General features: G+C 63.6%; 106 protein-coding genes, 7 tRNA genes, 3 rRNA genes and 1 pseudogene (2 of these 117 running past the window's edge). 38 read left to right on the top strand and 79 right to left on the bottom strand.

From position 1 onward, the window contains the following. The 48 genes from secY to tyrS all read right to left on the bottom strand — a co-directional run. Positions 1-593, bottom strand: partial view of a preprotein translocase subunit SecY gene (gene secY, locus AC1G9C_RS03225; protein WP_031303184.1) — the 5' portion only. It extends 736 nt beyond the left edge of the window; the window shows 593 of its 1,329 coding nt (coding positions 1-593); it begins with the start codon at positions 591-593; its stop codon lies beyond the left edge, outside the window. Continuing rightward, the gene (gene rplO / locus AC1G9C_RS03220) at positions 594-1,025 is read right to left on the bottom strand and encodes a 50S ribosomal protein L15 (RefSeq protein WP_480409426.1); all 432 of its coding nucleotides are present in this window, start codon (positions 1,023-1,025) and stop codon (positions 594-596) included. A gap of 2 nt (positions 1,026-1,027) precedes the next feature. Then, positions 1,028-1,207 carry a 50S ribosomal protein L30 gene (gene rpmD / locus AC1G9C_RS03215; RefSeq protein WP_003243922.1) on the bottom strand — a complete coding sequence of 60 codons (180 nt, stop codon included), beginning with the start codon at positions 1,205-1,207 and terminating at the stop codon, positions 1,028-1,030. A 2-nt stretch (positions 1,208-1,209) separates the two neighbouring features. Further along, positions 1,210-1,710, bottom strand: a complete 501-nt coding sequence (gene rpsE / locus AC1G9C_RS03210) for a 30S ribosomal protein S5 (RefSeq protein ID WP_003243920.1) — start codon at positions 1,708-1,710, stop codon at positions 1,210-1,212. A gap of 3 nt (positions 1,711-1,713) precedes the next feature. Further along, complete coding sequence (rplR, locus tag AC1G9C_RS03205; protein ID WP_003243919.1) at positions 1,714-2,064, bottom strand: 50S ribosomal protein L18; 351 nt, start codon at positions 2,062-2,064, stop codon at positions 1,714-1,716. Between the two features lie 11 nt (positions 2,065-2,075). Further along, positions 2,076-2,609 (bottom strand): 50S ribosomal protein L6, encoded by a 534-nt coding sequence (gene rplF / locus AC1G9C_RS03200; protein ID WP_021444325.1) that lies wholly within the window; start codon positions 2,607-2,609, stop codon positions 2,076-2,078. A 12-nt stretch (positions 2,610-2,621) separates the two neighbouring features. Then, complete coding sequence (rpsH, locus tag AC1G9C_RS03195) at positions 2,622-3,014, bottom strand: 30S ribosomal protein S8 (protein WP_013789766.1); 393 nt, start codon at positions 3,012-3,014, stop codon at positions 2,622-2,624. A gap of 185 nt (positions 3,015-3,199) precedes the next feature. Further along, complete coding sequence (gene rpsN / locus AC1G9C_RS03190; protein WP_003463288.1) at positions 3,200-3,505, bottom strand: 30S ribosomal protein S14; 306 nt, start codon at positions 3,503-3,505, stop codon at positions 3,200-3,202. Positions 3,506-3,519: 14 nt separating this feature from the next. Beyond that, positions 3,520-4,059, bottom strand: coding sequence for a 50S ribosomal protein L5 (rplE, locus tag AC1G9C_RS03185; protein WP_003243911.1), 540 nt, complete (start codon positions 4,057-4,059; stop codon positions 3,520-3,522). Positions 4,060-4,078: 19 nt separating this feature from the next. After that, complete coding sequence (gene rplX / locus AC1G9C_RS03180; RefSeq protein WP_003243909.1) at positions 4,079-4,393, bottom strand: 50S ribosomal protein L24; 315 nt, start codon at positions 4,391-4,393, stop codon at positions 4,079-4,081. 11 nt (positions 4,394-4,404) lie between these two features. Then, positions 4,405-4,773, bottom strand: a complete 369-nt coding sequence (rplN, locus tag AC1G9C_RS03175) for a 50S ribosomal protein L14 (protein ID WP_003243907.1) — start codon at positions 4,771-4,773, stop codon at positions 4,405-4,407. 23 nt (positions 4,774-4,796) lie between these two features. Then, positions 4,797-5,063 (bottom strand): 30S ribosomal protein S17, encoded by a 267-nt coding sequence (gene rpsQ / locus AC1G9C_RS03170; protein WP_031303185.1) that lies wholly within the window; start codon positions 5,061-5,063, stop codon positions 4,797-4,799. A gap of 2 nt (positions 5,064-5,065) precedes the next feature. Beyond that, a complete protein-coding gene (rpmC, locus tag AC1G9C_RS03165; protein WP_003463299.1) occupies positions 5,066-5,257 on the bottom strand; it encodes a 50S ribosomal protein L29 in 192 nt (63 codons plus the stop codon). Then, a complete protein-coding gene (gene rplP / locus AC1G9C_RS03160) occupies positions 5,257-5,670 on the bottom strand; it encodes a 50S ribosomal protein L16 (RefSeq protein WP_003243901.1) in 414 nt (137 codons plus the stop codon). Before rplP ends, rpmC begins: the two co-directional genes overlap by 1 nt. 12 nt (positions 5,671-5,682) lie before the next feature. After that, entirely contained in the window at positions 5,683-6,369 is a 687-nt protein-coding gene (rpsC, locus tag AC1G9C_RS03155; RefSeq protein ID WP_021444327.1) for a 30S ribosomal protein S3, read from the bottom strand. Positions 6,370-6,382: 13 nt separating this feature from the next. Continuing rightward, positions 6,383-6,715 (bottom strand): 50S ribosomal protein L22, encoded by a 333-nt coding sequence (gene rplV, locus AC1G9C_RS03150; protein ID WP_003103908.1) that lies wholly within the window; start codon positions 6,713-6,715, stop codon positions 6,383-6,385. Between the two features lie 11 nt (positions 6,716-6,726). Continuing rightward, positions 6,727-7,002: a 30S ribosomal protein S19 gene (rpsS, locus tag AC1G9C_RS03145; RefSeq protein WP_031303186.1), complete on the bottom strand. Its 276-nt coding sequence runs from the start codon at positions 7,000-7,002 to the stop codon at positions 6,727-6,729. Positions 7,003-7,018: 16 nt separating this feature from the next. Continuing rightward, the gene (gene rplB, locus AC1G9C_RS03140) at positions 7,019-7,843 is read right to left on the bottom strand and encodes a 50S ribosomal protein L2 (RefSeq protein ID WP_021444330.1); all 825 of its coding nucleotides are present in this window, start codon (positions 7,841-7,843) and stop codon (positions 7,019-7,021) included. 14 nt (positions 7,844-7,857) lie between these two features. Next, the gene (gene rplW / locus AC1G9C_RS03135; RefSeq protein WP_021444331.1) at positions 7,858-8,157 is read right to left on the bottom strand and encodes a 50S ribosomal protein L23; all 300 of its coding nucleotides are present in this window, start codon (positions 8,155-8,157) and stop codon (positions 7,858-7,860) included. Then, positions 8,154-8,756, bottom strand: a complete 603-nt coding sequence (gene rplD, locus AC1G9C_RS03130) for a 50S ribosomal protein L4 (protein WP_021444332.1) — start codon at positions 8,754-8,756, stop codon at positions 8,154-8,156. Before rplD ends, rplW begins: the two co-directional genes overlap by 4 nt. A gap of 14 nt (positions 8,757-8,770) precedes the next feature. After that, positions 8,771-9,400, bottom strand: a complete 630-nt coding sequence (gene rplC, locus AC1G9C_RS03125) for a 50S ribosomal protein L3 (RefSeq protein WP_122108897.1) — start codon at positions 9,398-9,400, stop codon at positions 8,771-8,773. Between the two features lie 83 nt (positions 9,401-9,483). Next, positions 9,484-9,795 carry a 30S ribosomal protein S10 gene (gene rpsJ, locus AC1G9C_RS03120; RefSeq protein ID WP_003243886.1) on the bottom strand — a complete coding sequence of 104 codons (312 nt, stop codon included), beginning with the start codon at positions 9,793-9,795 and terminating at the stop codon, positions 9,484-9,486. A 156-nt stretch (positions 9,796-9,951) separates the two neighbouring features. Continuing rightward, a complete protein-coding gene (tuf, locus tag AC1G9C_RS03115) occupies positions 9,952-11,145 on the bottom strand; it encodes an elongation factor Tu (RefSeq protein ID WP_397497818.1) in 1,194 nt (397 codons plus the stop codon). Positions 11,146-11,175: 30 nt separating this feature from the next. After that, a complete protein-coding gene (gene fusA / locus AC1G9C_RS03110) occupies positions 11,176-13,305 on the bottom strand; it encodes an elongation factor G (protein WP_480409425.1) in 2,130 nt (709 codons plus the stop codon). A gap of 30 nt (positions 13,306-13,335) precedes the next feature. Further along, a complete protein-coding gene (gene rpsG, locus AC1G9C_RS03105) occupies positions 13,336-13,806 on the bottom strand; it encodes a 30S ribosomal protein S7 (protein ID WP_021445873.1) in 471 nt (156 codons plus the stop codon). 103 nt (positions 13,807-13,909) lie between these two features. Further along, entirely contained in the window at positions 13,910-14,281 is a 372-nt protein-coding gene (rpsL, locus tag AC1G9C_RS03100) for a 30S ribosomal protein S12 (protein ID WP_003463319.1), read from the bottom strand. A gap of 157 nt (positions 14,282-14,438) precedes the next feature. Continuing rightward, on the bottom strand, positions 14,439-18,638 hold the full coding sequence (gene rpoC / locus AC1G9C_RS03095) for a DNA-directed RNA polymerase subunit beta' (RefSeq protein ID WP_021445872.1): 4,200 nt from the start codon (positions 18,636-18,638) through the stop codon (positions 14,439-14,441). A 61-nt stretch (positions 18,639-18,699) separates the two neighbouring features. Then, positions 18,700-22,773, bottom strand: coding sequence for a DNA-directed RNA polymerase subunit beta (gene rpoB, locus AC1G9C_RS03090; protein ID WP_480409424.1), 4,074 nt, complete (start codon positions 22,771-22,773; stop codon positions 18,700-18,702). A gap of 222 nt (positions 22,774-22,995) precedes the next feature. Continuing rightward, positions 22,996-23,364, bottom strand: coding sequence for a 50S ribosomal protein L7/L12 (gene rplL / locus AC1G9C_RS03085; protein WP_021445870.1), 369 nt, complete (start codon positions 23,362-23,364; stop codon positions 22,996-22,998). Between the two features lie 81 nt (positions 23,365-23,445). Further along, complete coding sequence (rplJ, locus tag AC1G9C_RS03080) at positions 23,446-23,946, bottom strand: 50S ribosomal protein L10 (protein ID WP_021445869.1); 501 nt, start codon at positions 23,944-23,946, stop codon at positions 23,446-23,448. 214 nt (positions 23,947-24,160) lie between these two features. Then, entirely contained in the window at positions 24,161-24,856 is a 696-nt protein-coding gene (rplA, locus tag AC1G9C_RS03075; RefSeq protein WP_021445868.1) for a 50S ribosomal protein L1, read from the bottom strand. Next, positions 24,856-25,287 carry a 50S ribosomal protein L11 gene (gene rplK / locus AC1G9C_RS03070; protein ID WP_021445867.1) on the bottom strand — a complete coding sequence of 144 codons (432 nt, stop codon included), beginning with the start codon at positions 25,285-25,287 and terminating at the stop codon, positions 24,856-24,858. Before rplK ends, rplA begins: the two co-directional genes overlap by 1 nt. Positions 25,288-25,405: 118 nt before the next feature. Further along, a complete protein-coding gene (nusG, locus tag AC1G9C_RS03065) occupies positions 25,406-25,939 on the bottom strand; it encodes a transcription termination/antitermination protein NusG (protein ID WP_004373446.1) in 534 nt (177 codons plus the stop codon). 9 nt (positions 25,940-25,948) lie between these two features. Next, entirely contained in the window at positions 25,949-26,317 is a 369-nt protein-coding gene (gene secE, locus AC1G9C_RS03060; RefSeq protein ID WP_021445866.1) for a preprotein translocase subunit SecE, read from the bottom strand. A 42-nt stretch (positions 26,318-26,359) separates the two neighbouring features. Beyond that, a tRNA-Trp gene (locus AC1G9C_RS03055) sits at positions 26,360-26,435 on the bottom strand. Between the two features lie 53 nt (positions 26,436-26,488). Beyond that, positions 26,489-27,682: an elongation factor Tu gene (gene tuf / locus AC1G9C_RS03050; RefSeq protein ID WP_397497818.1), complete on the bottom strand. Its 1,194-nt coding sequence runs from the start codon at positions 27,680-27,682 to the stop codon at positions 26,489-26,491. Between the two features lie 84 nt (positions 27,683-27,766). After that, positions 27,767-27,842: transfer RNA gene (locus AC1G9C_RS03045), tRNA-Thr, on the bottom strand. A gap of 26 nt (positions 27,843-27,868) precedes the next feature. Further along, positions 27,869-27,942, bottom strand: a tRNA-Gly gene (locus AC1G9C_RS03040). Between the two features lie 24 nt (positions 27,943-27,966). Next, positions 27,967-28,051 (bottom strand) — tRNA-Tyr (locus tag AC1G9C_RS03035). Positions 28,052-28,193: 142 nt separating this feature from the next. Then, a complete protein-coding gene (locus AC1G9C_RS03030; protein WP_480409423.1) occupies positions 28,194-28,877 on the bottom strand; it encodes an SPOR domain-containing protein in 684 nt (227 codons plus the stop codon). 8 nt (positions 28,878-28,885) lie between these two features. Next, on the bottom strand, positions 28,886-29,635 hold the full coding sequence (locus AC1G9C_RS03025; protein ID WP_480409422.1) for a pantothenate kinase: 750 nt from the start codon (positions 29,633-29,635) through the stop codon (positions 28,886-28,888). Next, the gene (gene birA, locus AC1G9C_RS03020; protein ID WP_480409421.1) at positions 29,625-30,590 is read right to left on the bottom strand and encodes a bifunctional biotin--[acetyl-CoA-carboxylase] ligase/biotin operon repressor BirA; all 966 of its coding nucleotides are present in this window, start codon (positions 30,588-30,590) and stop codon (positions 29,625-29,627) included. The genes AC1G9C_RS03025 and birA overlap by 11 nt, the downstream gene beginning before the upstream one ends. A 228-nt stretch (positions 30,591-30,818) precedes the next feature. Beyond that, a 5S ribosomal RNA gene (gene rrf, locus AC1G9C_RS03015) occupies positions 30,819-30,934 on the bottom strand. A gap of 170 nt (positions 30,935-31,104) precedes the next feature. Next, positions 31,105-33,996, bottom strand: a 23S ribosomal RNA gene (locus AC1G9C_RS03010). Positions 33,997-34,254: 258 nt separating this feature from the next. Beyond that, a tRNA-Ala gene (locus tag AC1G9C_RS03005) sits at positions 34,255-34,330 on the bottom strand. Between the two features lie 22 nt (positions 34,331-34,352). Then, positions 34,353-34,429 (bottom strand) — tRNA-Ile (locus AC1G9C_RS03000). A gap of 85 nt (positions 34,430-34,514) precedes the next feature. Further along, positions 34,515-36,051 (bottom strand): 16S ribosomal RNA (locus AC1G9C_RS02995). Together the 16S, 23S and 5S rRNA genes with 2 tRNA genes alongside form the textbook arrangement of a ribosomal RNA operon. Before the next feature lie 558 nt (positions 36,052-36,609). Next, entirely contained in the window at positions 36,610-37,809 is a 1,200-nt protein-coding gene (gene tyrS / locus AC1G9C_RS02990) for a tyrosine--tRNA ligase (protein ID WP_480409420.1), read from the bottom strand. Between the two features lie 182 nt (positions 37,810-37,991). On the opposite strand from tyrS, the gene AC1G9C_RS02985 reads away from it, so the two are divergent. Together AC1G9C_RS02985 and AC1G9C_RS02980 are read left to right on the top strand one after the other, a co-directional pair. After that, positions 37,992-39,419 carry a peptidoglycan DD-metalloendopeptidase family protein gene (locus AC1G9C_RS02985; RefSeq protein ID WP_457788072.1) on the top strand — a complete coding sequence of 476 codons (1,428 nt, stop codon included), beginning with the start codon at positions 37,992-37,994 and terminating at the stop codon, positions 39,417-39,419. 3 nt (positions 39,420-39,422) lie between these two features. Continuing rightward, the gene (locus tag AC1G9C_RS02980; protein ID WP_480409419.1) at positions 39,423-40,514 is read left to right on the top strand and encodes an anhydro-N-acetylmuramic acid kinase; all 1,092 of its coding nucleotides are present in this window, start codon (positions 39,423-39,425) and stop codon (positions 40,512-40,514) included. Between the two features lie 93 nt (positions 40,515-40,607). Here AC1G9C_RS02980 and erpA read toward each other — a convergent pair whose 3' ends face one another. The 4 genes from erpA to argC form a co-directional block, all read right to left on the bottom strand. Then, positions 40,608-40,958, bottom strand: a complete 351-nt coding sequence (gene erpA / locus AC1G9C_RS02975; protein ID WP_021443725.1) for an iron-sulfur cluster insertion protein ErpA — start codon at positions 40,956-40,958, stop codon at positions 40,608-40,610. A gap of 73 nt (positions 40,959-41,031) precedes the next feature. Beyond that, on the bottom strand, positions 41,032-41,442 hold the full coding sequence (locus AC1G9C_RS02970) for a bactofilin family protein (protein WP_021443726.1): 411 nt from the start codon (positions 41,440-41,442) through the stop codon (positions 41,032-41,034). Positions 41,443-41,451: 9 nt separating this feature from the next. Next, a complete protein-coding gene (locus AC1G9C_RS02965; RefSeq protein ID WP_021443727.1) occupies positions 41,452-42,174 on the bottom strand; it encodes a DUF6776 family protein in 723 nt (240 codons plus the stop codon). Further along, entirely contained in the window at positions 42,171-43,205 is a 1,035-nt protein-coding gene (argC, locus tag AC1G9C_RS02960) for an N-acetyl-gamma-glutamyl-phosphate reductase (RefSeq protein WP_480409418.1), read from the bottom strand. The genes AC1G9C_RS02965 and argC overlap by 4 nt, the downstream gene beginning before the upstream one ends. A gap of 133 nt (positions 43,206-43,338) precedes the next feature. Between argC and hemJ the strand changes: the two genes are divergently transcribed. From hemJ to AC1G9C_RS02935, 5 genes are all read left to right on the top strand, one after another. Beyond that, positions 43,339-43,767 (top strand): protoporphyrinogen oxidase HemJ, encoded by a 429-nt coding sequence (gene hemJ / locus AC1G9C_RS02955; RefSeq protein WP_480409417.1) that lies wholly within the window; start codon positions 43,339-43,341, stop codon positions 43,765-43,767. Positions 43,768-43,777: 10 nt separating this feature from the next. Continuing rightward, positions 43,778-44,740: an NAD(P)H-dependent flavin oxidoreductase gene (locus AC1G9C_RS02950; protein ID WP_480409416.1), complete on the top strand. Its 963-nt coding sequence runs from the start codon at positions 43,778-43,780 to the stop codon at positions 44,738-44,740. Next, entirely contained in the window at positions 44,737-46,002 is a 1,266-nt protein-coding gene (locus AC1G9C_RS02945; protein ID WP_480409415.1) for an alanine racemase, read from the top strand. Before AC1G9C_RS02950 ends, AC1G9C_RS02945 begins: the two co-directional genes overlap by 4 nt. A 97-nt stretch (positions 46,003-46,099) precedes the next feature. Further along, positions 46,100-47,065 carry a DUF805 domain-containing protein gene (locus tag AC1G9C_RS02940; RefSeq protein WP_480409414.1) on the top strand — a complete coding sequence of 322 codons (966 nt, stop codon included), beginning with the start codon at positions 46,100-46,102 and terminating at the stop codon, positions 47,063-47,065. 9 nt (positions 47,066-47,074) lie between these two features. Then, a complete protein-coding gene (locus tag AC1G9C_RS02935) occupies positions 47,075-47,863 on the top strand; it encodes an SDR family NAD(P)-dependent oxidoreductase (protein WP_480409413.1) in 789 nt (262 codons plus the stop codon). A gap of 149 nt (positions 47,864-48,012) precedes the next feature. Here AC1G9C_RS02935 and AC1G9C_RS02930 read toward each other — a convergent pair whose 3' ends face one another. Beyond that, positions 48,013-49,494, bottom strand: coding sequence for an AAA family ATPase (locus tag AC1G9C_RS02930; RefSeq protein ID WP_480409412.1), 1,482 nt, complete (start codon positions 49,492-49,494; stop codon positions 48,013-48,015). A gap of 90 nt (positions 49,495-49,584) precedes the next feature. Here AC1G9C_RS02930 and AC1G9C_RS02925 point away from each other — a divergent pair, with 90 nt between their 5' ends. Together AC1G9C_RS02925 and coq7 are read left to right on the top strand one after the other, a co-directional pair. After that, a complete protein-coding gene (locus AC1G9C_RS02925; protein WP_480409411.1) occupies positions 49,585-49,923 on the top strand; it encodes a histidine triad nucleotide-binding protein in 339 nt (112 codons plus the stop codon). Between the two features lie 85 nt (positions 49,924-50,008). Continuing rightward, entirely contained in the window at positions 50,009-50,656 is a 648-nt protein-coding gene (coq7, locus tag AC1G9C_RS02920; protein ID WP_021443135.1) for a 2-polyprenyl-3-methyl-6-methoxy-1,4-benzoquinone monooxygenase, read from the top strand. A gap of 48 nt (positions 50,657-50,704) precedes the next feature. Here the strand turns inward: coq7 and AC1G9C_RS02915 are convergent, their stop codons facing one another. Next, positions 50,705-51,127 (bottom strand): OsmC family protein, encoded by a 423-nt coding sequence (locus AC1G9C_RS02915; protein WP_122110129.1) that lies wholly within the window; start codon positions 51,125-51,127, stop codon positions 50,705-50,707. Positions 51,128-51,362: 235 nt separating this feature from the next. Here AC1G9C_RS02915 and crp point away from each other — a divergent pair, with 235 nt between their 5' ends. Next, the gene (crp, locus tag AC1G9C_RS02910; protein WP_021443133.1) at positions 51,363-52,007 is read left to right on the top strand and encodes a cAMP-activated global transcriptional regulator CRP; all 645 of its coding nucleotides are present in this window, start codon (positions 51,363-51,365) and stop codon (positions 52,005-52,007) included. Positions 52,008-52,064: 57 nt separating this feature from the next. Here the strand turns inward: crp and trpC are convergent, their stop codons facing one another. The 10 genes and pseudogenes from trpC to AC1G9C_RS02860 all read right to left on the bottom strand — a co-directional run bounded on the left by trpC (position 52,065) and on the right by AC1G9C_RS02860 (position 63,351). After that, a complete protein-coding gene (gene trpC, locus AC1G9C_RS02905; RefSeq protein ID WP_397497800.1) occupies positions 52,065-52,904 on the bottom strand; it encodes an indole-3-glycerol phosphate synthase TrpC in 840 nt (279 codons plus the stop codon). Then, positions 52,901-53,947 carry an anthranilate phosphoribosyltransferase gene (gene trpD, locus AC1G9C_RS02900; RefSeq protein ID WP_480409410.1) on the bottom strand — a complete coding sequence of 349 codons (1,047 nt, stop codon included), beginning with the start codon at positions 53,945-53,947 and terminating at the stop codon, positions 52,901-52,903. Before trpD ends, trpC begins: the two co-directional genes overlap by 4 nt. Continuing rightward, positions 53,944-54,540 (bottom strand): aminodeoxychorismate/anthranilate synthase component II, encoded by a 597-nt coding sequence (locus AC1G9C_RS02895; protein WP_021444357.1) that lies wholly within the window; start codon positions 54,538-54,540, stop codon positions 53,944-53,946. The genes trpD and AC1G9C_RS02895 overlap by 4 nt, the downstream gene beginning before the upstream one ends. A gap of 12 nt (positions 54,541-54,552) precedes the next feature. Then, positions 54,553-56,031 carry an anthranilate synthase component I gene (gene trpE, locus AC1G9C_RS02890; protein WP_480409409.1) on the bottom strand — a complete coding sequence of 493 codons (1,479 nt, stop codon included), beginning with the start codon at positions 56,029-56,031 and terminating at the stop codon, positions 54,553-54,555. Positions 56,032-56,097: 66 nt separating this feature from the next. After that, a pseudogene (locus AC1G9C_RS02885) lies at positions 56,098-56,918 on the bottom strand (phosphoglycolate phosphatase). Further along, positions 56,915-57,589, bottom strand: a complete 675-nt coding sequence (gene rpe / locus AC1G9C_RS02880; protein WP_021445645.1) for a ribulose-phosphate 3-epimerase — start codon at positions 57,587-57,589, stop codon at positions 56,915-56,917. The pseudogene AC1G9C_RS02885 and the gene rpe overlap by 4 nt, the downstream one beginning before the upstream one ends. 94 nt (positions 57,590-57,683) lie before the next feature. Next, positions 57,684-59,141: an NADP-dependent succinate-semialdehyde dehydrogenase gene (gene gabD / locus AC1G9C_RS02875; protein ID WP_480409408.1), complete on the bottom strand. Its 1,458-nt coding sequence runs from the start codon at positions 59,139-59,141 to the stop codon at positions 57,684-57,686. 55 nt (positions 59,142-59,196) lie between these two features. After that, positions 59,197-60,576: a hypothetical protein gene (locus AC1G9C_RS02870; RefSeq protein WP_480409407.1), complete on the bottom strand. Its 1,380-nt coding sequence runs from the start codon at positions 60,574-60,576 to the stop codon at positions 59,197-59,199. A gap of 78 nt (positions 60,577-60,654) precedes the next feature. Next, on the bottom strand, positions 60,655-61,803 hold the full coding sequence (locus AC1G9C_RS02865) for an iron-containing alcohol dehydrogenase (protein WP_480409406.1): 1,149 nt from the start codon (positions 61,801-61,803) through the stop codon (positions 60,655-60,657). Positions 61,804-61,980: 177 nt separating this feature from the next. Continuing rightward, complete coding sequence (locus tag AC1G9C_RS02860) at positions 61,981-63,351, bottom strand: sigma-54 interaction domain-containing protein (RefSeq protein WP_480409405.1); 1,371 nt, start codon at positions 63,349-63,351, stop codon at positions 61,981-61,983. 257 nt (positions 63,352-63,608) lie between these two features. Here AC1G9C_RS02860 and AC1G9C_RS02855 point away from each other — a divergent pair, with 257 nt between their 5' ends. Beyond that, entirely contained in the window at positions 63,609-64,598 is a 990-nt protein-coding gene (locus AC1G9C_RS02855) for an alpha/beta hydrolase family protein (RefSeq protein WP_480409404.1), read from the top strand. On the opposite strand, the gene AC1G9C_RS02850 is transcribed toward AC1G9C_RS02855, so the two are convergent. Genes AC1G9C_RS02850 through AC1G9C_RS02840 form a run of 3 tightly spaced genes read right to left on the bottom strand, consistent with a single transcriptional unit; the run spans position 64,595 to position 67,051 of the window. Then, positions 64,595-65,356 (bottom strand): DnaJ domain-containing protein, encoded by a 762-nt coding sequence (locus AC1G9C_RS02850; RefSeq protein WP_480409403.1) that lies wholly within the window; start codon positions 65,354-65,356, stop codon positions 64,595-64,597. The two genes, AC1G9C_RS02855 and AC1G9C_RS02850, sit on opposite strands and share 4 nt — an antisense overlap. Before the next feature lies 1 nt (position 65,357). After that, positions 65,358-66,029: an N-acetylmuramate alpha-1-phosphate uridylyltransferase MurU gene (murU, locus tag AC1G9C_RS02845; protein WP_480409402.1), complete on the bottom strand. Its 672-nt coding sequence runs from the start codon at positions 66,027-66,029 to the stop codon at positions 65,358-65,360. Further along, positions 66,026-67,051: an aminoglycoside phosphotransferase family protein gene (locus AC1G9C_RS02840; protein WP_480409401.1), complete on the bottom strand. Its 1,026-nt coding sequence runs from the start codon at positions 67,049-67,051 to the stop codon at positions 66,026-66,028. The genes murU and AC1G9C_RS02840 overlap by 4 nt, the downstream gene beginning before the upstream one ends. 124 nt (positions 67,052-67,175) lie before the next feature. Between AC1G9C_RS02840 and AC1G9C_RS02835 the strand changes: the two genes are divergently transcribed. The 12 genes from AC1G9C_RS02835 (at position 67,176) to AC1G9C_RS02780 (ending at position 82,013) form a co-directional block, all read left to right on the top strand. Then, complete coding sequence (locus AC1G9C_RS02835) at positions 67,176-69,956, top strand: LPS-assembly protein LptD (RefSeq protein WP_480409400.1); 2,781 nt, start codon at positions 67,176-67,178, stop codon at positions 69,954-69,956. Next, positions 69,937-71,229 (top strand): peptidylprolyl isomerase, encoded by a 1,293-nt coding sequence (locus AC1G9C_RS02830; RefSeq protein WP_480409399.1) that lies wholly within the window; start codon positions 69,937-69,939, stop codon positions 71,227-71,229. The genes AC1G9C_RS02835 and AC1G9C_RS02830 overlap by 20 nt, the downstream gene beginning before the upstream one ends. A 100-nt stretch (positions 71,230-71,329) precedes the next feature. Continuing rightward, positions 71,330-72,328 (top strand): 4-hydroxythreonine-4-phosphate dehydrogenase PdxA, encoded by a 999-nt coding sequence (gene pdxA, locus AC1G9C_RS02825; protein ID WP_480409398.1) that lies wholly within the window; start codon positions 71,330-71,332, stop codon positions 72,326-72,328. A 130-nt stretch (positions 72,329-72,458) separates the two neighbouring features. Beyond that, on the top strand, positions 72,459-73,268 hold the full coding sequence (rsmA, locus tag AC1G9C_RS02820) for a 16S rRNA (adenine(1518)-N(6)/adenine(1519)-N(6))-dimethyltransferase RsmA (RefSeq protein ID WP_480409397.1): 810 nt from the start codon (positions 72,459-72,461) through the stop codon (positions 73,266-73,268). A gap of 28 nt (positions 73,269-73,296) precedes the next feature. Beyond that, the gene (gene apaG, locus AC1G9C_RS02815; RefSeq protein WP_021444782.1) at positions 73,297-73,677 is read left to right on the top strand and encodes a Co2+/Mg2+ efflux protein ApaG; all 381 of its coding nucleotides are present in this window, start codon (positions 73,297-73,299) and stop codon (positions 73,675-73,677) included. A 1-nt stretch (position 73,678) separates the two neighbouring features. Then, complete coding sequence (locus AC1G9C_RS02810; RefSeq protein WP_021444783.1) at positions 73,679-74,503, top strand: symmetrical bis(5'-nucleosyl)-tetraphosphatase; 825 nt, start codon at positions 73,679-73,681, stop codon at positions 74,501-74,503. Then, on the top strand, positions 74,500-74,829 hold the full coding sequence (glpE, locus tag AC1G9C_RS02805; protein ID WP_457788096.1) for a thiosulfate sulfurtransferase GlpE: 330 nt from the start codon (positions 74,500-74,502) through the stop codon (positions 74,827-74,829). Before AC1G9C_RS02810 ends, glpE begins: the two co-directional genes overlap by 4 nt. A 435-nt stretch (positions 74,830-75,264) precedes the next feature. After that, positions 75,265-77,187, top strand: coding sequence for a PrkA family serine protein kinase (locus tag AC1G9C_RS02800; protein ID WP_021444785.1), 1,923 nt, complete (start codon positions 75,265-75,267; stop codon positions 77,185-77,187). A 74-nt stretch (positions 77,188-77,261) separates the two neighbouring features. Further along, positions 77,262-78,533 (top strand): YeaH/YhbH family protein, encoded by a 1,272-nt coding sequence (locus AC1G9C_RS02795; RefSeq protein ID WP_021444786.1) that lies wholly within the window; start codon positions 77,262-77,264, stop codon positions 78,531-78,533. A gap of 12 nt (positions 78,534-78,545) precedes the next feature. After that, positions 78,546-80,111 (top strand): SpoVR family protein, encoded by a 1,566-nt coding sequence (locus AC1G9C_RS02790; protein WP_021444787.1) that lies wholly within the window; start codon positions 78,546-78,548, stop codon positions 80,109-80,111. A 61-nt stretch (positions 80,112-80,172) separates the two neighbouring features. Then, a complete protein-coding gene (locus AC1G9C_RS02785; protein ID WP_122110113.1) occupies positions 80,173-80,685 on the top strand; it encodes a DUF4136 domain-containing protein in 513 nt (170 codons plus the stop codon). A gap of 98 nt (positions 80,686-80,783) precedes the next feature. Next, positions 80,784-82,013 carry a multifunctional CCA addition/repair protein gene (locus tag AC1G9C_RS02780; RefSeq protein WP_480409396.1) on the top strand — a complete coding sequence of 410 codons (1,230 nt, stop codon included), beginning with the start codon at positions 80,784-80,786 and terminating at the stop codon, positions 82,011-82,013. A gap of 52 nt (positions 82,014-82,065) precedes the next feature. On the opposite strand, the gene folK is transcribed toward AC1G9C_RS02780, so the two are convergent. Both folK and folB read right to left on the bottom strand, forming a co-directional pair. Next, complete coding sequence (folK, locus tag AC1G9C_RS02775; RefSeq protein WP_021444790.1) at positions 82,066-82,599, bottom strand: 2-amino-4-hydroxy-6-hydroxymethyldihydropteridine diphosphokinase; 534 nt, start codon at positions 82,597-82,599, stop codon at positions 82,066-82,068. After that, positions 82,590-82,946 carry a dihydroneopterin aldolase gene (gene folB / locus AC1G9C_RS02770; RefSeq protein ID WP_021444791.1) on the bottom strand — a complete coding sequence of 119 codons (357 nt, stop codon included), beginning with the start codon at positions 82,944-82,946 and terminating at the stop codon, positions 82,590-82,592. The genes folK and folB overlap by 10 nt, the downstream gene beginning before the upstream one ends. 75 nt (positions 82,947-83,021) lie before the next feature. Between folB and plsY the strand changes: the two genes are divergently transcribed. Next, positions 83,022-83,591 (top strand): glycerol-3-phosphate 1-O-acyltransferase PlsY, encoded by a 570-nt coding sequence (gene plsY / locus AC1G9C_RS02765; protein WP_021444792.1) that lies wholly within the window; start codon positions 83,022-83,024, stop codon positions 83,589-83,591. Here plsY and tsaD read toward each other — a convergent pair. Next, positions 83,588-84,613 (bottom strand): tRNA (adenosine(37)-N6)-threonylcarbamoyltransferase complex transferase subunit TsaD, encoded by a 1,026-nt coding sequence (tsaD, locus tag AC1G9C_RS02760; protein ID WP_480409395.1) that lies wholly within the window; start codon positions 84,611-84,613, stop codon positions 83,588-83,590. The two genes, plsY and tsaD, sit on opposite strands and share 4 nt — an antisense overlap. A 203-nt stretch (positions 84,614-84,816) precedes the next feature. Here tsaD and rpsU point away from each other — a divergent pair, with 203 nt between their 5' ends. The 9 genes from rpsU to AC1G9C_RS02715 all read left to right on the top strand — a co-directional run bounded on the left by rpsU (position 84,817) and on the right by AC1G9C_RS02715 (position 98,491). Then, positions 84,817-85,032, top strand: a complete 216-nt coding sequence (gene rpsU, locus AC1G9C_RS02755; RefSeq protein WP_003296736.1) for a 30S ribosomal protein S21 — start codon at positions 84,817-84,819, stop codon at positions 85,030-85,032. 147 nt (positions 85,033-85,179) lie between these two features. After that, positions 85,180-87,162 (top strand): DNA primase, encoded by a 1,983-nt coding sequence (gene dnaG, locus AC1G9C_RS02750; protein ID WP_480409394.1) that lies wholly within the window; start codon positions 85,180-85,182, stop codon positions 87,160-87,162. A gap of 67 nt (positions 87,163-87,229) precedes the next feature. Continuing rightward, positions 87,230-89,077, top strand: a complete 1,848-nt coding sequence (rpoD, locus tag AC1G9C_RS02745; protein WP_480409393.1) for an RNA polymerase sigma factor RpoD — start codon at positions 87,230-87,232, stop codon at positions 89,075-89,077. Between the two features lie 113 nt (positions 89,078-89,190). Continuing rightward, positions 89,191-92,925 carry a bifunctional diguanylate cyclase/phosphodiesterase gene (locus AC1G9C_RS02740; protein ID WP_480409392.1) on the top strand — a complete coding sequence of 1,245 codons (3,735 nt, stop codon included), beginning with the start codon at positions 89,191-89,193 and terminating at the stop codon, positions 92,923-92,925. 16 nt (positions 92,926-92,941) lie between these two features. After that, positions 92,942-93,018 (top strand) — tRNA-Ile (locus AC1G9C_RS02735). A gap of 447 nt (positions 93,019-93,465) precedes the next feature. Next, the gene (locus tag AC1G9C_RS02730; protein ID WP_480409391.1) at positions 93,466-94,587 is read left to right on the top strand and encodes a Fic family protein; all 1,122 of its coding nucleotides are present in this window, start codon (positions 93,466-93,468) and stop codon (positions 94,585-94,587) included. A 171-nt stretch (positions 94,588-94,758) separates the two neighbouring features. Continuing rightward, positions 94,759-95,529: a nuclease-related domain-containing protein gene (locus AC1G9C_RS02725; protein WP_480409390.1), complete on the top strand. Its 771-nt coding sequence runs from the start codon at positions 94,759-94,761 to the stop codon at positions 95,527-95,529. Between the two features lie 75 nt (positions 95,530-95,604). Continuing rightward, complete coding sequence (locus tag AC1G9C_RS02720) at positions 95,605-96,747, top strand: SIR2 family protein (RefSeq protein ID WP_480409389.1); 1,143 nt, start codon at positions 95,605-95,607, stop codon at positions 96,745-96,747. A 1-nt stretch (position 96,748) separates the two neighbouring features. Further along, on the top strand, positions 96,749-98,491 hold the full coding sequence (locus AC1G9C_RS02715) for an ATP-binding protein (protein ID WP_480409388.1): 1,743 nt from the start codon (positions 96,749-96,751) through the stop codon (positions 98,489-98,491). Positions 98,492-98,649: 158 nt separating this feature from the next. On the opposite strand, the gene AC1G9C_RS02710 is transcribed toward AC1G9C_RS02715, so the two are convergent. From AC1G9C_RS02710 to AC1G9C_RS02685, 6 genes are all read right to left on the bottom strand, one after another. Then, positions 98,650-99,111, bottom strand: a complete 462-nt coding sequence (locus AC1G9C_RS02710; RefSeq protein WP_480409387.1) for a nucleoside deaminase — start codon at positions 99,109-99,111, stop codon at positions 98,650-98,652. Positions 99,112-99,114: 3 nt separating this feature from the next. Then, the gene (locus AC1G9C_RS02705; RefSeq protein WP_021445607.1) at positions 99,115-99,783 is read right to left on the bottom strand and encodes an ankyrin repeat domain-containing protein; all 669 of its coding nucleotides are present in this window, start codon (positions 99,781-99,783) and stop codon (positions 99,115-99,117) included. Between the two features lie 123 nt (positions 99,784-99,906). Continuing rightward, a complete protein-coding gene (locus AC1G9C_RS02700) occupies positions 99,907-101,007 on the bottom strand; it encodes a GGDEF domain-containing protein (RefSeq protein ID WP_480410383.1) in 1,101 nt (366 codons plus the stop codon). 96 nt (positions 101,008-101,103) lie between these two features. Beyond that, positions 101,104-102,399, bottom strand: coding sequence for a TRAP transporter large permease (locus tag AC1G9C_RS02695; protein WP_480409386.1), 1,296 nt, complete (start codon positions 102,397-102,399; stop codon positions 101,104-101,106). Then, positions 102,389-102,865, bottom strand: coding sequence for a TRAP transporter small permease (locus tag AC1G9C_RS02690; protein ID WP_480409385.1), 477 nt, complete (start codon positions 102,863-102,865; stop codon positions 102,389-102,391). The genes AC1G9C_RS02695 and AC1G9C_RS02690 overlap by 11 nt, the downstream gene beginning before the upstream one ends. 154 nt (positions 102,866-103,019) lie before the next feature. Beyond that, complete coding sequence (locus AC1G9C_RS02685) at positions 103,020-104,021, bottom strand: DctP family TRAP transporter solute-binding subunit (protein ID WP_122110274.1); 1,002 nt, start codon at positions 104,019-104,021, stop codon at positions 103,020-103,022. Between the two features lie 298 nt (positions 104,022-104,319). Here AC1G9C_RS02685 and AC1G9C_RS02680 point away from each other — a divergent pair, with 298 nt between their 5' ends. The 3 genes from AC1G9C_RS02680 (at position 104,320) to AC1G9C_RS02670 (ending at position 109,350) form a co-directional block, all read left to right on the top strand. Beyond that, on the top strand, positions 104,320-105,780 hold the full coding sequence (locus tag AC1G9C_RS02680) for a sigma-54 interaction domain-containing protein (protein WP_480409384.1): 1,461 nt from the start codon (positions 104,320-104,322) through the stop codon (positions 105,778-105,780). Positions 105,781-106,332: 552 nt separating this feature from the next. After that, entirely contained in the window at positions 106,333-107,718 is a 1,386-nt protein-coding gene (locus AC1G9C_RS02675; protein WP_122110217.1) for a GntP family permease, read from the top strand. 63 nt (positions 107,719-107,781) lie between these two features. After that, positions 107,782-109,350 carry an acyl CoA:acetate/3-ketoacid CoA transferase gene (locus AC1G9C_RS02670; RefSeq protein WP_480409383.1) on the top strand — a complete coding sequence of 523 codons (1,569 nt, stop codon included), beginning with the start codon at positions 107,782-107,784 and terminating at the stop codon, positions 109,348-109,350. 72 nt (positions 109,351-109,422) lie between these two features. On the opposite strand, the gene speB is transcribed toward AC1G9C_RS02670, so the two are convergent. Together speB and AC1G9C_RS02660 are read right to left on the bottom strand one after the other, a co-directional pair. Then, a complete protein-coding gene (gene speB, locus AC1G9C_RS02665) occupies positions 109,423-110,394 on the bottom strand; it encodes an agmatinase (protein WP_021442507.1) in 972 nt (323 codons plus the stop codon). A gap of 10 nt (positions 110,395-110,404) precedes the next feature. Continuing rightward, entirely contained in the window at positions 110,405-111,484 is a 1,080-nt protein-coding gene (locus AC1G9C_RS02660; RefSeq protein WP_021442508.1) for a polyamine ABC transporter substrate-binding protein, read from the bottom strand. A gap of 115 nt (positions 111,485-111,599) precedes the next feature. Between AC1G9C_RS02660 and AC1G9C_RS02655 the strand changes: the two genes are divergently transcribed. Continuing rightward, positions 111,600-112,496, top strand: coding sequence for a LysR family transcriptional regulator (locus AC1G9C_RS02655; protein ID WP_021442509.1), 897 nt, complete (start codon positions 111,600-111,602; stop codon positions 112,494-112,496). Here AC1G9C_RS02655 and AC1G9C_RS02650 read toward each other — a convergent pair. Further along, positions 112,493-112,657, bottom strand: a complete 165-nt coding sequence (locus tag AC1G9C_RS02650) for a hypothetical protein (protein WP_021442510.1) — start codon at positions 112,655-112,657, stop codon at positions 112,493-112,495. The genes AC1G9C_RS02655 and AC1G9C_RS02650 overlap by 4 nt on opposite strands. Positions 112,658-112,878: 221 nt before the next feature. Here AC1G9C_RS02650 and AC1G9C_RS02645 point away from each other — a divergent pair, with 221 nt between their 5' ends. Next, on the top strand, positions 112,879-113,226 hold the 5' portion of the coding sequence (locus AC1G9C_RS02645) for an NADPH-dependent FMN reductase (protein ID WP_021442511.1). It continues 207 nt past the right edge of the window; the window shows 348 of its 555 coding nt (coding positions 1-348); its start codon is at positions 112,879-112,881; the stop codon falls past the right edge of the window.

Here is a 113,226-nt window from a genome sequence, read left to right as displayed (position 1 = left end):
ATTGCCGACGGCAGACCGGCTACGATGCCTGCAAAAATCAGCATCGAGATACCGTTGCCGACACCGCGCTCGGTGATCTGCTCGCCCAACCACATCATGAACATCGCGCCCGCCACGAAAGTGGTGACCGCAACGAAGTGGAAGCCGAAATCGACCGAGAACGCCACGCCCTGACTGGCCAGACCAACGGACATGCCGATGGCCTGGACGAACGCCAGGACGAGAGTGCCGTAGCGGGTGTACTGGCTGATCTTGCGACGGCCAGCTTCACCTTCCTTCTTCAACTGCTCCAGCTGCGGGCTGACGGCGGTCATCAGCTGCATGATGATCGAGGCCGAGATGTACGGCATGATCCCCAGTGCAAAGATGCTCATCCGCTCCAGCGCGCCGCCGGAAAACATGTTGAACAAGCTAAGAATGGTCCCCTCATTCTGCCGGAACAGATCCGCCAGTCGGTCTGGGTTGATGCCAGGAACCGGGATGTGCGCACCTATCCGGTAGACGATGATCGCCATGAACAGGAAACGCAGACGAGCCCAGAGTTCGGACAACCCGCCACCTGCCAGCGCTGAGAGAGCACCTTGCTTAGCCATTTAGTCCTCGAACTTACCGCCAGCTGCTTCGATAGCCGCGCGCGCACCCTTGGTGGCGGCGATACCTTTCAGGGTGACCGCACGGGTGACCTCACCGGACAGCATGACTTTTACGCGCTGTACGTGTTGGCCGACCAGGTTGGCATCCTTCAGCGCCTGCAGAGTGACGACGCCTTCCACCTTGTTCAGCTCGGAGGTACGCACTTCGGCGCGATCCATAGCCTTCAGGGAGACGAAGCCGAACTTCGGCAGACGGCGGTGCAGCGGCTGCTGACCACCCTCGAAGCCCGGAGCGATGGTGCCACCGGAGCGGGAGGTCTGACCCTTGTGGCCGCGGCCACCGGTCTTGCCCAGACCGCTGCCGATACCACGGCCCGGACGGTGCTTCTCGCGACGGGCACCCGGCGCGGAACGCAGATCGTTCAGTTGCATGATTAACCCTCCACCTTCAGCAGGTAGTAAGCCTTGTTGATCATGCCGCGGTTTTCCGGAGTATCCAGAACCTCTACGGTGTGACCGATACGACGCAGGCCGAGGCCCTTGACGCAAGCTTTGTGATTGGCCAGGCGGCCATTGGTGCTCTTGATCAGAGTCACTTTGACGGTATTAGCCATGGTTAGAGAATCTCCTCGACGCTCTTGCCACGCTTGGCTGCAACGGATTCCGGAGACTGCATGGTCTTCAGACCCTTGAAGGTGGCGTGAACCACGTTCACCGGGTTGGTCGAGCCGTAGCACTTGGCCAGAACGTTCTGCACACCCGCCACTTCCAGCACGGCACGCATGGCGCCGCCGGCGATGATGCCGGTACCTTCCGAAGCCGGCTGCATGTACACCTTGGAGGCGCCATGAGCGGACTTGATCGGGTACTGCAGAGTGGTGCCGTTCAGATCCACCTGGATCATGTTGCGACGCGCAGCTTCCATCGCCTTCTGGATGGCGGCCGGCACTTCGCGGGACTTGCCACGGCCGAAACCGACGCGACCCTTGCCATCACCCACCACGGTCAGCGCGGTGAAGGTGAAGATACGGCCACCCTTTACGGTCTTGGCAACGCGGTTAACCTGGACCAGCTTCTCGATATAGCCTTCGTCGCGCTTTTGGTCGTTATTTGCCATAACTTAGAACTCCAGCCCGCCTTCACGAGCAGCATCGGCCAGCGCCTTGACGCGACCGTGGTACTTGAAGCCAGAACGGTCGAATGCAACCTGAGTCACACCAGCGGCTTTCGCGCGCTCGGCAACCAGTTGACCTACTTTCTTGGCGGCGTCGACGTTGCCAGTGGCGCCATCACGCAGTGCTTTGTCCAAGGTCGAGGCACTGGCCAGAACCTTGCTGCCGTCGGCCGAAATGACCTGGGCGTAGATGTGTTGCGAAGAGCGGTACACGCACAGACGCACGGCTTCGAGCTCGTGCATTTTCAGGCGTGCTTTGCGAGCGCGACGCAGACGAGTAACTTTTTTGTCGGTCATATCTCAGCCCCTTACTTCTTCTTGGCTTCTTTACGACGGACGACTTCATCCGCGTAACGAACGCCTTTGCCCTTGTAAGGCTCAGGACGACGGAAGTCACGGATCTCCGCAGCCACCTGACCCACCAGTTGCTTGTCGATACCCTTGATCAGGATTTCGGTCTGGTTCGGGGTTTCGGCCACGACGCCTGCCGGCAGTTCGTAGTCGATCGGGTGGGAGAAGCCCAGCGCGAGGTTCAGCACCTGGCCTTTGGCTTGAGCTTTGTAGCCCACGCCGACCAGCTGCAGCTTGCGCTCGAAGCCTTGGCTGACGCCGATGACCATGTTGTTGACCAGAGCACGAGTGGTGCCGGCCATGGCGCGGTTCTGCTGATCGCCATTACGAGCGGCGAAACGCAGCTCGCTGCCTTCCTGGATCACTTCCACGGACGAGTGTACGTTCAGTTCGAGAGCGCCCTTGGCGCCCTTCACCGAGAGCTGCTGACCGGCGAGTTTGACCTCGACACCGGCAGGCAGCACTACGGGGTTCTTAGCAACACGAGACATGCTTATCCCCCCTTAGAACACGGTGCAGAGCACTTCGCCGCCGACACCGGCAGCGCGCGCAGCGCGGTCCGTCATCACACCCTTGTTGGTGGAGACGATGGAGACACCGAGACCGCCGCGAACTTTCGGCAGATCGTCGACGGATTTGTACTGGCGAAGGCCGGGACGGCTCACGCGCTTGACTTCCTCGATGACCGGACGGCCTTCGAAGTACTTCAGCTCGATGGACAGCTGCGGCTTGGCTTCGCCGCTGATCTGATAACCCGCAATATAACCTTCGTCCTTCAGAACTTTGGCTACAGCCACCTTCAGCGTGGAAGACGGCATGCTTACGACGGACTTTTCAGCCATCTGGGCATTACGGATACGAGTTAGCATGTCCGCTAACGGGTCCTGCATACTCATGGGCTAGACGCTCCTGATACAAAAAGAACAGCCCGAAGGCTGTGGGATCATCCAAAAGCTCGGCATGCAAAATGCCAGGCTCAGGAGAGCCGGACATTCTAGAGACCGATCAAAAATGAATCAAGCCCCAAAAGGGGCTTGATTCGGATAAAACAAAGCCGGCGCGAGGCCGGCTCCGTTTCGACTTACCAGCTGGCTTTCACCAGACCCGGTACGTCGCCGCGCATGGCGGCTTCACGCAGCTTGTTACGCGACAGACCGAACTTGCGGTAAACGCCGTGCGGACGGCCGGTGATGCGGCAGCGGTTACGCAGGCGCGAGGCGCTGGCGTCACGCGGCTGCTTCTGCAGAGCGACCTGGGCTTCCCAACGCGCTTCCGGACTGGTGTTCGGATTGGCGATGGTGGCTTTCAGCTCGGCACGCTTCTTGGCGTACTTGGCAACCGTTTGCTGACGCTTCAGCTCGCGGTTCTTCATGCTTGTCTTGGCCATGTTCCAGACTCCGATCAGTTGCGGAACGGGAAGTTGAAAGCACGCAGCAGGGCGCGGCCTTCATCATCGTTACGGGCAGTGGTAGTCAGGGTGATGTCCAGACCACGCAGCGCATCGATTTTGTCGTAATCGATTTCCGGGAAGATGATCTGCTCTTTCACGCCCATGCTGTAGTTGCCGCGGCCGTCGAAGGACTTGGCATTCAGGCCGCGGAAGTCACGCACGCGCGGCAGGGAGATGGACAGCAGACGATCCAGGAACTCGTACATACGCTCGCGACGCAGAGTGACCTTGACGCCAATCGGCCAACCTTCACGAACCTTGAAACCGGCGATCGATTTGCGGGCATGAGTCACGACGACTTTCTGACCGGTGATCTTCTCGAGGTCGGCAACCGCGTTCTCGATGACTTTCTTGTCACCGATCGCTTCGCCCAGGCCCATGTTCAGGGTGATCTTGGTGATGCGCGGAACTTCCATCACGTTCGCCAGCTTCAGTTCTTCCTTCAGCTTGGGCGCGATTTCCTTCCGGTAAATCTCTTTCAGTCGTGCCATGGTGTTTTACCTATGATTCTCAAGCGCCAACCGGCTTCTGGGTGGACTTGAAGACACGAATTTTCTTGCCGTCTTCGATCTTGAAGCCAACGCGGTCAGCCTTGTTGGTCTCAGAGTTGAAGATGGCAACGTTGGAAGCGTGCAGCGGCGCTTCTTTCTCGACGATACCGCCTTGAACGCCCGACATCGGGTTCGGCTTGGTATGGCGCTTCACCAGGTTGATGCCGCCAACGACCAGACGGTCGTCAGCGAGAACCTTGAGCACCTTGCCACGCTTACCTTTGTCTTTGCCGGCGATCACGATGATCTCGTCGTCACGACGAATCTTTTGCATGTCGGATCTCCTTAAAGCACTTCAGGGGCGAGCGAGACGATCTTCATGAACTTCTCGGAACGCAGTTCACGGGTCACTGGCCCGAAGATACGGGTACCGATCGGCTCCTGCTTGTTGTTCAGCAGAACAGCAGCGTTGCCGTCGAAGCGGATGATCGAGCCATCGGCACGGCGAACGCCGTGACGGGTACGAACGACCACTGCGGTCATGACCTGACCTTTCTTCACTTTGCCGCGCGGAATTGCTTCCTTGACGGTGACCTTGATGATGTCGCCGATGCCGGCGTAGCGACGATGAGAGCCGCCCAGCACCTTGATGCACATGACGCGACGTGCACCGCTGTTGTCAGCCACATCGAGCATGGATTGAGTCTGAATCATAAAATTTCTCCGACCCCTAGCCCTTAGACTTCGACTGCGCGTTCGAGGACTTCAACCAGGGCCCAAGACTTGGTCTTGGCCAGCGGACGGGTTTCACGGATGGAAACCTTGTCGCCGATGTGGCACTGGTTGTTCTCGTCGTGCGCGTGCAGCTTGGTCGAACGCTTGACGTATTTACCGTAGATCGGGTGCTTGACGCGACGCTCGATCAGAACGGTGATGGTCTTGTCCATCTTGTCGCTGACAACACGGCCGGTCAGCGTACGGACTGTTTTTTCGGCTTCAGCCATGATCACTTACCTGCCTGCTGGTTGAGCACAGTTTTCACACGAGCGATGTCGCGCTTAACTTGCGAGAGCAGGTGAGACTGCCCCAACTGGCCAGTTGCCTTCTGCATACGCAGATTGAACTGGTCGCGCAGCAGGCCGAGCAGTTGCTCGTTCAGCTGCTGTGCGGTTTTTTCACGAAGTTCGGTCGCTTTCATCACATCACCGTCCGCTTAACAAAGGTGGTGGCGAGCGGCAGCTTTGCAGCAGCCAGGGCGAAAGCCTCACGCGCCAGCTCTTCGGAAACGCCTTCGATCTCGTACAGGACCTTGCCTGGCTGGATCTGGGCTACCCAGTATTCGACGCCACCCTTACCTTTACCCATCCGCACTTCGAGAGGCTTCTTGGTAACCGGCTTGTCCGGGAACACGCGAATCCAGATCTTGCCGCCACGCTTGACGTGACGAGTCAGAGCACGACGAGCGGACTCGATCTGACGGGCGGTGAGACGACCGCGGGCGACAGACTTCAGCGCGAACTCGCCGAAGCTGACCTTGCTACCGCGCTGAGCCAGACCACGGTTGTGGCCGGTCATCTGCTTGCGGAACTTCGTACGCTTTGGTTGCAACATTTTGCGTACCCCTTACTTAGCAGCTTTTTTACGAGGAGCGGGTGCTTGCGGCTTCAGCTCTTCCTGGCGACCACCAATCACTTCGCCTTTGAAGATCCAAACCTTGACACCAATCACACCGTAGGTGGTGTGCGCTTCGTAGGTGGCGTAATCGATATCGGCACGCAGGGTGTGCAGCGGCACACGACCTTCGCGATACCACTCGGTACGGGCGATTTCAGCGCCGCCGAGACGACCACTCACCTGGATTTTGATGCCCTTGGCACCAATGCGCATGGCGTTCTGTACAGCGCGCTTCATGGCGCGACGGAACATAACGCGACGCTCCAGCTGCTGAGCTACGCTCTGCGCAACCAGCATACCGTCGAGCTCCGGCTTGCGGATCTCTTCGATGTTGATGTGCACCGGCACACCCATTTGCTTGGTCAGGTCCTGACGCAGCTTCTCAACATCTTCACCTTTCTTGCCGATCACGATGCCGGGGCGAGCGGTGTGGATGGTGATGCGTGCGGTTTGTGCCGGACGAGCGATGTCGATACGGCTTACGGACGCGCTTTTTAGTTTGTCTTGCAGGTATGCACGAACCTTCAGGTCGGCGTTCAGGTAGTCGGCGTAATTGCGACCATCTGCGTACCAGACCGAGGTGTGATCCTTGACGATTCCCAGGCGGATGCCAACGGGATGTACTTTCTGACCCATCTGATCGACTCCGTTACTTGTCCGCAACCTTGACAGTGATATGGCAAGACCGCTTGACGATGCGATCAGCACGGCCTTTGGCACGCGGCATGATGCGCTTAAGCGAACGCCCTTCGTTGACGAAAACGGTGCTGACCTTCAGGTCATCGACGTCTGCGCCTTCGTTGTGCTCGGCGTTGGCAACGGCCGACTCCAGCACTTTCTTCATGATCTCGGCGGCTTTCTTGCTGCTGAAAGCCAGGAGGTTGAGCGCTTCGCCCACCTTCTTCCCGCGGATCTGGTCGGCGACCAAGCGGGCTTTCTGGGCGGAGATGCGAGCGCCCGACAACTTAGCGGCTACTTCCATTTCCTTACCCCTTAACGCTTGGCTTTCTTGTCGGCCACGTGACCACGATAGGTACGGGTGCCGGCAAATTCGCCCAGTTTGTGGCCGACCATGTCTTCGTTCACGAGGACCGGGACATGTTGACGACCGTTATGCACAGCGATGGTCAGACCGACCATCTGCGGCAGGATCATGGAACGGCGCGACCAGGTTTTAACCGGCTTGCGATCGTTCTTTTCCACCGCCGCTTCGACCTTCTTCAGTAGGTGAAGATCGATAAAAGGACCTTTTTTCAGAGAACGTGGCACTGTCGTATCCCTCTATTTACTTGCGACGACGGACGATCATGTTGTCGGTGCGCTTGTTAGCACGGGTCTTCGCGCCCTTGGTCGGGAAGCCCCATGGCGACACCGGATGACGACCACCGGAGGTACGACCCTCACCACCACCGTGCGGGTGATCAACCGGGTTCATGGCAACACCACGAACGGTCGGACGAACACCGCGCCAGCGCTTGGCACCGGCCTTACCCAGCGAACGCAGGCTGTGCTCGGAGTTCGAGACTTCGCCCAGGGTCGCACGGCACTCGGCCAGGACTTTGCGCATTTCGCCGGAGCGCAGACGCAGAGTCACATAGGCACCTTCACGGGCGATCAGCTGCGCGGAAGCGCCAGCGGAACGCGCGATCTGTGCGCCTTTGCCCGGCTTCAGCTCGATACCGTGAACGGTCGAACCCACCGGAATGTTGCGCAGCTGCAGGCTGTTGCCCGGCTTGATCGGCGCCATGTTGCCGGCTACCAGCTGGTCGCCAGCGCTCACGCCCTTCGGCGCGATGATGTAGCGACGCTCACCGTCGGCATACTTCAGCAGAGCGATGTGAGCAGTACGGTTCGGATCGTATTCCACGCGCTCGACGGTGGCCGGAATGCCATCCTTGTCGTTGCGACGGAAGTCGACCAGACGGTAATGCTGCTTGTGACCACCACCAACGTGACGCGTGGTGATACGGCCGTTGTTGTTACGACCGCCGGACTTCGACTTCTTCTCGAGCAGCGGAGCGTACGGAGCGCCTTTGTGCAGCTCCTGGTTGACCACCTTGACCACAAAACGGCGGCCAGCGGAAGTCGGTTTGCACTTAACGATTGCCATGATGCACCCCTTCCTTACTCAGCACTGCTGGTGAAATCGAGATCTTGGCCCGGCTGAAGGGAGATAACTGCCTTCTTCCAGTCGTTACGCTTGCCCAGACCGCGAGCGGTGCGCTTGCTCTTGCCCAGAACGTTCTGGGTAGTGACGCGCTCAACCTTCACGCTGAACAGGCTTTCGACGGCCTTCTTGATTTCCAGCTTGGTCGCATCGGTAGCGACCTTGAAAACGAACTGACCTTGCTTGTCAGCCAGAACCGTGGCCTTCTCGGAGATGTGCGGGCCAAGCAGCACTTTGAATACGCGTTCCTGGTTCATCCCAGCAGCTCCTCGAATTTCTTCACGGCCGAAACGGTGACCAGCACCTTTTCGTACGCGATCAGGCTGACCGGATCGGAACCCTGAACGTCGCGAACGTCGACGTGCGGCAGGTTGCGGGCAGCCAGGTACAGATTCTGATCAACAGCATCGGACACGATCAGAACATCGTTCAGACCCATGCCGTTCAGCTTGGCCAACAAGGTCTTGGTCTTCGGCGCATCAACGGCGAAGTCTTCGACCACGACCAGACGGTCGGTACGCACCAGCTCAGCAAGGATGGAGCGCAGAGCTGCGCGGTACATCTTCTTGTTCAGCTTTTGCTCATGGTTGCGAGTGGACGCTGCGAAGGTCACACCACCGCCACGCCAGATCGGACCACGGGTGGTACCGGCACGGGCACGACCGGTGCCCTTCTGACGCCACGGGCGCTTGCCGCCACCGGAAACGTCGGAACGGGACTTCTGGCCTTTGGTGCCCTGACGGCCGCCGGCCATGTAGGCCACGACTGCTTGGTGAACCAGGGTCTCGTTGAACTCGCCACCGAAGGTCGCATCGGACACTTCGATCGCCTGAGCGCCATTTACATTCAATTGCATCTCAGATTCTCCCCTTACGCCTTGACAGCCGGACGAACGATAACGTCGCCGCCAGTAGCGCCCGGAACGGCACCCTTGACCAGCAGCAAGTTACGCTCGGCGTCTACGCGAATGACTTCCAGGGACTGCACGGTCACGCGCTCAGCGCCCATATGACCGGACATCTTTTTGCCCTTGAATACACGACCCGGGGTCTGGCACTGGCCGATGGAACCCGGCACACGGTGAGAAACGGAGTTACCGTGAGTGTTGTCCTGGCCGCGGAAGTTCCAACGCTTGATGGTACCGGCGAAGCCTTTACCTTTGGACTGACCGGTGACATCCACCAGTTGACCAGCTTGGAAAATTTCAGCGTTGATCAGATCGCCGGCCTGGTAGTCGCCTTCTTCAAGACGGAACTCCAGAACGGTACGACCTGCCGCGACGTTCGCCTTGGCGAAGTGACCGGCCTGAGCCTTGCTGACGCGCGAGGCGCGACGCTCACCGACAGTGACCTGCACTGCACGGTAGCCATCGGACTCCTCGTTTTTGAACTGGGTGACGCGATTCGGCTCGATCTCGATGACCGTGACCGGAATGGAGACACCTTCTTCGGTGAAAATGCGGGTCATGCCGCACTTACGACCGACTACACCAATAGTCATGTTGTAAACCTCATGAGTGTACGGGGCTTTCACCCGCTATGGCCGCCCATTTCAGAGCGTTACACGACTAAAACCGCCAGGTTTTAGCCGAGGCTGATCTGCACTTCCACGCCTGCCGCAAGGTCGAGCTTCATCAGCGCGTCGACGGTTTTGTCCGTCGGCTGAACGATGTCCAGCACACGCTTATGAGTGCGGATTTCGTACTGATCGCGCGCGTCTTTGTTGACGTGCGGAGAAATCAGAACGGTGTACCGCTCCTTACGAGTAGGCAGAGGAATCGGACCACGCACCTGAGCACCAGTACGTTTCGCGGTTTCCACGATTTCCTGGGTAGATTGATCGATCAGGCGATGGTCAAAAGCCTTCAACCGAATACGGATTTGTTGGTTTTGCATTTTGACCTCAGATTCCAAGCTGCTAATCCCTGCGGACGGACTACGCCCGCCGAAAGGAGGCGCAATTGTACGGATGGCCCTAGGGGGTGTCAACTTTTAACCAGTTCAAAAGAAAAGGGCCCCGAAGGGCCCTTTTCTCTTTAACGGATCAGTCGATTACTCGACGATCTTGGCAACCACGCCGGCGCCGACGGTACGACCGCCTTCGCGGATCGCGAAGCGCAGGCCGTCTTCCATGGCGATCGGCTTGATCAGGGTGACAACCATCTTGATGTTGTCGCCCGGCATTACCATCTCAACGCCTTCCGGCAGTTCGCACGAACCGGTCACGTCGGTGGTACGGAAGTAGAACTGCGGACGGTAGCCCTTGAAGAACGGGGTGTGACGACCACCTTCTTCCTTGGACAGCACGTACACTTCAGCTTCGAACTTGGTGTGCGGCTTGATGGTGCCCGGCTTGGCCAGAACCTGGCCACGCTCGACTTCATCACGCTTGGTGCCGCGCAGCAGCACGCCGCAGTTCTCGCCAGCACGACCTTCGTCCAGCAGCTTGCGGAACATTTCCACGCCGGTGCAGGTGGTCTTGGTGGTCGGACGCAGACCGACGATTTCGATTTCTTCCTGGATCTTGACGATACCGCGCTCGACACGACCGGTTACCACGGTACCGCGGCCGGAGATCGAGAACACGTCTTCGATCGGCATCAGGAACGGACGGTCGATGGCACGCACCGGCTCAGGGATGTAGGTATCCAGAGTCTCAACCAGCTTCTTGACGGCAGTGGTGCCCAGCTCGTTGTCGTCCTGACCGTTCAGCGCCATCAGCGCGGAACCGATGATGATCGGGGTGTCGTCGCCCGGGAAATCGTAAGTGCTGAGCAGGTCGCGCACTTCCATTTCCACCAGCTCCAGCAGCTCGGCGTCGTCGACCATGTCCGCCTTGTTCAGGAACACGACGATGTAGGGTACGCCAACCTGACGGGACAGCAGGATGTGCTCGCGGGTTTGCGGCATGGGGCCGTCGGCAGCCGAGCAGACCAGGATCGCGCCGTCCATCTGGGCAGCACCGGTGATCATGTTCTTCACGTAGTCGGCGTGGCCCGGGCAGTCAACGTGCGCATAGTGACGAATGTTGGAGTCGTACTCGACGTGCGCAGTGTTGATGGTGATACCACGAGCCTTTTCTTCCGGGGCGCTGTCGATCTTGTCGAAATCAACGCGAGCGGAACCGAAAACCTCGGAGCACACACGGGTCAGAGCAGCGGTCAGAGTGGTTTTACCGTGGTCAACGTGACCGATGGTGCCGACGTTGACGTGCGGTTTGTTACGTTCAAATTTTTCTTTAGCCACGACAGTGAACCTCTTGCCTAAAGGGCTGGATTAGCCTTGTTTTTTAACCAGTGCTTCGACGATGTTCGCCGGAGCTTCGGAGTACTTGGAGAATTCCATGGAGTAGCTCGCGCGACCCTGGGACATGGAACGGACGTCGGTCGCATAACCGAACATCTCGCCCAGCGGAACCTCGGCACGGATCACTTTGCCCGATACCGAATCTTCCATACCCTGGATCAGACCACGACGACGGTTCAGGTCACCCATCACGTCACCCATGTAGTCCTCAGGCGTTACAACTTCAACCTTCATGATCGGCTCAAGCACAACACCGCCGCCCTTCTGAGCGAGCTGCTTGGTCGCCATGGAAGCCGCCACCTTGAACGCCATCTCGTTGGAGTCGACGTCGTGGTAGGAACCATCGAATACGGTCGCCTTCAGGCCGATCAGCGGATAGCCGGCGACGACGCCGTTCTTCATCTGCTCTTCGATACCCTTCTGGATCGCCGGGATGTATTCCTTCGGAACCACACCACCCACAACTTCGTTGTGGAACTCCAGACCCTCTTGACCCTCGTCAGCCGGGGCAAAGCGGATCCAGCAGTGGCCGAACTGGCCACGACCACCGGACTGGCGAACGAACTTGCCTTCGATCTCGCAGCTCTTGGTGATTTTTTCGCGGTAGGAAACCTGCGGCTTGCCGATGTTCGCCTCGACGTTGAACTCGCGACGCATACGGTCGACGAGGATGTCCAGGTGCAGCTCGCCCATGCCAGAGATGATGGTCTGGCCGGTTTCTTCGTCGGTCTTGACGCGGAACGACGGGTCTTCCTGGGCCAGCTTGCCCAGTGCGATACCCATCTTCTCCTGGTCAGCCTTGGTCTTCGGCTCTACGGCAACCGAGATTACCGGCTCCGGGAAGTCCATACGCTCGAGGATGATCTGCTTGTCGAGGTCGCACAGGGTGTCACCGGTGGTGACGTCCTTCATGCCGATCAGGGCCGCGATGTCGCCAGCGCGCACTTCCTTGATCTCGTCACGCTGGTTGGCGTGCATCTGCACCATACGACCAACGCGCTCTTTCTTGCCCTTGACCGAGTTGATCACGGAGTCGCCGGAGGTCAGAACGCCCGAGTAGACGCGAACGAAGGTCAGGGTACCGACGAACGGGTCAGTGGCGATCTTGAACGCCAGCGCCGAGAACGGCTCGGCATCGTCGGCATGACGCTCGTCGTAATCGGCGTCGGTCAGCTCGTCCTTCGGCTTGTCGATGACATCCGGGTGGATGCCCTTGATTGCCGGAATTTCGGTCGGAGCAGGCAGGTAGTCGATGACGGCGTCGAGAACCAGGGGCACGCCCTTGTTCTTGAAGGAAGAACCGCAAACGGCCGGAACGATCTCGCCAGCCAGGGTGCGCGCACGCAGACCGGCCTTGATTTCCTCGGCGCTCAACTCGCCGCCTTCCAGGTACTTGTTCATCAGCTCTTCGTTGGCTTCGGCGGCGGCTTCGATCATGTTCGAACGCCACTCTTCAGCCAGATCCTGGAGCTCGGCCGGGATCTCTTCCTCGCGATAGGAAGTACCCTTGTCTTCTTCGTTCCAGTAGATCGCCTTCATCTTGATCAGGTCGACCTGACCTTCGAAGTTGTCTTCCGCACCGATGGCCAGCTGGACCGGAACCGGGGTGTGACCCAGGCGGTTCTTGATCTGACCGATGACGCGCAGGAAGTTGGCGCCGGCACGGTCCATCTTGTTCACGTAAACCACACGCGGAACGCCGTACTTGTTGGCCTGACGCCATACGGTCTCGGACTGCGGCTCAACGCCGGAGGTACCACAGAACACCACGACCGCACCGTCGAGCACGCGCAGCGAACGCTCTACTTCGATGGTGAAGTCGACGTGGCCGGGGGTATCGATCACGTTGACGCGGTACTTGTCGTACTGGCCCTTGGAGCCCTGCCAGAAGGTGGTCACGGCAGCGGAGGTAATGGTGATACCGCGCTCCTGCTCCTGCACCATCCAGTCGGTGGTCGCAGCGCCGTCATGCACTTCGCCCATCTTGTGGCTCAGACCCGTGTAGAACAGGATCCGCTCGGTAGTGGTGGTCTTGCCCGCGTCAACGTGGGCACAGATACCGATGTTACGGTAGCGGTTAATTGCTGTATTACGAGCCATAAAGCCCTCGCAAAGTTAGTGGAGCCGGAATTAGAAGCGGTAGTGCGAGAAAGCCTTGTTGGCCTCGGCCATACGGTGCACGTCTTCACGCTTCTTGACAGCAGCGCCTTTGCCTTCAGCAGCATCCAGCAGCTCGCCAGCCAGACGCAGAGCCATGGACTTCTCACCGCGCTTGCGCGCGTAGTCCACCAGCCAGCGCATAGCCAGGGCGTTACGACGGGACGGGCGAACTTCGACCGGAACCTGGTAGGTAGCACCGCCGACACGGCGGGACTTGACTTCGACCAGCGGAGCGATGGCGTCGAGAGCTTTCTCGAAGATCTCCAGGGGATCGGTGTTCTTGCGCGCTTTGACAGTGTCCAGGGCACCGTAAACGATGCGCTCGGCCACGGCCTTCTTGCCGCTTTCCATCACGTGGTTCATGAATTTAGCGAGGATCTGGCTTCCGTATTTCGGATCGTCCAGGATCTCACGCTTTGCTGCTACACGACGTCTTGGCATTGATAAGCCCTCAAACGGTCTTCAGGTTAGCCCGGGACTGACGGCATTCGCCGCGCCCGACCTTACTCTTATCGACTCAACTAAATAAAAAGATCAGGCGGCCTTATTTCGGACGCTTGGTACCGTACTTGGAACGACCCTGCTTACGGTCTTTGACGCCGGAGGTATCCAGCGAACCGCGCACGGTGTGGTAACGCACACCCGGAAGGTCCTTTACACGACCGCCACGGATCAGCACTACGCTGTGCTCTTGCAGGTTGTGGCCTTCACCGCCGATGTACGAGGAAACCTCGAAACCGTTGGTCAGACGCACGCGGCATACTTTACGCAGTGCCGAGTTAGGTTTTTTCGGCGTGGTGGTGTACACGCGGGTGCACACGCCACGACGTTGCGGGCAGTTCTGCAGCGCAGGCACGTCGGATTTCTCGACGATGCGCTTACGCGGCTGACGTACCAGCTGGTTGATAGTTGCCATCTACTAGCTCCACTGTTGTCTTTCGACGCTATTTAGCTACACACAAATAAAGATGGCAGAGCCAAGCGCCCTGCCAAATTTAGGGGTGCATGAGTCTAAAGAGACTCAACGCCCCAGTCAAGGCAAAGCCCCGCCGGCGAACCGGCGGGGCCTCGACTCAATTTCCGCTGGAGTTCAGCGCTTCGGTCAGTGCGGCTTCCACCTCACTGGCGCTGACCCGTACCGGCTTGTCGGCTTCACGCTTGCGCTTGCGCTCGCTGTGATAGGCCAGACCGGTACCGGCCGGGATCAGACGACCCACGACCACGTTTTCCTTCAGGCCGCGCAGGTAGTCGCGCTTGCCGGTAACCGCCGCTTCGGTGAGGACGCGGGTGGTTTCCTGGAACGATGCCGCCGAGATGAACGACTCGGTGGACAGCGACGCCTTGGTGATACCCAGCAGCACGCGGGTGTACTTGGCGACGAACTTGTCCTCTTCGGCCAGGCGCTCGTTCTCGCCCAGCACCGCGGTCAGTTCCATCTGGTCGCCCTTGATGAAGCTGGAATCGCCCGACTCGCTCACTTCGACCTTGCGCAGCATCTGGCGCAGGATGGTCTCGATGTGCTTGTCGTTGATCTTCACGCCCTGCAGGCGGTACACGTCCTGGATCTCGTTGACGATGTACTTGGCCAGCGCGCTGACGCCCAGCAGACGCAGGATGTCGTGCGGATCGCTCGGACCGTCGGAGATCACTTCGCCCTTGTTCACCTGTTCGCCTTCGAACACGTTCAGGTGACGCCACTTCGGAATCAGCTCCTCGTACGGATCGCTGCCATCGGTCGGGGTGATGACCAGACGGCGCTTGCCCTTGGTCTCCTTGCCGAAGCTGATGGTGCCGCTGATTTCCGCCAGGATCGAAGCTTCCTTCGGACGACGCGCCTCGAACAGGTCGGCAACGCGCGGCAGACCACCGGTGATGTCGCGGGTCTTCGAGGTTTCCTGCGGGATACGGGCGATAACGTCACCGACCGCGATCTGCGCACCGTCGGCCACGCCGACCAGGGCGTTGGCCGGCAGGAAGTACTGGGCGGGAACGTCGGTACCCGGCAGCAGCAGCTCCTTGCCATTGGCGTCGACCAGCTTGATGGCCGGACGAATGTCCTTGCCGGCGGCCGGACGATCCTTCGGATCGAGCACTTCGATGTTGGTCAGACCGGTCAGTTCGTCGGTCTGGCGCTTGATGGTGATGCCCTCCTCCATGCCGACGAAGGTCACGGTACCCTTCATTTCGGTCACGATCGGGTGGGTGTGCGGGTCCCACTTGGCGACGATGGCGCCAGCGTCGACCTTGTCGCCTTCCTTCACCGAAATCACCGCACCGTAGGGCAGCTTGTAGCGCTCGCGCTCGCGACCGAACTCGTCGGCAATCGCCAGCTCGCCGGAACGCGACACCGCGACCAGGTTACCGTCGAGACGCTCGACGTGCTTGAGGTTGTGCAGACGAATCGCACCGCCGTTCTTCACCTGGACGCTGTCGGCCGCCGAAGTCCGGCTGGCCGCACCACCGATGTGGAAGGTACGCATGGTCAGCTGGGTACCCGGCTCACCGATGGACTGGGCGGCGATCACGCCGACCGCTTCACCGATGTTGACCTGGTGACCGCGAGCCAGGTCGCGACCGTAGCACTTGGCGCAGATGCCGTAGCGGGTTTCGCAGGTGATCGGCGAACGCACCACCACTTCGTCGACGCTGTTGAGCTCGATGAACTCGACCCACTGCTCGTCGATCAGGGTGCCGGCCGGCACGATGACGTCCTCGGTGCCCGGCTTGAACACGTCCTTGGCGATCACTCGACCCAGTACGCGCTCGCCCAGCGGCTCGACCACGTCGCCGCCTTCGATGTGCGGGGTCATCAGCAGGCCGTGTTCGGTGCCGCAATCGATCTCGGTCACCACCAGGTCCTGGGCCACGTCGACCAGACGACGGGTCAGGTAACCGGAGTTCGCGGTCTTCAGTGCGGTATCCGCCAGACCCTTACGCGCACCGTGGGTGGAGATGAAGTACTGCAGAACCGACAGACCTTCGCGGAAGTTCGCGGTGATCGGCGTTTCGATGATGGAGCCGTCCGGCTTGGCCATCAGGCCACGCATACCGGCCAGCTGACGGATCTGGGCGGCGCTACCACGCGCACCGGAGTCCGCCATCATGTACATGGAGTTGAACGACTCCTGCTCGACGGTCTTGCCTTCGCGATCGACCACCGGCTCTTTCGAGAGGTTGGCCATCATCGCCTTGGAGACTTCGTCGTTGGCCTTCGACCAGAGGTCGATCACCTTGTTGTACTTCTCGCCCTGGGTGACCAGGCCGGAGGCGTACTGCGACTCGATTTCCTTCACTTCCTCGGTGGCGGCGTCGATGATGCGCGCCTTCTCGTCCGGGATGACGAAGTCGTTCACGCCGATCGACACACCGGAGATGGTCGAGTAGGCGAAACCGGTGTACATCAGCTGGTCGGCGAAGATCACGGTGTCCTTCAGACCCACGGTGCGATAGCACTGGTTGATCAGCTTGGAGATCGCCTTCTTCTTCATCGACTGGTTGACCACGTCATAGGACAGGCCGGCCGGGACGATTTGGAACAGCAGCGCGCGGCCGACGGTGGTGTCGACGATGCGGGTGTTCTTGGTGATCGAGCCGTCCTTTTCCTTGATGGTCTCGTTGATGCGCACTTTCACGCGGGCGTGCAGGGACGCTTCGCCGGCGCGGAACACGCGGTCGACTTCCTGCAGGTCGGCGAACACGCGACCCTCGCCCTTGGCGTTCACCGCCTCACGGGTCATGTAGTACAGACCCAGTACCACGTCCTGCGACGGCACGATGATCGGCTCGCCGTTGGCGGGCGAGAGGATGTTGTTGGTCGACATCATCAGCGCGCGTGCTTCGAGCTGGGCTTCCAGGGTCAGCGGCACGTGAACGGCCATCTGGTCACCGTCGAAGTCGGCGTTGTACGCGGCGCAGACCAGCGGGTGCAGCTGGATGGCTTTACCTTCGATCAGGACCGGCTCGAACGCCTGGATACCCAGACGGTGCAGGGTCGGGGCACGGTTGAGCAGGACGGGGTGTTCGCGGATCACTTCAGCGAGCACGTCCCACACTTCCGGCAGCTCGCGCTCGACCATCTTCTTGGCCGCCTTGATGGTGGTCGCCAGACCACGCATTTCCAGCTTGCCGAAAATGAACGGCTTGAACAGTTCCAGGGCCATCTTCTTCGGCAGACCGCACTGGTGCAGACGCAGGGTCGGGCCGACGGTAATAACCGAACGACCGGAGTAGTCCACGCGCTTACCGAGCAGGTTCTGACGGAAGCGACCTTGCTTACCTTTGATCATGTCGGCCAGCGACTTCAGCGGACGCTTGTTCGAGCCAGTGATGGCGCGACCGCGACGGCCGTTGTCGAGCAGGGCGTCGACCGCTTCCTGCAGCATGCGCTTTTCGTTGCGCACGATGATGTCTGGCGCCGACAGGTCGAGCAGGCGCTTGAGACGGTTGTTACGGTTGATCACGCGGCGGTACAGGTCGTTCAGGTCGGAGGTCGCGAAGCGGCCACCGTCCAGCGGTACCAGCGGGCGCAGATCCGGCGGCAGCACCGGCAGAACGGTCAGCACCATCCACTCCGGCAGGTTGCCGGAGTCCTTGAAGGCTTCCATCAGCTTCAAGCGCTTGGACAGCTTCTTGATCTTGGTCTCGGAGTTGGTCTGCGGAATCTCTTCGCGCAGGCGGCCGATCTCGTGATCCAGGTCGATGGCGTGCAGCAGCTCGCGCACGGCCTCGGCGCCCATACGCGCGTCGAAGTCGTCACCGAACTCTTCGAGGGCTTCGAAGTACTGCTCGTCGTTCAGCAGCTGGCCCTTCTCGAGGGTGGTCATGCCCGGATCGATCACCACGTAGCTCTCGAAATAGAGCACGCGCTCGATGTCACGCAGGGTCATGTCCATCAGCAGGCCGATACGGCTCGGCAGCGACTTGAGGAACCAGATGTGGGCGACCGGCGAGGCCAGTTCGATGTGCGCCATGCGCTCACGACGAACCTTGGCCAGGGCCACTTCCACGCCGCACTTCTCGCAGATCACGCCGCGATGCTTCAAGCGCTTGTACTTGCCGCACAGGCACTCGTAATCCTTGACCGGGCCAAAGATCTTGGCGCAGAACAGGCCGTCACGCTCAGGCTTGAACGTACGGTAGTTGATGGTTTCCGGTTTTTTTACTTCACCGAACGACCACGAACGGATCATCTCGGGCGAGGCCAATCCGATACGGATGGCGTCGAACTCTTCGATCTGACCCTGGTTTTTCAGCAGATTCAGTAGGTCTTTCAAGGCCTTTCCTCCTGGCGGAGCAGGGAGTGGGCTAACCGCCCCACTCCCGTCGCGTCACGTGTTATTCGGTTTCCAGATCGATGTCGATGCCGAGCGAACGGATCTCTTTGATCAGCACGTTGAAGGACTCGGGCATGCCCGGCTCCATACGGTGATCGCCATCCACGATGTTCTTGTACATCTTGGTACGGCCGTTCACGTCGTCCGACTTCACGGTCAGCATTTCCTGCAGGGTGTAGGCGGCGCCGTAGGCTTCCAGCGCCCAGACCTCCATCTCCCCGAAGCGCTGACCACCGAACTGCGCCTTACCACCCAGCGGCTGCTGGGTAACCAGGCTGTAGGAACCAGTGGAACGGGCGTGCATCTTGTCGTCCACCAGGTGGTTCAGTTTGAGCATGTACATGTAGCCGACGGTGGTCGGGCGCTCGAACTGGTTGCCGGTGCGACCGTCGAACAGGCGCATCTGGCCGCTTTCCGGCAGGTCGGCCAGCTTCAGCATGGCCTTGATCTCGCTTTCCTTGGCGCCGTCGAACACCGGGGTGGCCATCGGCACACCGCCTTTGAGGTTCTTCGCCAGCTCGAGGATTTCGCTATCGGACAGCTCGTCGAGGTTTTCCTGACGACCGCCGATCTCGTTGTAGATCTCCTGCAGGAACTTGCGCAGTTCGGCGATCTTGCGCTGCTCTTCGAGCATGCGGTTGATCTTCTCACCCAGGCCCTTGGCCGCGAGGCCCAGGTGGGTTTCGAGGATCTGACCGACGTTCATACGCGAAGGTACGCCCAGCGGGTTGAGGACGATGTCGACCGGGGTGCCATTGGCGTCGTGCGGCATGTCTTCGACCGGCATGATCACCGAGACCACACCCTTGTTACCGTGACGACCGGCCATCTTGTCGCCCGGCTGGATGCGGCGGCGGATGGCCAGGTAGACCTTGACGATCTTCAGCACGCCCGGCGCCAGGTCGTCGCCCTGCTGCAGCTTGCGCTTCTTGTCTTCGAACTTGTCGTCGAGCAGCTGACGGCGGTCGGAGATGTAGGCCTGGGCCTTCTCCAACTGCTCGTTCAGGGCGTCGTCAGCCATGCGCAGCTTGAACCACTGGCCACGCTCGAGGCCGTCGAGGAACTCGTCGGTGATCGCGGTGCCCTTCTTCAGGCCGGCGCCGCCTTCGGCGATGGCGCCGACCAGGGCGGAGCGCAGACGCTCGAAGGTGGCGCCTTCGACGATGCGGAACTCTTCGTTGAGGTCCTTGCGGATCTCGTCGAGCTGCATCTTCTCGATCGACAGGGCGCGCGAGTCGCGCTCCACGCCGTCGCGGGTGAAGACCTGCACGTCGATGACGGTGCCCTTGGTGCCGGTCGGCACACGCAGGGAGGTGTCCTTCACGTCGCTGGCCTTCTCACCGAAGATCGCGCGCAGCAGCTTCTCTTCCGGCGTCAGCTGGGTCTCGCCTTTCGGGGTGACCTTACCGACCAGGATGTCGCCCGGGCCGACTTCGGCACCGACGTAGACGATACCGGCCTCGTCCAGCTTGTTCAGTGCAGCTTCACCGACGTTCGGGATGTCCGAGGAGATTTCCTCTGGGCCGAGCTTGGTGTCGCGCGCCACACAGGTCAGTTCCTGGATGTGGATGGTGGTGAAGCGGTCTTCCTGGACCACACGCTCGGACAGGCAGATGGAGTCTTCGAAGTTGAAGCCGTTCCACGGCATGAACGCCACGCGCATGTTCTGACCCAGCGCCAGTTCACCCATGTCGGTGGACGGGCCGTCGGCCATGATGTCGCTGCGCGCCACCTTGTCACCCTTGCTCACCAGCGGACGCTGGTTGATGCAGGTGTTCTGGTTGGAGCGGGTGTACTTGGTCAGGTTGTAGATGTCGACACCGGCTTCACCGGTTTCGACTTCGTCATCGTTGACCCGCACCACGATACGGCTGGCATCGACCGAGTCGATCACCCCGCCACGACGGGCCACGACGCAGACGCCGGAGTCACGGGCGACGTTGCGCTCCATGCCGGTACCGACCAGCGGCTTGTCGGCACGCAGGGTCGGCACGGCCTGACGCTGCATGTTCGAGCCCATCAGTGCACGGTTGGCGTCGTCGTGCTCGAGGAACGGAATCAGCGAGGCAGCGACGGAAACGACCTGCTTCGGCGACACGTCCATCAGGGTGACGTCTTCCGGCGCCTTGACGGTGAACTCGTTGAGGTGACGCACGGCCACCAGCTCGTCGACCAGCACGCCCTTGTCGTTCATGGTCGCCGAGGCCTGGGCGATCACGTGATCGGCCTCTTCGATGGCGGACAGGAACACGATCTCGTCGGTGACCAGACCGGCCTTGACCACGCGGTACGGACTCTCGAGGAAGCCGTACTGGTTGGTGCGGGCGTAGGCGGCCAGCGAGTTGATCAGACCGATGTTCGGACCTTCAGGGGTTTCGATCGGGCACACGCGACCGTAGTGGGTCGGGTGTACGTCGCGCACTTCGAAGCCGGCGCGCTCGCGGGTCAGACCGCCCGGGCCGAGTGCGGAGACGCGGCGCTTGTGGGTGATCTCGGAGAGCGGGTTGTTCTGGTCCATGAACTGCGAGAGCTGGCTGGAACCGAAGAACTCCTTCACCGCCGCCGCGACCGGCTTGGCGTTGATCAGGTCCTGCGGCATCAGGCCTTCGCTTTCGGCCATCGACAGGCGTTCCTTGACCGCGCGCTCGACGCGCACCAGGCCAACGCGGAACTGGTTCTCGGCCATCTCACCGACGCAACGCACGCGACGGTTACCCAGGTGGTCGATGTCGTCGACGATACCCTTGCCATTACGGATGTCGACCAGGGTCTTCAGTACGGCAACGATGTCTTCCTTGCTCAGCACGCCCGAACCTTCGATCTCGGTACGCCCGATACGACGGTTGAACTTCATGCGGCCGACGGCGGACAGGTCGTAACGCTCGGCGCTAAAGAACAGGTTGTTGAACAGGGTCTCGGCAGCGTCCTTGGTCGGCGGCTCGCCGGGACGCATCATGCGATAGATCTCGACCAGCGCTTCCAACTGATTGGTGGTGCTGTCGATCTTCAGCGTGTCGCTGATGAACGGACCGCAATCGATGTCGTTGGTGTACAGGGTCTCGAAACGCACCACCTGCGCCTTGGCCATCTTAACCAGCAGGTCGGCGGTCAGCTCAGTGTTGCACTCGGCGATGATCTCGCCGGTAGCCGGGTGCACGATGGCCTTGGCGGTGGTGCGGCCAATGACGTAATCGAGCGGAACTTCCAGCTCTTTGATGCCAGCCTTGTCCAGCTGGTTGATGTGGCGGGCAGTGATACGACGGCCCTGCTCCACGATCACCTTGCCGCTGCCGTCCTTGATATCGAGGACCGCGACTTCACCGCGCAGACGCTGCGGCACCAGCTCCAGGCTCAGGTTCTCGCCCTTAACGTGGAACACGTTGGTGTCGTAGAAGGCATCCAGCACCTCTTCGGTGCTGTAGCCGAGCGCGCGCAGCAGGACGGACGCCGGTAGCTTGCGGCGACGGTCGATACGCACGAACACCGCGTCCTTCGGGTCGAACTCGAAGTCCAGCCAGGAACCGCGGTAAGGAATGATGCGAGCGGAGTACAGCAGCTTACCGGAGCTGTGGGTCTTGCCACGGTCGTGGTCGAAGAACACGCCCGGGGAGCGGTGCAGCTGGGAAACGATCACGCGCTCGGTACCGTTGATGACGAAGGTACCGTTCTCGGTCATGAGCGGAATCTCGCCCATGTACACTTCCTGCTCTTTGATGTCCTTGATCGCTTTGTTCGACGATTCTTTGTCGAAAATGATCAGGCGCACTTTCACGCGCAGCGGCACGGCGAAGGTCACGCCACGCAGGACGCACTCCTTGACGTCGAACGCCGGCTCGCCCAGGCGATAGCCGACGTATTCCAGAGCGGCGTTGCCGGAATAGCTGATGATCGGGAATACGGATTTGAAGGCCGCGTGCAGGCCGATGTCGCGGAACTGTTCCTTGCTCACTCCTTGCTGCAGGAATTCGCGGTACGAATCCAGCTGGATGGCCAGGAGGTAAGGCACATCCATGACATCCGGCAACTTGCTAAAGTCCTTGCGGATACGTTTTTTCTCAGTGTATGAGTAAGCCATCAGCGTTCCCCAGCTTGGTCACCTGCTTATTTGGCCAGCGCCGGCGGCGATGACCAGAAAATCGTGCAAACCCTCGGTTTGCGGCCGCCTCGAGGGGCGGGATCTTTCCGGCTCCAGGCCGACTGACGAACAGCCGACCTAGAACGGAAAAAGGCCGGTGGCAAAAGCCACCAGCCATCAGCCTTGTGCGAGTCGCTCGGGCTGTAGACGCAAGGTGCGAACTTACTTGAGTTCGACCTTGGCGCCAGCTTCTTCCAGCTTCTTCTTGGCGTCTTCGGCAGCTTCTTTGCTCAGGCCTTCAGCGATAACCTGAGGAGCGGTGTCGACCTTCTCCTTGGCTTCCTTCAGACCCAGACCGGTCAGCTCGCGAACAGCCTTGATCACGTTCACTTTCTTCTCGCCGGCTTCGGCCAGAACGACGTTGAACTCGGTTTGTTCTTCAACAGCAGCGGCAGCAGCGGCCGGGCCGGCAGCAACAGCGGCAGCGGCGGTAACGCCGAACTTCTCTTCCATTGCCTTGATCAGTTCAACAACCTGCATCACGGACATTTCGGAAACGGCGTTGATGATGTCTTCGTTGGTCAGAGCCATGACTCTAATTCCTGTATTGGGGTGACAGCCTTCGCGGCCATCGAATTAAACAAATAACGTAGAAAGGGTGATGCGCCTGGATCAGGCGGCAGCGCCTTCTTTCTGGTCGCGAACAGCTGCCAGAGTACGAACGAACTTGCTGGTGGCGCCTTGCATCACGCTCATCAGCTGGGCAATAGCTTCGTTGTAGGTCGGCAGGGTAGCCAGCACGTCGATCTGATTGGCTGCGAGGAACTGGCCCTCGAACGCAGCTGCCTTGATCTCGAACTTGTCCTGACCCTTGGCGAACTCCTTGAAGATACGGGCAGCAGCGCCCGGATGTTCGTTGGAGAACGCGATCAGGGTCGGGCCTTTGAACACGTCGTTGAGCACGTCAAACTGAGTGCCTTCAACGGCGCGGCGCAGCAGGGTGTTACGTACGACTTTCACGTACACACCAGCCGCACGGGCCTCTTTACGGAGTCCGGTCATTGCGCCGACGGTCACGCCACGGGCATCAGCCACGACAGCGGACAGACCGGCTTTGGCAGCCTCGTTGACTTCAGCGACGATGGCCTTCTTGTCTTCGAGTTTAATTGCCACGGGTTTACTCCTGGATGTTACCGTTTCGTCCAGCACGAGCCGGACGGCGTTTTGGTGTCTGATTCGGTAAGAATCGGGAGCACCATCTGCGTAGGCGACCGCGGATCGCTCCACGGGTTTAAGGCTTGCGCCACCTACGGTCTTGGATAGCCCCCGCCAGGCAGGGACCCCAATTTTTCAAGGCCGGCGACGCGCACGCCGCCGGCCCAATCACTTACGCGTCGAGCGAAGCCTGATCGATGATCAGACCGGGACCCATGGTGGTGCTCAGGGTCACGCGCTTGACGTAGATACCTTTGGAAGTGGACGGCTTCAGACGCTTCAGGTCAGCCAGCAGGGCTTCCACGTTCTGCTTCAGCGCGGCGGCCTCGAAGCCGACCTTGCCAACGGAGGTGTGGATGATGCCGTTCTTGTCGGTACGGAAACGTACCTGACCAGCCTTGGCGTTCTTCACGGCGGTGGCGACGTCCGGAGTCACGGTGCCGACTTTCGGGTTCGGCATCAGGCCGCGCGGACCCAGTACCTGGCCCAGCTGGCCAACGACGCGCATGGCGTCCGGGGAAGCGATGACCACGTCGTAGTTCAGATCGCCGGCCTTCATTTCGGCAGCCAGATCGTCCATACCGACCTTGTCGGCACCGGCAGCCAGGGCAGCTTCAGCGCCCGGACCCTGGGTGAACACGGCAACGCGTACGGTCTTGCCAGTGCCGTTCGGCAGTACGGTGGCGCCACGTACGACCTGGTCGGATTTACGCGGGTCTACACCCAGGTTCACGGCGACGTCGAAGGACTCGGTGAACTTGACGGCAGACAGCTCGGCCAGCAGGCCGGCCGCTTCTTCGAAGGTGTAGGCCTTGCCGGCTTCAACCTTGGCCGCGATGGCCTTTTGGCGCTTGGTCAACTTAGCCATTACACACCCTCCACGTTCAGGCCCATGCTACGAGCGGAGCCGGCGATGGTGCGCACGGCCGCATCCAGGTCAGCGGCAGTCAGATCGGCCTGCTTGGTCTTGGCGATCTCTTCCAGCTGAGCACGGGTAACGGTGCCTACTTTGACGGTGTTCGGACGAGCGGAACCGCTGGTCAGGCCGGCGGCCTTCTTCAGCAGCACCGACGCCGGGGTGCTCTTGGTTTCAAAGGTGAAGCTGCGGTCGCTGTAAACGGTGATGATCACAGGAGTCGGCAGACCAGGTTCCATGCCCTGAGTCTTGGCGTTGAACGCCTTGCAGAATTCCATGATGTTCACGCCGTGCTGACCCAGAGCCGGACCCACGGGCGGCGACGGGTTTGCCTGAGCGGCTTTAACCTGCAGCTTGATATAAGCCTGAATTTTCTTAGCCATTAGCTACTCCAATTTCGGGTTCGAACGCCTGACGGCTCCCCGGGTTACTTACGCATTTATCCCAGTGACGACAAAACCCCGCAGCCTAAGGCTGCGGGGTGAGGGATGCTTATGTCAGTTATGCCTTCTCGACCTGACTGAACTCCAGCTCGACCGGGGTGGAGCGACCGAAGATGGTCACCGCAACCTGGATACGGCTCTTTTCGTAATTCACTTCTTCGACCACGCCGCCGAAATCGGCGAACGGACCATCGACCACCCGCACCATCTCGCCCGGCTCGAACAGAGTCTTCGGCTTGGGCTTGTCGCCACTATCGGCAACACGACGCAGAATGGCTTCGGCTTCTTTCTCGGTGATCGGCGCCGGCTTGTCGGCAGTACCACCAATGAAACCCATGACGCGCGGCGTATCCTTGATCAAGTGCCAAGTCGCCTCGTTCATCTCCATCTGCACCAGGACATAGCCGGGGAAGAACTTTCGCTCGCTCTTGCGCTTCTGACCGTTGCGCATCTCGACCACTTCTTCAGTGGGCACGAGAATCTCGCCGAAGTCGTCTTCCATGCCAGCCAGCTTGACGCGCTCGATCAGCGAGCGCATGACATGCTTCTCGTAACCCGAGTAAGCATGCACAACGTACCAACGCTTAGCCACGGGACACCCTTAACCAACAATCAGGGAAACAAGCCAACCGAGCAGGGAATCGAGCCCCCACAACAGCAGCGCCATTACCAACACTACAGCCACGACAATCAGGGTGGTCTGCGTGGTTTCCTGGCGGGTCGGCCAAACAACCTTGCGAATCTCGACGCGCGCCTCTTTCAACAGCACCGCGAAGGCCTGACCACGAGCAGTCTGCAGGGCAACCACACCCGCCACGACCGCCAGCACCAGCAGACCGAGAACGCGATACAGGATCGGCTCCGCAGAAAAGTACTGATTACCGACCACACCCACTACAACCAGGGCAGCGACAATCAGCCACTTGACCAGATCAAAGCGAGAGTCTTTGGCTTCAGCCTTAACATTCATTCGAGAGGATCCTGTGAAAGACACGCCAGATTCGTTAGAAAATGGCAGGTCAGGAGGGAATCGAACCCCCAACCTGCGGTTTTGGAGACCGCCGCTCTGCCAATTGAGCTACTGACCTAAAGCAAAATCAGGCCGACCATTATGCCGGCCTGAGAGGGACAGATCAACCGATTACTCGACGATCTTGGCAACCACACCGGCGCCGACGGTACGACCGCCTTCGCGGATCGCGAAGCGCAGGCCGTCTTCCATTGCGATCGGCTTGATCAGGGTAACAACCATCTTGATGTTGTCGCCCGGCATTACCATCTCAACGCCTTCCGGCAGTTCGCACGAACCGGTCACGTCGGTGGTACGGAAGTAGAACTGCGGACGGTAGCCCTTGAAGAACGGGGTGTGACGACCACCTTCTTCCTTGGACAGCACGTACACTTCAGCTTCGAACTTGGTGTGCGGCTTGATGGTGCCCGGCTTGGCCAGAACCTGACCACGCTCGACTTCATCACGCTTGGTGCCGCGCAGCAGCACGCCGCAGTTCTCGCCAGCACGACCTTCGTCCAGCAGCTTGCGGAACATTTCCACGCCGGTGCAGGTGGTCTTGGTGGTCGGACGCAGACCGACGATTTCGATTTCTTCCTGGATCTTGACGATACCGCGCTCGACACGACCGGTTACCACGGTGCCGCGGCCGGAGATCGAGAACACGTCCTCGATCGGCATCAGGAACGGACGGTCGATGGCACGCACCGGCTCGGGGATGTAGGTATCCAGAGTCTCAACCAGCTTCTTGACGGCAGTGGTGCCCAGCTCGTTGTCGTCCTGACCGTTCAGCGCCATCAGCGCGGAACCGATGATGATCGGGGTGTCGTCGCCCGGGAAATCGTAAGTGCTGAGCAGGTCGCGCACTTCCATTTCCACCAGCTCCAGCAGCTCGGCGTCGTCGACCATGTCGGCCTTGTTCAGGAACACGACGATGTAGGGTACGCCAACCTGACGGGACAGCAGGATGTGCTCGCGGGTTTGCGGCATGGGGCCGTCGGCAGCCGAGCAGACCAGGATCGCGCCGTCCATCTGGGCAGCACCGGTGATCATGTTCTTCACGTAGTCGGCGTGGCCCGGGCAGTCAACGTGCGCGTAGTGACGAATGTTGGAGTCGTACTCGACGTGCGCAGTGTTGATGGTGATACCACGAGCCTTTTCTTCCGGAGCGCTGTCGATCTTGTCGAAATCAACGCGAGCGGAACCGAAAACCTCGGAGCACACACGGGTCAGAGCAGCGGTCAGAGTGGTTTTACCGTGGTCAACGTGACCGATGGTGCCGACGTTGACGTGCGGTTTGTTACGTTCAAATTTCTCTTTAGCCATCTTGACCGTCTCCTAGCGAAGAATTGAGCAAGCCATGCCGCCATTAAAACAAAGGCAGATACTTTCATATCTGCCTTCATTAGATGGAGCTCATGAGCGGATTTGAACCGCTGACCTCACCCTTACCAAGGGTGTGCTCTACCAGCTGAGCTACATGAGCCAAACTCTATTGCGCCAACCACAAACTGGAGCGGGTAGCGGGAATCGAACCCGCATCATCAGCTTGGAAGGCTGAGGTTCTACCACTGAACTATACCCGCGGAGCTTGCAGCTCACGCTGAATCTGGTGGAGGGGGAAGGATTCGAACCTTCGAAGTCGATGACGTCAGATTTACAGTCTGATCCCTTTGGCCGCTCGGGAACCCCTCCAAAGTGAGGCGGCATTTTCTAGATCTGCCACCCTGCTGTCAAGCATTTTCTCATTTAAAATCGTGAGGTTAGCTACTTTGACAACATCTTCGTCGGGAACCAACTTTGACCACCCTGCGAAGCGGGCGCCATTCTATGCAAACTACTGGAGCAATGCAACGCCTTCGCAGGGCATTAGTTGATGCTGCAAACCGGCGAAATCGCCGGCCAATCGCCCGAGCAAAAACTCATCAGCCAGGCGTCTGCTTTCCGGCGCGACACGCACCCAGAAACTGCGGTGCGCGCGCGACAACTCGCGCATTTGCGGCTCGTAACCCACTTCGCGCAGGCGCTGCATGACGCTATCGGCCGAGTCGCTGCGCGGGAAAATACCCAGGGAGATGCCGTTGGCCAGATCGCCTTGGGTAATGATGTAGCTATCGATACGCCGTGCCTGCAGCTCGCGCAGCTGCCGCAACGACGCCTGTCGCGAAGCCAGCGGCGGCAGATAAACCCAGTATTCAACCCCGGCTGCCGCATCGACGCTACGCACCTGGGCCTGAATATCCAGGCTGAGCAAGCGCTGCTCCACCACCTTCGCCCGCGTCTCTTCCTCGAAGCTACCGAGAAACAGACAGACCGCCGCCGAGGCCGGCGACTCCTCTTCCGCCGGCTCACTGACACGCGCGCGCGGCGCAGTGGTCTCGCTCAGCAGGCGGATATCCTTGCGCGCGCCCTGGTAACTGCTCGTCGGCGCGACTTCCTTGGCGCGCAGTGGCGCCTGCTGCTGGTGCCAGACGTAATAGAAGACATTGAGCAGAACGAGCAACAGTAAGATCCAACGCATGCCTTGCCTCAATTCAGCGGACAGGCGATGGCCAGCCCGACAAAGACCAGATCGGCCACGACTTGCGCGCCCGGCACGACATCGCGCACCAGGTCAGCATCCCCGCCAGTCAGGAAAACCTCGAAACCTTCCGGAAAGCACAACCGCGCCTGCTCTAGCTGCACCGCGACAAAGCCCCTCAGCATCAGCACGCAACCGCGCTCTACCGCCTCCGCCGTGGAGCGCCCGGGCTCCAGCTCCTGCAACGCCGCCAATGCCGACTGCCGGTCGTAGCGAATGCGCCGGGTATGCGTGCTCAGCTGATCACGCATCAAGGGCAGGCCAGGGCAGATAAAACCACCGAGATGCGCGCCATCGGCCGCCACCAGATCGGCGGTGACCGCCGTACCGAGGTCCACCACCAGGCAGGCGCGCTGGCCCAGGTGGTAGGCCCCCAGCACCGCCAGCCAGCGATCCAGGCCAAGGCGCTGGTAATCGTCGTAGCCGTTGCGCACCCCCCCGGCTTCTTGGGCCGGCTGAGCGCAGCAAACCTCGACGACGAAGGCCGCACGCAACTCCTCCACCAACCGAGTGGTCTCCGCATCACTGCGCACGCTGACCAGGCGACAGTAGCGAATGCTCAACCCCGGAAACTCCGCCAATTCGGCAAACAACCCGGCATCGGAGTCGACCACTCCCGAGCAGACCCGCTCGCCCCCCTGCGCCGTGATCACACGCCACTTGATGAAGCTGTTACCGCAGTCGAGCTCAAGAATCATGCTGCAACCTCAGGCTCAACTCTCCGCCACTGAAAGAACGCTCGACGCCCTCCACACTCAAGCGGATGGCACCGCGCTCGTCCACTCCGAGCACCACGCCAAGGGTTGCATGATCACCCGCAAGCAATGCAACCGAACGCCCGCGCCACAGATGCAGCGCCTCCCACTCCTCGCGCAAGCCGGCAAAACCCTGTCGCCAGTGGCGAGACAGATGCTCGGCCAGTTGGCGTAGCAGCTCGCCTGCCAGCAGATTGCGATCGATCATGCCACCGAGACACTGACGCATGGAGGTCCAGGGCTGATCGATGGCCGCCGACGAGTCGAGCGCCATGTTCGCATTGATACCAATACCGATCACCACATGGCAGACATCCGCCGGGTCGCCGGAAAGCTCCAGCAAGATGCCGGCAATCTTGCGCCCATCCACCAGGACATCGTTCGGCCACTTGAGCCCGGCGGCATTCAGGCCACAAACCTGCAGGGTACGAGCCACCGCCAGCCCCACGGTCAGGCTCAACGCCTCGACCTGGCCCATCCCGCCGTCGACGCGCAATGCCAGGCTGCAGTAGAGGTTTTCCGCAAAGGGACTCGCCCAGGCACGCCCGCGCCGCCCACGCCCGGCCGTTTGCCGCTCGGCGAGCACGACAAAAGGCGCGCTTTGCCCCCCCTCGAGTCGGCGCATTACCTCGGCATTGGTCGAGTCGAGACTGGCCAGCACGGATACCGGCCACGCCAAGGTCGCGACCTGGCGCTCGATCAGAGCGGCATCCAACAAGGTCATCGGCGCAGCCAAGCGATAGCCACGCCCAGGAACCTTGAATACCTCGATCCCAAGCTCGGACTCCAGGCTCTGCAACTGTTTCCAGATGGCGCTGCGACTGACACCCAGCGCTGCCCCCAAGGCCTCGCCAGAATGAAAGCGCCCATCCTGTAGAAGTTTCAACAATGCCAGCATGCCAGGCCCCGCCACGAACAAGGCTGGCATGATAACGACGAGCCCACGGCTTGCATAGAAAGCAGAAGACTGCGGGAGCGCGCGAACAGCGCACCCCGCTGCAAAGCCCAATAGCCTTAGGATGCCCCGCACGCACCGGGCCGTTAGCTGCGCCAGCGCTGTTCCAGGTTTTCCCGGCACAAAGAAGAAACCCCAGACCGCGTTGGCGATCTGGGGTTTCGTATAGGAGCTTGACGATGACCTACTCTCACATGGGGAAGCCCCACACTACCATCGGCGATGCGTCGTTTCACTGCTGAGTTCGGGATGGGATCAGGTGGTTCCAACGCTCTATGGTCGTCAAGCAATTTGTTGCTGTCGCGGGGTTAGCCGTTACAGCGAATTGGGTATGTGACAGTCGTTTGGCTTGGCCCTTGGGCCTGTAGCTCTCGTGCAAATCTTCGGCATTCAGTCGACTTCACCATCGACACCCTCTGTCGCAGGCTCATGCCCTTGCAGATTGTTTGGGTGTTATATGGTCAAGCCTCACGGGCAATTAGTATGGGTTAGCTCAACGCCTCACAGCGCTTACACACCCCACCTATCAACGTCGTAGTCTTCGACGGCCCTTCAGGGAGCTCAAGGCTCCAGTGAGATCTCATCTTGAGGCAAGTTTCCCGCTTAGATGCTTTCAGCGGTTATCTTTTCCGAACATAGCTACCCGGCAATGCCACTGGCGTGACAACCGGAACACCAGAGGTTCGTCCAACCCGGTCCTCTCGTACTAAGGTCAGCCCCTCTCAAATCTCAAACGTCCACGGCAGATAGGGACCGAACTGTCTCACGACGTTCTAAACCCAGCTCGCGTACCACTTTAAATGGCGAACAGCCATACCCTTGGGACCGGCTTCAGCCCCAGGATGTGATGAGCCGACATCGAGGTGCCAAACACCGCCGTCGATATGAACTCTTGGGCGGTATCAGCCTGTTATCCCCGGAGTACCTTTTATCCGTTGAGCGATGGCCCTTCCATACAGAACCACCGGATCACTAAGACCTACTTTCGTACCTGCTCGACGTGTCTGTCTCGCAGTCAAGCGCGCTTTTGCCTTTATACTCTACGACCGATTTCCGACCGGTCTGAGCGCACCTTCGTACTCCTCCGTTACTCTTTGGGAGGAGACCGCCCCAGTCAAACTACCCACCATACACTGTCCTCGATCCGGATAACGGACCAGAGTTAGAACCTCAAGGTTGCCAGGGTGGTATTTCAAGGATGGCTCCATGAGAACTGGCGTCCCCACTTCAAAGCCTCCCACCTATCCTACACAAGCAAGCTCAAAGTCCAGTGCAAAGCTATAGTAAAGGTTCACGGGGTCTTTCCGTCTAGCCGCGGATACACTGCATCTTCACAGCGATTTCAATTTCACTGAGTCTCGGGTGGAGACAGCGCCGCCATCGTTACGCCATTCGTGCAGGTCGGAACTTACCCGACAAGGAATTTCGCTACCTTAGGACCGTTATAGTTACGGCCGCCGTTTACCGGGGCTTCGATCAAGAGCTTCGCTTGCGCTAACCCCATCAATTAACCTTCCGGCACCGGGCAGGCGTCACACCCTATACGTCCACTTTCGTGTTTGCAGAGTGCTGTGTTTTTAATAAACAGTCGCAGCGGCCTGGTATCTTCGACCGGCATGGGCTTACGCAGTAAATGCTTCACCCTCACCGGCGCACCTTCTCCCGAAGTTACGGTGCCATTTTGCCTAGTTCCTTCACCCGAGTTCTCTCAAGCGCCTTGGTATTCTCTACCTAACCACCTGTGTCGGTTTGGGGTACGGTTCCTAGTTACCTGAAGCTTAGAAGCTTTTCCTGGAAGCATGGCATCAACCACTTCGCATTCTAAAAGAACGCTCGTCATCAGCTCTCGGCCTTGATCTCCCGGATTTACCTAAGAAACCAGCCTACCACCTTAAACACGGACAACCAACGCCGTGCTGGCCTAGCCTTCTCCGTCCCTCCATCGCAGTAACTAGAAGTACGGGAATATTAACCCGTTTCCCATCGACTACGCATTTCTGCCTCGCCTTAGGGGCCGACTAACCCTGCGTCGATTAACGTTGCGCAGGAAACCTTGGTCTTTCGGCGTGCGAGTTTTTCACTCGCATTGTCGTTACTCATGTCAGCATTCGCACTTCTGATACCTCCAGCAAGCTTCTCAACTCACCTTCACAGGCTTACAGAACGCTCCTCTACCGCTCATCCTAAGATGAACCCGTAGCTTCGGTGTATGGTTTGAGCCCCGTTACATCTTCCGCGCAGGCCGACTCGACTAGTGAGCTATTACGCTTTCTTTAAAGGGTGGCTGCTTCTAAGCCAACCTCCTAGCTGTCTAAGCCTTCCCACATCGTTTCCCACTTAACCATAACTTTGGGACCTTAGCTGACGGTCTGGGTTGTTTCCCTTTTCACGACGGACGTTAGCACCCGCCGTGTGTCTCCCGTGCTGACACTTGCCGGTATTCGGAGTTTGCATCGGTTTGGTAAGTCGGGATGACCCCCTAGCCGAAACAGTGCTCTACCCCCAGCAGTGATACACGAGGCGCTACCTAAATAGCTTTCGAGGAGAACCAGCTATCTCCGAGCTTGATTAGCCTTTCACTCCGATCCACAGGTCATCCGCTAACTTTTCAACGGTAGTCGGTTCGGTCCTCCAGTCAGTGTTACCTAACCTTCAACCTGCCCATGGATAGATCGCCCGGTTTCGGGTCTATACCCAGCGACTAAAGCGCCCTATTAAGACTCGCTTTCGCTACGCCTCCCCTATTCGGTTAAGCTCGCCACTGAATATAAGTCGCTGACCCATTATACAAAAGGTACGCAGTCACCCAACAAAGTGGGCTCCCACTGCTTGTACGCATACGGTTTCAGGTTCTATTTCACTCCCCTCTCCGGGGTTCTTTTCGCCTTTCCCTCACGGTACTGGTTCACTATCGGTCAGTCAGTAGTATTTAGCCTTGGAGGATGGTCCCCCCATATTCAGACAAGGTTTCTCGTGCCCCGTCCTACTCGATTTCATTGACAAGAGAGTTTCGCGTACAGGGCTATCACCCACTATGGCCGCACTTTCCAGAGCGTTCCGCTACTCTCAAATCAACTTAAGGGCTAGTCCCCGTTCGCTCGCCACTACTTAGGGAATCTCGGTTGATTTCTTTTCCTCAGGGTACTTAGATGTTTCAGTTCCCCTGGTTCGCCTCACACACCTATGTATTCAGTGTGTGATACCCAGCTTATGCTGGGTGGGTTCCCCCATTCAGAGATCTCCGGATCAAAGTCTGTTTGCCGACTCCCCGAAGCTTTTCGCAGGCTACCACGTCTTTCATCGCCTCTGACTGCCAAGGCATCCACCGTATGCGCTTCTTCACTTGACCATATAACCCCAAGCAATCTGGTTACGATCTCAATCGTGAAGACGACATTCGCCGAAAATTTGCGTCTTGAGAACTACAAATTTTACCTTGACCAGATCAATTGCCAGTGAAAGCAATTAATCAGTCACTTCTATCACATACCCAAATTTTTAAAGAACGATTTTCGTACCGGTCAAAAGACCAGAAATCAGCACTCACCAGGTCTACCCTGAAGCGCTCATTTCTGAACTCTTTCTCTGCTACCGCAACGCGCGAGAGTGGTGGAGCCAAGCGGGATCGAACCGCTGACCTCCTGCGTGCAAAGCAGGCGCTCTCCCAGCTGAGCTATGGCCCCGTAATCATCTGCACCAAGCAATTGGTAGGTCTGGGCAGATTTGAACTGCCGACCTCACCCTTATCAGGGGTGCGCTCTAACCAACTGAGCTACAGACCTATAACAGGGTCGCGTTACAGCATCGTCTTCGACTATGAATCAAGCAATTCGTGTGGGAGCTTATGAGAAAGCCGGTGTCTTCGATTAAGGAGGTGATCCAGCCGCAGGTTCCCCTACGGCTACCTTGTTACGACTTCACCCCAGTCATGAATCACTCCGTGGTAACCGTCCCCCCGAAGGTTAGACTAGCTACTTCTGGAGCAACCCACTCCCATGGTGTGACGGGCGGTGTGTACAAGGCCCGGGAACGTATTCACCGTGACATTCTGATTCACGATTACTAGCGATTCCGACTTCACGCAGTCGAGTTGCAGACTGCGATCCGGACTACGATCGGTTTTATGGGATTAGCTCCACCTCGCGGCTTGGCAACCCTTTGTACCGACCATTGTAGCACGTGTGTAGCCCTGGCCGTAAGGGCCATGATGACTTGACGTCATCCCCACCTTCCTCCGGTTTGTCACCGGCAGTCTCCTTAGAGTGCCCACCATAACGTGCTGGTAACTAAGGACAAGGGTTGCGCTCGTTACGGGACTTAACCCAACATCTCACGACACGAGCTGACGACAGCCATGCAGCACCTGTGTCTGAGTTCCCGAAGGCACCAATCCATCTCTGGAAAGTTCTCAGCATGTCAAGGCCAGGTAAGGTTCTTCGCGTTGCTTCGAATTAAACCACATGCTCCACCGCTTGTGCGGGCCCCCGTCAATTCATTTGAGTTTTAACCTTGCGGCCGTACTCCCCAGGCGGTCAACTTAATGCGTTAGCTGCGCCACTAAAATCTCAAGGATTCCAACGGCTAGTTGACATCGTTTACGGCGTGGACTACCAGGGTATCTAATCCTGTTTGCTCCCCACGCTTTCGCACCTCAGTGTCAGTATCAGTCCAGGTGGTCGCCTTCGCCACTGGTGTTCCTTCCTATATCTACGCATTTCACCGCTACACAGGAAATTCCACCACCCTCTACCGTACTCTAGCTCGCCAGTTTTGGATGCAGTTCCCAGGTTGAGCCCGGGGCTTTCACATCCAACTTAACGAACCACCTACGCGCGCTTTACGCCCAGTAATTCCGATTAACGCTTGCACCCTTCGTATTACCGCGGCTGCTGGCACGAAGTTAGCCGGTGCTTATTCTGTCGGTAACGTCAAAATACTCACGTATTAGGTGAATACCCTTCCTCCCAACTTAAAGTGCTTTACAATCCGAAGACCTTCTTCACACACGCGGCATGGCTGGATCAGGCTTTCGCCCATTGTCCAATATTCCCCACTGCTGCCTCCCGTAGGAGTCTGGACCGTGTCTCAGTTCCAGTGTGACTGATCATCCTCTCAGACCAGTTACGGATCGTCGCCTTGGTGAGCCGTTACCTCACCAACTAGCTAATCCGACCTAGGCTCATCTAATGGCGCGAGGTCCGAAGATCCCCCGCTTTCTCCCGTAGGACGTATGCGGTATTAGCGTTCCTTTCGGAACGTTATCCCCCACCACTAGGCAGATTCCTAGGCATTACTCACCCGTCCGCCGCTAAATCAAGGAGCAAGCTCCTCTCATCCGCTCGACTTGCATGTGTTAGGCCTGCCGCCAGCGTTCAATCTGAGCCATGATCAAACTCTTCAGTTCAATACTGCTTGGGTTTTGAGAAAACCCTAAACTTGGCTCAGCAATCGCAAAAAACTCTCGAATTCACGAGTGTTACTTGTGATGCTGATAATCAGTCGACTACCAGTCTTACCCCACAAGCACCCACACGAATTGCTTGATTCAGTTGTTAAAGAACAGTTGGTCAAGTCTTTCGTCTCAACCGAGGCGCGCATTCTACAGCACCCCATCTTTCCGTCAAGCTGTTTTTCGAATTTGTTTCCAGAGAAACTCTTTTCTACTCAACCGCTTGCGCCTTCGATCCGAACATCTTCTCGTCAGCGGGAGGCGCATTCTACAGCGTTCAAAACCGCTGTCAACCACCTCGTTTCCGCCTTCGATCCACTCGACCGATGCACCGACAGGACCCAACCACCACCCTGTCGACCAGCGCACATTCTACACACCAGACCTAGCTTTGCAACCCCTCTTTTAAACTTAACTCGTTGATTAACAAGAAGTTTTAGAAGAGATTCAGCGCTGAAGTGGCGCGCATTCTACCGCCAGGAGAACGCGCGTCAAGCATAAATTGCAGTTTTATTACTCAGCCTTGAGCGTGATGCGCGCAAAGGCCTTCTTGCCGGCCTGGCAAACGTGGGCCGCACCCACCTTGAACAGGAAGGCCCGATCGACCACTTCGCCATCCACGCGCACACCGCCAGAGCCCAGCAGATCGCGCGCAACGGCGGCGTTCTTCACCAACCCTGCCTTATTAAGGACGGAGGAAATCGGCATATCCTCGGCCGAGGCCAGCTCCACCTCGGGCAGATCCTCGGGCAGCTCGCCTTCTTTCATGCGGTTGCCGGCAGAACGATGCGCAGTGGCCGCCGCCTCTTCACCATGGAAGCGGGCGACGATTTCTTCGGCCAGCTTGATCTTGATGTCGCGCGGATTGGCGCCCTGCTCGACGTCGCGCTTGAACTGCTCGATCTCTTCCATAGAGCGGAAGCTGAGCAGCTCGAAGTAACGCCACATCAGCGCATCCGGCATGGACACCAACTTGTTGTACATCACCCCTGGCGCTTCCTGGATGCCCACATAGTTACCCAGGGATTTGGACATCTTCTTCACGCCGTCCAGCCCTTCCAGCAGCGGCATGGTGACGATGCACTGCGACTCCTGCCCATAGGCGCGCTGCAGCTCGCGCCCCATCAGCAGGTTGAACTTCTGGTCGGTGCCGCCAAGCTCGACGTCGGCTTTCAGCGCCACCGAGTCGTAGCCCTGCACCAGCGGATAGAGGAACTCGTGAATGGCAATGGGCTGGTTGCTGGTGTAGCGCTTGTCGAAATCGTCGCGCTCGAGCATGCGCGCCACGGTGTACTGCGAGGCCAGACGAATGAAGTCGGCCGGCTTCAGCGCATCCATCCAAGTGGAGTTGAATGCGACCTCGGTCCTGGCCGGATCGAGGATCTTGAACACCTGCTGCTTATAGGTCTCGGCGTTATCCAGCACCTGCTCGCGGGTCAGCGGCGGGCGGGTGGCGCTCTTGCCGCTGGGGTCGCCGATCATGCCGGTGAAGTCGCCGATCAGGAAGATCACCTGATGTCCCAGCTCCTGGAACTGACGCAGCTTATTAATAAGCACGGTATGGCCGAGGTGCAGATCCGGCGCGGTCGGATCGAAACCGGCCTTGATCCGCAGCGGCTGACCCCGCTTGAGCTTCTCGACCAGCTCCGCTTCAACCAGAACCTCTTCCGCACCGCGCTTGATCAGCGCCAGCTGCTCTTCGACCGACTTCATGACAGGACTCGCGACCACTCGAAAATGAAAGGGAACCAACCATACAAGATCGCGAACTAATTACAAGTTTTGCCCCGGGCAAGCGCCCGTACGTCTCCGCTCGGCATGTCAAGGGTTGCCCCACGCCGATTTTGGTTATATTTTATACAGTTAATGCATATTCCAAGAAAACGCCTCACGCCATGACGCAAAATACTCCCAAAGCCCCGCCCTACCCGAAGAGCCATATCCTGGCCGCTAGCGGTGTAGCTGCGCTGCTGAGCCTGGCTCTGCTGGTGTTTCCTTCGCGCGAAGTCGAAGCGCAGAAGACCTTCCTCGACCTGGATCTCGGCAACGATGCCGAACTGGTACTGCAGGAAAAGGACGACCTCCGAGCGGGACAGCCCGCCACCGGCGCCGCCTCGCCTTTCGCCAAGATCGAGCAGAGTGCGGAGAACGCCGAACACAGCGCCGGACATGACGCTGATGATAAGAATCTCGAAACAGCCGACTCCCCCCCCACCGATCCCAGCCAACACAACGTCACCGTCAGCAACGGCGATACGCTGTCGACCCTGTTCGCCAAGGTAGGCCTGAGCGCCAACGACCTGCACGAAGCGCTCAACAGCAGCAAGGAAGCCAAGCGGTTCAGCCGCCTCAAGGTCGGCCAGGTGCTGGCGTTCGAACTGGACGAAGCCGGCAAGCTGAAGCACTTGCAAAGCAAGCTGAACGACCTGGAAACCATCCGCCTGAGTCGCAGCGACAAGGGCTTCGACTTCCAGCGCGATCTGGTCAAGCCGGAAGTGGTCACCACCTACAGCCATGGCGTGATCAACAGTTCGCTGTTCCTCTCCGCCAAGCGCGCCGGCCTCTCCCACGGCCTGACCATGGAGCTGGCCAACGTGTTCGGCTACGACATCGACTTCGCCATGGATATCCGCGAGGGCGACGAGTTCGAGCTGATCTACGAAGAGAAGGTGGTCAACGGCAAGCGCGTCGGCACCGGCAACATCCTCTCGGCGCGCTTCACCAATCGCGGCAAGACCTACACCGCGGTGCGCTACACCAGCAAGCAGGGCACCACCAGCTACTACAACGCCAACGGCGAAAGCATGCGCAAGGCGTTTATCCGCACCCCGGTGGACTTCGCCCGAATCAGCTCGCGCTTCTCCACCGGCCGCAAGCACCCGATCCTGAACAAGATTCGCGCGCACAAGGGCGTGGACTACGCGGCGCCGCGCGGCACGCCGATCAAGGCAGCCGGCGACGGTCGCGTCAGCCTGGCCGGCCGTCACGGCGGCTACGGCAACACCGTGATCATCCAGCACGGCCAGCGCTACCGCACCCTCTACGCCCACATGCAGGGCTTCGCCAAGGGCATCCGCAATGGCAGCACCGTCAAGCAGGGGCAGATCATCGGCTATATCGGCACCACTGGCCTGTCCACCGGCCCGCACCTGCACTACGAGTTCCAGGTCAACGGTGTGCACGTCGACCCGCTGAGCCAGAAGCTGCCGATGGCCGACCCCATCGCCGCCAGCGAGAAGCAACGCTTCATGCAACTGAGCAAACCGCTGATGGCGCGCATGGACCAGGAAAAGGCCACCATGCTGGCCGCCAACCAGCGCTAAGCCATGCCTCTCTATCTCGGCGTGATGTCCGGCACCAGCCTGGACGGACTGGACATCGCGCTGATCGAGCAAGAGCAGCACACGCGCCTGCTCGCCACCCTCTACCGGCCCATGCCGGATCGGCTACGCAGCGAACTGCTGGCATTGTGCGCCTCGGGCGCCGACGAGCTGGCACGCGCGGCGATGGCCGAACAGCAGTGGGTCGAACTGGCCGCCGCCGCCATCAATGAGCTTCTGCAGCAGCAGAACCTGACTCCGCAACAGATTCGCGCCATCGGCAGCCACGGCCAGACCGTGCGCCATGAGCCGGCACGCGGTTTCACCATCCAGATCGGCAACCCCGCCCTGCTCGCCGAGCTGACCGCTATCGGCGTGGTCGCCGACTTCCGTCGTCGCGACGTTGCCGCCGGCGGCCAGGGCGCCCCCCTGGTACCGGCCTTCCACCAGGCACTGTTCGGCGATAGCGCACGGCATATCGCGGTGCTCAATGTCGGCGGCTTCAGCAACCTCAGCCTGCTCTCGCCCGGGCAGGACGTGCTGGGCTTCGACAGCGGCCCGGGCAACGTCCTGCTCGACGCCTGGATTCAGCACTGCCAGGGCCTCGCCTATGACCGCGATGGCGCCTGGGCGGCCAGCGGCAGCGTGCATCCCGAGTTGCTGAGCCGGCTACTGAGCGATCCCTTCTTCGCGACACAAGGTCCCAAGAGCACCGGCCGCGAGCTGTTCAACCTCGCCTGGCTGCTTGGCCATCTGCAAGCACTGCCGCCGCTGGCCGCCGAGGACGTGCAGGCGACCCTGGTCGAGCTGACCGCGCGCAGCATAGTCGGCGCCCTGCGCAGCGCGCAGGGCCGTACCGACGCTCTGCTGGTATGCGGTGGCGGCGCGCACAACGCCTGCCTGATGCAGCGCTTGAGCGAGCTGCTGGCGGACACCGAAGTGAGCAGCACCGCCGCTCAGGGCGTCGATCCGGACTGGGTCGAAGCCATGGCCTTCGCCTGGCTGGCCCACTGCGCGCTGGAAGGCATTCCAGGCAACCGCCCGAGCGTTACCGGCGCGAAAGGATTGCGCATCCTCGGCGCCATCTATCCAGCGTAGAAACCTAGCCCAGCCGAGTGGCCCGCAGGGTGGGCGTAGCCCATCAACGAAAACGCCGCGCACAGGGCGCGGCGTTGGTTATCAGCGACAGGCTCAGATCGAGAACGACGAACCGCAGCCGCAGGTGGTGGTGGCGTTGGGGTTCTTGATCACGAAGCGCGAACCTTCCAGACCTTCCTGATAGTCGACTTCGGAACCGGCCAGGTACTGGAAGCTCATGGCATCGACCACCAGGCTGACGCCTTCGCGCTCGACTATGGTGTCGTCCTCGGCCACGTCCTCGTCGAAGGTAAAGCCGTACTGGAAGCCCGAGCAGCCGCCGCCCGTGACGAACACGCGCAGTTTCAGACGCGGATTGCCCTCTTCATCGACCAGGGTCTTCACCTTGCTGGCCGCACCCTGGGTGAAGTGCAAAGGGGCGGGGGTGAAGGTTTCGACGCTCATGCTGTGACTCCCGGCGCCATGCGCCATACTGCGTTGGGCGTGCATTATCCGCTTGCCCTAGAAAATCGGTCAACTATTGCTCGGTGTCCAGCGTTTCGGGCAGCTCCAACGGCCGCACGCCGTCCTTCACATGGCACAGCCGGCCTTCGATCTGCGCGCCCATGGCCATTTCCATCAGGCTGTAATGCAGATTGCCGCGCACCCGCGAGCGCGCGCCCAGCTCCAGATGGCCACTGGCGAACACATCGCCGCTCACCTCGCCGTCGATCACTATATGGGGGGCGCGCACCTCGCCTTCAACCAGGCCGCCGACGCTCACCCGCACCAGCCCCTCGCTGGCCAGCAGATTGCCGGTGACCCGACCATCCACCTGTACCGCCCCCTGAAAACGCATATCGCCCACCAGTTCGGCACCGGCGGCGATCAGGCTGGTCTTGCCGCTAAAACGCTGCAAGTCGGGCTTGGCCTTGTCTTTATTCCACATTGGCGGATGTCACTCCTCATCAATCCATTCGAATGTACGGTCCAGCGGCTTGTCGCCCTTGACCTCGGCGCGAACCTTGACCTGACGCGGCTCGAAGCCTTCCGGCAGCTCCAGTTCGGCGAAGCGTCCGGCTTCGGGGAAGGACTGGAAGTGTTTGAAGGAGAAGGGAATCGCCGCCTCGCCCACTTCGTCGGACAGCGCCGACAGTTCCAGACTGACGTCCTTGCCGCCCTGTCGCCCCTCGATGGTGACGCGCAGCTGCCCCTGCAGCGGCTCGTCGCCCGTGCCGACCCGACTCAGCAGCAATTTGTAGCGGAAACGCCGCGGGGCGTCCGTGGCCTGCAGCTCAAAGGCGCGAATGCGCAGGCCTTCGCGACGACTGGCAGGCGCCAGCACGCCCTTGTAGAAGGCCAGGTCCTGTTGCTGCTTGAAGATCTGCTCCTCAAGCAGCTTGATGGTACGGCGGTTCTGCTCCATGGCCTGCTGGGTGACCTTCTCGCTGCTGTCGACCACCGCCAGGCGCTGGCGCAGCAACTCCAGCTCCTGCTCCTGTTCGGCCAGGCGGGTGAGCTGGGCCTGGACCTCGGCCTGCTCGGCCTGTGTCTGCCGCTCGCCCCACCACAGGCCGAGGACAAAGGCCAGCGGCACGCTCAGCAGCAACAGGAGCAGCAGGGCGCGGCGCCGGCGTTCGCGGCGCGGGTCGCTGACGCGGACCTCCCAGCCCGGTGTCACGGCAGCAGGGCCGCGTGCGACAGGCCGAGGCGCTCGTCGAGACCGAAGAGGATGTTCATGTTCTGCACCGCCTGACCGGAGGCGCCCTTGACCAGGTTGTCGATCACCGACAGCACCACCACCAGCTCGCCGCCCTGCGGCCGGTGCACGGCGATGCGGCAAACGTTGCCGCCGCGCACGCTGCGGGTCTCCGGATGGCTGCCGGCCGGCATCACGTCGACGAAGGGCTCATTGGCGTAACGCTGCTCGAACAGCGCCTGCAGGTCGACCGTGGTGTCGGCCACGCGCGCATAGAGGGTGGCGTGGATGCCGCGGATCATCGGAGTCAGGTGCGGCACGAAGGTCAGGCCGACCTCGCCGCCGGCGGCCAGGCGCAGACCCTGGCGGATCTCCGGCAGGTGGCGGTGGCCCTTGACCGAGTAGGCCTTCATGCTTTCGCCGGCTTCGCAGAACAGCGAGCCGACGCTGGCGCCACGCCCGGCACCGCTGACGCCGCTCTTGCAGTCGGCGATCAGGCTGGCGCTGTCGGCCAGGCCGGCTTCCAGCAGCGGGATCAGGCCGAGCTGGGTGGCGGTCGGGTAGCAGCCGGGCACGGCGATCAGGCGCGCGCCCTTGATCGCCTCGCGGTTGACCTCGGGCAGGCCGTACACCGCCTCGGCCAGCAGCTCCGGGGCACCGTGCGGCTGGCCGTACCACTTGGCCCACTCCTCGGCGTCCTGCAGGCGGAAGTCGGCGGACAGGTCGATCACCCGCGTGCCGGCGACCAGCAGTTCGCCGGCCAGGGCATGGGCGACGCCGTGCGGGGTGGCGAAGAACACCACGTCGCAGGCGCCCAGGGTGGCGACGTCGGGCACGCTGAAGGCCAGCTCCGGGTAGTGCCCGCGCAGGTTGGGGTACATCTCGTCGACGCGCAGGCCGGCTTCGGAGCGCGAAGTGATCACCGCCACCTCCGCCTGCGGGTGCTGCGCCAGCAGACGCAGCAGTTCGACACCGGTGTAGCCCGTGCCGCCGACGATACCGACCTTGATCATCACATGCCCCTTTGCAAAAGCCATTGGAAAGGTGCCGATGATAAAGCCGCATCGGCCAAGCTCCAACCGCGCAGGTGACGCAGGCCGTCGCCTGCCTCTACTATCGAGGACATTTTCTGCCCGAGGATCGGCAATGCTCTATCTGTGGCTCAAGGCCCTGCACATCGTCGCCATGGTCTGCTGGTTCGCCGGCCTGTTCTATCTGCCGCGGCTGTTCGTCTACCACGCCATGAGCACGGACGCCGCCAGCCACGAGCGTTTCTGCACCATGGAGCGCAAGCTCTATCGCGGCATCATGATGCCCTCGATGGTCGCCACCCTGGGCCTCGGCATCTGGCTGCTGAGCCTCAACCCCGGCTACTACTTCGCCCAGGGCTGGATGCACGCCAAGCTCACCCTGGTGATCGCGCTGGTGGTCTATCAGCACCTGTGCGGCGCCCAGCTCAAGCGTTTCGCCCGCGGCGAGAACACCCGCGGCCACGTGTTCTACCGCTGGTTCAACGAGGCGCCGGTGCTGGCGCTGCTGGGTATCGTCGTTCTGGTCGTCGTCCGCCCCTTCTGAGGAATCCGTCATGTCCCTGCCCGCCCTGCTCGAACAACGCCTGCGCCTGCCGCTGATCGCCGCGCCGATGTTTCTGGTGTCCAACCCGGCGCTGGTCGGCGCCTGCTGCAACGCCGGCATAGTCGGCAGCTTTCCCGCGCTCAATCAACGGGAAAGCGCCGGCTTTCGCGCCTGGCTCGACGAAATCCAGGCCAGCCTGAGCGCCGACGCCGCGCCCTACGCCGTCAACCTGATCGTCCATCACAGCAACCCGCGGTTGCAGGCGGACCTGGCGATCTGCGTCGAGCGCCGCGTGCCCATCGTCATCACCAGCCTCGGCGCGGTGAAGGAAGTGGTGGATGCGGTGCACGGCTACGGCGGCCTGGTGTTTCACGACGTGACCACCCGCCGTCATGCGGAAAAGGCCGCCGAAGCCGGCGTGGACGGCCTGATCGCGGTCGCCGCCGGCGCCGGCGGCCATGCCGGCACCTGGAGTCCCTTCGCCCTGCTCGCCGAGATCCGCCAGTTCTTCGACAAGACCCTGCTGCTGTCCGGCTGCCTCAACCACGGCCATGAGCTGCTCGCCGCGCAACTGCTCGGCGCCGACCTGGGCTACATGGGCACGCGCTTTATCGCCAGCCAGGAGAGCAACGCCTCCGACGATTACAAGCGCATGATCCTCGCCGCCCACGCCGCAGATATCGTCCACACCCCGGCGGTCTCCGGGGTGCCGGCCAGCTTCATGCGCCAGAGCCTGGAGCAGGCCGGCTACGACCTGAAGCAGCTGCAGAACAAGGCCGACATCAACTACGGCGAGAAGCTCAAGCCGGTGGACGACGAGGCCAAGGCCTGGAAGACCGTGTGGTCGGCCGGCCAGGGCGTCGGCGGCATCGACGACCTGCCCGCGGTCGGCGAACTGGTGGCGCGCCTGGACGGCGAGTACCGCGCCGCCCTGCAGCAGGCCGGCAAACTGGGGCAACGCTGGCCGCGATGAAGCGCCGCCAGCTGCTCGGCCTCGCCGCCCTCGGCCTGCTCGGGGCCTGGGCGCTGCGGCCGCGCGACCGCGGCCAGGTGCACGACGCCTATTTCGCCGGCCTCAACCGCCTCATGCACGCCGAAGGCAACGGCATTGCGTCGCTGCTGCTCGATCTGGATCGCCTCGACGCCAACGCCGAACTGCTCGCCCAGCAACTGCCCGAGCGCTTGGCGCTGCGTCTGGTGGCCAAGTCGCTGGCCAGCGCCGGGCTGCTCGACTACCTGGCCAAGCGCCTGCGCACCCAACGCTTCATGGCGTTCCACCAGCCGCAGCTGAACCAGCTGGCGCGCAGCTTTCCGCAGGCCGACCTGCTGCTGGGCAAGCCGCTGCCGGCACAGGCGGCGCTGAACTTCTATCGCCAGCTGCCGCAGCAGCTGGGCTTCGACCCCGCGCGCCAGCTGACCTGGCTGATCGACAGCGAGGCGCGCCTGAGCCAGTACGCCGAGCTGGCCAAGGCGCTGGGGCAACCGCTGCGCATCGCCCTGGAAATCGATATCGGCCTGGCCCGCGGCGGCTTCGCCGATCCCCAGGCGTTGGGCCAGGCCCTGCAGCGGCTGCGCCGGCAACCGGGGCAGCTCCGGCTGCAGGGGTTGATGGGCTACGACGCCCAGGTCGCCCACGCCCCGCCCTGGCTGAGCCAGGAGCGTGCGTTCGCCCAGGCCAACGCGCGCTATCGCGAGTTCCTCGCAGTGGCGCGAGGCTTTACCGAGCTGTGGCCGGCGCAGCCGCTACTCAACGGCGGCGGCAGCCTGACCTACGCCCTGCACAGCCGACTGGACAGCCCGCTCGGCGAAGTCGCCCTCGGCTCGGCCCTGCTCAAGCCGGGCGACTTCGATACGCCGCTGCTGGAGCAGCACCAAGCGGCACTGTGGATCGCCAGCCCGGTGCTCAAGGCGGTCGACGGCGCCCTGCCCTTCCTGCACGCGGCGCAACCGCTGCTCGCCGCCTGGAACCGCAATCGCCAGCGCGCCTACTACCTCCAAGGCGGCCGCTGGCCGGCGACGCCGGTATCGCCGCCCGGCCTCGCCTACGACTCGCTGTACGGCCGCAGCGCCAACCAGGAACGCCTGATCGGCAGTGCCGCCAGCGGCCTGAGCGCAGACGACTGGGTCTTTCTGCGCCCGGCGGTCAGCGAGGGCCTGCTCGGCGACTTCGGCGAACTGCAGCTGCTGCGCGGCGGCCGCCTGGTCGGACGCTGGGCCGCCCTGCCCGGCGGCTGAAAGACCGGCGCGAACTGCGGCGCAGGCCGCTTGTGCATTGGCCTGTCGGCACTCTAGGCTTAGCTCACCTCCACTTCCCGCAGACAAGGAAGCTCGCATGAATCAACCGCGCTACAAGATAGTGTTCGACGGCGAACTGATGCCCGAGATGACGCTGGAGTCGGTGAAGGACAACCTCGCTCGCCTGTTCAAGAGCGATATGGCGCGCATCAACGCCCTGTTCAGCGGCGCCCAGGTGGCCCTCAAGCGCGACCTCGGGGAAAACGAGGCCAACCAGTACCTCAGCGCCCTGCACAAGGCCGGCGCCAAGGTGCGCAAGGAGCTGGACCAGGCCGCCAGCATGAGCCTGGTGCCGACCGACGACCACGCCGAGACGGATGCCGCACCAGCCGATACCGCCGCCGGCATGAGCTGTCCCAAGTGCGGCCATCAACAACCCCAGGCGGACGAGTGCGCGGCCTGCGGCATCATCGTCGAGAAGTTCCTCGCCCGTCAGGCGCAGCTGAGCGCCATGAGCCAGCCGACGCCGGCCCCCGCCAGCGCCTCGCCCTACGCGCCCCCGCAGGCCGACGTCGCCGAGCAACTGCCGCAATTCGGCGAGCTCAAGGCATTCGGCGTCAACGGCCGGATCGGCCGCGTGCGCTACCTGGGCTGGAGCATGGCCATGTTCCTCTGCGCGCTGCCGGTGCTGCTGCTGGGCATGGGCGCCGCCGCGCTGTCCGATGCCCTGGGCATGGTGCTGCTGGTGGCCGCCGGCCTGGCCATGATGGTGCTGAGTATCTGCTTCGGCGTGCAGCGCCTGCACGATATCGGCTGGTCCGGCTGGCTGTGGCTGATCAACTTCATCCCTCTGGTCGGCGGCGTGTTCGCCCTGCTGATGTTCATCGTTCCCGGCAACCAGGGAGTCAACCGCTTCGGCCCGCCGCCGCCGCCCAACAGCACGGCGGTCAAGCTGCTGGCCTGGTTGTGCCTGCTGGTGCCGATTAGCGGCATCCTCGCCGCCATCGCCATTCCGCAGTACCAGAGCTACGTCGAGCGCGCCGCCGAAATGCAGGGACAGTGACCCCGCGCCATGCCCAGTTATGCACTGATCACCGGCGCCTCCAGCGGCATCGGCCTGGCCCTGGCCGAAGCCCTGGCGCGCCGCGGGCGCAACCTGATCCTGGTGGCGCGGCGCCGCGACGCCCTGGAAAGCATCGCCTGCGAGCTGGCCCAGCGCTTCGGCGTCGAGGTGCTGTTTCGCCTCTGCGACCTCAGCGAACCGCTGCAACTGTCCGGCCTGCTGCTCGAACTGGAACAGGGCCAGTGGCGCATCGACCTGCTGGTGAACAACGCCGGCCTCGGCTGCGCCGGGCCCTTCCTCGAACAGGACTGGGGCCGCGAGCTGGAACAGCTGGAAGTCAACGTACTGGCCCTGACCCGGCTGTGCCACGCCATCGGCCAGCGCATGGCCGAACAGGGCGGAGGGCAGATCCTCAACGTCGCCTCGATCGCCGCCTTCCAGCCAGGCCCCTGGATGAGCAGCTACTACGCCAGCAAGGCCTATGTGCTGCATTTCTCCGAGGCGCTGCGCGAAGAGCTGCGCGAGCACGGCGTGCGCGTCTCCGTGCTGTGCCCGGGGCCGACGCGCAGCGCCTTCTTCCGCAGTGCGCAGATGAACGCCGCCCGCCTGGACGCCAGCAAGCTGCTGATGAGCGCCGAGGAAGTGGCGCTGCTCGCGGTGCGCGCGCTGGAGAAGAACCGCGCCATCATCGTCCCCGGCTGGCGCAACCGGCTGCTGGCGCTGAGCCCACGCCTGGCGCCGCGCTGGCTGGTGCGCAAACTCAGCGGGCGGCTGACCCGGCCCTTCACCCGCGGTTGAGCAGCCCCAGAACCTGCTCCCGATCTCGCGAGCTAGAGATAAACCGCGGCGAAAGCGGCCGAGGAAGCGGAGTTTACGAAAGTAAATGAGCATTCCGAGGCTGTTTTCAACGCCGTTTAGCCGACGCGCAGCAGATCGTGAGCAGGTTCTCAGCCGGCGTTGACCGTGCGCCCCTCAGCCCAGCCGCGCAGCGCCGCGAGCTGCTCGGCCATCACCACCGACAGCGGCGCCGTGCCTTGCAGCGCGCGCAGCAGCAGCGCCTGATCCACTGCCTGCTGCTGCGCCTGAGCGGCATACAGGGCGCTGACCACCGCCTGCTCGATCTCCGCCCCGGAAAAGCCCGCGCTGGCCGCGGCCAGCTGCGCCAGGTCGAAGGCGCCAGGCTCCAGCTCGCGGCGCTGCAGGTGGATGCGGAAGATCTCCGCGCGCACCTCGGCAGCGGGCAGGTCGACGAAGAACAGCTCGTCGAAGCGGCCCTTGCGCACCAGCTCCGGCGGCAGGCGGTCGATGGCGTTGGCGGTGGCGACGACGAACACCGGCGCCTTGCGCTCGGCCATCCAGGTCAGCAGGGTGCCGAGCACGCGCTGGCTGACGCCGCCGTCGTGGTCGCCGCTGGCCAGGCCCTTCTCCACCTCGTCCATCCACAGCACGCAGGGCGCCATCTGCTCGGCCAGACGCAGCGCCTCGCGCAGGTTGCGCTCGGTCTCGCCGAAGAACTTGTTGTACAGGCAGGCGAAATCCAGGCGCAGCAACGGCAGGCCCCAGAGCCCGGCCACCGCCTTGGCCGCCAGGCTCTTGCCGCCACCCTGCACGCCGACCAGCAACACCCCCTTGGGCGCATCGACACCCTTACCCTCGAGAAAGCCGACCTGGCGCTCGGCCAGCCAGCGCTTGAGGTTGAGCAGGCCGCCGACGTCGGCGAAGCGCGCGGTGTCGTACTCGAAACTGAGCACACCCTCCAGATCCAGGAGCTGGAACTTGGTCTTGTTCAGTTCGGGGATGTCTTCCTGGGTGATCGCGCCGTCGTCACAGATCACGTTGCGCGCCAGCGCCCGCGCCTCGGCGTGGCTGAGGCCGCGCAGGTTCTTCACCACCTGCTGCAGGGTGCGGTTGTCGGTGCGCACCCGCGCGCCGCGGTTGCGCTCGCTCCAGCGCGTGGCCTCGTCGCGGACGATGCTCAGCAGCTCGTCTTCCGACGGTAATGCCAGGCTGAAGCGCGCGGCATGGCGCTGCACCTCGGCCGGCAGCCTGAGCGCGTGGGACACCAGCACCAGGGTCGGCTTGTGCGCCGCCTCGCTCATGGCGATCTCCTTGAGCAGGCGCACCAGCCGGGGATTGTCCTGCAGATACGGATGCAGGTCGCACATCACGTAGAGGTTCGGCTGCTGATCGGCCTTGATCAGCTTCAACGCCGCCTCCGGCTCCAGGCTCGCCTCCTCGCCCAGCGGCGCGCCGCCGAAACCCAGGCGCTGCAGGCCCTCGGTCACCGACCAGGTGTGCAGGCCGAGGCCGCGTTTGACCGCCAGGCTGGTCAGGGTTTCCAGCACGCGCAGCTCGTCCCAGGACTCGATGACGACCAGCTTGACCTTGGAATCCAGCACCAGGCCGAGATCGTGGATATCGTTCTTCACCGCCGCTCCTTGTGGGCGCGCCGCCGATTGGCCGGCCTTGGCGCACGCGATTAAACTCAGGGCTTCCAGCAATGGCTCGGGAGCCTGCCCATGGACTGCCTGTTCTGCAAGATCGTCGCCGGTGAGATTCCGGCGCGCAAGCTCTACGAGGACGATCAGCTCGTCGCCTTCCACGATATCGGCCCGCAGGCGCCGGTGCATTTTCTGGTGATCCCCAAGCGCCACATCGCCACCCTCACCGACCTCACCGAATCCGACAAGGCGCTGGCCGGCCACCTGCTGTACACCGCCCAGCAGCTGGCCAGCGAGCAGGGCTGCGCCAAGGGCTTTCGCCTGGTGATGAACTGCAACGAGCTGGGCGGACAGACCGTCGGCCACATCCATATGCACGTGCTCGGCCAGCGCCAGCTGCACTGGCCGCCGGGCTGATGCGCCAGTCGGTCGCGGCGGCGAGGCGCACTCACCGCCGCGCTTTGCAGTAAACTGGCGCCTTCGTGTTCCCCGGAGGTGCCCCATGGCCAGCGAACGCCAGTACTCCCCAGTCGACCGCCTGCTGCTGCAGGCCGATGCCGCCCTGCGCACCCTGCTGCCGTTCAGCGGCGCCTCGAGCCGTCCCTCGCCGGCCATCGTGGAGAACGAGGCCGAGCTGTCCAGCGAGGAAACCCGCCATATCGCCGGGCTGATGCGCATCAACCATACCGGCGAGGTCTGCGCCCAGGCGCTGTACCAGGGTCAGGCGCTGACCGCCAAGCTGCCGCAGGTGCGCAGCGCTATGGAGCAGGCCGCCGATGAGGAGATCGATCACCTGGCCTGGTGCGAGCAGCGTATCCGCGAGCTCGGCAGCCAGCCGAGCCTGCTCAACCCGCTGTTCTACGGCCTGTCGTTCGGCGTCGGCGCGGTGGCCGGGCTGGTCAGCGACAAGGTCAGCCTGGGCTTCGTCGCCGCCACCGAGGATCAGGTGTGCAAGCACCTGGACGAGCATCTGGAGCAGATTCCCGAGCGCGACGCCAAGTCGCGGGCGATTCTCCAGCAGATGCGCATCGACGAGCAGCAGCACGCCGACAGCGCCCTGGATGCCGGCGGCCTGCGTTTTCCCGCACCGGTCAAGCTGGGCATGACCCTGCTGTCCAAGGTGATGACCAAGAGCACCTATCGCATCTGAACGAACAAGGGCGCCGATTGGCGCCCCTGTCGTTTGCAGCGAAGCGATTCAGCCCAGCTCGATGATTTCGTAGTCATGGCTGATAGCCACCCCGGCACGGCCGAGCATGATCGAGGCCGAGCAGTACTTCTCCGCCGACAGCTCCACCGCGCGCTTGACCTGGGCCTCTTTCAACCCGCGGCCCTTGACCACGAAATGCAGGTGGATCTTGGTGAACACCTTGGGCTCCTCGCCGGCGCGCTCGGCGTCGAGGAACACCTCGCAGCTCTCCACCGGCTGGCGCGACTTGCGCAGGATGCTGACCACGTCGAAGTTGCTGCAACCGCCGAGGCCGACCAGCAGCATCTCCATCGGGCGAATGCCCAGATTGCGCCCACCGGCTTCCGGCGGACCGTCCATCACCACGGCATGGCCGCTGCCGGACTCGCCGAGAAATAGGGCTTCGCCGGCCCACTGCACACGCGCTTTCATCGATCCAGACTCCCTCGGTTGCAAAGGTTCGCAGGTTAGCACAGGCGCCGAGCGAACCGATGGGCGACCAGTGCGCTAAAGTTCCCCGGCGTTATGTTAGCCAGGTCGCAAAAAACGCCCTGGTCATAGTATGTCTGTTAAGCTGGCGCCGGATTGCTGGCACACTGGTACGGATAACCAATAAGAAATTGCCTGTTGGACAAAGGCTTATCTTTTTTATATTCGGGACTCGGGCATGGTCGCTATTACCCTTACACCTAAAATCAAGAACCTCGACAAGCTCCTCGCACACTGTCACCGCCGCCGCTACACGGCGAAAAGCACCATCATCTATGCGGGCGACCGCTGCGAAACCCTGTTCTTCATCGTCAAGGGCTCGGTCACCATCCTGATCGAAGACGACGATGGCCGCGAAATGATCATCGCCTACCTCAACGCCGGCGACTTCTTCGGCGAGATGGGCCTGTTCGAGAAGGACGGCGCGGAGAAGGAACGCAGCGCCTGGGTACGCGCCAAGACCGAATGTGAAGTGGCGGAGCTGAGCTACGCCAAGTTCCGCGAACTGACCCAGCAGGATCCGGACATCCTCTACGCCCTAGGCAGCCAGATGGCCGAACGCCTGCGCAACACCACGCGCAAGGTCGGCGACCTGGCCTTTCTCGACGTCACCGGCCGCGTCGCCCGCACCCTGCTCGACCTGTGCAAGCAGCCCGACGCCATGACCCACCCGGACGGCATGCAGATCAAGATCACCCGCCAGGAGATCGGCCGCATCGTCGGCTGTTCGCGCGAGATGGTCGGCCGCGTGCTCAAGGCCCTGGAGGAACAGGGCCTGGTTCACGTCAAGGGCAAGACCATGGTGGTCTTCGGCACCCGCTGATAAACAGCGCGTATAAAAAAGCCGGCAGGGATGCCGGCTTTTTTATACGCGCGGGTGTCAATCGGGATCCTTGCCGATCACCGCCGGCCGCCCGCGTTCGGGAAAGAACAGGCGCTGCAGTTCGCCGCCCGGGCTCTCGGCGCGCATAAAGGCCTCACCGACCAGGAAGGCGTAGACCTCGTTGATCTCCATCAGCTCGACGTCGGCGCGGTTGAGAATGCCGCTCTCGGTCACCACCAGGCGCTCGCGCGGAATGCGCGGCAGCAGGTCCAGGGTGGTTTCCAGGGACACCTCGAAGCTATGCAGGTTGCGGTTGTTGATGCCCACCAGCGGCGTGTCCAGGGTCTTCAGCGCGCGTTCCAGCTCGTCGCCGTCATGCACCTCGACCAGCACGTCGAGGCCGACGTCCTTGGCCACCGCGGCCAGCTCGGCCATGCGTCCGTCGTCCAGGCAGGCGACGATCAGCAGCACGCAGTCGGCGCCGAGGGCGCGGGCCTCGACGATCTGGTAGGGATCGACCATAAAGTCCTTGCGGATCACCGGCAGCGCACAGGCCGCGCGGGCCTGCTGCAGGTACGCATCGGCGCCCTGGAAGAAGTCGATATCGGTGAGCACCGACAGGCAGGTGGCGCCGCCGGCCTCGTAGCTGCGGGCGATATCGGCCGGCACGAAGTCGGCGCGCAACACGCCCTTGCTCGGCGAGGCCTTCTTGATCTCGGCGATCACCGCCGGCTGCTTGCGCGCGGCCTGCTCGAGCAGCGCGCGAGCGAAGCCACGCGGCGCATCGGCGCTACGCGCGGCGCGCTCGATCTCGGCGAAACTGACCTGGGCGCGACGCGCCGCCACTTCCTCGAACTTACGGGCGACGATCTTCTCCAGTACGGTTGGCACGCTCACCCTTCGTTCTCCTGTTTGAATACTGCGGTAAAGGACACCAGCTCCTCCAGCTTCTCCCGCGCCAGCCCGGTGTGCAGGGCGTCGTGAGCCAGCTGCATACCTTCGCGCAGGCTGCTGGCATGGTCGGCGGCGTAGAGCGCGGCGCCGGCGTTGAGCACTATCATGTCGGCGGCCTTCTGGCCGTTGCCGGTCTTGCGCCGACCCAGCGCATCGCGGATCAGCTCCAGCGACTGCTCGGCGCCCTCCACGGTCAGACCGATCAGGCTCTGGCTCTTGATGCCGAAGTCCTCGGGCTGGATGCGGTACTCGCTGACCACGCCGTCCTTGAGCTCGGCGACGAAGGTCGGCGCGGCCAGGCTGATCTCGTCCAAGCCGTCCTGCGCGTGCACCACCAGCACGTGCTGGCTGCCCAGACGCTGCAGCACCTCGGCCATCGGCCGGCACAGCGCCTGGCTGAACACGCCGATGACCTGATGCCTGGCGCCCGCGGGGTTGGTCATCGGGCCGAGCATATTGAACAGGGTGCGCAGGCCCAGCTCGCGACGCGGACCGATGGCGTGCTTCATCGCCCCGTGATGGGACGGGGCGAACATGAAACCGACGCCCACGCCTTCGACACAGCGCGCCACCTGCTCCGGCTTGAGCCCCAGGTAGACGCCGGCGGCTTCCAGCAGATCGGCGCTGCCGCTCTTGCCGGAGACCGCGCGATTGCCGTGCTTGGCCACCTTGCCGCCGGCCGCGGCGACGACGAAGGCCGCGGCGGTGGAGACGTTGAAGATGTTCATGCCGTCGCCGCCGGTGCCGCAGGTGTCGACCAGGCGTTCGGCGTCGATCACCACCGGCGCGGCCAGCTCACGCATGACGCTGGCGGCGCCGACGATCTCGTCGATGGTCTCGCTCTTCATGCGCATGCCCATGAGGAAGGCGCCGATCTGCGCGTCGGTGCACTGCCCGGTCATGATCTCGCGCATCACGTCCTGCATTTCCTCGGTGCTCAGGTCGAGCTGGGCGACGATGCGGCCCAAGGCTTCCTTGATATTCATGCGCGCACGCCTCCGGTCTGCTTGAGGAAGTTGGCGAACAGTTCGTGGCCCTGCTCGGTGAGGATGGACTCGGGGTGGAACTGCACGCCCTCGATGTTCAGGGTCTTGTGGCGCAGGCCCATGATCTCGTCGACCGAGCCGTCGTCATGCTGGGTCCAGGCGGTGATTTCCAGGCAGTCCGGCAGGGTTTCGCGCTTGACCACCAAGGAATGATAGCGGGTCACGGTGAGCGGCTTGTTGAGGCCGGCGAACACGCCCTTGTCCTGGTGGAACACCGGGCTGGTCTTGCCGTGCATCACCTGGCGCGCGCGCACCACGTCGCCGCCGTAGGCCTGGCCGATGCTCTGGTGGCCGAGGCAGACGCCGAGAATCGGCAGCTTGCCGGCGAAATGCAGGATGGCTTCGATGGACACACCCGCCTCGGTCGGCGTACAGGGACCGGGCGAGACCACGATGCGCTCGGGCTGCAACGCCTCGATCTCGGCAATGGTCAGCTCGTCGTTGCGGATCACGTGCACCTCGGCACCCAGCTCGCCGAGGTACTGCACCACGTTGTAGGTGAAGGAGTCGTAGTTATCAATCATCAGCAGCATGTCACGCTCCCCTTATTCGGCGGTCTGTTCGGCAAGGGCGACGGCGCGGAACATGGCGCGGCGCTTGTTCAGGGTTTCTTCCCACTCCAGGGCGGGCACCGAGTCGGCGACGATGCCGGCACCGGCCTGCACGTGCAGCTCGCCGTCCTTGATCACCGCGGTGCGAATGGCGATGGCGGTGTCCATATTGCCGTTCCACGCGTAGTAGCCGACCGCGCCGCCGTAGACGCCGCGCTTGACCGGCTCCAGCTCGTCGATGATCTGCATGGCGCGGATCTTCGGCGCCCCGGACAGGGTGCCGGCCGGCAGGATGGCGCGCAGCGCATCCATCGCCGACAGCTCGGGTTTGAGCTGGCCGGTGACGTTGGAGACGATATGCATGACGTTGGAATAGCGCTCGATGACCATCTTCTCGGTGAGCTTGACCGAGCCGATCTGCGACACGCGGCCGGTGTCGTTGCGGCCCAGGTCGATCAGCATCAGGTGCTCGGCGATCTCCTTGGCGTCGGACAGCAGGTCCTCTTCCAGCGCCAGGTCGGCTTCTTCATTGGCGCCGCGCGGGCGGGTGCCGGCGATCGGGCGCACGGTGACCAGGCCGTCCTCGACCCGCACCAGTACCTCCGGCGAGGAGCCGACCACGTGGAAGTCGCCGAAGTTGAAGAAGTACATGTAGGGCGTCGGGTTGATGCAGCGCAGCGCGCGGTACAGGTCGATGGGCGCGGCCTTGAACGGGATCGACATGCGCTGGGAGATCACCACCTGCATGCAGTCGCCGGCGAGGATGTATTCCTTGATCGCGCTGACCGCCGCCTCGTAGTCGTCACGGCTGTAACTGGAACGAAACGCCGGCTCGGCGCCGGGCGGTGCGCCGAGATCGACGCCCAGACGCGGGGTGATCGGCTGGCGCAGCTGGCGCAGGATCTCGCCCAGGCGCGCCTGGCCCTGCGCGAAGGCGTCAGGCTGAGCCGGATCGGCGAGGACGATGGCGTGCATCTTGCCGGCCAGGTTGTCGAACACCACCACGGCGTCGGAGACCATCAGCAGGATATCCGGCGTGCCCAGCGGATCGGGGTTGGGGCAACTGGCCAGCTTCTGCTCGACGTAGCGCACGCTGTCGTAGCCGAAGTAGCCGACCAGACCGCCGTTAAAACGCGGCAGACCGGCAATGGTCGGCACCTTGTAGCGCGCCTTGAACTGCTCGACGAAGGCCAGCGGATCGGCACTCTGCTGACGCTCGACCTCGACGCCGTCGGTGCTGACCAGGATGTCGTGGCCATGCACGCGCAATACGGTGCGCGCCGGCAGGCCGATGATCGAGTAACGCCCCCACTTCTCGCCGCCCTGCACGGATTCCAGCAGGTAGGAGTTGGGCGCATCGGCCAGTTTCAGGTAGATCGACAGCGGCGTGTCGAAATCCACCAGGGTTTCGCAGGCCAGGGGGATGCGGTTGTAGCCTTCGGCGGCTAAACGCAGGAATTCTTCATGGGTCATGATCAGCCTCATGGCTCGGGGAAAACGGTCGGGTGCAAACGGGTCGCGCGCGGCGACCGGACGAAATCAGGCGCGCCAGCGCCAACGGGCCAGGGCCTTGATCACTTTCATCCAGAGTTTGCAGCTGACCACCACGGTGCGATCTCGACAGGCGGGGGAATAAGGAGAGCGGCCACGGTAGCGCAGCCGCTCGGCCTAAGCAACCGTCAGAGCAGCGCGGCCAGGCTATCGACCACCAGACTCGGCTGTTCCTCGGCAATCGGCCGACCGTGGTTGTAACCGTAGCTCACCGCCACGCAGGGCACGCCGGCGGCGCGCGCCGCCAGCACGTCGTTGCGCGAGTCGCCGACGAACAGCGCCTGCGCCGCGTTGACGCCGGCCAGACGCATCACCTGCAACAGCGCGGCCGGGTCCGGCTTCTGCTGCGGCAGGGTGTCACCGCCGACTATCCAGCGAAAGTAGCCGCCCAGGCCGACCTGCTCCAGCAGCGGCGCAACGAAGCGCTCCGGCTTGTTGGTCACTACCGCCAGCTCCACCGCCGCCGTGCTCAGCGCCTCGAGCAGCTCGTGCACGCCCGGATAGAGCGCGGTCAGCTGGTGGCAGTCGGTGTAGATATCGAGAAAGCGCGCCAGCGCGGCGTCCGCTTCGGCCTCGCTCACCGCCGCATGCTCCAGGCCGCCGGCCAGGGCACGGCGCACCAGCACCCGCGCGCCGTTGCCGACCCAGTCGCGCACGCGGTCGACGCCGGCCGGCTCGCGGCCCAGCTCCAGCAGCATGCGGTCGACCGCCGCGGCCAGGTCCGGCACCGAATCCACCAGGGTGCCGTCCAGGTCGAACATCACCAGGCGCGGCAGCTCGCCGCGGCACAGCGCGCGCAACGGTTTCATCCGCGCACCTGGGCCAGTTCGGCGCGCATGGCGTCGATCACGGCCTTGTAGTCCGGCTGGTTGAAGATCGCCGAGCCGGCGACGAAGGTGTCGGCGCCCGCCGCAGCGATCTCGCGGATGTTCTGCACGTTGACCCCGCCGTCGATCTCCAGGCGGATCTCGCGGCCGCTGGCATCGATCAGCGCGCGCGCCTCTTTGAGTTTATCCAGGGTGGCGGGGATGAACTTCTGCCCGCCGAAGCCGGGGTTGACGCTCATCAAGAGGATCATGTCGACCTTGTCCATCACGTACTTGAGCACGTCCAGCGGGGTGGCCGGGTTGAATACCAGACCGGCCTTGGCGCCGCCGGCCTTGATCAGCTGCAGCGAGCGGTCGATGTGCTCGGACGCTTCCGGGTGGAAGGTGATGTAACTGGCGCCGGCCTCGATGAAGTCGCCGATGATGCGATCCACCGGCTTGACCATCAGGTGCGCGTCGATCGGCGCGGTGATGCCGTACTTGCGCAGCGCCGCGCAGACCATCGGGCCGATGGTCAGGTTGGGCACGTAGTGGTTGTCCATCACGTCGAAGTGAACGATGTCCGCCCCGGCGGCAAGCACGTTGTCGACTTCCTCGCCCAGGCGGGCGAAGTCGGCGGAGAGGATCGACGGGGCGATGGCGAAGGGTTGCATGGCGCACCTCTGAGTGCTGAATCACGGTGGCGCGCATTGTAACGGTTGAGACGGCCGCTGGCAGCGCCACCAGGCGGTGGCGCGCCAAAGTGACTCAGATACCCAGGCAGAGATACTTGATCTCCAGATACTCATCCAGGCCGTACTTGGAGCCTTCGCGGCCGAGCCCCGAAGCCTTCATACCCCCGAAGGGCGCCACTTCGTTGGAGATCAAGCCGGTATTGATACCGACCATGCCGTACTCCAGCGCTTCGGCCACACGGAAGGTGCGCCCCAGATCGCGGGTATAGAAGTAGCCAGCCAGACCGAACTCGGTGTCGTTGGCCTGACGCACCACTTCGGCCTCGTCACTGAAACGGAACAGTGGCGCCAGCGGGCCGAAGGTCTCTTCGCGGGCCACGCGCATATCTGCGGTGACACCGGCGATAACCGTGGGCTCGAAGAAATGCCCGCCCAACGCATGTGCCTTGCCGCCCTGCAGCACCGTGGCGCCCTTCTCCAGCGCATCGGCCAGATGAGCCTGCACCTTGGCCACGGCATTGCCGTCGATCAACGGGCCAATGACGACGCCTGCTTCATCACCCGGACCAACCCGCAGTTTGGCCACAGCAGCGGCCAGTTTTTCGGCAAAGGCGTCGTAGACGGCCTCGTGCACATACAGGCGATTGGCGCAGACGCAGGTCTGCCCGGCATTGCGGTACTTGGCCACCAGCGCGCCTTCGACCGCAGCATCGAGATCGGCATCCTCGAAGACGATGAACGGCGCATTACCGCCCAGCTCCAGCGAGAGCTTCTTCAGGGTCGGCGCACATTGCTCCATCAATTTGATGCCGACGCCGGTAGAGCCGGTGAACGACAGCTTGCGCACGATGGGGTTGGCGCACAGCTCAGAGCCCACCTCGCGGGAACGCTCGGCATCGGCCGGCAGCACGCTGAACAGCCCGGCCGGGATGCCCGCACGCTCGGCCAGCACCGCCAGCGCCAGGGCGCTGAAGGGTGTCTGCGGCGCCGGCTTGAGCACCATGGCGCAGCCAGCAGCCAGGGCCGGACCGGCCTTGCGGGTGATCATCGCCGCCGGGAAGTTCCACGGTGTGATCGCCGCGGCCACGCCAATGGGCTCCTTGGTCACGATCAAGCGCTTGTCCGGCTGATGACCGGGAATGGTGTCGCCGTAGACGCGCTTGGCTTCCTCGGCGAACCATTCGATGAACGACGCGGCGTAGAGCACCTCACCGCGTGCCTCGGTCAGGGGCTTGCCCTGCTCGGCCGTCATGATCAGCGCCAGATCTTCCTGATTGGCCAGCATCAGCTCGTACCATGTGCGCAGCCGCGCGGCCCGCTCCTTGGCCGTCAACGCACGCCAGGCGGGTTGGGCAGCCTGCGCCGCCTCGATGGCCTGGCGGGTCTGCGCGCCGCCGATGTTCGGCACGCTGCCCAGCGACTCGCCGTTGGCGGGGTTGAAGATTTCAGTCACATCGCCATTGCTGGCGTCGCACCACTGGCCGTCGATATAGGCCTGATGGCGCAGCAGATCGGGATCGTTCAGTTGCATGATTTTCTCCTGCTGCCGAGATCACCCCTCGGCTGAATTAGGGACTGCAAAGGCCTCACTCGGCGGGCGGCAAGTCCTTGGTGAAGGTCTGGTCGTTCTCGCCGCGGAACATCCGTGCCCCATAGATCAGCGCGCACAGACCGACGCCGATGGCGAAAGCCCAGCCGGCGCCCTTGATCGCCAGCACCGCACCGATCACCCCGGCGATGCCCAGGTCACGCTGGCTGCGTGCTTCCATGATGCCCAGGCGCACACTGACGTAGCCCTGAATCAACAGGGTCAGCGCCAGCGCAACGCCGAGAATCGGCTGCACCAGCGTCACCACCGGCAAAAGCAGCAGACCGGTGTTGGTGCCCCAGCGGAACGAGCCAACCCCGCCGTAGATGGACTTCATCGCCTTGGCGCCGCCCTTGAAGCGTTCGGTGATCACCACCTGCATGGCGGACCATTGCGGGCCACACATGGCCACGTCCGGCCCGAAGATGCTCATGAAGGCATTGCGCCCACCAAAGATCAGGTGCGAGCGGTTGGGGTTGAAGTCGACCTTCTCGTCACGCCGTACATGGTCGGCCTCGCCGAGGATCGCCTTGGCGCCGAGCACGTCGCCGAAGACCACCAGATAGGCGGCGAACACGGTGGGAATGGCGGTGACGAACATCATCAGTGGCGGCATGCCGAGGCCGAATACGGTGTACTCGTTCCACAGGGTGACGAAGTCCGGCTGGCTGATGCCCCACTCGATGCTGGGCCAGGGTGCCTCGCCGAAAATCGGCGCGACGATCACCGCCAGCAGGATGATCGGGAAGATGCCCAGCTTGGCGAAGTTCCACCAGAAGCGGTTGCGCTTCTTCAGATCCTGGAAATGGATGGAGAACACCAGGTAGAAGGCGATGCCGATGGCGATGGAAATGGTCCAGGGGAAGCTGTCGAAACGACCGCCCTCCTTGAAAACCGTCACCACCGCGCTGAGGCCGGCGCCCATGATGATGCCGGCCTTGAGCGCAGAGGGCACCAGGGACACCACCTTGCGCGCCATGCCCGTCATGCCCAGCCCTATAGAGAACGCGCCCAGCATCAACTGGAAAGCAATCAGCGCATGCACCCGCTCCGGGCCCTCCGGAAACTGGCTGCAGTAGGCCATCAACAGAGGAATCGCCGGGGTGATCCAGCCCGGAACCACGGGGTCGCCCAGCAGGTGGTGGGTCAGATACAGCAGGCCATTGAGCATGACCACCGCCAGCGCCACCTCGAAAGGCATGCCGAGGAATTCGGTCATCAGTGGAATCGCCGCCAGATCCACCGCGCACATGAGCAGGCCCTGCATGTAGTCGGAGACTTCGAAGCGGTAATGAATGAAAGGCAGACGCACCTTGAATGGCCCCACCGGCCAGTAGGGGGCTTCCACACCAAGGTCTTGCTGATGCAGTTCGGACATTTGAGTCACCCAACTTTATTAGAGTTGTAAGCAGCGAGTCCCGACATTGCCGGGGCTGTTCATCGGTTGTTGCGTGGATCAGTAGGCAGCGCGGTAGATCTGCTCGATGTCGCCTGCCGTCAGGCGCCGCGGATTGTTGCGCATCAGGCGGTCGATCTTGCTGGCTTCCTCGGCCATGGCCGGGATGGCGTCTTCCGGCACGCCGAAGCTACGCATGCCCTTGGGAATGTCGACGCTGGCGCACAGCTCGGCCATGGCCTCGACGGCCAGGTCGGCGGCAGCCTTGTCGCTCAGGCCATGCGTTTGCACACCGAGAGCAGCAGCGATCTCGGCCATGCGCTCGACGCAGGCCAGCTTGTTCCAGGCCATCACGTAGGGCAGCAGCAAGGCATTGCTGACGCCATGAGCGATGTTGAAGCGCCCGCCCAGCGGATAGGCCAGCGCATGCACGGCGCCCACGCCGGCATTGCCGAAGGCCATGCCGGCCATGAGGCTGGCTGTAGCCATGTCTTCGCGAGCGACCAGATCCACCGGGTTGGCATAGGCCTTGGGCAGCGCCTTGGCGATCAGCTTGATCGCGCCAATGGCCAGGGCGTCGGTGATCGGCGAGGCGTTGACCGACAGGTAGGACTCCACCGCGTGTACCAGTGCATCGACGCCACTGGCAGCGGTCACGCCGCGCGGACAGGTCAGGGTCATCAGCGGGCTGACCAGGGCGACGTCGGGCAACAGGTAATCGCTGACGATGCCCTTCTTCAGTTGCGCCTGCTTGTCGGAGAGGATCGACACGTTGGTCACTTCCGAACCGGTGCCGGCGGTGGTCGGGATGGCAATCAGCGGCGGCCCCTTGCGCTTGATCTGATCGACGCCGAACAGCTCTTCCAGCGCACCGTCATGACCGACGTAACCGGCCACCGCCTTGGCGATATCGATGGCGCTGCCGCCACCGACACCGATCAGACCATCGTGACCGCCGTCGCGATAGACCTTGGCGCAGGCTTCGACGATGGCGATCTCCGGCTCCGGCTCGACACCGTCATAGATGCCATAGCGGCGCTCGCCGAGTTGCTTGAGGACATGCTCGACCGTACCGGACTTGATCAGGATGGCGTCGGTAACGATCAGCGGGTTGGTGATATTCAGTCGAGGCAGTTCGACCGCCAGTTGCTCCACGGCACCCTGGCCGGTCAGCAGCTTGTTGGCGATCTTGAATGCGGCAGTATTCATCAGCAGGCCCTTTATGCGTTGTTGTGCTGAACGGGTTCGGGGCTTGCCATAGCCATTCCTGTGCCAGCTCACTGAAAGTGGCGTGACAGAGGGCTTGCGTCGATTTGTCACAGCGCGCTGCGGGCTGCGCTTGATCAGAAAACCAATCAGAAGAGCCTATTTCGATCCATTTTCCAATCAACCCTGTTCCCAGCGCTTCATCTTCTGCACCAGCGTCGCCTGGCTCAGACCGAGCACCTTGGCCGCTTCGCGGGTGGTCTTGTGCTGCATCAGCGCACGGCGGATGAGGCGCCGCTCGAGGTTCTCCACCTGCTTGCGCAATGGCAACAGGTCGTCTTCGCTGGCGTCGCTGGGGGCGGTGCGCATCTCCTCCGGCAGATCGAACAGCTCTATGCATTCGCCACTGCAGGTGACCACCAGGCGCTCGACCAGATTGATCAGCTCGCGGATGTTGCCGGGCCAGGCGTAGTCGGTCAGTGCATCGAGCGCCTCGAGCTCCCAGCTCAGCGCTCGGCCATAACGCTGGTTGAATTCGCTCAGATAAAAGTCCAGCAGCGGTTGAATTTCCTCGGGGCGCTCGCGCAAGGCCGGGATGTGGATCGGCACCACGTTAAGCCGGTAGTAGAGGTCGGCGCGAAAACGCCCCTCGGCGACCATCGTGCGCAGGTCGTGGTGGGTGGCGGTGATGATGCGCACGTCCACCTCCTTCAACTCCAGGCCTCCGACCGGAATGAAGCGGCTCTCCTCGATCACCTTGAGCAGCTTGACCTGCAGCAGCAGCGGCAGATCGCCGATCTCATCGAGAAAAACCGTACCCTGGTGCGCCAGCTCCAGCAGACCGCGCTTGCCCTTGCTGCCGGCGCCGGTGAACGCGCCCGGCACATAGCCAAACAACTCAGCCTCGATCAGGTTCTCCGGCAGCGCACCGCAGTTCAGCGCCAGAAACGGCTGCGCCGCGCGCGGGCTGCTCTTGTGGATGTATTGGGCGACCAGGGTCTTGCCGACACCGGTCTCACCCTGCAGCAGCACCTTCACGTCGCTGGCCGCGACCTGCCGCGCCTGCATGAAGACTCGCCCCGAAGCGGGCTTGTCGGCGACCGGGGAGGCATCGAGCAGGTCGTCACGCTGCCCGGCATGCAGCTTGGCCGTGCTGTTGCGCAACTGCTTCAGTTGCTGCAGTTCGTCGCGCTCGTGCTTCATGCGCAGCAGCTCGGTCATGTCGCGCACGGTGCTGACCACGTAGCGCACCCGACCATCGGCAGCGAAGATCGGCGTGCCGCTGACCAGCAGGCGTTTGCCCTGGCTGACGCTCTGCATCAGCGACAGTGCCTTGCCTTCCTTGAGCACGCGCAAGGACACCGACTGCGAGATCACGCCCTGCTCCACCAGCGCCTGCATGTGCTGGCCGACCAGATCCTCGCCACGCAGCCCGGTCAGGCGCTCATAGGCGCTGTTGACCATCAGGGTTATGCCGGCAGCGTCGGTGATGTAGACGCCGTCATGCAGCGCGTTGATCAGCTCGCAGAAGGCGGGAGCTTCCAGTTCCATCGTGTACCTCGGCAGGGTGGGACGCCGCCCCATCTTAACGCTTCCCGCCCCATTGCCCGGCAAGGCCTCGCCGCGCGCCTCTGCGTTCGCATAGCCCTAACGGCAAGACGAGGCAGGACGTTGTTTGGCGTGCCGCGGCAATGCGTGCGGATTCCACACCCCCCAGGTATTTGCCCGGATAAGCCGGAGTGGCCTGACAAGCGTCGGAGTGCAGATTAGGCTCAGCTACAAATCAGCACCGTTCCGGAGAGTTCCAGATGCTTCGCAAGCCACGCCTGCTGCCCGGTCTTTGCCTGCTCGTATCCCTGCAGTCATGGGCAGAGCCCCCCGCCACAGCAGAAACACCTTCCCCAGCCGAGAACTCTCTGCCGGCAGAGGAGGCTCGCCCTCCACTGCCCGAGCGCAGCGTCAGCGAGGCCCAGGCGCTGGAACAGCGTCTGGAGCAGCGCGAACAGCAGTGGCTGCAGGCCGACGACGAGCGCTTCCTCGCCCTCTGGCTGCCGGCCAATGTCGGCGAACCCAGTGGCGCGGTGATCCTCTTGCCCGGCGATGCGGAAAACGCCGACGACGCCACCGCCGTCGGCCCGTTGCGGCGCAAGCTGCCCGATGGCGGCTGGCACAGCCTGAGCCTGACCCTGCCCGATCCGGACCACGACGCGCCGCCGCTGCGCCTGCCTGAGCCGCCGACCAGCGCAGCCGCAGAGGCTGCGGCCGACGACGAGGCCCCGGGCGAAGCCGAGGCGGCGCCCAGCGCCGCGCCCGATCCGGCGGCGAACGACGCCGCCCGCCGCAGCGCCCATGCACAGCGGGTGATGGCGCGCATCGACGCCGGCATCGCCTTCGCCCGCCAGCAGCAGGCCAGCCGCATCGTCCTGCTCGGCCACGGCAGCGGCGCCTACTGGGCCGCCCAGTACCTGGCCGAACGCCAGCCGGAAGATATCCACAACCTGCTGCTGGTGGCCGCCGCCGTACCGGCCGGCTTTTCCCCGCCGCTGGACGAGCTGGTGCCGCAACTCGAACTGGCCACCGGCGACTTCTATTACAAGGACCAGGCCGGCGACCGCCAGGCCGCGCTCAGGCGCCTGCAGGCCAGCAAGAGGGTCAAGCACCCGACCTACGTGCAGGTGGCGATGAAGGCCCTGCCGGGCAATCGCGGCGTCGAGCAGGAACAACTGTATCGCCGCCTGCGCGGCTGGCTGAGCCTGAATATCCGCGCCGCGGCGCCGAGCGCGATGAGCGGCGGCTAACGCCAGCCGCGCCGCTCGCGAATCAGCGCATAGGCCTGGTGCAGCTGGCGGGTGGTTTCGGTGGCTTCGCGCAGGCGCGCAGGCGACGCCCCGGCACCAGCCAGCTTGTCCGGATGGTGTCGACTGAGCAGACGGCGATAGGCGCGCTTGACCTGCTCGGGCTCGCTGTCCGCCGCCACCCCCAGCAACCGCAACGCCTCCTTGTAGCTGCCGCCGGTGGCCACCGGCGGCTGACTGCGGCGCGGCGCGTACTCCTCGCCCAGCGCCTCCAGGCGAGCACCGTTCCAGCCCAGCCATTTGCCCCACAGCAGCATCAGCTCGTGCTCCGCCGCGCCGACCCGACCGTCGACCCAGGCCATGCGCCAGCAGGCGCGCAACAGGGCCTCGCCGCGCTCGGCCTGGCGCTGCAGCGGGGCACGCAGGTTGTCGCGAGCGGTCTTGCCGCGGGAGAAGGCCTCGATGGCGCGGCGCTGGGCGAACTCGTCCAGGCCCAGGCGCTGCATCTCCGAGCGCGCCTGCTGGATATGGCTCGGCAGCACGCGGCCGTCGCTCTTGGCCAGGCGTCCGAGCATCAGAAACAGCAGCTCCTCGTCGGCCGGCGCCGGGCGTCCGCCGAGGCGTTCGCGCAGGTTGGCCCAGTCGTGCAGACGCAGGCGGCGGTCGAGCACCTGGCCGAGCAGGCCGCCGAGCAGGGCGCCGGGAATGCTGGCCACCGCCAGACCGGCCACGGCGCCGAGCAGGGTCACCGGCCAGAGCACCTCAGCGCCCCTGCGCCAGCAGGCGCTCGACTTCGGCCAGGCGCTCGTGGGTGCCGACATCCACCCAGCGTCCGGCGTAGCGCTCGCCGCTCACCAGTCCCGCGGCCATGGCCCGGCGCAGCAGCGGCGCCAGCTTGAAGGCGCCCGGCTGGCAGTCGGCGAACAGTGCCGGCGACAGCACGGCCAGACCGCTGTAGGTCAGACCCGCACCCGCGCCGTCGAGCTCGCCCACCCGGCCGTCGGCGAGGCGGAAATCGCCCTGGGCGTGGTGCGGCGGGTTGTCCACCAGCACCAGGTGGGCCAGCCCCTGCAGCGGACGGCGCAACTCGGCGAAAGGGTAGTCGGTGAAGATATCGCCGTTGACCAGCACGAAGGGCTCATCGCCCAGCAAGGGCAGCGCCTGGAAGATGCCACCACCGGTTTCCAGCGGCTCGCCCTCGGCGGAATAGGCGATGCGCAGGCCGAAGCGCGCGCCGTCGCCGACATGCTCCTCGATCTGCCGGCCGAGCCAGGCATGGTTGATCACCAGCTCGGCGAAGCCGGCGGTGGCCAGGGCGCGCAGGTGGTATTCGATCAACGGCACGCCGGCGACGCGCACCAGCGGCTTGGGCGTATGCAGGGTCAGCGGGCGCAGGCGCTCGCCCTTGCCCGCGGCGAGAATCATGGCCTTCATGCGCGGGCGACCTCGGCCTGCGCCAGGCTGGCGAGCAGCGCGCCCAGTTCGGCCAGCTCCGGCCGGCGGGCCAGCACCGCCTCGATATAGGCGAAGAAGCGCGGCACGTCGCCGAGGTACTTGGGTTTGCCATCGCGGTGGCAGATGCGCGCGAAGATGCCGATTACCTTGAGATGGCGCTGCACGCCCATCAGGTCGCTGGCGCGCAGAAACTCGTCGAGCGCGGGCTGCACCGGGATGCCGGCTGCCTGCGCCCGCTCCCAGTAGCCCTGCAGCCAGCCCCGCACGCGCGCCTCGGGCCAGCTGAGGAAGGCGTCCTTGAACAGGCAGGTGATGTCGTAGGTGACCGGGCCGTAGACGGCGTCCTGAAAATCCAGCACGCCGGGATTGGGCGCGCTCTGCATCAGGTTGCGCGGCATGAAGTCGCGGTGCACCAGCACCTTGGGCTGGGCCAGGGCGCTGTCGATCAGCAGGGCGCAGATGCGCTGCCAGGCCGCCTGCTGCTTCGCGTCGAACTCGTAGCCCAGATGGCGCTGCACGTACCACTCGGGAAACAGCTGCAGCTCGCGGCGCAGCAGCGCCTCGTCGTAATGCGGCAGATCGCCATCCAGCGGCAGGCGCTGCTGCAGCAGCAAGGCTTCGACAGCGTCGTCGAACAGGGTGTCGGCGTTGTGCTCGTCGATCACCTCCAGATAGGTCTGGTGGCCGAGATCGTCCAGGATCAGAAAGCCCTGCTCCAGATCGGCGGCCAGCACTTCGGGCACATGCACGCCAGCACGGGCCAACAGCGCGGCAATGCGCACGAAGGGCGCACAGTTCTCCTGCGGCGGCGGCGCGTCCATCAGGATCAGGCTGCGCTCGCCCGCTTGCCAGCGGAAATAGCGGCGAAAACTGGCGTCGCTGCTGGCGGGGGTCAGCTGCGCAGGCGGCACCTGGCCCCAGCCGCGAGCGGCGAACAGGGCGGGTAATTGCTGAGCGAGCCAGGTGTGCAGCTGTTGCAGACGTACATCGTATTCAGGCATCAGGGGGTCTCCGACGGCGCTAGCCGTTGCGCGGGTCATGCTTTATTATCCAGCATCTTTTTCAGCCCATCGAGAGGCGTGCGGCCCCTGGGCCGATAGCGCGCAGGAAGCCCGGACTAACAAGATGGCAGTAAAATACCCCGCGTTCCGCAAGAAATTCCCGCTGCTGGTCACCGGCAGTCTTCTGGCCCTACAACCCGCCGTCAGCCTACAGGTTTTCGCCGCCGAGCAGTTCGACTGCCAGGTGTCGCCCAGCGGCGGTTGGGCCTGCGCGCCCAAGGCCCCTGCCGCCAGCCTGCCGCCCCGTCCTCAGCACAGCACCAGCGCCGTCAGCGCGAGCGACGCCACCAGCGGCAAAGCCAGCGCCAAGCAGGAAACCACCACCCTGGTCACCGAGAGCAAGGGCCGCGCCCTGGCCTCGCGCAGCGCCGACTACAGCCACCTCGACTGGGTGCCGCGCGACAAGCTGACCGCCGCCCAGCTGGCCGAAGCCGGCCCTTACTGCGCCGGCGCCTATGTCGAGCCGCTGCGCCCGGGCATGGACGACGACACGCCGTTGGACGAAGCGCCGATGTTCGTCTCGGCCAAGGCCTCGCGTTACGAGCAGGAAAAGCAGGTGGCGACCCTCGCCGGCGACGTGATCCTGCGCCAGTCCGGCATGCAGGTGGAGGCCGACGAGGCCAGCCTGCACCAGACCGAGAACCGTGGCGAGCTGATCGGCAACGTGCGCCTGCGCGACAAGGGCATGCTGGTGGTCGGCGACCGCGCCGAGCTGCAACTGGACAACGGCGAAGCCAAGATCGACAACGCCGAGTACGTGATGCACGAAGCCCACGTCCGCGGCAGCGCACTCTATGCCAAGCGCGAAGAGACCGCGATCATCCGCCTCAAGGACGGTACCTACACCCGCTGCGAGCCGGGCGACAACGCCTGGCACCTGAAGGGCAACAACGTCACCCTGAACCCGGCCACCGGCTTCGGCACCGCGACCAACGTGACGCTGCGGGTCAAGGACATCCCGGTGTTCTACACCCCCTACATCTATTTTCCGATCGACGACCGTCGCCAGTCCGGCTTCCTGCCGCCGAGTCTGGGCACCTCGAGCGACAACGGCTTCTCGCTGCAGACGCCCTACTACTTCAACCTGGCGCCGAACTACGACGCCACGCTCTACCCGACCTACATGGCCAACCGCGGCCTGTTGATGGAGGGCGAGTTCCGCTACCTGACCGAGAGCAGCGAAGGCCAGATCGGCGCCGCCTACCTCGACGACAGCGAAGACGAGCGCAAGCTGCAGTCCGAGTACGAAGACCAGCGCTGGCTGTACAGCTGGCAGCACAAGCAGGGCCTGAACTCGCGCCTGCTGGCCGAGGTCGACTACACCGACATCAGCGACCCCTACTACTTCCAGGACCTGGATACCGACCTGGGTATCGACACGCCCACCTACGTCAACCAGCGCGGCAGCCTGACCTACCGCGGCGACAGCTACCGCGCGCGGCTCAACCTGCACGCCTACGAGCTGGCCAATATCACCGACGTCACGCCGTACGACCGCCTGCCGCAGCTCACCCTGGACGGCAAGCTGCCGTTCAATCCGGGCGGCCTGGACTTCACCTACGGCAGCGAATACGTGCGCTTCGACCGCGACCTGCGCTCGGGCAACTTCATCAACGAAGACGGCGTGGCCGAACAGACCTGGTACGACACCCGTATTCTCGGCCTGGCCCGCGCCAACGGCGAGCGCCTGCACCTGGAGCCGGGCGTCGCCCTGCCGCTGGACTGGACCTGGGGCTTCCTCAAGCCGCAGATCAAGTACCGCCAGACCCACTACGACATCAGCCTGGATCAGCAGGGCAAGAACAGTCTGCTGGCCGAGCAGGAGTTCGACAGCACGCAGAACCGCGGCGTCGGCCTGTTCAGCGTCGACAGCGGCCTGTACTTCGACCGCAACACCCAGCTGTTCGGCAAGGACTTCCGCCAGACCCTGGAGCCGCGCGCCTTCTACCTCTACGTGCCGGAAGAAGACCAGACCGACATCCCGGTGTTCGACAGCGGCGAGCCGACCTTCAGCTACGCCTCGCTGTGGCGCGAGAATCGCTTCTCCGGCAAGGATCGCATCGGCGACGAGAACAAGCTGTCGCTGGGCGTGACCAGCCGCTGGATCGAGCCCAACGGCTTCGAGCGCCAGCGCTTCAGCATCGGCCAGGCCTTCTACTTCGAGGACCGCAAGGTGCAGCTGGCCGGTATCGACTACCGCACCCGTCCGGATGCCACCGCCGACGTCTCGCCCTATGCGCTGGAGTACCTGTACCGCTTCAACCGCGACTGGCGCGTGTCGTCGACCTTCAACTGGGACCCGGATACCCACCGCACCCGCTCGGGCAGCGCGATGTTCCACTACCAGCCGGAAGACAACCCGAACAAGGTGGTCAACCTCGGTTATCGCTACCGCAACGACACCGTGCGCTACGACCGCGACAGCGGCACCTGGACCACCAACCCGGACTACGGCAACCCGACCCTAGGTGACGGTTCGCCGAACCCGAACTACATCAAGAACTACTACAAGATCGACCAGCATGACTTCTCCGTCATCTGGCCGCTGGTTCCACAGTGGAGCCTGATCTCGCGCTGGCAGTACGACTACGGCCGCAACCGTACCCTGGAAGCCTTCGGCGGCTTCGAGTACGACAGCTGCTGCTGGAAGCTGCGCCTGATCAACCGCTACTGGATCGACTACGACGAAGTCAGCCTCAACCCGTCGCTCAACGACGAGGCCGACCGCGGCATCTTCCTGCAGATCGTCCTCAAGGGCCTCGGCGGCGTAGTGGGCAACAAGGTGGAAACTTTCCTCGACCAAGGCATTCAAGGTTACCGTGAACGTGAAGACCAAGCTTTCTGATTGCCTGCGCCCCCTGCTGTTGGGCGCAGCGCTGCTCGCGGCGACGGCCCAGGCCGATGTCCGCCCGCTGGACCGCGTGGCGGCCATCGTCGACAACGACGTGGTCATGCAGAGCCAGCTCGACGCCCGCCTGCGCGAGGTGCAGCAGACCATCGGCAAACGCGGCGGCGCCCTGCCGCCCGAGCACGTGCTCAGCCAGCAGGTGCTCGAGCGCCTGATCATCGAGAACATCCAGCTGCAGATCGGCGACCGCTCCGGCATCCGCATCACCGACGAGGAGCTGAACCAGGCCATGGGCACCATCGCCCAGCGTAACGGCATGAGCCTGGAGCAGTTCCGTCAGGCTCTGGCGCGCGACGGCCTGTCCTACGCCGACGCCCGCGACCAGGTGCGCCGCGAGATGATCATCAGCCGCGTGCGCCAGCGCCGGGTCGCCGAGCGCATCCAGGTCACCGACCAGGAAGTGCAGAACTTCCTCGCCTCCGACCTGGGCAAGATGCAGCTGTCGGAAGAGTTCCGCCTGGCCAACATCCTCATCCCGGTCTCCGAAGGCGCCTCCTCCAGCGAGATCCAGGCAGCCGACCGCCAGGCCCGCGAGCTGTACCAACAATTGCAACAGGGCGCCGACTTCGCCCAGCTGGCGATTTCCCGCTCGGCCAGCGAAACCGCCCTGGAAGGCGGCGAGATGGGCTGGCGCAAGGCCGGCCAGCTGCCGCCGCCGTTCGACTCGATGGTCAGCGCGCTGAGCCCGGGCGAAGTGACCGAACCGCTGCGCACGCCGGGCGGTTTCATCATCCTCAAGCTGCTGGAGAAGCGCGGCGGCGACACCCAGGTGCGCGACGAAGTGCACGTGCGCCATATCCTGATCAAGCCCAGCGAGATTCGCAGCGCCGAGGAAACCCGCCGCCTGGTCGAACGCCTGTACCAGCGCATCGTCGCCGGCGAGGACTTCGCCGAGCTGGCCAAGAGCTACTCGGAAGACCCGGGCTCGGCGCTCAACGGCGGCGACCTCAACTGGATCGACCCCAACGCGCTGGTGCCGGAGTTCCGCCAGGTGATGAGCGAGACCTCCAGCGGCGAGCTGTCCAAGCCGTTCCAGACCCAGTTCGGCTGGCACGTGCTGCAGGTCATGGGCCGCCGCGCCACCGACAGCAGCGCGCAGTTCCGCGAGCAGCAGGCGGCCAACCTGCTGCGCAACCGCAAGTACGACGAGGAACTGCAGGCCTGGTTGCGTCAGATCCGCGACGAAGCCTACGTCGAGACCAAGCTGTAACGGCGGTTTCAACCGCAAGAGCCCGGCCCCGCGCCGGGCTTTTTCGTTATCGGCCCAGGCAGCGTAAACTGGCGCCCCCGCGGCGCAACCGAGAATGCCCATGAGCGCACCCCGAGTCTTTGCCCTGACCCCCGGCGAACCGGCCGGCATCGGCCCCGACCTCTGCCTGCTGCTGGCCCGCCAGGCGCAACCCGAGGCGCTGGTGGCCATCGCCAGCCGCCAGCTGCTCGGCGAGCGCGCCGCCCAGCTCGGCCTGCACATCGCGCTGCTGGACGTCGCCCCGGGCCGCTGGCCGAGTGCCCCCGCGCCGGCCGGCAGCCTGTATGTCTGGGACACCCCGCTGGCCGCCCCGAGCCAAGCCGGCCGGCTCGATCCGGCCAACGCCGGCTACGTGCTGGAAACCCTCAGCCGTGCCGGCCAGGGCTGCCTGGACGGCAGCTTCGCCGCGATGATCACCGCACCGGTGCACAAGGGCGTGATCAACGAAGCCGGTATCGCCTTCTCCGGCCACACCGAGTTTCTCGCCGAGCTGACCCACACGGAGCAGGTGGTGATGATGCTCGCCACCCGCGGCCTGCGCGTCGCCCTGGTCACCACCCACCTGCCGCTCAAGGACGTCGCCGCCGCCATCACCAGCGAGCGCCTGGAGCGGGTCGCGCGCATCCTGCATGCCGATCTGCAGAGCAAGTTCGGCATCGCCGCACCGCGCATCCTGGTCTGTGGACTCAACCCCCATGCCGGCGAAAGCGGCCACCTCGGTCGCGAGGAAATCGAGATCATCGAGCCGACGCTGGAGCGCCTGCGCGGCGAAGGCATGACCCTGATCGGCCCGCTGCCGGCCGACACCCTGTTCACGCCCAAGTACCTGGAGCAGGCCGACGCGGTGCTGGCCATGTACCACGACCAGGGCCTGCCGGTGCTCAAGTTCAAGGGCTTCGGCGCAGCGCTCAACGTCACCCTGGGCCTGCCGATCATCCGCACCTCGGTGGATCACGGCACGGCGCTGGACCTGGCCGGCAGCGGCAATATCGATACCGGCAGCCTGCAGGTGGCCCTGGAAACCGCCTACCAGATGGCCGCCGCTACCAGCCGCAAGTAGACGACAGCCCGGCCCGGATTGCATCCGGGCTACGGGTGTTGTCGCTTTTTGCCTTAAACTACCCGACTTCGTTTTTTCGCTTTGCGCTCTTGCTTGATGCTTGCAGCTTGAAGCCTGGAGCTGCCCTGCCATGTCCGAATACCAACACCGCGCGCGCAAGCGCTTCGGCCAGAACTTCCTGCACGATGCCGGCGTCATCGACCGCATCCTGCGCGCCATCCGCGCCAAGGAGGACGAGCGCCTGCTGGAGATCGGCCCGGGCCAGGGCGCGCTGACCGAGGGCCTGCTCGGCAGCGGCGCGCAACTCGACGTGATCGAGCTGGACCTCGACCTGATCCCCATCCTGCAGAGCAAGTTCGGCGCCAACCCGCGCTTTCGCCTGAACCAGGGCGATGCGCTGAAGTTCGACTTCGCCCGCCTCGAGGCCGCCCCCGGCAGCCTGCGGGTGGTCGGCAACCTGCCGTACAACATCTCCACCCCGCTGATCTTCCACCTGCTGGACAACGCGGCGCTGATCCGCGACATGCATTTCATGCTGCAGAAGGAGGTGGTGGAGCGTCTGGCCGCCGGCCCCGGCGGCGGCGACTGGGGCCGTCTGTCGATCATGGTGCAGTACCACTGCCGGGTCGAACACCTGTTCAACGTCGGCCCCGGCGCCTTCAACCCGCCGCCCAAGGTCGACTCGGCCATCGTCCGCCTGGTACCGCACGCGGTGCTGCCGCATCCCGCCAAGGACCATCGCCTGCTCGAGCGGGTGGTGCGCGAAGCCTTCAACCAGCGACGCAAGACCCTGCGCAATACCCTCAAACAGCTGCTGCCGGCCGAAGCCATCGAAGCCGCCGGCGTCGATGGCGCTCTGCGCCCGGAACAGCTGGACCTGGCCGCCTTCGTTCGCCTGGCCGATCAACTGGCAGCGCACCTGGCCGCCAGCCAGGGCTAAACTGCCATACGCCACACGGGTTACCAGCATGTCCGACCCTCGCTACCAGATCGACGTCAGCGTCACCACCCGCTACCTGGCCGCGCAGTCGCAGCCGGAGCTGGGCCGCTACGCCTTCTCCTACACGGTGACCATCCGCAACCAGGGCCAGCTGCCGGCCAAGCTGCTGTCGCGCCACTGGATCATCACCGACGGCGACGGCCGCGTGCAGGAAGTGCGCGGCGCCGGCGTGGTCGGCCAGCAGCCGCAGATCGCCCCGGGCGCCAGCCACACCTACAGCAGCGGCACGGTGATGACCACCCAGGTCGGCACCATGCAGGGCAGCTACCAGATGCTCGCCGAGGACGGCAAACGCTTCGACGCCGTCATCGCGCCGTTCCGCCTGGCCGTGCCCGGAGCCCTGCACTGATATGGCGCTGTATGCCGTCGGCGACATCCAGGGCTGCCTGCGACCGCTGCAGTGCCTGCTCGAGCGGGTGGCCTTCGACCCGGCGCAGGACCAGCTGTGGCTGGTCGGCGACCTGGTCAACCGCGGCCCGCAATCGCTGGAAACCCTGCGTTTTCTCTATTCCATCCGCCAGGCGGTGACCTGCGTGCTGGGCAATCACGACCTGCACCTGCTGGCCGTGGCGCACAACATCGAGCGGCTGAAGAAGGGCGACACCCTGCGCGAGATCCTCGACGCGCCGGACCGCGCCGACCTGCTCGACTGGCTGCGCCTGCAGAAGCTGGTGCACCACGATGCCGAGCGCCGGGTGACCCTGGTGCATGCCGGCATCCCGCCGCAGTGGAGTCTGACCAAGGCGCTGCGCCGCGCCGCCGAGGTCGAGGAGGCGCTGCGCGACGACGCCCGCCTGCCACTGTTTCTCGACGGCATGTACGGCAACGAACCGGCCAAATGGCACAAGGACCTGCACGGCGTCACCCGCCTGCGGGTGATCACCAACTATTTCACCCGCATGCGCTTCTGCAAGGCCGACGGCACCCTGGACCTGAAGAGCAAGGAAGGCGTCGGCAGCGCCCCGCCCGGCTACGCCCCCTGGTTCAGCCACCCGCAGCGCAAGATGCGCGGCGAAACCATCATCTTCGGCCACTGGGCCGCCCTCGAAGGCAACTGCCAGGAGCCCGGCCTGTATGCGCTGGACACCGGCTGCGTGTGGGGCGGCGCGATGACCCTGCTCAACGTCGACAGCGGCGAACGCCACCGCTGCACCTGCCCCAAGGAGCACCCATGAGCGAATTCCAGCGTATCTCTCCCCAGCAGGCCCAGGCCCTGCGCCAGCAAGGCGCCGTGGTCGTGGATATCCGCGACCCGCAAAGCTTCGCCGCCGGGCATATCCAGGGCTCGCGTCACCTGGACAACCACTCGCTGCACGACTTCATCCGCAACGCCGACCTCGACGCGCCGCTGATCGTCTCCTGCTACCACGGCAACTCCAGCCAGGGCGCCGCCGCCTACCTGGTCGGCCAGGGTTTCAGCCAGGTCTACAGCCTCGACGGCGGTTTCGAGCTGTGGCGCGCCACCTACCCCGACGACACCGCGCAAAGCCCCGCAGAATAATTTTTATGGCCTGCCATCCCTGGCGGCCACCCTTCCGGGCCGCCGCTACGCGACGTTAAAAATGCCTGCCGGCCATTTTTTGATGGCCTGCCGTCCCTGGCGGCCACCCTTCGGGCCGCCGCTGCGCGACGTTAAAAATGGCTCCCGGCCATTTTTTTCCGAGCCGGCAGGCCGCGCCTCCTCTGGCCTGCCGAGGATTCCCGACGGACGGTAACATCTGGTTATCCTTGTCCCCGCCTTGACCCTCGCCAGAAAGAACTATCCTGTAGCTCAGGCCATCCAACTCAAGGTAGAGCCGGCCAACCGGCATCGGGCCATCGGTAACGACCTTTAGGTGTTCTGGGGGATTCTTCCCGGCCAAGTCCCAGGCCGGGGCTACCAAGCACCCGCACGACCGAACCCGAACCGGCTTTCAGCATCGAGCGAGGTGAAGTCATGAGTATTTTCAGCCACTTCCAACAACGTTTCGAAGCGACCCGCCAGGAGGAGTACTCGCTGCAGGAGTACCTCGAACTGTGCAAACAGGATCGCAGCGCCTACGCCACCGCGGCCGAGCGCCTGCTGATGGCCATCGGCGAGCCGGAGCTGCTCGACACCTCGACCAACTCGCGTCTGTCGCGCATCTTCTCCAACAAGGTGATCCGCCGTTACCCGGCCTTCGCCGACTTCCACGGCATGGAAGAGTGCATCGACCAGATCGTCTCCTACTTCCGCCATGCCGCGCAGGGCCTGGAAGAGAAGAAACAGATCCTCTACCTGCTCGGTCCGGTGGGCGGCGGCAAGTCGTCGCTGGCCGAGAAGCTCAAACAACTGATGGAGAAGGTGCCCTTCTACGCCATCAAGGACTCGCCGGTGTTCGAGTCGCCGCTGGGGCTGTTCAACGCCGCCGAGGATGGCGCCATCCTCGAGGAGGACTACGGCATCCCGCGCCGCTATCTCAATTCGATCATGTCGCCCTGGGCCACCAAGCGCCTGCAGGAATTCGGCGGCGACATCAGCCAGTTCCGCGTGGTCAAGCTCTACCCCTCGATCCTCAACCAGATCGCCGTGGCCAAGACCGAGCCGGGCGACGAGAACAACCAGGACATCTCCGCGCTGGTCGGCAAGGTGGATATTCGCAAGCTGGAGGAATTCCCGCAGAACGACGCCGACGCCTACAGCTACTCGGGCGCGCTGTGCCGGGCCAACCAGGGCCTGATGGAATTCGTCGAGATGTTCAAGGCGCCGATCAAGGTGCTGCACCCGCTGCTGACCGCCACCCAGGAAGGCAACTACAACAGCACCGAAGGCCTCGGCGCGATTCCCTACAGCGGCATCCTGCTGGCCCACTCCAACGAATCCGAGTGGCACAGCTTCCGCAACAACAAGAACAACGAGGCCTTCATCGACCGCATCTACATCGTCAAGGTGCCCTACTGCCTGCGCGTCACCGACGAGGTGAAGATCTACGACAAGCTGCTGATCAACAGCTCGCTGGCCAAGGCCCACTGCGCCCCGGACACCCTGAAGATGCTCGCCCAGTTCAGCGTGCTGAGCCGCCTGAAGGAGCCGGAGAACTCCAACATCTACTCGAAGATGCGCGTCTACGACGGCGAGAACCTCAAGGACACCGATCCCAAGGCCAAGTCGATCCAGGAATACCGCGACAGCGCCGGCGTCGACGAGGGCATGACCGGCCTGTCGACCCGCTTCGCCTTCAAGATCCTGTCCAAGGTGTTCAACTTCGACCCGCACGAGATCGCCGCCAACCCGGTGCACCTGCTCTACGTGCTGGAACAGCAGATCGAGCAGGAGCAGTTCCCCGCCGAAGTGCGCGAGCGCTACCTGCGCTATATCAAGGAATACCTGGCGCCGCGCTATATCGAGTTCATCGGCAAGGAAATCCAGACCGCCTACCTCGAGTCCTACAGCGAGTACGGACAGAACATCTTCGACCGCTACGTGCTGTACGCCGACTTCTGGATCCAGGACCAGGAATACCGCGACCCGGAAACCGGCGAGATCCTCAACCGCGTGGCGCTCAACGAGGAGCTGGAGAAGATCGAGAAACCGGCCGGCATCAGCAACCCGAAGGACTTCCGCAACGAGATCGTCAACTTCGTGCTGCGCGCCCGCGCCAACAACAACGGCAAGAACCCCACCTGGCTCAGCTACGAGAAGCTGCGCGTGGTCATCGAAAAGAAGATGTTCTCCAACACCGAGGACCTGCTCCCGGTCATCAGCTTCAACGCCAAGGGCAGCAAGGAGGAACAGCAGAAGCACAACGACTTCGTCAAACGCATGGTCGAGCGCGGCTACACCGAGAAGCAGGTGCGCCTGCTGTCGGAATGGTATCTGCGGGTACGCAAGTCGCAGTGATCCGCACCCGGCGCGCGCCGCGCGCCGGGCTATCCGCCGCACGCCCGTGGCCACGGGCGTGCTAGGGAGACGTCATGAGCTACGTGATCGACCGGCGCCTGAACGGCAAGAACAAGAGCACGGTAAACCGCCAGCGTTTCCTGCGGCGTTACCGCGAGCACATCAAGAAGGCGGTCGAGGAGGCCGTCAGCCGGCGTTCCATCACCGACATGGAGCACGGCGAGCAGATCAGCATTCCCGGCCGCGACATCGACGAGCCGGTGCTGCACCACGGCCGCGGCGGCAAGCAGACCATCGTTCACCCGGGCAACAAGGAGTTCACCGCCGGCGAACGTATCCCCCGTCCGCAGGGCGGTGGCGGCGGGCGTGGCAGCGGCAAGGCGAGCAACTCCGGCGAGGGCATGGACGAGTTCGTGTTCCAGATCACCCAGGAGGAATTCCTCGACTTCATGTTCGAGGACCTGGAACTGCCCAACCTGGTCAAACGCCACCTGACCGGCAGCGACACCTTCAAGACCGTGCGCGCCGGCATCAGCAACGAGGGCAACCCCTCGCGCATCAATATCGTCCGCACCCTGCGCTCGGCCCATGCGCGGCGCATCGCCCTGTCCGGCTCCAGCCGCGCCAAACTGCGCGAGGCCAAGGCCGAACTGGAGCGTCTGCGCCGGGAAGAGCCGGATAACTTCGGCGATATCCAGGAAATAGAGGCGGAAATCGAACGCTTGAGCGCACGCATCCACCGCGTGCCCTTCCTCGACACCTTCGACCTCAAGTACAACCTGCTGGTCAAGCAGCCCAACCCCAGCTCCAAGGCGGTGATGTTCTGCCTGATGGACGTCTCCGGCTCCATGACCCAGGCCACCAAGGACATCGCCAAGCGCTTCTTCATCCTCCTGTATCTGTTCCTCAAGCGGAACTACGACAAGATCGAGGTGGTGTTTATCCGCCACCACACCAGCGCCAAGGAGGTGGACGAGGAGGAGTTCTTCTACTCCCGCGAGACCGGCGGCACCATCGTCTCCAGTGCGCTCAAGCTGATGCAGGAGACCATGGCCGCGCGCTACCCGATCAACGAGTGGAACATCTACGCCGCCCAGGCCTCGGACGGCGACAACTGGAACGACGACTCGCCGGTGTGCCGGGATATATTGATCAACCAGATCATGCCGTTCGTGCAGTACTTCACCTACGTCGAGATCACCCCGCGCGAACACCAGGCGCTGTGGTTCGAGTACGAGCAGGTGGCCGAGGCATTCGCCGACACCTTCGCCCAGCAGCAACTGGTGTCGGCGGCGGACATCTACCCGGTGTTCCGCGAGCTGTTCCAGCGCCGGCTCGCGACCTGAAGGAGGCGTGACATGAGTGCCAGCAGGAAGGAACGCAAGCCCATCTCCACCGGCTCGGAATGGACCTTCGAGCTGATCCGTCAGTACGACAAGGAAATCGCGCGCATCGCCGAACGCTACGCGCTGGACACCTATCCCAACCAGATCGAGGTGATCACGGCCGAGCAGATGATGGACGCCTATGCCTCGGTGGGCATGCCGCTGGGCTACCACCACTGGTCCTACGGCAAACACTTCCTGGCCACCGAGAAGGGCTACAAGCGCGGGCAGATGGGCCTGGCCTACGAGATCGTGATCAACTCCGACCCCTGCATCGCCTACCTGATGGAGGAAAACACCATCTGCATGCAGGCCCTGGTGATCGCCCACGCCTGCTACGGCCACAACAGCTTCTTCAAGGGCAACTACCTGTTCCGCACCTGGACCGATGCCAGTTCGATCATCGACTACCTGGTGTTCGCCAAGCAGTACATCATGCAGTGCGAGGAGCGCCATGGCATCGACGCGGTGGAGGAGCTGCTCGACTCCTGCCACGCCCTGATGAACTACGGCGTCGACCGCTACAAACGGCCCTACCCGATTTCCGCCGAGGAGGAGCGCAAGCGCCAGAAGGACCGCGAGGAGCACCTGCAGAAGCAGATCAACGACCTCTGGCGCACCATCCCCAAGAGCGCCGGCAAGCACAGCGACCAGGACAACAAGCGCTTCCCCGCCGAGCCGCAGGAAAACATCCTGTACTTCTTGGAAAAGCACGCGCCGCTGCTGGAGCCCTGGCAGCGCGAGGTGATCCGCATCGTGCGCAAGATCGCCCAGTACTTCTATCCGCAACGCCAGACCCAGGTGATGAACGAGGGCTGGGCCACCTTCTGGCACTACACCCTGATGAACGACCTGTACGACGAGGGCCTGGTCACCGACGGTTTCATGATGGAATTCCTCCAGTCGCACACCAGCGTGGTCTACCAGCCGCCGTTCGACAGCCCCTACTACAGCGGTATCAACCCCTACGCCCTGGGTTTTGCCATGTACCGCGACATCCGCCGCATCTGCGAGGAGCCCACCGAGGAGGACAAGCACTGGTTCCCCGACATCGCCGGCAGCGACTGGCTGACCACCCTCAAGTTCGCCATGGCCAGCTTCAAGGACGAAAGCTTCATCCTGCAGTTCCTCTCGCCCAAGGTGATCCGCGACTTCAAGCTGTTCGGCATCCTCGACGACGACCAGAAGGACGAACTGCTGGTGCCGGCGATCCACGACGAGCCCGGCTACCGCACCATCCGCGAGCTGCTCGCGGCGCAGTACAACCTGGGCAACCGCGAGCCCAACGTGCAGATCTGGAGCATCGACCGCCGCGGCGACCGCTCGCTGACCCTGCGCCACCAGCAGCATGACCGCAAGCCGCTGGGCGACTCCACCGAGGAAGTGCTCAAGCACCTGCACCGCCTGTGGGGTTTCGACATCCACCTGGAGGTGTGCCAGGGCGACCAGCTGATCACCACCCAGCACGTGCCGCCGCGCGGCGAGGCGGAGGGCGACGGCGACTACCCGCGCCTCGACCTGATCATTCCCCCCATTTGATCGGTTGCCGGGCATGCGCCGCGCACTCAGCATCGGCGGCAGACTCCGCGAGACGCCGTGCATGCGTGTATTTCTGGTTTTCCTGCTGTGCCTGGGGCTGGCCACCTGCGCCAGCCATATCCCCCAGGCGCAGATCCTCAGCCCCGCCGACGCCGCGCTGGCCGGGCGCCACAGCTTCGAGCTGATCGACCCGCAGCACAGCCTGGCCGGCGAGCCGCCCTTCCCCGAGCGCTACCGCCAGTTGCCGCAGCTGCTGCGCCATGGCCTGTCGTCCCGCGGCTACCACGAGAGCCAGCAGCCGCAACTGCGTCTGTACTACTGGCTGGCCGTGCAGGACGGCCCGCTGACCTTCAGGGTCGACGTGCCGCCGCCCAACGCCCTCGGCCCCTACCAGGCGATCCATCGCCTGCGCGACGAAACCGGCACGCTGCGCCTGCGCCTCACCGACCTGGACCAGCGCGTGCTGTGGGAAGGGCTGATCAGCACCGGCCTGAGCCCGGCACGCGACAGCGCCGAACTGCTGGAACGCGCCGCCCAGGCGCTGATCGAACAGATTCCCCAGGCCACGCCGTAGCCCGGAGGCAATCCGGGCCGCGTAATCCCCGGAGTGCATCCGGGCTACCCCGCACAGCCGGCCAGCCGCTATCCTCCGCACTCAGCGGAGGAACAACGATGCAGATCTACAAAGTCGGCGGCGCCGTGCGCGACCGCCTGCTCGGCCGCCCCGTCGAGGAAATCGACTGGGTGGTGGTGGGCGCCAGCGCCGAACAGATGCTCGAGCTGGGCTATCGCCCGGTGGGCGCCGACTTCCCGGTCTTCCTGCATCCAGACAGCGGCGAGGAATATGCCCTGGCCCGCACCGAGCGCAAGAGCGGGCGCGGCTACGGCGGCTTCGTCTTCCACGCCAGCCCCGAGGTCACCCTGGAGCAAGACCTGATCCGCCGCGACCTGACCGTCAACGCCATGGCCGAAGACGACCAGGGCAGGCTGATCGACCCCTATGGCGGCCAGCGCGACCTGCAGGCGCGCGTGCTGCGCCACGTTTCGCCGGCCTTCGCCGAAGACCCGCTGCGGGTGCTGCGCGTCGCCCGCTTCGCTGCCCGCTATGCGCCGCTGGGTTTCCGCGTGGCGACGGAAACCCTGGCGCTGATGCGCCAACTGGCCGAGTCCGGCGAACTGGCCCACCTCACCGCGGAGCGCAGCTGGAAGGAGATCTCCCGTGCATTGATGGAGCCGCGCCCGGACGTGTTCGTCCAGGTGCTGCGCGACTGCGGCGCCCTGGCCGCCCTGCTGCCGGAGGTCGACGCGCTGTTCGGCGTGCCGCAGCCGGCCGTTCATCACCCGGAGATCGACACCGGCGTGCATGTGCTGAGCGTGCTGCGCCAGTGCGCCGAACACGAGCAGCCGCTGACGGTGCGCTGGGCCTGCCTGCTGCACGACGTCGGCAAGGGGCTGACACCCGAAACGGAGTGGCCGCGGCATATCGCCCACGAGCCCAAGGGCCTGCGCCTGATCGAGGCCATCAACCAACGCTGCAAGGCGCCGCGCGACTGCGCCGAGCTGGCGCTGCTGGTCGGCGAATTCCACACCCACGGCCATCGCGCACTGGAACTCAAGCCCTCGACCCTGCTGGAACTGCTGCAACGCTTCGACGTATTCCGCCGTCCGCAGCGTTTCGCCGAGTTCGTCGCCGCCTGCGAGATGGACGCCCGTGGCCGCCTGGGGCTGGAGCAACGCGAATACCCGCAGGCCGCCTACCTGCTCGGCGCCGCCGAGACGGCGCGCCAGGTAGCGGTCAAACCGCTGCTGGAAAAGGGTTTGAAGGGCGCGGAGCTGGGCGAGGCGCTGGCTCGCGAACGCCTGCGGGCGCTCAAGGCCTACAAGGATCAGCAGGCGCAGTAGCCCGGATGCAATCCGGGGCGGTTCCGGGGTCGAGTCCCAGATTGCAGCCGGGCTACGAAGAGCGCGTCCGCAACAGCGCTGCGGGCGTCAGCTCGACGCCGCGCCACTGGAAAGCAGCCGGCCACAGCTGCTGATCGATTTGCGCCGACGCCCACAACTCGGCGAACGAACGTCCATCCACCGGGTGCTGCAACTGCGGCGCCAACAGTGCCAGCGGCCAGAGCACGAAGGCGTTCTTGAGGATTTCCGCGCGCGGCAGCACCAGCCCGTTGAAGTTGCCGACCTGTTCGCCGTACAGCAGCACGTCGATGTCCAGCGGCAGGCCCTTGCGCTCCGGCGCGTAGCGGCCATTGTCGGCCTCGATGAACTTGAGCCGGCGATCCAGCTCCAGCAGTGGCAGCTCGGTCTGCCCGGTCACCACCAGATTGAAGAAGTTGCCGCTCTTGATGCCTACCGCATGGCTCTCGAATACTGGCGAGCAGCGCATGTCGCCGAGCAGGCCGGCCAGCGCATCGAGCCCGGCGCCAAGGTGAGCCTCGCGCTCGATATTGCTGCCGAGGCCGAGGTAGACCCGAGTCAGAGGCATCCGCGCTCGATCTCCACGCCCACGCCGCCGCGCGCGGCCGGTACTGCCCCGGGCTTGGTCAGCTTGAGGCGCATCCAGGGGATGTGGAACTCCTCCATCAGGGTCTGCACCAGGCGCTCGGCGAAGGTTTCCACCAGGATGAACTGCGACGCCTCGGCGAAGGCCTGCACCCGCGCGGCGACGCTGGCGTAGTCGAGCGCCTGGGCGAGGTCGTCACCGGCCGCGGCCGGACGGTTGTCCCAGCCCATCTGCAGGTCGAGACGCAGGCACTGGCGAATCTCGCGCTCCCAGTCGTAGGCGCCGATCACCGTATCGACCTCCAGTCCCTCGATAAATACTCTGTCCACCCGCACTCTCCGCGCCACGACAAGGGCGCCGCACCTCGTTAGAATCGGGCCACCCCATGCCCTGGAATGGCCACCATGTTCTGGCTCCTGGCGATCCTCGCCTACCTGCTCGGCTCGCTGTCCTTCGCCATCCTGCTCAGCCGCCTGGCCGGCGGCCCGGACCCACGCGCCAGCGGCTCGGGCAACCCCGGCGCCACCAACATGTTGCGCGTGGCCGGCAAGAAACTCGCCGTACTGACCCTGCTCGGCGACCTGCTCAAGGGTCTGCTGCCGATCCTGATCGCCAAACTGTTCGGCCTCGACCTGCAGCAACAGGCCTGGATCGGCCTGGCCGCGGTGCTCGGCCATCTCTACCCGCTGTACTTCCGCTTCCGCGGCGGCAAGGGCGTGGCCACCGCCGCCGGCATGCTGCTGGGCCTCTACCCGCCGGCCGCGCTGCTGGCCATCGGCGCCTGGCTGCTGGTGTTCGTGCTGACCCGCACCAGCTCGCTGGCCGCGCTGATCGCCACGCCGCTGACCCTGCCGCTGCTGGCCTGGCAGCAACCGGCGGCGCTGCTGCCGGTCTGCGTACTGACCGGCCTGATCGTCTGGCGCCACCGCGGCAACCTGCGCGATCTGTTCGCCGGCCGCGAACGCCGCTTTTAAAGCGCCGGCAACGACTCCATCGGCCAACGCGCCTGCACCTTGATCGCCAGATCCTCGTGCTGCCCGGCCAGCAGCCGCTGGCAGCCGGCGTAGGCGATCATCGCGCCGTTGTCGGTGCAGAAACGCGGCCGCGCGTAGAACACCTTGCCCTTCAGCTCACCCAGCATGCGCTCCAGATGCTCGCGCAGGGCCTTGTTGGCACTCACCCCGCCGGCGATCACCAGGCTGTTCAGCCCGGTCTGCTTGAGCGCACGCTTGCACTTGATGGTGAGAGTCTCGACCACCGCCTGCTGGAAGGCCAGGGCGATGTCGCGGCGGGCTTGGTCGAGGTCGTCATCGCCGTCGCGGCACTGCTGCCAGGTGTTCAGGGCGAAGGTCTTGAGGCCGCTGAAGCTGAAATCCAGCCCCGGACGGTCGGTCATCGGCCGCGGGAAGACGAAGCGACCCGGCGTGCCCTGCTCGGCCAGTTTGGCGATCTCCGGCCCACCGGGATAATTCAGCCCCATCAGCTTGGCGGTCTTGTCGAAGGCCTCACCGGCCGCATCGTCCAGCGACTCGCCGAGCAACTGGTACTGGCCGATGCCGTCGACCCGCACCAGCTGCGTGTGACCGCCGGAAACCAGCAGGGCGACGAAGGGAAAGGCCGGCGGCTGCTCTTCGAGCATCGGCGCCAGCAGGTGACCTTCCATATGGTGCACGCCGACGGCCGGCACGCCCCAGGCAAAGGCCAGGGCCTGGGCACAGGAGGCGCCCACCAGCAGCGCGCCGACCAGGCCGGGGCCGGCGGTGTAGGCCAGCGCATCGATATCGGCCGGCTCGCGCCCGGCCTCGTCCAGCACCTGGCGGATCAGCGGCAGCATGCGCTTGACGTGGTCGCGCGAGGCCAGTTCCGGCACCACGCCGCCATAGATGCGGTGCAGGTCGATCTGACTGAACAGCGCGTCGGCCAGCAGGCCGCGCTCGCTGTCATAGAGCGCGACGCCGGTTTCATCGCAGGAGGTTTCCAATCCCAGTACGAGCATGGAGCTTGAGCCTTGATTTGCCGCGGGGAACAAAGGCGCGCATGATAAGCGCCGCTCGGCGGAGCGGCTACTGCTTTTCGACCTAAGGCCTTTGCATTCCGCACGGCGAGGCGGTAACATCCGCAACCCTTAAAAACCGACGCAACCCGAGCCAATTTGCCGGGAACGCGTTCACCCCGGTAATTAATGAAGGTACGACCTGGATGCCAGCCGTCAAAGTTAAAGAGAACGAACCCTTCGACGTAGCCCTGCGTCGTTTCAAGCGCTCCTGCGAAAAGGCCGGTGTACTGGCCGAAGTTCGTAGCCGCGAATTCTACGAAAAGCCGACCTCCGAGCGTAAGCGCAAGGCTGCTGCCGCTGTTAAGCGTCACGCCAAGAAAGTGCAGCGCGAGCAGCGTCGCAGCGTCCGCCTGTACTAATCAGTACGCGCAACGCCCGAATGCCCGGCCTAGGCCGGGTATTGCATTTCAGGAAACTCCGCCTCGCCGTTCGGCGAATGAGCGGAGTTTTCTGCTTTCTGCCCGAGACTGTCCAGCCCCGCGCCACGACAGTATGCTGAGCACCCTATGGCCGGCCTGATTCCGCAATCCTTCATCGATGACCTGCTCAACCGCACCGACATCGTCGATGTGGTGAGTTCGCGCATCCAGCTGAAGAAGACCGGCAAGAACTACAGCGCCTGCTGCCCCTTCCACAAGGAAAAGACCCCCTCCTTCACCGTCAGCCCGGACAAGCAGTTCTACTACTGCTTCGGCTGCGGCGCCGGCGGAAACGCCCTCGGCTTCGTCATGGACCACGATCAGCTGGAGTTTCCCCAGGCGATCGAGGAACTGGCCAAGCGCGCCGGCATGGACGTGCCGCGCGAGGAAGGCGGGCGCGGGCGCACGCCGCGCCAGCCGGTGGACTCGCCGCTCTACCCGCTGCTGGAGGCCGCCGCCGAGCACTACCGCCAGGCACTGAAGAGCCACCCGCAGCGCAAGTACGCGGTGGACTACCTCAAGGGCCGCGGTCTGACCGGCGAGATCGCCCGCGACTTCGGCCTCGGCTTCGCCCCGCCCGGCTGGGACAACCTGCTCAAGCAACTGGGCGGCGACGTCCTGCAGCAGAAGGCGATGATCGACGCCGGCCTGCTGATCGAGAACGCCGAGAACGGCCGGCGCTACGACCGCTTCCGCGACCGCATCATGTTCCCCATCCGCGACAGCCGCGGCCGGGTGATCGCCTTCGGCGGCCGGGTGCTGGGCGACGACAAGCCCAAGTACCTCAACTCGCCGGAAACCCCGGTGTTCCACAAGGGCCAGGAGCTCTACGGCCTGTTCGAGGCGCGCAAGCACAACCGCGACCTCGACGAGATCATGGTGGTCGAGGGCTATATGGACGTCATCGCCCTGGCCCAGCAGGGCCTGCGCAATGCCGTGGCCACCCTGGGTACCGCCACCAGCGAAGAGCATCTCAAGCGCCTGTTCCGCATCGTGCCCAGCGTGCTGTTCTGCTTCGACGGCGACGCCGCCGGGCGCAACGCCGCCTGGCGCGCCCTGGAGTCGACCCTGCCGAGCCTGCAGGACGGCCGCCGCGCGCGCTTTCTGTTCCTGCCCGAAGGCGAAGACCCGGACACCCTGGTGCGCGCCGAGGGCACCGACGCCTTCCGCGCCCGGATCAACCAGCACGCCCAGCCGCTGGCCGACTACTTCTTCCAGCAGCTGTCCGAAGAGGCCGACCCGCGCTCGCTGGAAGGCAAGGCGCACCTGATCACCCTGGCCGCACCGCTGATCGACAAGATTCCCGGCAACAACCTGCGTGCCCTGATGCGCCAGCGCCTGAGCGAGATCACCGGCCTCTCCGGCGAAGCCCTCAGCCAGGTCGCCAGCGCCCCGCGCAGCCAGCCGAGCCACGCCAGCCCGGCGCCCGGCGGCGACTACCCGGACTACGCCGACATCCCCGACAGCGCCTTTTACGACGCCGCGCCGGATCTGGGCGGCTACGAGCAGCCGGCGTCCGCGCCGAGCTACGAACGCAGCGCCGGCAAGGGCAAGGGCGGCTGGAAGAAGGACGGCGGCAAGTGGAGCAAGAAGGGCCAGGGCGACTTCGCCCCGCGCGCGCCGCGCACCGCGGTCAGCGTCGAATCGCCGCACCTCAGCGCCCTGCGCACCCTGCTGCACCACCCGCAGCTGGCGCAGAAGGTCGAGGACGTCAGCCACTTCGCCGACGAAGACGACACCTACGCCCAGTTGCTGGTGGCCCTGGTCGGCGCCCTGCAGAAAAATCCCGGGCTGCGTTCGCTGCAGTTGATCGCGCGCTGGCACGGCACCGAACAGGGCCGTCTACTGCGGGCCCTGGCGGAGAAGGAATGGCTGATTTCAGCGGACAACCTTGAACAACAGTTTTTCGACACTATAACTACTCTTGCAGCCCGCCAACGCGAGCGCAGCCTTGAACAACTGCTGCGCAAGGCCCGTCTAAGTGAGTTGAGCGCAGAGGAAAAAGATCAGCTGCGCGCCCTGCTAAGCCGTAACGCATCACCAGTCTCCCCCTCCCCAACTGGCGCGTAAGGGTCTTAATCAGGTATAATCCGCGGCTTGTTTTCAGCCCGCCAAGACCTTCAGTGGATAGGGTGTTATGTCCGTAAAAGCGCAACAGCAATCTCGTTTGAAAGAATTGATCAGCCGCGGTCGCGAGCAGGGCTACCTGACGTACGCGGAGGTCAATGACCACCTGCCGGAAGATATTTCCGATCCGGAACAGGTGGAAGACATCATCCGCATGATCAACGACATGGGGATCAACGTATTCGAGAGTGCTCCGGATGCGGACGCCCTGTTGTTGGCCGAAGCCGACACCGACGAAGCCGCGGCCGAAGAAGCCGCTGCCGCCCTCGCCGCCGTTGAGACCGATATCGGCCGCACCACCGACCCGGTGCGCATGTACATGCGCGAAATGGGTACCGTGGAACTGCTGACCCGCGAAGGCGAGATCGAAATCGCCAAACGCATCGAGGAAGGCATCCGCGAGGTGATGAGCGCCATCGCCCACTTCCCCGGCACCGTCGACGGCATCCTCGCCGAGTACACCCGCGTCACCACCGAGGGCGGCCGTCTGGCCGAAATCCTCAGTGGCTATATCGACCCGGATGACGGCAGCGTACCCGACGAAGCCGCCGCTCCCGTCCCCGTCAAGGAAGGCGCCGCCGCCGCAGACAGCGACGACGACGAGGAAGAAGAGAGCAGCGACGACGAGGAAGAAGAAGGCGACGGCGGTCCGGACCCGGAAGAGGCGGCGCGCCGCTTCAACGCCGTGGCCGAGCAGCAGGACAAGGTCCAGAAGGCGCTGAAGAAGCATGGCCGTGGCAGCAAGCAGGCCACCGAAGAGCTGGCCGCATTGGCCGAGCTGTTCATGCCGATCAAGCTGGTGCCCAAGCAGTACGACGCCCTGGTCGGCCAGGTGCGCGACGCCCTCGACCGCCTGCGTGCGCAAGAACGCGCCATCATGCAGCTGTGCGTCCGCGATGCGCGCATGCCGCGCGCCGACTTCCTGCGCCTGTTCCCGGGCAACGAAGTCGACATGGACTGGGCCGCCGACCTGGCCAAGGGCAAGGCCAAGTACGCCGAAGCCCTGGGCAACCTGCAGGCCGACATCCAGCGCTGCCAGCAGAAGCTGGCCGACCTGGAAGCCGAGTGCAGCCTGAGCCTGGCCGAGATCAAGGACATCAACCGACGCATGTCCATCGGCGAAGCCAAGGCTCGCCGCGCCAAGAAGGAAATGGTCGAGGCCAACCTGCGTCTGGTCATCTCCATCGCCAAGAAGTACACCAACCGCGGCCTGCAGTTCCTCGACCTGATCCAGGAAGGCAACATCGGCCTGATGAAGGCGGTGGACAAGTTCGAATACCGCCGCGGCTACAAGTTCTCGACCTACGCCACCTGGTGGATCCGCCAGGCGATCACCCGCTCGATCGCCGACCAGGCGCGCACCATCCGTATCCCGGTGCACATGATCGAGACGATCAACAAGCTCAACCGCATCTCCCGTCAGATGCTCCAGGAAATGGGTCGCGAGCCCACTCCGGAAGAGCTGGGCGAGCGCATGGAAATGCCCGAGGACAAGATCCGCAAGGTCTTGAAGATCGCCAAAGAGCCGATCTCCATGGAAACCCCGATTGGCGACGACGAAGATTCGCACCTGGGCGACTTCATCGAGGACAGCACCATGCAGTCCCCGATCGACGTAGCCACGGTCGAAAGCCTCAAGGAAGCCACTCGCGAAGTGCTGGCCGGCCTCACTGCCCGTGAAGCCAAGGTCCTGCGCATGCGCTTCGGTATCGACATGAACACCGACCACACCCTCGAGGAAGTGGGCAAGCAGTTCGATGTCACCCGTGAGCGTATCCGCCAGATCGAAGCCAAGGCGCTGCGCAAGCTGCGCCACCCGACGCGAAGCGAGCATCTGCGCTCCTTCCTCGACGAGTGACACCAGAACCCCCGGCCCAGGCCGGGGGTTTTGCTTTAGCGCGCAGGCAAACTGCCATCTATTCGGCAGCCGGTCTACACTGCGACAGATACTGGTTCCGAAACGAGGCTGCTATGCCACGCTTGCCGGCCATTCTGTTGTTGTGCCTGGCGTATTGGACGACCCCGGCCTCGGCCCTGACCCTCAGCGAGGAAGAACGCAGCTGGCTGGCTGCCCATCCCGAGTTGCGCCTGGGCGTCGATGCCTCCTGGCCGCCCTTCGAATTCCGCGATGATCAGGGCCGCTACCAGGGCCTGGCCGCCGATTACGTGCGACTGATCGAAAGCCGCCTGGGCGTGCGCCTGCAACCGGTCGAACCGAGCAGCTGGGGCGAAGTGCTGGCGCGAGCCCGCAGCGGCGAGATCGACCTGCTGCCCGGCATCATGTCGACCCCGGAACGCCAGACCTACCTGGCCTTCACCCGCCCCTACCTGGACTTCCCCATCGTCATCCTGGCCCGCAACGGCGGCCCGCAACCGCGGCGCATGGACGATCTGTACGGGCTGAAGATCGCCGTGGTGGCCAACTACGCGCCGCACGAGCTACTGCGCCAACGCCACCCTGACCTCAACCTGCAACCGCTGCCCAGCGTCGCGGCGGCGCTGCAGGCGCTGGCCACCGGCCAGGCCGACGCCCTGGTCGGCGACCTCGCCTCCAGCGTCTGGAGCCTGCGCCAGCTCAAGCTCGACGGCCTGTTCATCAGTGGCGAGACGCCCTACCGCTACCAGCTGGCCATGGCCGCCCCGCGCGACCAGCCGATGCTGATCGGCATCCTCGACAAGCTGTTCGCCGAGCTCAGCCCCAGCGAGATCGCCGCGCTGCAGGCGCCCTGGGTCGGCGGCGTGCTGGATCGTCGCAGCGTCTGGCGCGAGATGCTGCTCTACGGCCTGCCGGCGCTGCTCGGCCTGCTGGCGGTGATCGCGATCATCCTGCGCATCAACCGCCGCCTGCACAGCGAAATGCGCCGCCGCGCCGAGCTGGAACAGGAACTGCGCAGCCGCGAGCAACACTTCCGCGACCTGGTGGAAAGCCTCTCGGCCATCGCCTGGGAGGCCGAGCCGGGCGACCTGCGCTTCACCTACGTCTCGCCGCATGCCGAAAAGCTGCTCGGCTACCCGCAAGGCGACTGGCTGCAGCCGGGCTTCTGGCAGCAGCACCTGCACCCGGACGACCAGCAGCACACCCTGCGCCAGTGCCTGGAGCACTGCAGCGCGGGTCAGGATCATGTGCTCGAATACCGCCTGCAGGCCGCCGACGGCCGCAGCGTGTGGGTGCGCGACATCGTCACCCTGCTGCAGCGCGACGGACGCCAGCTGGTGCGCGGCCTGATGATCGACATCAGCGAAACCAAGCAGACCGAGCAGGCCCTGCGCCTGTCGGAACAGAAATTCGCCTCGGTGTTCCAGCAATGCCCGGACATCCTGGTCATCGCCCGCCGCAGCGACGGCGTGCTGCTCGAAGTCAACACCGCGTTCACCGAGCAGACCGGCGTCAGCGTCGAACGGGCGATCGGCAAGACCGCCACCGAACTGGACATCTGGGGGGTGCCCGGCATCGGCCCGAGCTTGCTGCTGCGCCTGCAGAACGAGAGCCTGCGCAACCTCGAGCTGCCCTTTCGCCGCGCCGACGGCAGCCTGTTCACCGGGCTGATCTCGGCCAGCACCTTCCAGCTCGACAATATCCCCGCTCTGGTGGTGGTGGTACGCGACATCAGCCAGCTCAAGGCCACCCAGGAGCAGCTGCAGATATCCGAGGAGAAGTTCGCCAAGGCCTTCCACGCCTCGCCCGACGGCCTGCTGATCACCCGCCTGCGCGACGGCCTGCTGGTCGAGGCCAACGAAGGCTTCAGCCGCATCACCGGCTACCGCCTGGACGAGATCGCCGAGCAGAGCACCCTGAGCCTGGGTATCTGGGCCGACCCGCAAGATCGCCGGCGGCTGATCGATGGCATCCGCCAGCACGGCCGCGTGCGCGAGATGATCGCCCCGGTGCGCACCAAGGACGGCCAGCTGCGCCTGTGTGAGCTGTCGGCGCAGCCCCTGCCGATCGGCGGCGAGGACTGCCTGCTGACCATCGCCCGCGACATCACCGAGCGCCAGCAGATGCAGGAGGAACTGCAGCAGGCCGCCACCGTGTTCGAGAGCACCGCCGAAGGGGTGATGATCACCGACCTGGAGCAGCGCATCACCGCGGTCAACCGCGCCTTCACCCAGATCACCGGCTACGCCGAGGCCGAGGCGCTCGGCCAGCGCCCCAGCCTGCTCGCCTCCGGCCAGCACGACAGCGCCTTCTACGCCGCCATGTGGCACAGCCTGGCGGCCAACGGCCACTGGCAGGGCGAGATCTGGAACCGGCGCAAGAACGGCGAGCTCTACCCCGAATGGCTGACCATCAGCGCGGTGCGTAACGCCGACGATCGGATCACCCACTTCGTCGGGGTGTTCGCCGACATCTCCAGCCTCAAGCACGCCCAGGCCCGCCTCGACCACCAGGCCCACCACGACCCGCTGACCGGCCTGCCCAACCGCCTGCTGTTCGAGAATCGCCTGCGCAGCGCCCTGGAGGGTTCGCGCGCCGACGACCAGTTGGGCGCCGTACTGTTCCTCGACCTCGACCGCTTCAAGCAGATCAACGACAGCCTCGGCCACCCGGTCGGCGACCTGTTGCTCAAGGCCATCGCCGAGCGCCTCAAGCTGCAACTGCGCGACATCGACACCGTAGCCCGCCTCGGCGGCGACGAATTCATCATCCTGCTGCCCGGCCTGCACCAGCCGCAGGACGCCGAACAGGTCGCGCAGAAGCTGCTGGAGTGCTTCGCCGCGCCCTTCCAGATCGACAACCACGAGTTCTTCATCAGCGCCAGCATCGGCATCAGCCTCTACCCCAAGGACGGCGCCGACGTCGCCACCCTGGTGAAGAACGCCGACGCGGCCATGTACCAATCCAAGGCCAAGGGGCGCAACCGCAGCGAACGCTACACCCGCTCGCTGACCTTCCAGGTCAACGAGCGCATGGCCATGGAACAGGAACTGCGCCGCGCCCTGGAGCGCGACGAGCTGTGCCTCCATTACCAGCCGAAACTCTGCCTGCGCAGCAGACGCCTGGTCGGCGCCGAGGCCCTGGTGCGCTGGCCGCACCCGGTGTTCGGCGACATCCCGCCAGATCGCTTCATCCCGGTGGCCGAGGAAAGCGGGCTGATCCTGCCACTGGGCGACTGGGTGCTGCAGCAGGCCTGCCGCCAGCTGCAGCACTGGCAGGAGGCACACGGCAGCTTCGGACCGCTGTCGGTCAACCTGGCCGGCGCCCAACTGCACCAGGCCAACCTGCTCACACGCATCGACGAACTGCTGCAACAGCACGGCCTGGCGCCGCAGCGGCTGCAGCTGGAGATCACCGAAAACTTCATCATGACCCAGGCCGAGGAAGCGCTGGGCATCCTCCACCAACTCAAGCAGCTCGGCGTGCAACTGGCCATCGACGACTTCGGCACCGGCTACTCCTCGCTCAGCTACCTCAAGCGCCTGCCGCTGGACGTGCTGAAGATCGACCAGTCCTTCGTCCGCGGCCTGCCGGACGACCCGCACGACCTGGCGATCACCCGCGCCATCATCGCCCTGGGCCACAGCATGCAACTGACGGTGATCGCCGAAGGGGTGGAAACCAAGGCCCAGGAACTGTGCCTGGCCGCCGAGGGTTGCCTGCAGATCCAGGGCTACGTGGTCAGCCACCCCCTGCCAGCCGACGCCTTCGCCCGCAAGTTTCTCTCGCCCGGTCACGCGGTTGGCACTGGCGAGAACGCGCCGGTATAATCCGCCGGCCTTCTGGGGGCCTATAGCTCAGTTGGTTAGAGCACTCGACTCATAATCGATTGGTCGCAGGTTCAAGTCCTGCTGGGCCCACCACCTTCAAAGCCGCGCATTGCGCGGCTTTCGTGTTTCTGGGCTCTTTTCGCCTGTTGATGCGCCGATCCTGCTTCCGTAGCGCCAGCCTTCCTTCGCGATTAGGTCGCGAAATCGCTTCACCGCCCGCCACGCCTACAGGGCGGACAACAGTCAACTCAGGAATGCCTTATGAAAAGGCAATGTTGGAGTTGACTGTCGATGCGCCGATTTGCCTTGTGTAGGAGCGAATTTATTCGCGATTGTGCCGCGAACTTCGTGAATAAATTCGTTCCTACAGGGCGTTCAACAGTTAACGCAGGCATAGCCTTATGAAAACAGGGCGCCTGACCCACCTCTCTCGGAACCAGAAACCTAACGAGAGATTAGACAGTGAGCCGAATAGCCGGCACTATCGGCTCACTGAATGAGCCGAATAGGCTCGCTAATCGGCTCATAGATGCCCCCCTTATGAATGACCCGCTCTGGATATGGCAGCAGCCCAACTGGCCGCAGTTCAGTTGGCAAGCCGAAGCGCTCGCCCCGCTGTTGCGCGCTTGTGGTCAGGCTCAGGGCCGCTTGCTCGGGATGCTCGGTGCAGTGGGCAGTGACACCGAAGTGCAGAGCAGCCTGGATGCCATGCTGCAAAACATCGTCACCTCTTCAGCCATCGAAGGCGAGCAGCTGAATGTCGGCTCGGTACGTTCATCACTGGCGCGGCGCCTGGGGCTGAACGAAGAAGGTCGAACCACCTCTCGCTCCGAAGGCCTGGCGGAACTGCTGCTCGATGCCACCCGCGCACACCAAGAGCCGCTAGACAAACAGCGACTCTTCACCTGGCACAGTTGGTTATTCCCCAGCGATGACCAACTGCTGGCTCGACCGCTGCATATCGGCGCGCTGCGTGGCGAAGAGCCCATGCAGGTAGTTTCGGGTCGGATAGACCGCCCTACCGTACATTTCGAAGCCCCTCCCCGCGCAGGGTTGGAAGCGCAACTGGCAGACTTTCTCGCCTGGTTCGAGAGCAGCCGCAACGATGCCAGCCTCGACCCGTTTCTGCGCGCCGGTATTGCACATTTCTGGTTCGTAACCCTGCACCCCTTCGATGACGGCAACGGTCGCCTCACCCGCGCCATCACCGATCTGGCATTGGCCCAGGGCGAACAGCAAGCCATTCGCTTTTACGCGATGTCCGCGAGCATCCTCGACGACCGCGCCGGTTACTACCGCATCCTCGAAGGCAGTCAGAAAGGTGGGCTGGATATCACCAGCTGGCTGCAGTGGTTTCTCGCAACCTTACTCAACAGCCTGGAGCAGGCCCTTGCTCGTATCGACCGCGTGCTGGTCAAGGCGCGCTTTTGGCAGGCACACCGCAGCCAAACCCTATCGGCGGAGCAAGTCAAAGTGCTTAACCGCCTGCTCGATGGCGGCGAAAGGGGGTTCGAGGACGGTATCAGCGCAGCCCAGTACCAAGCCGTGGCCAAGGTATCCAAAGCCACCGCGACCCGCCATCTGAGCGATCTGCTGGAGAAAGGCTGTATCGAGCGGCTGCCCGGTGGCGGGCGCAGCACCCGTTACCAGATAGCACGCTGAGCACCTAAGCCGACCAAGTCAGCCTCTGGTGCGTCATCGCGGCATAGGACAATGGCCGCGCCCCCCTTGAGCCATTGAAATCAATTAGCCATTATCCGAGGCAGTGCCAGACGCCTGGATTTCGGCACGCCTGCTCGCCCAGCCATCAAGCAGCTCTGCTCAAGGAAGAAAATGGATTACAGCCCGATAGTCGCCCAGGTCTGGGGCATGCTGAGCTGGTTCATCCCGGCGGCCCTGCTGATCGGCCTGCTCAAGTCGCCCTGGGCCAAGGGCCAGATCGGCGAGCTGCTGGTGCGGCTGTTCGCCCACTGGCAGCTGGACCAGCAGACCTACCGCCGCCTGCACAACGTCACCCTGAACACCCCGGACGGCACCACCCAGATCGACCACGTCTTCCTCTCGCCCTACGGCATCTTCGTGCTGGAAACGAAGAACATGAGCGGCTGGATCTTCGGCAGCGAGAAGCAGGCGCAGTGGACGCAGAAGTTTCGCAAGCGCAGCTTCAAGTTCCAGAACCCGCTGCGGCAGAACTACAAGCACCTCAAGGCCCTGGAAGCCACCCTGGGCGTCAGCCCCGAGCACCTGCACTCGGTCATCACCTTCGTCGGCGGCAGCACCTTCAAAACCGAGATGCCGGCCAACGTCACCCAGGGCATCGGCTTTATCCGCTATATCAAGTCATTCGCGCAGCCGGTATTCAGCGCGGCCGAAGTCGACGCCATGCTGCAGGCCCTGCAAAGCGGCCGCCGCGCACCGACCCTCGCCACCCATCGCGAGCATGTGCAGAACCTCAAGCGCCGCAGCGATCCGACGGCCGAGCGGCAATGCCCGAAGTGCGGCAGCGCGCTGGTTATTCGCACACGTAAAACCGGGGCCAATGTCGGCCAACAGTTCTGGGGCTGCTCAACCTTCCCCAAATGCAAAACCATGCAGAGCCATTGAAGGGCTGGCAGTGAAAGGAACAAGGACTCCCCTTGCAGAAAATAAATCTGTCCCCTTTTCCCGTAGGGAGGAAGCATGACATTCAACACAAATATTTTTGAACAAAAACCGTTCAGAGAAGCAATTAACAAACTAGAAGAGCTGCTGTCGCACTCTAAAGCCGTTTTACTAGGAGCTGGCGCTAGCTTTTGTGCAGGCCTGCCATTAACCAACCAACTAACAGAAAAGGCGCTGGCTAGCCCCAAGCTATCGGCCAACTCAAAGCAAATATTGAACGCCATCCAGGATTCTTTTGCAGGTGCCAATCCGGCCTCTCATATTGAGGACTATTTGAGCGAGCTGGTAGATTGGCTTGCAATCACCGCGCGCCGCACCAGTCGAAACGTCGCCGCAAGCACTGTGTCTATCGGCGGCACTAGTTACAGCAACGAACAGCTATTGCTTGCTATCAATGAAATCAAACAAGCAATATTCGGCGTCATAAACATAGAAGTCGACTCTGAGATTCACGAACGATTCGTTCAGGCATTACACCGCCCTATACGACCGGGTAAAGAAAATCATGAGGGATGCGTTGATTACCTGGTGATGAACTACGACACATTAATTGAGGATGCGCTCGCTCTCTCAAGACTTCGCTATGCGGATGGCCTAGAAGGTGGCGCGTCTGGCTGGTGGAACCCTGCAACCTTTGAACAAAGAGATCTGGAAGCACGCGTATTCAAGCTGCATGGCTCAATTAATTGGGCAGAGCACTCAACGTCTACGACACCATTACGCATCGCATCACATCTAAAACGCAGCCGGCAACACGCATCGAAAATCATGATATGGCCTGCTTCGACAAAATACCGTGAGACTCAGCTTGACCCCTATGCAAACCTAATGCATCGGGCGCGAAGTGTATTAAACCCTCAAAATGGTGGCCAGCGCGTACTACTCATTACTGGTTATAGTTTTGGAGATGCACATATTAACTTAGAGATAGAGCGCGGATTAAGGTCATCAAACGGCAACTTAACCGTTATTGCCTTCACTAGCGATGCAGAACCTACCGGCATTTTACAGAATTGGCATACAGACCCAAACATCAACGAGCAGGTACTGATTTTTGCCGACAGAGGTTTTTTCCACGCAAATCAGAAAGCAGTCTCAGATACGAGTATCGAATGGTGGAAATTTGAAAATCTAACGCAGATTCTTGAGGGAGGGATTTGATATGGACAAAAAACACGCCAGCCCTATAGAAAATCTTGCCATAGGTAAAATCATCGAAGTGGATGGCTCACGCATTATTGCCGAGCTTGATCCGAAAATATCTGATTTATCTAGAGTGTTTGCCGGTGAAAACTACCCAATTGGACAATTTGGCTCAATTATTAAGGTTCATTTTGGTCGTCGTTCAATCTATGGTTTGGTAAGCCGCTTAAGAATGAAAGCAGATTACCAACTTGAAAAAGGGATACCCGTTGCCTCTTCTGATGAGCGCATAGTTGAAGCGGATCTGTTCGGTGAAGGTGAGTGGCGAAACGACGGGGAAGGAATATTTTCCCTAGACTTTGAACGCGGCGTTTCAACATATCCTCTACCACAACAAACAATCTACATAACCCCAAAATCTGAACTTAGATTTATCTATGGGAACTCCAAAGGTGCTGTGATTCAACTGGGCGAGCACGTTGGCTCTGGCGGCGCGCCTTGTTATGCAGAACTTAACGAACTGCTGGGCAAACATACTGCGATACTTGGCTCAACTGGCGCGGGAAAATCAGGAACTGTTGCCGCCGTTATACACAGCATTTTAGAACGCGGAGAGATAGCCGGTCATAAAAATTGGCACCCACAGGTCATTATCCTTGACCCTCATAACGAATATGGCAAAGCTTTCCCCAAGCATCAACGACTATCAACTGATGAAGGGACACTAAAGCTACCATACTGGCTACTGGATCTAGAAGAATCATTAAATCTTTTTATCGGAAAAACAGAGCGCGCCGCAACATCACAGTCAAACATTGTAAAAAACGCCTTAACGTCTGTTCGAGAAGAGGCCGCTATAAAATTAGGCCTTGAAAAGGATAAGTTAACAGTCGACTCACCAATCCCCTATGTACTTGGGAACGCCAATGGCATGGACCATTTCGGCATAAAGGATGGTGCTCTTTACCTAGAAGGCCTAATAGGCGCTATCAACGCGCAGCGGCCAGAAGGAAAAGATAAAAGTAAACATGAGGACTACAGCAAAGTAATAAGAAAAATTGACTCGCTATCTAAAGATGGCCGCCTTAAATTTATGATGGAAAACTGGGACAACGATCAAGACCCATTAAAATTCATTATCAACCAATTTTTCACTCAAAAGACAACTGTCCAGATAGTAGATTTATCCGGCGTACCCAATGAAGTTGCAGGCGTGGCAAGCGCCGCTATTGCAAGAATGATATTTCAACTAAAAGTATGGCAAGCAGAATCTGAGCGTCAGAATAGCCCTGTACTATTGGTCTGCGAAGAAGCGCACCGGTATGTACCCAATCGAGGCGAAGCTCAATACGAAGCTGCTCAAGCTGCTATTCGCCGAATTGCAAAAGAGGGTCGAAAATATGGAGTTGGCTTGCTACTTGTGTCACAAAGGCCAAGTGAAGTAGAAGCAACCGTATTATCACAATGTAATTCCTGGATAGTTTTACGTATAACCAACGACTCGGATAGAGAGCATGTCCGCAGCGTACTGCCTGACTCGATGTCAGGCCTAACAAAAATGCTATCTGGATTACGCCGCCAAGAAGCAATCTTTGTTGGGCAAGCTGCAACTTTACCCTCTAGGATATTGATTCGAAGTCTTTCACTAGAACAATTACCACGCTCAAATGATGTCAATTTTGATAAAGGTTGGCAGCATGAGGCTTTGACCCTGGAGCAGATTGGTCAGATAGTAGAAAAATGGAGATATCAAAGCAAATGAAGATAATAGGGGGGAAACCACGGATTTCAGGGAACTTAAAAATCAATCGTGTCCTCGACACTCTAAGGACAAAAGGGGACAGATTTATTTACTGGCTCACCCCATCGAGCTGGAAAATACGCCAGCCCTCTTCTCGCCCGATAACTAAAAAAACGTCCTTATAGCGCTACCTGCCGAGCCTGCCAATGCGCGTAGATATCGGCCATTTCCTGCTGCGGGCAATGGACGATGGGCAGCCGCTGTTCGGCAAGCGGCAGGCTCATCTGCTGGTAGACGGCAGCGCTCGACAGGCCGAAGGGTTCGCCCTCGGCGTTGCTCGCGGCGAACACCACCCGGCTGACTCCGCACTGGTGCATGGCGGCCAGGCACATCGGGCAGGGTTGGCCGCTGGCGTATACCACGCAGCCGTCCAGACGCGGGCCGAGCTGGCGGCTGGCGCTGCGGATGGCCTGCAGCTCGGCATGGGCGGTCGGGTCCTGGCTGAGGTGGATCTCGTTGACCGCTCGCGCCAGCACCTGTCCATCACGCACCAGCAACGCGCCAAAGGGGCGGCCACCGTTTTCGACATTCTGCCGGGCCAGCGCCACGGCCTGTTGCAGGTAATGCTGATCGTCGTGCATGGCTCAATGGGCTCCGGCATTGATTAGGAGTTCGGCCACCCGCGTCTGGCCGCGCCGCTCGGCGTGCCGCAGTGCGCTAACGCCGTCACGGTCGGCCAGTTGCAGGTCGGCCCCGGCCTCGATCAGCAGCGCGACGATGCGCTGATGGGCCGGGCCGCCGTCACCGAGAATCACCGCCTCCAGCAGGCAGGTCCAGCCCAGGTGGTTGACGTGATCGACATCCACGCCAGCCGCGATCAGCCGTCGCACGGTTTCCACATGGCCGCGCTCGCAGGCCGGGATCAGCGCGGTACCGCCAAAGCGGTTGGTGCTGCGCAGGTCGGCCCCATGGGCCAGGGTCAGCTCGAGGATCTGCAGGTACCCGCTGGCGCCGGCCAGCAAATAGGCGCTGTCCTGGCGCGCGTTCTGCAAGTTGACGTCGGCTCCGGCCTCGACCAGCACCCGCGCGACCTCGATGCGATTGCCCGCGGTAGCCAGCAGCAATGCACTGTTGCCCTGCTCGTCCTGGGCGTCGATGACCACGCCCTGCGCCAACAGGGCATCGAGGCCGGGCAGATCGCCCACCGCCGCCGCCGCGCGCAGGCGCTGCTCGGCCTCCGGCGTCGCGCCCACAGGCCCGACCATGAGCACACAGGCCAGCAGGCCGATAATCTGAGGGAGAACCGCTTGCATGGAGTCGCTCCTGGCTGAGATTCGAGGCCTGCAGTATCGCCGCCGCCCGGTACACGCCGAAATTAAATATCCCCATGCCAGCCAGTTGCGCCCTGCATGCCCGATCCACCGCGCGCGCTCAGCTCACAAGCGCAGATCGAACTTATCCAGCAGCAACTCCCCCGGCAGATCGCCGCTGACCAGCTGGTTGCGCCCGCGCGCCTTGCCGCTGTACAGGCGGCGGTCGGCGCTGCGGTAGAGTTCGGCGGCGCTGCGGCCGTCCCTGGGCCAGGCGGCCAGGCCGAAGGTGGCGGACAGCGGTATCGGCTGGCCGTCGTATTGCAGCGGTTGTTCGGCGATCTGCTGGCGCAGGGTTTCCACCAGCGGGTCGGCGCCGGCGCAGTCGGTATGGCGCAGCAGTAGGCCGAATTCCTCGCCGCCCAGGCGGCCGAGCAGGTCGGTGACGCGCAGGCGTTGCTGGAGGATGGCGCAGATATGCTGCAGGGCCATATCGCCGGCCTCGTGGCCCCACTGGTCGTTGACCTGTTTGAAGTGGTCGACGTCGAGCAGCACCAGCACCAGTTGCCCGTTACTGCGCTCGGCCTCCTGGACGGCGCGCTGCAGGGCGTGCTGGAAGCTGCCGCGGCTGGCCACGCCGGTCAGCGAGTCGGTTTGCGCCTGGCGTTCCAATTCCTCGTAGGCCTGCATGCGCAGGCCGTCGTAGATGTGGATGAACACCAGAATCAGCGCGCCGCACAGCGTGGCGTTGCCCAGGTCGATCAGGCCGGCGGCGTCCAGCCGCAGGTGGTTGTCGGCGAAGTACAGCAGCAGCGCCGCCAGCATGAAGGGCGCGGTCAGCACGAAGCCGCGCTTCTTGCCCAGCAGCAGGTAGGCCAGCAGCGGGATCATGTAGACCCAGACGAAGGCGGCGGACGAGGCGTCCGGCATGACGATGATGTAGAGAATGAAGGCGAAGGTGGGGATCAGGTAGAGGTACACCCACAGGTCCAGATGGCGCGCCTGCTCGATGCGCCAGCCGCCGAACAGCAGCACCACCGTGCAGAGCAATTCGAGGATGGCGAAGGGGTAGTTGCCGGCCAGCGTCTGCAGCATGGCGAAGCCGCCCAGGGTCAGGCCGGTGGCGAGCAGGATGGTGCGCATCAGCGCGCGCTTGCCGGCTTCGCGCAGGCCCGCGCAGTGCCCCGTCGTCAGGTCCTTGTCATCGTCTCGCTTGCCATCGACCATCAGTCCGCCCAGCACCGCCGCCGTCGTTGGTGCGCGGCCCCCCGCCACGCACTTTCACCCAACTATAGACGGCAAACCGCCAGTACCCAGCCGGCGCTACACCGCGTAGCCGAGTACACGCGGCAGCCACAGGGCGATTTCCGGGAAGATCGCCACCAGCAGCAGGGCGCTGGACATCACCAGGACGAACAGCAAGGCCCAGCCTACGGTCTGTTCCAGGCGGATCTTGGCCACCTCGGCGGTGACCATCAGGTTGATCGCCACCGGCGGCGTGAACTGGCCGATGGCGATGTTCATCGCCAGCAGGATGCCGAACCACACCGGGTTCCAGCCGAAGTGCTGCATCACCGGGATCAGGATCGGCATCAGGATCAGGTAGATGGAGATGGCATCGAGCAGCATGCCGGCCAGCAGCACGGCGAGCATCACCAGCGCCAGCAGCACCCAGCCGTTGTCCGACAGCGAGATCAGCCATTCGGCCAGGTGGCGGAAGGTGCCGAGCATGGTGCCGGCCCAGGCGAAGATGCCGGCCAGGGCGATGATCAGCATGACCACGCCGGAGATCACCGCCGCCTCGCCGCAGAGCTTCCACAGGCTGCGCCAGTTGAGTTCGCGGGTGAGCAGCAGGCCGACCAGCACGCCGTAGGCCACCCCGGCCACCGCCGCTTCGGTGGGGGTGAACAGGCCGCTGCGCAGGCCGCCGAGGATCAGCACCGGGGCGAACAGCGCCGGCAGCGCCTGCTTGAAGCTCTCGCCCAGCGGCGGCCGCTCGCCCTCCTCCGGTGCTTCCCAGCCGTAGCGCCGCGACAGCAGCCAGGCCGGCAGCAACAGCACCAGGCCAGCGAGGATGCCGGGGAACAGGCCGGCGGCGAACAGCGCGCGCAGGTCCACGCCCGGCACCACGATGGAGTAGAGGATCAGCGCGATCGACGGCGGAATCAGGATCGCGGTGGAGGCGGACGCGGCGATCAGCGTGGCCGAGAAGGGTTTGGGATACCCCGCCTTGGTCATGCTCGGCAGCATCACCATGGCCACCGCCGCGGCATCGGCCGGGCCGGAGCCGCTCATGCCGCCCATGATCAGGCACACCAGCACCGCGACCAGGGCCAGGCCGCCGTGGCGCGGGCCGATCAGCGCCTGGGCGAAACGCACCAGGCGCAGCGCCACCCCGGCCTTCTCGAACACCAGGCCGGTGAGGATGAACAGCGGAATGGCGATCAGCGGGTACTTGGCCACGCCGTTGTAGGTGTTGGTGCCGAGGGTGGCGAGCATGTCCGGCGACAGCCCGGCGATGATGCCGATGGCGCCGGACAGGCCGAGGGCGAAGGCCACCGGCACACCGAGTGCCAGCAGCACGGCGAAACTCAAGATCAACCAGAGATCAGGGCTCATCACCGAGCCTCCCGCGCAGGCGATCGAGGGTCATCTGGCTCAGGCGCACCAACAGCAGCAGCGCCAGGAGCGGCAGCCAGACCACGTACCACCAGTTGGGCAGGCCGAGGCCGGGCGACTCGGAATCCCACTGGAATTCCTCCCAGGCGAACTGGCCACCGAACCAGCACACCAGAGCCAGTACCAGCACGCCGGCCAGCCACTGCAACAGGATCAGCGGCGTGCGCAGGCGCGGGAACAGGCGCTCGAGCAGGCCGATACGAATGTGTCGGTTGCTGCGCATGGCCACCGAGGCACCGGCGAAGGTGAGGATGACCAACAGGAACACCGAGATTTCCTCGGTGAAGGCGAAGGATGCATCGGTGAAATAACGCACCACCACGTTGGCCAGGCTGATCAGGCTGATGATCACCAGGGCCAGGGTGGCGAGCACGCGCTCCAGCGGCGCGTCGATTGGCTTGCTCATAGGAACCTCGAATGACCGTGTTGGCGTGGTTCAGCGGCGGCTGTTCGCCCTTCCCCCTCGCCCATGAATGGGAGAGGGGAGCGGACCGGTGTCGCGCCACAGACTTCCAGCACCACGCCCCAGAGCCCTGGGGCTTGCGGTCAGATAAAACGGATCAGGGCTGGGCCACGGCCTGGCGGGCGGCGTCCATCAGCGCCTCGCCGATACGCGGCGCCCACTTCTCTTGCACGCTGGCGGTGGCTGCGGCGAAGGCGGCACGCTCGGCCTCGCTCAGTTCGATCACCTCCACGCCGCGCTCGCGGATATCGGCCAGGCGCTGGGCCTGGGCGCTGCGCGACAGCTCGATCTCCCACTTGCCGGCGTCGATGGCGGCCTGGCTGAGCAGCTCGCGATCGGCCTCGGGCAGGGCTTTCCACACGCGCTGGTTGACCGCGAAGATCAGCGGGTCGGCCATGTAGTCCCACAGGGTCAGGTACTTCTGCCCGACCTGGTCGATGCGCGCCACGTCGAACACCGACAGCGGGTTCTCCTGGCCGTCCACCGCGCCGGTGGTCAGCGCCGGCTTGGCATCGGCCCAGCTCATCTGCGTGGGGTTGGCGCCGAGGGCGTTGAAGGTGTCCTGGAACAGCGGCGAGCCGACCACGCGGATCTTCAGGCCGGCCAGGTCGGCCGGGCTGCGCACCGGCTTGGCCGAGTTGGACAGCTGGCGGAAGCCGTTCTCGCCCCAGGCCAGCGGCACTATGCCGCGCTGCTCGATGGCGGCGAAGGCCAGCTTGCCGGCCTCGCCCTGGGTGATGGCGTCGAGGTCGGCGTCGCCCTGCATCAGAAATGGCAGGGAGAACAGGTTGAGCTCCGGCACCTGCGGCGACCAGTTGATGGTCGAGCCCACGGCCATGTCGATCAGGCCCGAGCGCATGGCGGAGAATTCCTTGGTCTGGTCGCCCGCCACCAGCTGCGCGTTGGGATAGACACGCAGGGTGATGCGCCCTGCGGAGCGCTCGTTGACCAGGTCGGCCCACTTCTGCGCGGCCTGGCCCCAGGGGAAGGCGTCGGACAGCACGGTGGAGACGGAGTATTCGCGCGCCTGCGCTGTGGCGCACAGGGCGGTCAGCGCGGCGCCGGCGGCCAGCGCGGAGAAGAGTCGCTTGAGTTTCATCGGGGGCGTCCTTGTATGGATCTTGGTCGTTGTCGTTGTGGCACCGCAATGCGGTGCGGATCCAGCGGTGAGCGGTTGGCTCGCCTGGCGCGCCTGGTCGGCACGCGAGAGGGACACGGCAGGTGTCACGACTGCCGGGCAGGCCTTGTGGGCGATCGGCAGGGGCCAGCGGGTTACGCTTAGCCGCCTAACTATTCCAGAAGCGCGCGGCGAATGCCATTGTCCGATGTCTGTTAACGTTGCCCGGCCGAACGAGCCCCACCCATAATCGCCGACACCTGATTTCGGACCTTTGCCCATGGCCATTTCCCGCGACGACCTCGACCAGCACGGCCTGATCATCGGCGTGTCGCCCGAGCGCTTTCGCGCCGTGGCCATGCCGCTGCTGTTCGACCACCTCGACGCCCAGTGCGAGGGCACCATCGCGGTCAACCGCCAGGCACGCATCGTCTGGATCAACGACAAGTACGCGCAGAAGGTCGGCATCAGCGACCCGCGCAGCGCGCTGGGCAAGGAGGTCGAAGAGGTGCTGCCGGCCAGCCGCCTGCGCGAGGTGGTGGAAAGCGGTCAGCCGAGCATGCTCGACCTGATGGCCTTCGGCGACGAGCACTTCGTGGTCACCCGCATCCCCCTGCGCGACGCGGACGGCACCCTGGTCGGCGCCCTCGGCTTCGTGCTGTTCGACCGCGCCCGCCATCTCAAACCGCTGATGGCCAAGTACAACCAGCTGCAGAGCCAGCTGCTCGCCACCCAGCACGAGCTGGCCAAGGCCCGTCGCGCGCGCTACACCATCGCCGGCTTCATCGGCGCCAGCGCGGCGGCCAGCGAGGTCAAGCGCCAGGCGCGCCGCGCCGCGCAGCTCGACGCCACGGTGCTGCTGCGCGGCGAGACCGGCACCGGCAAGGAGCTGCTGGCCCAGGGCATCCACAACCTGTCGCCGCGGGCCAACGGCCCCTTCGTCGCGGTCAACGTCGCGGCGATCCCGGAAACCCTGGTCGAGGCCGAGCTGTTCGGCACCGCGCCGGGGGCCTTCACCGGCGCCGAACGCAAGGCGCGCATCGGCAAGTTCGAGGTGGCCAACGGCGGCACCCTGTTTCTCGACGAGATCGGCGACCTGCCGCTGCCGCTGCAGGCCAAGCTGCTGCGGGTGCTGCAGGAGCAGGAGGTGGAGCCGCTCGGCTCCAACCAGGTCAAGCCGCTCAACGTGCGGGTGATCGCCGCCACCCATATCGACCTGGAAGCCAAGGTGGCCGCCGGGCAGTTTCGCGACGACCTCTACTACCGCCTCAACGTCCTGGCCCTGCGCGTGCCGCCGCTGCGCGAACGCGCCGGCGACATTCCCGCGCTGATCGAACACCTGCTCGACGACCTGGCCAACCGCTCCGGCCTGGCGCCGCTGGAGCTGAGCGACGACGCCCTGGCCCTGCTCTGCGCCCAGCCCTGGCGCGGCAACGTGCGCGAGCTGCGCAACCTGCTGGAACGGGCGCAGCTGGCGGTCGACGGGCGACTGGATGGCGCGGCCTTGCGCGCTCTGCTGGTCGATCCGGTGGCGCCGAGTGCGCAGATTCCCGTCGCCCCCGTCGCGATGGCCGGCGCGCGGACGCTGGCCGAGCAGCTGGCGCAGGCCGAGCGCCAGGCCCTGCAGGCGGCACTGGACGCCACCGGCGGCAACCGCCAGCAGGCGGCCGAACGCCTGGGCATTTCCCGCGCCGGCTTCTACGCCAAGCTGGCGCAGCATGGGTTGGGGCGCCGAGGCTAATTCTGCTCATTTACGGGGGCGGCTGGGGCGGCATTCCGCTTCAGCCGCGAAAGCCGTTGCGCCAAGCTTCGCGGCTAAAGCCGCGCCTACAGAAGGCGTTGTGGGCCGCAGTTAGGTAGCCCGGATGAAATCCGGGAATCGACGCCCCCAAAGCCCCGGATTGCATCCGGGCTACGACTCGGGCGTAGGGTGGATCACGCTTTATCGATCCACCATTGGCTACCCCACGAAACGCAACGGTGGAAATGCACAGCGATTACCCCCCTACAACACGCCCCAGAAATCCAGATATCTGGACAACCTTCGACCTTTCAATTCCATGAATCTGGACTAAATCCAGAAAGCTGGAGGCCATCTCGTACCTCTCCTGCCTTCCCGCGCTCGGTCTGAAAGCCTGAAAACCCCTGGCCATAGGCCTTCCCGCCCTATCGACCAAAGTCGTAACGCCCTCTGGCACGACTCTGGCTATATCCGGCAAGGGCGCGCTGCCGCATGCGCGTCTTCTCGATAAACGGCCCAGAGCCGCTAGAACAACAACAAAAGGAACCACCCATGGGTACCCTAGGTATTCTGATTTCCCTCGCGCTGCTGATGTACCTCGCCTACCGCGGCATCAACGTGCTGATCCTCGCTCCGCTGCTGGCCCTGCTGGCGTTGCTGTTCGCCGGCGACATCGGCCTGCTGCTGCCCACCTACACCCAGGTGTTCATGAAGGCCATGGGCGGCTACGTGATCCAGTTCTTCCCGCTGTTCCTGCTCGGCGCGCTGTTCGGCAAGTTGATGGACGACTCGGGCTCGGCCCGCGCCATCGCCCACGGCATAGTCGCGAAAGTGGGCAGCGAGCGCGCCATCCTGGCCATCGTGCTGGCCTGCGGCATCCTCACTTACGGCGGCGTGTCGCTGTTCGTGGTGGCCTTCGCCGTGTACCCGATCGGCGCCGCGCTGTTTCGCGAGGCGGGCATTCCCAAGCGCCTGATCCCCGGTGCCATCGCCCTCGGCTCGTTCACCTTCACCATGACCGCGCTGCCCGGCACCCCGGCGATCCAGAACGCCATCCCCAACCCCTTCTTCGGCACCGACGCCTTCGCCGCGCCGGGCCTGGGCGTCATCGCCGGTCTGATCATGTTCGGTCTCGGCACCTGGTGGCTCACCGCCCAGTCGCGCAAGCTGATGGCCGCCGGTGAAGGCTACGGCGAACACCGCGACGACCCGGTTGCCGAGGACAAGCGCGACATTCCCGGCTTCTGGCTGGCGCTGCTGCCGATCTTCGTGGTGATCGCGCTGAACTTCCTGATGGCCAAGCAGATCCTGCCTAGCCTCGACACCAGCTACCTGGCCAAGCCGGAATTCGGCGGCCTGCAGGATGCCAAGTCGCTGATCGGCATCTGGTCGATCATCGTCGCCCTCGGCGCCGCCATCCTGCTGCTGATCGCCCTGCACTGGCGGCGCTGGATGGACCTGAAGCAGAGCGTCAACGACGGCGCCTTCGGCTCCATGCTGCCGATCCTCAACACCGCAGCCGAGGTGGGTTACGGCACGGTGATCGCCTCCCTGGCCGGCTTCGTCATCATCCGCGACCTGGTACTGGGCGTATCGAGCAACCCGCTGATCTCCGAGGCGGTGGCGGTGAACATCCTCGCCGGCATCACCGGCTCGGCCTCCGGCGGCATGTCCATCGCACTGAAGACCCTGGGCGAGCAGTACCTGACCCTGGCCAACGCCGCCGGCATCAGCCCCGAGCTGCTGCACCGCGTCGCTGCCATGGCCTCGGGCTGCATGGACACATTGCCGCACAACGGCGCGGTGATCTCGCTGCTGGCGATCTGCAAGCTCACCCACCGCGAGTCGTACAAGTTCATCTTCGTCAACACCGTGGCCTTCCCGCTGGTGGCGCTGGTTGTCGTCATCACCCTGGGCACGCTGTTTGGCAGTTTCTGACCAGGCCCTGCAGGAGCGGCTCCCGGCCGCTCCTGCAGCCCCCGTTCTCCACGAGTACCCGCAATGAGCAAGATCATGACCGCCGCCGAAGCCGTGGCGCGCATCCCGGACAACGCCAACCTGGCCACCGGCGGCTTCGTCGGCATCGGCTTCGCCGAGGAGATCGCCATCGCCCTGGAGCGGCGTTTTCTCGCCGAACGGGCGCCGCGCGACCTGACCCTGGTGTACGCCGCCGGCCAGGGCGACGGCAAGGGCCGCGGCCTCAACCACCTGGCCCACGAGGGCCTGGTACGGCGGGTGATCGGCGGCCACTGGGGCCTGGTGCCGGGGCTGCAGAAGCTGGCGGTGGACAACCGCATCGAGGCCTACAACCTGCCGCAGGGGGTGATCTCCCAGCTGTTTCGCGATATCGCCGCCGGCAAGCCGGGGCAGCTGTCGCGGGTCGGCCTGGGCACCTACGTCGACCCGCGCCACGGCGGCGGCAAGCTCAATGCGCGCACCACCGCCGAGCTGGTGCGGCTGATGCCCATCGACGGGCAGGACTACCTGTTCTACCCGACCTTTCCCATCGACGTGGCAGTGGTGCGCGCCACCAGCAGCGACCCCGACGGCAACCTCAGCTTCGAGCGCGAGGCGTTGACCATCGAGAGCCTGGCCATCGCCATGGCCGCGCGCAATTCCGGTGGCCTGGTGATCGCCCAGGTCGAGCGCCTGGTCGAGCGCGGCTCGCTGAATGCGCGCGAGGTACGGATCCCCGGCATCCTCGTGGACTGCGTGGTGCAGGCCGAACCGGCCAACCACCAGCAGACCTTCGCCACCGCCTACAACCCGGCCTTCGCCGCCGAGACGCGGGTGCCGGTGGACAGCCTGGCGCCGCTGCCGCTGGACATGCGCAAGCTGATCGCCCGCCGCGCCGCGCTGGAGCTCAAGGGCGGTGCGGTGGTCAACCTCGGCATCGGCATGCCCGAGGGTGTCGCCGCGGTGGCCGCCGAGGAAGGCGTGATCGAGCGCCTGACCCTGACCGCCGAGCCCGGGGTGATCGGCGGCGTGCCGGCCTCGGGGCTGGACTTCGGCGCGGCGAGCAACCACAGCGCGCTACTCGATCAGCCCTACCAGTTCGACTTCTACGACGGCGGCGGCCTGGACATCGCCTTCCTCGGCCTGGCCCAGGCCGATGCCGCGGGCAACCTCAATGTGTCGAAATTCGGCAGTCGGCTGGCCGGCGCCGGCGGTTTTATCAATATCAGCCAGAACGCCAAGCAGGTGGTGTTCGTCGGCACCTTCAGCGCCGGCGCCCAGGACATCCGCATCGAAGGCGGCCAGTTGCGCATCGTCCAGGACGGCGCGCTGCGCAAGTTCGTCGCCGAGGTGGAGCACCGCACCTTCGCCGGCCGCCTGGCCGCCGAACGTGGCCAGCCGGTGCTCTACGTCACCGAGCGCTGCGTGCTGCGCCTGAGCCTGGACGGCCTGGAGCTGATCGAGGTGGCGCCGGGGGTAGATATCCAGCGCGACATCCTCGCCCGCATGGACTTCGCGCCCATCGTGCGCGAGCCGAAGCTGATGGACGCGCGGCTGTTTCGCCCAGAGCCCATCGGCCTGGGCGAACGGCTGGACGAAGTAGGTTGGCGCTGAGCGCAGCGAAGCCCAACGGCAGCAGACGGGACTCGTTGGGCTTCGTCGCGCTGCTCCTCAACCTACGGCCAACTACGTCCTTTCCCCCAGCTTATGCCGCGCGGCATACAGGCAGACCATCTCCATGGCCACCGTGGCGCCGGCCAGGGCGGTGATCTCGGCGTGATCGTAGGGCGGCGAGACCTCCACCACGTCCATGCCCACCAGGTGGATGCCGCGCAGGCCACGCAGGATCTCCAGCGCCTGGTGGGTACTCAGGCCGCCGCACACCGGGGTGCCGGTGCCGGGGGCGAAGGCCGGGTCGAGGCAGTCGATATCGAAGGTCAGGTACACCGGGTTATCGCCGACCCGGGCGCGGATCAGCTCGGCGATCTGCTGCGGGCCGCGGCGATGCACCTCGGGCGCGTCCAGCACCTGGAAGCCCAGGGTGTCGTCGTTGGTGGTGCGCAGGCCGATCTGCACCGAGCGCGCCGGGTCCACCAGGCCCTGGCGGGCGGCGTGGTAGAACATGGTGCCGTGGCTGACGCCCTGTTCGCTGGCATCGCTATCCGGCCAGGTGTCGCTGTGGGCATCGAAGTGCACCAGCGACAGCGCGCCATGCCGCTTGGCATGGGCCTTGAGCAGCGGGTAGCTGATGAAATGGTCGCCGCCCAGGGTCAGCAGGCCGCAACCGGCGGCAACGATCCGCTCGGCATGCGCCTCGATGGCCGCCGGAATCCTGTGCGGCAGGGCGTGATCGAAGTTGCAATCGCCATAGTCGATCACCGCCAGCTGGTCGAAGGGGTCGAATTCCCAGGGGTAGTGGCGTTCCCAGGCGCTGGTCACCGAGGCGGCGCGGATCGCCCGCGGGCCGAAGCGGCTGCCGGGCCTGTTGGTAGTGGCGGTGTCGAAGGGCACGCCGCTGACCACCAGATCGACACCCTCCAGGTCGCGCGAGTAGCGCCGGCGCATAAAGCTGGTGACGCCGGCGTAGGTCGGCTCCGAGTAGGTGCCGTAGAGGCTGTCGCGGGTGATCGCCAGGTCGTTGCCTTGGAATGCTTCCATTGCCTTGTCCTCAATACTGACTGCGAAAGGTGGTCCAGATACGGGTGCGCTCGCGCTGCTGGCGCAGCGGCATCAGCTGCTCGCTGAACAGGCGCGCGCGGACTTCGGCCGGCGGGTAGATATCCGGATCGCCGGCGATGGCCTCGTCCACCAGCGCGGTGGCGGCCTGGTTGGCGTTGGCGAAGAACACGCTGTTGGTCAGCTCGGCGATGGCTTCGGGACGCAGCATATGGTCGATAAAGGCGTGGGCGGCCTGGGGATGCGGCGCGTCGGCGGGGATGGCCATGGTGTCGAACCAGATCAGCGTGCCTTCGACCGGCACGCGGTACTCCACGCTGAACGGCTGGCCGGCCTCGCGGGCATTGTCGGCGGCCATAAAGGCGTCGCCGTTGTAGGTCAGCGCCAGGCAGATCTCGCCCTTGGCCAGGTCGTCGATATGCCGGCCGCTGCCGACGTAGCGCAGGCTGGGCTGCAGGCCGGCGAGCAGTTGCTGCACCGCCGCCAGGTCGGCCTTGTCGCTGCTGTAGGGGTCCTTGCCCAGGTAGTGCAGGGCGATGCTGATCACCTCCTGGGGCGAGTCGATCACGGCGATGCCGCAGTCCTTGAGCCGGCTGGCGTATTCGGGCTTGAACAGCAGGTCCAGGCTGTTGCTCGGCACGCCCGGCAGGCGCTGCGCCACGGCCTCCTTGTTGTAACCCAGGCCGACCGTGCCCCAGGTGTAGGGCACGCCGTAGCGGTTGCCGGGGTCGGCCACGGCCAGCTTGGCCAGCAGCTCGCCGTCCAGGTTGCCCAGGTTGCTCAGCCGGCGGCGCTCGACCGGCTGCACGGCGCCGGCCTGGATCGCCCGGGCCAGGCCGCTGGAGGCGGGAAAGACGACGTCGTAGCCGCTGCCGCCGGTGAGCAGCTTGCTGTCCAGGGCCTCGGCGCTGTCGAAGATGTCGTACTTGACCCGGATGCCGGTCTCGTCCTTGAAGCGCTGCAGCGCCTGCTCGGGGATATAGGCCGACCAGCTGTAGAGATTCAGGGCCTTGTCTTCGGCCTGCACGGCGAAGGCGCTGCACAGCAGCAGGGGGAGGATGACCTGGCGCATCGGGTATGGCCTCGTGGTGGTGATGGGCTGGGGGTCATCCTGCGCCCGGCGTTGCTTCGAATAAATACGAAGTGATCTACTCTGGCATCGACAGCCATCAATGTATGGAGCCGCCATGCTCAGCCAATTGCGCGACCTCGACCTGCAGCTGCTGCGCCTGTTCGTCACCGTGGTGGAGAGCGGCGGCTTCAGCGCGGCGCAGGGCGAGCTGGGCATCGGCCAGTCGACCATCAGCACGCAGATGGCCAAGCTGGAGACGCGCCTGGGCTTTCGCCTGTGCGAACGGGGCAAGGCCGGCTTTCGCCTGACCGCCAAGGGCGAGCAGGTGCTGGCCGCCACGCGCAAGCTGTTCGGCGCCATCGAGACCTTCAAGGGCGAGGCCCAGGGCATGGCCGACAAGCTGCTCGGCGAGCTGCGCATCGGCCTCTCCGAGGCGCTCTCCGACCAGGTGCTGGAACGCCTCGGCGATGCCATCGGGCGTTTCCGCCGGCGCAACCAGGCGGTGCAGATCGAGCTGCTCAGCGCCATGCCCGCCGAGCTGGAACGGCGCCTGCTGCAGGACCAGCTGCAACTGGCCATCGGCTATTTCTCCGGCAGCCAGACGGCGCTGGACTACCGGCCGCTGTTCGCCGAGCGCCAGCGCCTGTACTGCGGGCGCCAGCACCCGCTGTTCGGGCGCGAGACGGTCGCGGCCAGCGACCTGGAAGACGGCGACCGGGTGCTGCACCCCTACCGCTTCGGCGCCGCCGGCGAGCCCTGGCAGTCCAGCGTCAGCAGCGCGCGCTGCGAACAGGTCGAGGGCAGCCTGGCCTTCGTCCTCTCCGGCGCCCACCTGGGTTACCTGCCCGAGCACATCGCCGCGCCCTGGGTGGCGCGCGGCAAGCTGCGCTGCCTGCCGGACAGCTGGGATTTCACCGTGCAGTTCCGCCTCGCCAGCCACCGCGGCCATAGCCCCGGCGAAGCGCAGCTGGCCTTCGCCGAGGATCTGCTGGCGGCCTTCGGAACGGACTAGGGGCGCTGCGCGCCAGGCTCCCCGGCCGTCCTCAGCTCGGCGGCCAGGGCTTCCAGCGCAGCGAGGATCGCCACGATCTCGGCATGCAGGTCGCGTTCGTCGGGGATTTCCGCTTCCAGTTGCAACTGTGGATCGAAGCCCAGGGGGATATGGATGCCCATAACGTTGTCCTCGTCGGCGCTGGCCGAACATGGCTGATGGATCGTTGGGCAGGGGATGAGCCGAACGGCTCGAAACGGAATGCTGCGCATCAGACTGTGCTCGCAACATGACGCCTTTATGACCCCGATCGACGGCGAGGCTCAAGCTGGAGCGTCCGGCAGGCGATAAACGGCGGTCTATAGTTGCTCACTCCCATTCGTTCTCGCCGCAAGGAGTTCCCATGAGCAAGACCTACCACGTCGCCGTGCTGGTCGGCAGCCTGCGCAAGGCCTCGATCAACCGCAAGCTGGCGCTGGCCCTGGCTCAGCTGGCACCGCCCTCGCTGAAGCTGGAGATAGTCGAGATCGGCGACCTGCCGCTGTACAACGAGGACATCGACCAGGGCAGCCCGCCCGAGGCCTACGTCGCCTTTCGCGCCAAGCTCAAGGGCGCCGACGCGCTGCTGTTCGTCACCCCGGAGTACAACCGCTCGATGCCCGGGGCGCTGAAGAACGCCATCGACGTCGGCTCGCGGCCCTACGGCCAGAGCGCCTTCAGCGGCAAGCCCGGCGCCGTGCTGAGCGCCTCG

It is taken from the genome of Pseudomonas sp. ABa2 (genome assembly GCF_056676075.1).
Note: the sequence above shows the minus strand (reverse complement) of the source record. Positions and strands in the feature narration are given on the sequence as shown.

Excerpts from the sequence above, each read along its gene's own strand:
- rplO (WP_480409426.1), bottom strand. The coding sequence starts at position 1,025 with ATGCAACTGAACGATCTGCGTTCCGCGCCGGGTGCCCGTCGCGAGAAG.
- rpmD (WP_003243922.1), bottom strand. The coding sequence starts at position 1,207 with ATGGCTAATACCGTCAAAGTGACTCTGATCAAGAGCACCAATGGCCGC.
- rpsE (WP_003243920.1), bottom strand. The coding sequence starts at position 1,710 with ATGGCAAATAACGACCAAAAGCGCGACGAAGGCTATATCGAGAAGCTG.
- rplR (WP_003243919.1), bottom strand. The coding sequence starts at position 2,064 with ATGACCGACAAAAAAGTTACTCGTCTGCGTCGCGCTCGCAAAGCACGC.
- rplF (WP_021444325.1), bottom strand. The coding sequence starts at position 2,609 with ATGTCTCGTGTTGCTAAGAACCCCGTAGTGCTGCCTGCCGGTGTCGAG.
- rpsH (WP_013789766.1), bottom strand. The coding sequence starts at position 3,014 with ATGAGTATGCAGGACCCGTTAGCGGACATGCTAACTCGTATCCGTAAT.
- rpsN (WP_003463288.1), bottom strand. The coding sequence starts at position 3,505 with ATGGCCAAGACAAGCATGAAGAACCGCGAGCTGAAGCGTCAGCAAACG.
- rplE (WP_003243911.1), bottom strand. The coding sequence starts at position 4,059 with ATGGCACGACTGAAAGAGATTTACCGGAAGGAAATCGCGCCCAAGCTG.
- rplX (WP_003243909.1), bottom strand. The coding sequence starts at position 4,393 with ATGCAAAAGATTCGTCGTGACGACGAGATCATCGTGATCGCCGGCAAA.
- rplN (WP_003243907.1), bottom strand. The coding sequence starts at position 4,773 with ATGATTCAGACTCAATCCATGCTCGATGTGGCTGACAACAGCGGTGCA.
- rpsQ (WP_031303185.1), bottom strand. The coding sequence starts at position 5,063 with ATGGCTGAAGCCGAAAAAACAGTCCGTACGCTGACCGGCCGTGTTGTC.
- rpmC (WP_003463299.1), bottom strand. The coding sequence starts at position 5,257 with ATGAAAGCGACCGAACTTCGTGAAAAAACCGCACAGCAGCTGAACGAG.
- rplP (WP_003243901.1), bottom strand. The coding sequence starts at position 5,670 with ATGTTGCAACCAAAGCGTACGAAGTTCCGCAAGCAGATGACCGGCCAC.
- rpsC (WP_021444327.1), bottom strand. The coding sequence starts at position 6,369 with ATGGGTCAGAAAGTACATCCCGTTGGCATCCGCCTGGGAATCGTCAAG.
- rplV (WP_003103908.1), bottom strand. The coding sequence starts at position 6,715 with ATGGAAGTAGCCGCTAAGTTGTCGGGCGCTCGCATCTCCGCCCAGAAA.
- rplB (WP_021444330.1), bottom strand. The coding sequence starts at position 7,843 with ATGGCAATCGTTAAGTGCAAACCGACTTCCGCTGGCCGCCGTTTTGTG.
- rplW (WP_021444331.1), bottom strand. The coding sequence starts at position 8,157 with ATGAACCAGGAACGCGTATTCAAAGTGCTGCTTGGCCCGCACATCTCC.
- rplD (WP_021444332.1), bottom strand. The coding sequence starts at position 8,756 with ATGCAATTGAATGTAAATGGCGCTCAGGCGATCGAAGTGTCCGATGCG.
- rplC (WP_122108897.1), bottom strand. The coding sequence starts at position 9,400 with ATGACTATTGGTGTAGTCGGTCGTAAGTGCGGCATGACCCGCATTTTC.
- rpsJ (WP_003243886.1), bottom strand. The coding sequence starts at position 9,795 with ATGCAAAACCAACAAATCCGTATTCGGTTGAAGGCTTTTGACCATCGC.
- fusA (WP_480409425.1), bottom strand. The coding sequence starts at position 13,305 with ATGGCTCGTAATACAGCAATTAACCGCTACCGTAACATCGGTATCTGT.
- rpsG (WP_021445873.1), bottom strand. The coding sequence starts at position 13,806 with ATGCCAAGACGTCGTGTAGCAGCAAAGCGTGAGATCCTGGACGATCCG.
- rpsL (WP_003463319.1), bottom strand. The coding sequence starts at position 14,281 with ATGGCAACTATCAACCAGCTGGTACGTCAGCCGCGTAAGCGCATCGTC.
- rpoB (WP_480409424.1), bottom strand. The coding sequence starts at position 22,773 with ATGGCTTACTCATACACTGAGAAAAAACGTATCCGCAAGGACTTTAGC.
- rplL (WP_021445870.1), bottom strand. The coding sequence starts at position 23,364 with ATGGCTCTGACCAACGAAGACATCATCAACGCCGTTTCCGAAATGTCC.
- rplA (WP_021445868.1), bottom strand. The coding sequence starts at position 24,856 with ATGGCTAAGTTGACCAAGCGCCAAAAGGCCATCGCGGCCAAGGTTGAA.
- rplK (WP_021445867.1), bottom strand. The coding sequence starts at position 25,287 with ATGGCTAAGAAAATTCAGGCTTATATCAAGCTGCAGGTTAAAGCCGCT.
- secE (WP_021445866.1), bottom strand. The coding sequence starts at position 26,317 with ATGAATGTTAAGGCTGAAGCCAAAGACTCTCGCTTTGATCTGGTCAAG.
- tuf (WP_397497818.1), bottom strand. The coding sequence starts at position 27,682 with ATGGCTAAAGAGAAATTTGAACGTAACAAACCGCACGTCAACGTCGGC.
- AC1G9C_RS03030 (WP_480409423.1), bottom strand. The coding sequence starts at position 28,877 with ATGCGTTGGATCTTACTGTTGCTCGTTCTGCTCAATGTCTTCTATTAC.
- AC1G9C_RS03025 (WP_480409422.1), bottom strand. The coding sequence starts at position 29,635 with ATGATTCTTGAGCTCGACTGCGGTAACAGCTTCATCAAGTGGCGTGTG.
- birA (WP_480409421.1), bottom strand. The coding sequence starts at position 30,590 with ATGCTGGCATTGTTGAAACTTCTACAGGATGGGCGCTTTCATTCTGGC.
- tyrS (WP_480409420.1), bottom strand. The coding sequence starts at position 37,809 with ATGAAGTCGGTCGAAGAGCAGCTGGCGCTGATCAAGCGCGGTGCGGAA.
- AC1G9C_RS02985 (WP_457788072.1), top strand. The coding sequence starts at position 37,992 with ATGACGCAAAATACTCCCAAAGCCCCGCCCTACCCGAAGAGCCATATC.
- AC1G9C_RS02980 (WP_480409419.1), top strand. The coding sequence starts at position 39,423 with ATGCCTCTCTATCTCGGCGTGATGTCCGGCACCAGCCTGGACGGACTG.
- erpA (WP_021443725.1), bottom strand. The coding sequence starts at position 40,958 with ATGAGCGTCGAAACCTTCACCCCCGCCCCTTTGCACTTCACCCAGGGT.
- AC1G9C_RS02970 (WP_021443726.1), bottom strand. The coding sequence starts at position 41,442 with ATGTGGAATAAAGACAAGGCCAAGCCCGACTTGCAGCGTTTTAGCGGC.
- argC (WP_480409418.1), bottom strand. The coding sequence starts at position 43,205 with ATGATCAAGGTCGGTATCGTCGGCGGCACGGGCTACACCGGTGTCGAA.
- hemJ (WP_480409417.1), top strand. The coding sequence starts at position 43,339 with ATGCTCTATCTGTGGCTCAAGGCCCTGCACATCGTCGCCATGGTCTGC.
- AC1G9C_RS02950 (WP_480409416.1), top strand. The coding sequence starts at position 43,778 with ATGTCCCTGCCCGCCCTGCTCGAACAACGCCTGCGCCTGCCGCTGATC.
- AC1G9C_RS02945 (WP_480409415.1), top strand. The coding sequence starts at position 44,737 with ATGAAGCGCCGCCAGCTGCTCGGCCTCGCCGCCCTCGGCCTGCTCGGG.
- AC1G9C_RS02940 (WP_480409414.1), top strand. The coding sequence starts at position 46,100 with ATGAATCAACCGCGCTACAAGATAGTGTTCGACGGCGAACTGATGCCC.
- AC1G9C_RS02935 (WP_480409413.1), top strand. The coding sequence starts at position 47,075 with ATGCCCAGTTATGCACTGATCACCGGCGCCTCCAGCGGCATCGGCCTG.
- AC1G9C_RS02925 (WP_480409411.1), top strand. The coding sequence starts at position 49,585 with ATGGACTGCCTGTTCTGCAAGATCGTCGCCGGTGAGATTCCGGCGCGC.
- coq7 (WP_021443135.1), top strand. The coding sequence starts at position 50,009 with ATGGCCAGCGAACGCCAGTACTCCCCAGTCGACCGCCTGCTGCTGCAG.
- AC1G9C_RS02915 (WP_122110129.1), bottom strand. The coding sequence starts at position 51,127 with ATGAAAGCGCGTGTGCAGTGGGCCGGCGAAGCCCTATTTCTCGGCGAG.
- crp (WP_021443133.1), top strand. The coding sequence starts at position 51,363 with ATGGTCGCTATTACCCTTACACCTAAAATCAAGAACCTCGACAAGCTC.
- trpD (WP_480409410.1), bottom strand. The coding sequence starts at position 53,947 with ATGAATATCAAGGAAGCCTTGGGCCGCATCGTCGCCCAGCTCGACCTG.
- AC1G9C_RS02895 (WP_021444357.1), bottom strand. The coding sequence starts at position 54,540 with ATGCTGCTGATGATTGATAACTACGACTCCTTCACCTACAACGTGGTG.
- trpE (WP_480409409.1), bottom strand. The coding sequence starts at position 56,031 with ATGACCCATGAAGAATTCCTGCGTTTAGCCGCCGAAGGCTACAACCGC.
- rpe (WP_021445645.1), bottom strand. The coding sequence starts at position 57,589 with ATGCAACCCTTCGCCATCGCCCCGTCGATCCTCTCCGCCGACTTCGCC.
- gabD (WP_480409408.1), bottom strand. The coding sequence starts at position 59,141 with ATGCAACTGAACGATCCCGATCTGCTGCGCCATCAGGCCTATATCGAC.
- AC1G9C_RS02870 (WP_480409407.1), bottom strand. The coding sequence starts at position 60,576 with ATGTCCGAACTGCATCAGCAAGACCTTGGTGTGGAAGCCCCCTACTGG.
- AC1G9C_RS02865 (WP_480409406.1), bottom strand. The coding sequence starts at position 61,803 with ATGAATACTGCCGCATTCAAGATCGCCAACAAGCTGCTGACCGGCCAG.
- AC1G9C_RS02860 (WP_480409405.1), bottom strand. The coding sequence starts at position 63,351 with ATGGAACTGGAAGCTCCCGCCTTCTGCGAGCTGATCAACGCGCTGCAT.
- AC1G9C_RS02855 (WP_480409404.1), top strand. The coding sequence starts at position 63,609 with ATGCTTCGCAAGCCACGCCTGCTGCCCGGTCTTTGCCTGCTCGTATCC.
- murU (WP_480409402.1), bottom strand. The coding sequence starts at position 66,029 with ATGAAGGCCATGATTCTCGCCGCGGGCAAGGGCGAGCGCCTGCGCCCG.
- AC1G9C_RS02840 (WP_480409401.1), bottom strand. The coding sequence starts at position 67,051 with ATGCCTGAATACGATGTACGTCTGCAACAGCTGCACACCTGGCTCGCT.
- AC1G9C_RS02835 (WP_480409400.1), top strand. The coding sequence starts at position 67,176 with ATGGCAGTAAAATACCCCGCGTTCCGCAAGAAATTCCCGCTGCTGGTC.
- pdxA (WP_480409398.1), top strand. The coding sequence starts at position 71,330 with ATGAGCGCACCCCGAGTCTTTGCCCTGACCCCCGGCGAACCGGCCGGC.
- rsmA (WP_480409397.1), top strand. The coding sequence starts at position 72,459 with ATGTCCGAATACCAACACCGCGCGCGCAAGCGCTTCGGCCAGAACTTC.
- apaG (WP_021444782.1), top strand. The coding sequence starts at position 73,297 with ATGTCCGACCCTCGCTACCAGATCGACGTCAGCGTCACCACCCGCTAC.
- AC1G9C_RS02810 (WP_021444783.1), top strand. The coding sequence starts at position 73,679 with ATGGCGCTGTATGCCGTCGGCGACATCCAGGGCTGCCTGCGACCGCTG.
- glpE (WP_457788096.1), top strand. The coding sequence starts at position 74,500 with ATGAGCGAATTCCAGCGTATCTCTCCCCAGCAGGCCCAGGCCCTGCGC.
- AC1G9C_RS02800 (WP_021444785.1), top strand. The coding sequence starts at position 75,265 with ATGAGTATTTTCAGCCACTTCCAACAACGTTTCGAAGCGACCCGCCAG.
- AC1G9C_RS02795 (WP_021444786.1), top strand. The coding sequence starts at position 77,262 with ATGAGCTACGTGATCGACCGGCGCCTGAACGGCAAGAACAAGAGCACG.
- AC1G9C_RS02790 (WP_021444787.1), top strand. The coding sequence starts at position 78,546 with ATGAGTGCCAGCAGGAAGGAACGCAAGCCCATCTCCACCGGCTCGGAA.
- AC1G9C_RS02785 (WP_122110113.1), top strand. The coding sequence starts at position 80,173 with ATGCGTGTATTTCTGGTTTTCCTGCTGTGCCTGGGGCTGGCCACCTGC.
- AC1G9C_RS02780 (WP_480409396.1), top strand. The coding sequence starts at position 80,784 with ATGCAGATCTACAAAGTCGGCGGCGCCGTGCGCGACCGCCTGCTCGGC.
- folK (WP_021444790.1), bottom strand. The coding sequence starts at position 82,599 with ATGCCTCTGACTCGGGTCTACCTCGGCCTCGGCAGCAATATCGAGCGC.
- plsY (WP_021444792.1), top strand. The coding sequence starts at position 83,022 with ATGTTCTGGCTCCTGGCGATCCTCGCCTACCTGCTCGGCTCGCTGTCC.
- tsaD (WP_480409395.1), bottom strand. The coding sequence starts at position 84,613 with ATGCTCGTACTGGGATTGGAAACCTCCTGCGATGAAACCGGCGTCGCG.
- rpsU (WP_003296736.1), top strand. The coding sequence starts at position 84,817 with ATGCCAGCCGTCAAAGTTAAAGAGAACGAACCCTTCGACGTAGCCCTG.
- dnaG (WP_480409394.1), top strand. The coding sequence starts at position 85,180 with ATGGCCGGCCTGATTCCGCAATCCTTCATCGATGACCTGCTCAACCGC.
- rpoD (WP_480409393.1), top strand. The coding sequence starts at position 87,230 with ATGTCCGTAAAAGCGCAACAGCAATCTCGTTTGAAAGAATTGATCAGC.
- AC1G9C_RS02740 (WP_480409392.1), top strand. The coding sequence starts at position 89,191 with ATGCCACGCTTGCCGGCCATTCTGTTGTTGTGCCTGGCGTATTGGACG.
- AC1G9C_RS02730 (WP_480409391.1), top strand. The coding sequence starts at position 93,466 with ATGAATGACCCGCTCTGGATATGGCAGCAGCCCAACTGGCCGCAGTTC.
- AC1G9C_RS02725 (WP_480409390.1), top strand. The coding sequence starts at position 94,759 with ATGGATTACAGCCCGATAGTCGCCCAGGTCTGGGGCATGCTGAGCTGG.
- AC1G9C_RS02720 (WP_480409389.1), top strand. The coding sequence starts at position 95,605 with ATGACATTCAACACAAATATTTTTGAACAAAAACCGTTCAGAGAAGCA.
- AC1G9C_RS02715 (WP_480409388.1), top strand. The coding sequence starts at position 96,749 with ATGGACAAAAAACACGCCAGCCCTATAGAAAATCTTGCCATAGGTAAA.
- AC1G9C_RS02710 (WP_480409387.1), bottom strand. The coding sequence starts at position 99,111 with ATGCACGACGATCAGCATTACCTGCAACAGGCCGTGGCGCTGGCCCGG.
- AC1G9C_RS02705 (WP_021445607.1), bottom strand. The coding sequence starts at position 99,783 with ATGCAAGCGGTTCTCCCTCAGATTATCGGCCTGCTGGCCTGTGTGCTC.
- AC1G9C_RS02700 (WP_480410383.1), bottom strand. The coding sequence starts at position 101,007 with ATGGTCGATGGCAAGCGAGACGATGACAAGGACCTGACGACGGGGCAC.
- AC1G9C_RS02695 (WP_480409386.1), bottom strand. The coding sequence starts at position 102,399 with ATGAGCCCTGATCTCTGGTTGATCTTGAGTTTCGCCGTGCTGCTGGCA.
- AC1G9C_RS02690 (WP_480409385.1), bottom strand. The coding sequence starts at position 102,865 with ATGAGCAAGCCAATCGACGCGCCGCTGGAGCGCGTGCTCGCCACCCTG.
- AC1G9C_RS02685 (WP_122110274.1), bottom strand. The coding sequence starts at position 104,021 with ATGAAACTCAAGCGACTCTTCTCCGCGCTGGCCGCCGGCGCCGCGCTG.
- AC1G9C_RS02680 (WP_480409384.1), top strand. The coding sequence starts at position 104,320 with ATGGCCATTTCCCGCGACGACCTCGACCAGCACGGCCTGATCATCGGC.
- AC1G9C_RS02675 (WP_122110217.1), top strand. The coding sequence starts at position 106,333 with ATGGGTACCCTAGGTATTCTGATTTCCCTCGCGCTGCTGATGTACCTC.
- AC1G9C_RS02670 (WP_480409383.1), top strand. The coding sequence starts at position 107,782 with ATGAGCAAGATCATGACCGCCGCCGAAGCCGTGGCGCGCATCCCGGAC.
- speB (WP_021442507.1), bottom strand. The coding sequence starts at position 110,394 with ATGGAAGCATTCCAAGGCAACGACCTGGCGATCACCCGCGACAGCCTC.
- AC1G9C_RS02660 (WP_021442508.1), bottom strand. The coding sequence starts at position 111,484 with ATGCGCCAGGTCATCCTCCCCCTGCTGCTGTGCAGCGCCTTCGCCGTG.
- AC1G9C_RS02655 (WP_021442509.1), top strand. The coding sequence starts at position 111,600 with ATGCTCAGCCAATTGCGCGACCTCGACCTGCAGCTGCTGCGCCTGTTC.
- AC1G9C_RS02650 (WP_021442510.1), bottom strand. The coding sequence starts at position 112,657 with ATGGGCATCCATATCCCCCTGGGCTTCGATCCACAGTTGCAACTGGAA.